General features: G+C 47.4%; 117 protein-coding genes, 9 tRNA genes, 1 riboswitch and 1 other annotated feature (1 of these 128 running past the window's edge). Of the genes, 62 read left to right on the top strand and 64 right to left on the bottom strand.

Annotation, left to right across the window (positions count from 1 at the left end; translation table 11 throughout):
- Positions 1–180: 180 nt before the first annotated feature.
- Positions 181–1,674, top strand: a complete 1,494-nt coding sequence (locus tag L985_RS16120; protein ID WP_047390672.1) for a peptide MFS transporter — start codon at positions 181–183, stop codon at positions 1,672–1,674.
- A 43-nt stretch (positions 1,675–1,717) separates the two neighbouring features.
- On the opposite strand, the gene L985_RS16115 is transcribed toward L985_RS16120, so the two are convergent.
- Positions 1,718–2,974, bottom strand: a complete 1,257-nt coding sequence (locus L985_RS16115; RefSeq protein WP_231681714.1) for a purine/pyrimidine permease — start codon at positions 2,972–2,974, stop codon at positions 1,718–1,720.
- A 173-nt stretch (positions 2,975–3,147) separates the two neighbouring features.
- On the opposite strand from L985_RS16115, the gene L985_RS16110 reads away from it, so the two are divergent.
- Positions 3,148–3,843, top strand: a complete 696-nt coding sequence (locus L985_RS16110) for an alpha/beta hydrolase (RefSeq protein WP_029342928.1) — start codon at positions 3,148–3,150, stop codon at positions 3,841–3,843.
- Between the two features lie 107 nt (positions 3,844–3,950).
- Here L985_RS16110 and L985_RS16105 read toward each other — a convergent pair whose 3' ends face one another.
- The 5 genes from L985_RS16105 to L985_RS16085 form a co-directional block, all read right to left on the bottom strand.
- Positions 3,951–4,886, bottom strand: coding sequence for a carbohydrate kinase family protein (locus L985_RS16105; RefSeq protein WP_047390675.1), 936 nt, complete (start codon positions 4,884–4,886; stop codon positions 3,951–3,953).
- Positions 4,873–5,808 carry a PRD domain-containing protein gene (locus L985_RS16100; RefSeq protein ID WP_231925669.1) on the bottom strand — a complete coding sequence of 312 codons (936 nt, stop codon included), beginning with the start codon at positions 5,806–5,808 and terminating at the stop codon, positions 4,873–4,875. Before L985_RS16100 ends, L985_RS16105 begins: the two co-directional genes overlap by 14 nt.
- 34 nt (positions 5,809–5,842) lie before the next feature.
- The gene (locus L985_RS16095) at positions 5,843–7,255 is read right to left on the bottom strand and encodes a sucrose-specific PTS transporter subunit IIBC (protein WP_023469730.1); all 1,413 of its coding nucleotides are present in this window, start codon (positions 7,253–7,255) and stop codon (positions 5,843–5,845) included.
- A gap of 169 nt (positions 7,256–7,424) precedes the next feature.
- A complete protein-coding gene (locus L985_RS16090; protein ID WP_047390677.1) occupies positions 7,425–8,228 on the bottom strand; it encodes an endonuclease/exonuclease/phosphatase family protein in 804 nt (267 codons plus the stop codon).
- A gap of 86 nt (positions 8,229–8,314) precedes the next feature.
- Positions 8,315–9,982 (bottom strand): PTS transporter subunit IIBC, encoded by a 1,668-nt coding sequence (locus L985_RS16085; RefSeq protein ID WP_023469728.1) that lies wholly within the window; start codon positions 9,980–9,982, stop codon positions 8,315–8,317.
- Between the two features lie 257 nt (positions 9,983–10,239).
- On the opposite strand from L985_RS16085, the gene L985_RS16080 reads away from it, so the two are divergent.
- Positions 10,240–10,521 carry a helix-turn-helix domain-containing protein gene (locus L985_RS16080; RefSeq protein ID WP_029342924.1) on the top strand — a complete coding sequence of 94 codons (282 nt, stop codon included), beginning with the start codon at positions 10,240–10,242 and terminating at the stop codon, positions 10,519–10,521.
- A gap of 55 nt (positions 10,522–10,576) precedes the next feature.
- On the opposite strand, the gene queF is transcribed toward L985_RS16080, so the two are convergent.
- From queF to L985_RS16035, 9 genes are all read right to left on the bottom strand, one after another.
- Positions 10,577–11,065 carry a preQ(1) synthase gene (gene queF / locus L985_RS16075; RefSeq protein WP_023469726.1) on the bottom strand — a complete coding sequence of 163 codons (489 nt, stop codon included), beginning with the start codon at positions 11,063–11,065 and terminating at the stop codon, positions 10,577–10,579.
- Between the two features lie 13 nt (positions 11,066–11,078).
- The gene (gene queE / locus L985_RS16070; protein WP_047390679.1) at positions 11,079–11,795 is read right to left on the bottom strand and encodes a 7-carboxy-7-deazaguanine synthase QueE; all 717 of its coding nucleotides are present in this window, start codon (positions 11,793–11,795) and stop codon (positions 11,079–11,081) included.
- The gene (gene queD, locus L985_RS16065; protein ID WP_023469724.1) at positions 11,792–12,247 is read right to left on the bottom strand and encodes a 6-carboxytetrahydropterin synthase QueD; all 456 of its coding nucleotides are present in this window, start codon (positions 12,245–12,247) and stop codon (positions 11,792–11,794) included. Before queD ends, queE begins: the two co-directional genes overlap by 4 nt.
- A complete protein-coding gene (gene queC, locus L985_RS16060; RefSeq protein ID WP_023469723.1) occupies positions 12,244–12,900 on the bottom strand; it encodes a 7-cyano-7-deazaguanine synthase QueC in 657 nt (218 codons plus the stop codon). Before queC ends, queD begins: the two co-directional genes overlap by 4 nt.
- Before the next feature lie 171 nt (positions 12,901–13,071).
- On the bottom strand, positions 13,072–13,722 hold the full coding sequence (gene bshB2, locus L985_RS16055) for a bacillithiol biosynthesis deacetylase BshB2 (protein ID WP_023469722.1): 651 nt from the start codon (positions 13,720–13,722) through the stop codon (positions 13,072–13,074).
- On the bottom strand, positions 13,719–14,087 hold the full coding sequence (locus L985_RS16050) for a YojF family protein (protein WP_029342921.1): 369 nt from the start codon (positions 14,085–14,087) through the stop codon (positions 13,719–13,721). The genes bshB2 and L985_RS16050 overlap by 4 nt, the downstream gene beginning before the upstream one ends.
- A 61-nt stretch (positions 14,088–14,148) precedes the next feature.
- On the bottom strand, positions 14,149–14,964 hold the full coding sequence (gene pdxK / locus L985_RS16045; RefSeq protein WP_023469720.1) for a pyridoxine/pyridoxal/pyridoxamine kinase: 816 nt from the start codon (positions 14,962–14,964) through the stop codon (positions 14,149–14,151).
- Positions 14,965–15,095: 131 nt separating this feature from the next.
- Complete coding sequence (locus tag L985_RS16040; protein WP_023469719.1) at positions 15,096–16,100, bottom strand: inorganic phosphate transporter; 1,005 nt, start codon at positions 16,098–16,100, stop codon at positions 15,096–15,098.
- A gap of 16 nt (positions 16,101–16,116) precedes the next feature.
- Positions 16,117–16,734, bottom strand: a complete 618-nt coding sequence (locus tag L985_RS16035; RefSeq protein ID WP_029342919.1) for a DUF47 domain-containing protein — start codon at positions 16,732–16,734, stop codon at positions 16,117–16,119.
- Between the two features lie 340 nt (positions 16,735–17,074).
- On the opposite strand from L985_RS16035, the gene cbpA reads away from it, so the two are divergent.
- From cbpA to L985_RS16010, 5 genes are all read left to right on the top strand, one after another.
- On the top strand, positions 17,075–17,713 hold the full coding sequence (gene cbpA, locus L985_RS16030) for a cyclic di-AMP binding protein CbpA (protein ID WP_023469717.1): 639 nt from the start codon (positions 17,075–17,077) through the stop codon (positions 17,711–17,713).
- Between the two features lie 60 nt (positions 17,714–17,773).
- Entirely contained in the window at positions 17,774–18,544 is a 771-nt protein-coding gene (locus tag L985_RS16025) for a pyrroline-5-carboxylate reductase family protein (protein ID WP_047390685.1), read from the top strand.
- A 167-nt stretch (positions 18,545–18,711) separates the two neighbouring features.
- Positions 18,712–19,269 (top strand): TetR/AcrR family transcriptional regulator, encoded by a 558-nt coding sequence (locus tag L985_RS16020; RefSeq protein ID WP_029342917.1) that lies wholly within the window; start codon positions 18,712–18,714, stop codon positions 19,267–19,269.
- A gap of 14 nt (positions 19,270–19,283) precedes the next feature.
- Entirely contained in the window at positions 19,284–22,490 is a 3,207-nt protein-coding gene (locus tag L985_RS16015) for an efflux RND transporter permease subunit (protein WP_047390688.1), read from the top strand.
- Positions 22,491–22,709: 219 nt separating this feature from the next.
- Positions 22,710–23,363 carry a C40 family peptidase gene (locus L985_RS16010; protein ID WP_050678422.1) on the top strand — a complete coding sequence of 218 codons (654 nt, stop codon included), beginning with the start codon at positions 22,710–22,712 and terminating at the stop codon, positions 23,361–23,363.
- Between the two features lie 55 nt (positions 23,364–23,418).
- Here L985_RS16010 and L985_RS16005 read toward each other — a convergent pair whose 3' ends face one another.
- Both L985_RS16005 and L985_RS16000 read right to left on the bottom strand, forming a co-directional pair.
- Positions 23,419–24,372: a LacI family DNA-binding transcriptional regulator gene (locus tag L985_RS16005; protein WP_029342915.1), complete on the bottom strand. Its 954-nt coding sequence runs from the start codon at positions 24,370–24,372 to the stop codon at positions 23,419–23,421.
- Positions 24,373–24,389: 17 nt separating this feature from the next.
- Entirely contained in the window at positions 24,390–24,650 is a 261-nt protein-coding gene (locus tag L985_RS16000) for a hypothetical protein (RefSeq protein WP_029342914.1), read from the bottom strand.
- Between the two features lie 170 nt (positions 24,651–24,820).
- Between L985_RS16000 and L985_RS15995 the strand changes: the two genes are divergently transcribed.
- Positions 24,821–25,279, top strand: a complete 459-nt coding sequence (locus L985_RS15995) for a MarR family winged helix-turn-helix transcriptional regulator (protein WP_029342913.1) — start codon at positions 24,821–24,823, stop codon at positions 25,277–25,279.
- 146 nt (positions 25,280–25,425) lie between these two features.
- A complete protein-coding gene (locus L985_RS15990) occupies positions 25,426–26,058 on the top strand; it encodes an NAD(P)H-dependent oxidoreductase (RefSeq protein WP_023469709.1) in 633 nt (210 codons plus the stop codon).
- Between the two features lie 50 nt (positions 26,059–26,108).
- Here L985_RS15990 and L985_RS15985 read toward each other — a convergent pair whose 3' ends face one another.
- Positions 26,109–26,834, bottom strand: coding sequence for a WecB/TagA/CpsF family glycosyltransferase (locus tag L985_RS15985; RefSeq protein WP_047390691.1), 726 nt, complete (start codon positions 26,832–26,834; stop codon positions 26,109–26,111).
- Between the two features lie 80 nt (positions 26,835–26,914).
- Between L985_RS15985 and L985_RS15980 the strand changes: the two genes are divergently transcribed.
- On the top strand, positions 26,915–27,574 hold the full coding sequence (locus L985_RS15980) for a uracil-DNA glycosylase (protein ID WP_029342911.1): 660 nt from the start codon (positions 26,915–26,917) through the stop codon (positions 27,572–27,574).
- 50 nt (positions 27,575–27,624) lie between these two features.
- On the opposite strand, the gene L985_RS15975 is transcribed toward L985_RS15980, so the two are convergent.
- Positions 27,625–28,455: a Cof-type HAD-IIB family hydrolase gene (locus L985_RS15975; protein WP_029342910.1), complete on the bottom strand. Its 831-nt coding sequence runs from the start codon at positions 28,453–28,455 to the stop codon at positions 27,625–27,627.
- A 178-nt stretch (positions 28,456–28,633) separates the two neighbouring features.
- Here L985_RS15975 and L985_RS15970 point away from each other — a divergent pair, with 178 nt between their 5' ends.
- From L985_RS15970 to L985_RS15945, 6 genes are all read left to right on the top strand, one after another.
- Positions 28,634–29,839: a hypothetical protein gene (locus L985_RS15970; RefSeq protein WP_235609846.1), complete on the top strand. Its 1,206-nt coding sequence runs from the start codon at positions 28,634–28,636 to the stop codon at positions 29,837–29,839.
- A gap of 20 nt (positions 29,840–29,859) precedes the next feature.
- A complete protein-coding gene (locus tag L985_RS15965) occupies positions 29,860–30,552 on the top strand; it encodes a response regulator transcription factor (RefSeq protein ID WP_023469704.1) in 693 nt (230 codons plus the stop codon).
- 23 nt (positions 30,553–30,575) lie between these two features.
- Positions 30,576–31,934, top strand: a complete 1,359-nt coding sequence (locus L985_RS15960; protein ID WP_231925667.1) for a sensor histidine kinase — start codon at positions 30,576–30,578, stop codon at positions 31,932–31,934.
- Between the two features lie 93 nt (positions 31,935–32,027).
- A complete protein-coding gene (locus tag L985_RS15955; RefSeq protein ID WP_029342907.1) occupies positions 32,028–32,405 on the top strand; it encodes a DUF1499 domain-containing protein in 378 nt (125 codons plus the stop codon).
- Complete coding sequence (locus L985_RS15950; protein WP_029342906.1) at positions 32,402–33,829, top strand: dihydrolipoyl dehydrogenase family protein; 1,428 nt, start codon at positions 32,402–32,404, stop codon at positions 33,827–33,829. Before L985_RS15955 ends, L985_RS15950 begins: the two co-directional genes overlap by 4 nt.
- A 3-nt stretch (positions 33,830–33,832) precedes the next feature.
- Entirely contained in the window at positions 33,833–34,366 is a 534-nt protein-coding gene (locus L985_RS15945; RefSeq protein ID WP_029342905.1) for a DUF420 domain-containing protein, read from the top strand.
- Positions 34,367–34,408: 42 nt separating this feature from the next.
- Here the strand turns inward: L985_RS15945 and motB are convergent, their stop codons facing one another.
- The 3 genes from motB to L985_RS15930 all read right to left on the bottom strand — a co-directional run bounded on the left by motB (position 34,409) and on the right by L985_RS15930 (position 36,274).
- Positions 34,409–35,176, bottom strand: a complete 768-nt coding sequence (gene motB / locus L985_RS15940) for a flagellar motor protein MotB (protein ID WP_029342904.1) — start codon at positions 35,174–35,176, stop codon at positions 34,409–34,411.
- A complete protein-coding gene (motA, locus tag L985_RS15935; protein ID WP_029342903.1) occupies positions 35,151–35,936 on the bottom strand; it encodes a flagellar motor stator protein MotA in 786 nt (261 codons plus the stop codon). The genes motB and motA overlap by 26 nt, the downstream gene beginning before the upstream one ends.
- Positions 35,937–36,034: 98 nt before the next feature.
- Positions 36,035–36,274, bottom strand: a complete 240-nt coding sequence (locus L985_RS15930) for a hypothetical protein (protein ID WP_023469697.1) — start codon at positions 36,272–36,274, stop codon at positions 36,035–36,037.
- Positions 36,275–36,434: 160 nt separating this feature from the next.
- Here L985_RS15930 and L985_RS15925 point away from each other — a divergent pair, with 160 nt between their 5' ends.
- Positions 36,435–37,826: a TrkH family potassium uptake protein gene (locus L985_RS15925; protein WP_047390699.1), complete on the top strand. Its 1,392-nt coding sequence runs from the start codon at positions 36,435–36,437 to the stop codon at positions 37,824–37,826.
- Between the two features lie 52 nt (positions 37,827–37,878).
- On the opposite strand, the gene L985_RS15920 is transcribed toward L985_RS15925, so the two are convergent.
- Together L985_RS15920 and L985_RS15915 are read right to left on the bottom strand one after the other, a co-directional pair.
- Positions 37,879–38,943 (bottom strand): SDR family oxidoreductase, encoded by a 1,065-nt coding sequence (locus tag L985_RS15920; RefSeq protein ID WP_047390702.1) that lies wholly within the window; start codon positions 38,941–38,943, stop codon positions 37,879–37,881.
- Entirely contained in the window at positions 38,943–41,078 is a 2,136-nt protein-coding gene (locus L985_RS15915) for a PAS domain-containing sensor histidine kinase (RefSeq protein WP_029342900.1), read from the bottom strand. The genes L985_RS15920 and L985_RS15915 overlap by 1 nt, the downstream gene beginning before the upstream one ends.
- A gap of 313 nt (positions 41,079–41,391) precedes the next feature.
- Between L985_RS15915 and L985_RS15910 the strand changes: the two genes are divergently transcribed.
- Together L985_RS15910 and L985_RS15905 are read left to right on the top strand one after the other, a co-directional pair.
- On the top strand, positions 41,392–41,778 hold the full coding sequence (locus L985_RS15910; protein WP_230088865.1) for a restriction endonuclease: 387 nt from the start codon (positions 41,392–41,394) through the stop codon (positions 41,776–41,778).
- Positions 41,779–41,949: 171 nt separating this feature from the next.
- Positions 41,950–42,426, top strand: a complete 477-nt coding sequence (locus L985_RS15905) for an LURP-one-related family protein (protein WP_023469691.1) — start codon at positions 41,950–41,952, stop codon at positions 42,424–42,426.
- 45 nt (positions 42,427–42,471) lie between these two features.
- On the opposite strand, the gene L985_RS15900 is transcribed toward L985_RS15905, so the two are convergent.
- Positions 42,472–43,095, bottom strand: coding sequence for a DUF1836 domain-containing protein (locus tag L985_RS15900; protein WP_023469690.1), 624 nt, complete (start codon positions 43,093–43,095; stop codon positions 42,472–42,474).
- Between the two features lie 119 nt (positions 43,096–43,214).
- Here L985_RS15900 and L985_RS15895 point away from each other — a divergent pair, with 119 nt between their 5' ends.
- Positions 43,215–43,862: a diacylglycerol/polyprenol kinase family protein gene (locus L985_RS15895; RefSeq protein WP_047390706.1), complete on the top strand. Its 648-nt coding sequence runs from the start codon at positions 43,215–43,217 to the stop codon at positions 43,860–43,862.
- A gap of 3 nt (positions 43,863–43,865) precedes the next feature.
- Here L985_RS15895 and L985_RS15890 read toward each other — a convergent pair whose 3' ends face one another.
- From L985_RS15890 to L985_RS15880, 3 genes are all read right to left on the bottom strand, one after another.
- On the bottom strand, positions 43,866–44,726 hold the full coding sequence (locus tag L985_RS15890; protein WP_047390708.1) for a tetratricopeptide repeat protein: 861 nt from the start codon (positions 44,724–44,726) through the stop codon (positions 43,866–43,868).
- 141 nt (positions 44,727–44,867) lie between these two features.
- Positions 44,868–45,992 (bottom strand): alanine dehydrogenase, encoded by a 1,125-nt coding sequence (ald, locus tag L985_RS15885; protein WP_029342897.1) that lies wholly within the window; start codon positions 45,990–45,992, stop codon positions 44,868–44,870.
- A 121-nt stretch (positions 45,993–46,113) separates the two neighbouring features.
- The gene (locus tag L985_RS15880; RefSeq protein WP_029342896.1) at positions 46,114–47,331 is read right to left on the bottom strand and encodes a PucR family transcriptional regulator; all 1,218 of its coding nucleotides are present in this window, start codon (positions 47,329–47,331) and stop codon (positions 46,114–46,116) included.
- Positions 47,332–47,475: 144 nt separating this feature from the next.
- Between L985_RS15880 and L985_RS15875 the strand changes: the two genes are divergently transcribed.
- Complete coding sequence (locus tag L985_RS15875; RefSeq protein WP_052169375.1) at positions 47,476–48,897, top strand: alanine/glycine:cation symporter family protein; 1,422 nt, start codon at positions 47,476–47,478, stop codon at positions 48,895–48,897.
- A gap of 40 nt (positions 48,898–48,937) precedes the next feature.
- Here L985_RS15875 and L985_RS15870 read toward each other — a convergent pair whose 3' ends face one another.
- The 4 genes from L985_RS15870 to L985_RS15855 form a co-directional block, all read right to left on the bottom strand.
- A complete protein-coding gene (locus L985_RS15870; protein WP_029342894.1) occupies positions 48,938–49,795 on the bottom strand; it encodes a sulfite exporter TauE/SafE family protein in 858 nt (285 codons plus the stop codon).
- Between the two features lie 115 nt (positions 49,796–49,910).
- Positions 49,911–51,467 (bottom strand): solute symporter family protein, encoded by a 1,557-nt coding sequence (locus L985_RS15865; protein WP_029342893.1) that lies wholly within the window; start codon positions 51,465–51,467, stop codon positions 49,911–49,913.
- A complete protein-coding gene (locus L985_RS15860) occupies positions 51,464–51,790 on the bottom strand; it encodes a DUF485 domain-containing protein (protein WP_023469682.1) in 327 nt (108 codons plus the stop codon). Before L985_RS15860 ends, L985_RS15865 begins: the two co-directional genes overlap by 4 nt.
- 265 nt (positions 51,791–52,055) lie before the next feature.
- Positions 52,056–52,703, bottom strand: a complete 648-nt coding sequence (locus L985_RS15855; protein WP_029342892.1) for a TVP38/TMEM64 family protein — start codon at positions 52,701–52,703, stop codon at positions 52,056–52,058.
- A gap of 238 nt (positions 52,704–52,941) precedes the next feature.
- Between L985_RS15855 and trhO the strand changes: the two genes are divergently transcribed.
- The gene (gene trhO, locus L985_RS15850) at positions 52,942–53,856 is read left to right on the top strand and encodes an oxygen-dependent tRNA uridine(34) hydroxylase TrhO (RefSeq protein WP_023469680.1); all 915 of its coding nucleotides are present in this window, start codon (positions 52,942–52,944) and stop codon (positions 53,854–53,856) included.
- 60 nt (positions 53,857–53,916) lie between these two features.
- Here the strand turns inward: trhO and L985_RS15845 are convergent, their stop codons facing one another.
- Positions 53,917–54,699: an alpha/beta hydrolase gene (locus L985_RS15845; protein WP_029342890.1), complete on the bottom strand. Its 783-nt coding sequence runs from the start codon at positions 54,697–54,699 to the stop codon at positions 53,917–53,919.
- Between the two features lie 15 nt (positions 54,700–54,714).
- Positions 54,715–56,391, bottom strand: coding sequence for a GGDEF domain-containing protein (locus L985_RS15840; RefSeq protein WP_047390710.1), 1,677 nt, complete (start codon positions 56,389–56,391; stop codon positions 54,715–54,717).
- A 129-nt stretch (positions 56,392–56,520) separates the two neighbouring features.
- Positions 56,521–56,739: a binding site (T-box leader), on the top strand.
- A gap of 60 nt (positions 56,740–56,799) precedes the next feature.
- Here L985_RS15840 and argS point away from each other — a divergent pair.
- Together argS and L985_RS15830 are read left to right on the top strand one after the other, a co-directional pair.
- The gene (argS, locus tag L985_RS15835) at positions 56,800–58,482 is read left to right on the top strand and encodes an arginine--tRNA ligase (protein WP_029342888.1); all 1,683 of its coding nucleotides are present in this window, start codon (positions 56,800–56,802) and stop codon (positions 58,480–58,482) included.
- Positions 58,483–58,512: 30 nt separating this feature from the next.
- Positions 58,513–59,118 carry a hypothetical protein gene (locus tag L985_RS15830; RefSeq protein WP_029342887.1) on the top strand — a complete coding sequence of 202 codons (606 nt, stop codon included), beginning with the start codon at positions 58,513–58,515 and terminating at the stop codon, positions 59,116–59,118.
- Between the two features lie 62 nt (positions 59,119–59,180).
- On the opposite strand, the gene L985_RS15825 is transcribed toward L985_RS15830, so the two are convergent.
- The 3 genes from L985_RS15825 to L985_RS15815 all read right to left on the bottom strand — a co-directional run bounded on the left by L985_RS15825 (position 59,181) and on the right by L985_RS15815 (position 61,234).
- Positions 59,181–59,774 carry a metallophosphoesterase family protein gene (locus L985_RS15825; RefSeq protein WP_029342886.1) on the bottom strand — a complete coding sequence of 198 codons (594 nt, stop codon included), beginning with the start codon at positions 59,772–59,774 and terminating at the stop codon, positions 59,181–59,183.
- A gap of 76 nt (positions 59,775–59,850) precedes the next feature.
- Positions 59,851–60,264, bottom strand: coding sequence for a carboxymuconolactone decarboxylase family protein (locus tag L985_RS15820; protein ID WP_023469674.1), 414 nt, complete (start codon positions 60,262–60,264; stop codon positions 59,851–59,853).
- 91 nt (positions 60,265–60,355) lie between these two features.
- Complete coding sequence (locus L985_RS15815) at positions 60,356–61,234, bottom strand: LysR family transcriptional regulator (RefSeq protein WP_029342885.1); 879 nt, start codon at positions 61,232–61,234, stop codon at positions 60,356–60,358.
- A 121-nt stretch (positions 61,235–61,355) separates the two neighbouring features.
- Here L985_RS15815 and L985_RS15810 point away from each other — a divergent pair, with 121 nt between their 5' ends.
- Positions 61,356–62,141 carry a 3-hydroxybutyrate dehydrogenase gene (locus tag L985_RS15810; RefSeq protein WP_029342884.1) on the top strand — a complete coding sequence of 262 codons (786 nt, stop codon included), beginning with the start codon at positions 61,356–61,358 and terminating at the stop codon, positions 62,139–62,141.
- 113 nt (positions 62,142–62,254) lie between these two features.
- Here L985_RS15810 and L985_RS15805 read toward each other — a convergent pair whose 3' ends face one another.
- Positions 62,255–62,749 (bottom strand): YajQ family cyclic di-GMP-binding protein, encoded by a 495-nt coding sequence (locus L985_RS15805; RefSeq protein ID WP_023469671.1) that lies wholly within the window; start codon positions 62,747–62,749, stop codon positions 62,255–62,257.
- Between the two features lie 111 nt (positions 62,750–62,860).
- On the opposite strand from L985_RS15805, the gene pulA reads away from it, so the two are divergent.
- Entirely contained in the window at positions 62,861–64,867 is a 2,007-nt protein-coding gene (pulA, locus tag L985_RS15800) for a type I pullulanase (RefSeq protein WP_235609845.1), read from the top strand.
- A 182-nt stretch (positions 64,868–65,049) separates the two neighbouring features.
- Positions 65,050–65,532, top strand: coding sequence for a site-2 protease family protein (locus tag L985_RS15795; protein ID WP_029342882.1), 483 nt, complete (start codon positions 65,050–65,052; stop codon positions 65,530–65,532).
- A gap of 47 nt (positions 65,533–65,579) precedes the next feature.
- Here the strand turns inward: L985_RS15795 and L985_RS15790 are convergent, their stop codons facing one another.
- Positions 65,580–65,753: a YycC family protein gene (locus tag L985_RS15790; RefSeq protein ID WP_069940077.1), complete on the bottom strand. Its 174-nt coding sequence runs from the start codon at positions 65,751–65,753 to the stop codon at positions 65,580–65,582.
- Positions 65,754–65,868: 115 nt separating this feature from the next.
- Between L985_RS15790 and L985_RS15785 the strand changes: the two genes are divergently transcribed.
- From L985_RS15785 to L985_RS15775, 3 genes are all read left to right on the top strand, one after another.
- Complete coding sequence (locus L985_RS15785; protein WP_081834749.1) at positions 65,869–66,663, top strand: hypothetical protein; 795 nt, start codon at positions 65,869–65,871, stop codon at positions 66,661–66,663.
- 70 nt (positions 66,664–66,733) lie between these two features.
- Positions 66,734–68,824: an MMPL family transporter gene (locus L985_RS15780; RefSeq protein ID WP_047390715.1), complete on the top strand. Its 2,091-nt coding sequence runs from the start codon at positions 66,734–66,736 to the stop codon at positions 68,822–68,824.
- A gap of 92 nt (positions 68,825–68,916) precedes the next feature.
- Positions 68,917–70,032, top strand: a complete 1,116-nt coding sequence (locus tag L985_RS15775; protein ID WP_047390719.1) for an NADH-dependent flavin oxidoreductase — start codon at positions 68,917–68,919, stop codon at positions 70,030–70,032.
- A 434-nt stretch (positions 70,033–70,466) separates the two neighbouring features.
- On the opposite strand, the gene L985_RS15770 is transcribed toward L985_RS15775, so the two are convergent.
- The 8 genes from L985_RS15770 to L985_RS15735 form a co-directional block, all read right to left on the bottom strand.
- Complete coding sequence (locus tag L985_RS15770) at positions 70,467–71,033, bottom strand: 3'-5' exonuclease (protein ID WP_034786131.1); 567 nt, start codon at positions 71,031–71,033, stop codon at positions 70,467–70,469.
- Between the two features lie 108 nt (positions 71,034–71,141).
- Positions 71,142–72,530, bottom strand: coding sequence for an MATE family efflux transporter (locus tag L985_RS15765; protein WP_029342877.1), 1,389 nt, complete (start codon positions 72,528–72,530; stop codon positions 71,142–71,144).
- A gap of 150 nt (positions 72,531–72,680) precedes the next feature.
- Positions 72,681–73,754 carry a site-2 protease family protein gene (locus L985_RS15760; RefSeq protein WP_029342876.1) on the bottom strand — a complete coding sequence of 358 codons (1,074 nt, stop codon included), beginning with the start codon at positions 73,752–73,754 and terminating at the stop codon, positions 72,681–72,683.
- Positions 73,755–73,821: 67 nt separating this feature from the next.
- Positions 73,822–75,093, bottom strand: a complete 1,272-nt coding sequence (locus L985_RS15755) for a sensor histidine kinase (protein WP_029342875.1) — start codon at positions 75,091–75,093, stop codon at positions 73,822–73,824.
- Positions 75,090–75,773 (bottom strand): response regulator transcription factor, encoded by a 684-nt coding sequence (locus L985_RS15750; RefSeq protein ID WP_029342874.1) that lies wholly within the window; start codon positions 75,771–75,773, stop codon positions 75,090–75,092. Before L985_RS15750 ends, L985_RS15755 begins: the two co-directional genes overlap by 4 nt.
- Positions 75,774–75,792: 19 nt before the next feature.
- Complete coding sequence (locus L985_RS15745) at positions 75,793–76,677, bottom strand: hypothetical protein (protein WP_029342873.1); 885 nt, start codon at positions 76,675–76,677, stop codon at positions 75,793–75,795.
- Positions 76,678–76,774: 97 nt separating this feature from the next.
- Positions 76,775–77,326, bottom strand: a complete 552-nt coding sequence (locus L985_RS15740; protein WP_047390725.1) for a maltose acetyltransferase domain-containing protein — start codon at positions 77,324–77,326, stop codon at positions 76,775–76,777.
- 122 nt (positions 77,327–77,448) lie between these two features.
- Positions 77,449–78,333 carry an SDR family oxidoreductase gene (locus L985_RS15735; RefSeq protein WP_047390731.1) on the bottom strand — a complete coding sequence of 295 codons (885 nt, stop codon included), beginning with the start codon at positions 78,331–78,333 and terminating at the stop codon, positions 77,449–77,451.
- Between the two features lie 131 nt (positions 78,334–78,464).
- Here L985_RS15735 and L985_RS15730 point away from each other — a divergent pair, with 131 nt between their 5' ends.
- A complete protein-coding gene (locus tag L985_RS15730) occupies positions 78,465–78,926 on the top strand; it encodes a VOC family protein (RefSeq protein WP_047390734.1) in 462 nt (153 codons plus the stop codon).
- 63 nt (positions 78,927–78,989) lie between these two features.
- Here L985_RS15730 and L985_RS15725 read toward each other — a convergent pair whose 3' ends face one another.
- Positions 78,990–80,339: an FAD-dependent oxidoreductase gene (locus L985_RS15725; RefSeq protein ID WP_029342869.1), complete on the bottom strand. Its 1,350-nt coding sequence runs from the start codon at positions 80,337–80,339 to the stop codon at positions 78,990–78,992.
- 410 nt (positions 80,340–80,749) lie between these two features.
- Here L985_RS15725 and L985_RS15720 point away from each other — a divergent pair, with 410 nt between their 5' ends.
- Both L985_RS15720 and L985_RS15715 read left to right on the top strand, forming a co-directional pair.
- Positions 80,750–81,367 carry a YitT family protein gene (locus L985_RS15720; protein WP_029342868.1) on the top strand — a complete coding sequence of 206 codons (618 nt, stop codon included), beginning with the start codon at positions 80,750–80,752 and terminating at the stop codon, positions 81,365–81,367.
- Between the two features lie 99 nt (positions 81,368–81,466).
- Positions 81,467–82,033 carry a GNAT family N-acetyltransferase gene (locus L985_RS15715; protein WP_029342867.1) on the top strand — a complete coding sequence of 189 codons (567 nt, stop codon included), beginning with the start codon at positions 81,467–81,469 and terminating at the stop codon, positions 82,031–82,033.
- A 72-nt stretch (positions 82,034–82,105) separates the two neighbouring features.
- Here the strand turns inward: L985_RS15715 and L985_RS15710 are convergent, their stop codons facing one another.
- From L985_RS15710 to L985_RS15670, 9 genes are all read right to left on the bottom strand, one after another.
- Positions 82,106–83,482: a glycosyltransferase family protein gene (locus tag L985_RS15710; RefSeq protein ID WP_029342866.1), complete on the bottom strand. Its 1,377-nt coding sequence runs from the start codon at positions 83,480–83,482 to the stop codon at positions 82,106–82,108.
- A complete protein-coding gene (locus L985_RS15705) occupies positions 83,479–84,396 on the bottom strand; it encodes an FTR1 family iron permease (protein ID WP_029342865.1) in 918 nt (305 codons plus the stop codon). Before L985_RS15705 ends, L985_RS15710 begins: the two co-directional genes overlap by 4 nt.
- Before the next feature lie 12 nt (positions 84,397–84,408).
- Positions 84,409–85,143, bottom strand: a complete 735-nt coding sequence (locus L985_RS15700; protein WP_231925665.1) for a hypothetical protein — start codon at positions 85,141–85,143, stop codon at positions 84,409–84,411.
- Complete coding sequence (locus tag L985_RS15695; protein ID WP_029342863.1) at positions 85,140–85,868, bottom strand: glycosyltransferase family 2 protein; 729 nt, start codon at positions 85,866–85,868, stop codon at positions 85,140–85,142. The genes L985_RS15700 and L985_RS15695 overlap by 4 nt, the downstream gene beginning before the upstream one ends.
- Complete coding sequence (locus L985_RS15690; RefSeq protein WP_029342862.1) at positions 85,865–87,301, bottom strand: alkaline phosphatase family protein; 1,437 nt, start codon at positions 87,299–87,301, stop codon at positions 85,865–85,867. The genes L985_RS15695 and L985_RS15690 overlap by 4 nt, the downstream gene beginning before the upstream one ends.
- Entirely contained in the window at positions 87,298–88,152 is an 855-nt protein-coding gene (locus L985_RS15685) for a lysylphosphatidylglycerol synthase domain-containing protein (protein WP_047390738.1), read from the bottom strand. Before L985_RS15685 ends, L985_RS15690 begins: the two co-directional genes overlap by 4 nt.
- Positions 88,134–89,045, bottom strand: coding sequence for an NAD-dependent epimerase/dehydratase family protein (locus L985_RS15680; RefSeq protein ID WP_047390740.1), 912 nt, complete (start codon positions 89,043–89,045; stop codon positions 88,134–88,136). The genes L985_RS15685 and L985_RS15680 overlap by 19 nt, the downstream gene beginning before the upstream one ends.
- Before the next feature lie 26 nt (positions 89,046–89,071).
- On the bottom strand, positions 89,072–90,256 hold the full coding sequence (locus L985_RS15675) for a hypothetical protein (protein WP_047390741.1): 1,185 nt from the start codon (positions 90,254–90,256) through the stop codon (positions 89,072–89,074).
- A gap of 155 nt (positions 90,257–90,411) precedes the next feature.
- Positions 90,412–90,939: a type III secretion system chaperone family protein gene (locus L985_RS15670; RefSeq protein WP_023469644.1), complete on the bottom strand. Its 528-nt coding sequence runs from the start codon at positions 90,937–90,939 to the stop codon at positions 90,412–90,414.
- 200 nt (positions 90,940–91,139) lie between these two features.
- On the opposite strand from L985_RS15670, the gene L985_RS15665 reads away from it, so the two are divergent.
- The 3 genes from L985_RS15665 (at position 91,140) to L985_RS15655 (ending at position 95,767) form a co-directional block, all read left to right on the top strand.
- The gene (locus L985_RS15665) at positions 91,140–93,593 is read left to right on the top strand and encodes a CoA-disulfide reductase (RefSeq protein ID WP_029342858.1); all 2,454 of its coding nucleotides are present in this window, start codon (positions 91,140–91,142) and stop codon (positions 93,591–93,593) included.
- Between the two features lie 181 nt (positions 93,594–93,774).
- A complete protein-coding gene (locus tag L985_RS15660) occupies positions 93,775–95,220 on the top strand; it encodes an alanine/glycine:cation symporter family protein (RefSeq protein ID WP_029342857.1) in 1,446 nt (481 codons plus the stop codon).
- A gap of 85 nt (positions 95,221–95,305) precedes the next feature.
- Entirely contained in the window at positions 95,306–95,767 is a 462-nt protein-coding gene (locus L985_RS15655) for a hypothetical protein (RefSeq protein WP_029342856.1), read from the top strand.
- A gap of 338 nt (positions 95,768–96,105) precedes the next feature.
- Here the strand turns inward: L985_RS15655 and L985_RS15650 are convergent, their stop codons facing one another.
- The gene (locus L985_RS15650) at positions 96,106–96,918 is read right to left on the bottom strand and encodes an aldo/keto reductase (protein WP_047390745.1); all 813 of its coding nucleotides are present in this window, start codon (positions 96,916–96,918) and stop codon (positions 96,106–96,108) included.
- A gap of 157 nt (positions 96,919–97,075) precedes the next feature.
- Here L985_RS15650 and L985_RS15645 point away from each other — a divergent pair, with 157 nt between their 5' ends.
- On the top strand, positions 97,076–97,279 hold the full coding sequence (locus L985_RS15645) for a hypothetical protein (RefSeq protein ID WP_029342854.1): 204 nt from the start codon (positions 97,076–97,078) through the stop codon (positions 97,277–97,279).
- Between the two features lie 43 nt (positions 97,280–97,322).
- Here L985_RS15645 and L985_RS15640 read toward each other — a convergent pair whose 3' ends face one another.
- Both L985_RS15640 and L985_RS15635 read right to left on the bottom strand, forming a co-directional pair.
- A complete protein-coding gene (locus L985_RS15640; protein ID WP_047390747.1) occupies positions 97,323–98,633 on the bottom strand; it encodes a Na+/H+ antiporter NhaC family protein in 1,311 nt (436 codons plus the stop codon).
- 81 nt (positions 98,634–98,714) lie between these two features.
- A riboswitch (SAM riboswitch) is annotated at positions 98,715–98,819 on the bottom strand.
- A gap of 69 nt (positions 98,820–98,888) precedes the next feature.
- Positions 98,889–99,902 carry a metal ABC transporter solute-binding protein, Zn/Mn family gene (locus tag L985_RS15635; protein ID WP_047390750.1) on the bottom strand — a complete coding sequence of 338 codons (1,014 nt, stop codon included), beginning with the start codon at positions 99,900–99,902 and terminating at the stop codon, positions 98,889–98,891.
- A gap of 170 nt (positions 99,903–100,072) precedes the next feature.
- Between L985_RS15635 and L985_RS15630 the strand changes: the two genes are divergently transcribed.
- Positions 100,073–101,062, top strand: coding sequence for an alpha/beta hydrolase (locus L985_RS15630; RefSeq protein ID WP_052169376.1), 990 nt, complete (start codon positions 100,073–100,075; stop codon positions 101,060–101,062).
- 17 nt (positions 101,063–101,079) lie between these two features.
- On the top strand, positions 101,080–101,670 hold the full coding sequence (locus tag L985_RS15625; protein ID WP_047390754.1) for a histidine phosphatase family protein: 591 nt from the start codon (positions 101,080–101,082) through the stop codon (positions 101,668–101,670).
- Here L985_RS15625 and L985_RS15620 read toward each other — a convergent pair.
- The gene (locus L985_RS15620; protein ID WP_029342849.1) at positions 101,667–102,158 is read right to left on the bottom strand and encodes a YwpF family protein; all 492 of its coding nucleotides are present in this window, start codon (positions 102,156–102,158) and stop codon (positions 101,667–101,669) included. The two genes, L985_RS15625 and L985_RS15620, sit on opposite strands and share 4 nt — an antisense overlap.
- 142 nt (positions 102,159–102,300) lie before the next feature.
- Between L985_RS15620 and L985_RS15615 the strand changes: the two genes are divergently transcribed.
- Entirely contained in the window at positions 102,301–102,627 is a 327-nt protein-coding gene (locus L985_RS15615; RefSeq protein ID WP_029342848.1) for a hypothetical protein, read from the top strand.
- Positions 102,628–102,673: 46 nt separating this feature from the next.
- Here L985_RS15615 and L985_RS15610 read toward each other — a convergent pair whose 3' ends face one another.
- Complete coding sequence (locus tag L985_RS15610; RefSeq protein ID WP_047390757.1) at positions 102,674–104,125, bottom strand: nicotinate phosphoribosyltransferase; 1,452 nt, start codon at positions 104,123–104,125, stop codon at positions 102,674–102,676.
- A gap of 17 nt (positions 104,126–104,142) precedes the next feature.
- Entirely contained in the window at positions 104,143–104,676 is a 534-nt protein-coding gene (locus L985_RS15605) for a cysteine hydrolase family protein (protein ID WP_047390759.1), read from the bottom strand.
- Positions 104,677–104,839: 163 nt separating this feature from the next.
- Between L985_RS15605 and L985_RS15600 the strand changes: the two genes are divergently transcribed.
- The 3 genes from L985_RS15600 to L985_RS15590 are packed head-to-tail and all read left to right on the top strand — an operon-like array spanning position 104,840 to position 105,888.
- A complete protein-coding gene (locus L985_RS15600) occupies positions 104,840–105,115 on the top strand; it encodes a 4a-hydroxytetrahydrobiopterin dehydratase (protein WP_023469630.1) in 276 nt (91 codons plus the stop codon).
- Positions 105,105–105,605 carry a hypothetical protein gene (locus L985_RS15595; RefSeq protein WP_047390763.1) on the top strand — a complete coding sequence of 167 codons (501 nt, stop codon included), beginning with the start codon at positions 105,105–105,107 and terminating at the stop codon, positions 105,603–105,605. The genes L985_RS15600 and L985_RS15595 overlap by 11 nt, the downstream gene beginning before the upstream one ends.
- A gap of 19 nt (positions 105,606–105,624) precedes the next feature.
- Complete coding sequence (locus L985_RS15590) at positions 105,625–105,888, top strand: hypothetical protein (RefSeq protein ID WP_023469628.1); 264 nt, start codon at positions 105,625–105,627, stop codon at positions 105,886–105,888.
- 50 nt (positions 105,889–105,938) lie between these two features.
- Here L985_RS15590 and L985_RS15585 read toward each other — a convergent pair whose 3' ends face one another.
- The gene (locus L985_RS15585) at positions 105,939–106,679 is read right to left on the bottom strand and encodes a rhomboid family intramembrane serine protease (protein WP_029342844.1); all 741 of its coding nucleotides are present in this window, start codon (positions 106,677–106,679) and stop codon (positions 105,939–105,941) included.
- A gap of 68 nt (positions 106,680–106,747) precedes the next feature.
- Between L985_RS15585 and acpS the strand changes: the two genes are divergently transcribed.
- The 18 genes from acpS to L985_RS15495 form a co-directional block, all read left to right on the top strand.
- Positions 106,748–107,128, top strand: coding sequence for a holo-ACP synthase (acpS, locus tag L985_RS15580; protein WP_029342843.1), 381 nt, complete (start codon positions 106,748–106,750; stop codon positions 107,126–107,128).
- Positions 107,106–108,179, top strand: coding sequence for an alanine racemase (gene alr / locus L985_RS15575; RefSeq protein ID WP_029342842.1), 1,074 nt, complete (start codon positions 107,106–107,108; stop codon positions 108,177–108,179). Before acpS ends, alr begins: the two co-directional genes overlap by 23 nt.
- A 139-nt stretch (positions 108,180–108,318) precedes the next feature.
- Positions 108,319–108,543, top strand: coding sequence for a hypothetical protein (locus tag L985_RS15570; protein WP_023469624.1), 225 nt, complete (start codon positions 108,319–108,321; stop codon positions 108,541–108,543).
- 3 nt (positions 108,544–108,546) lie between these two features.
- Positions 108,547–108,897, top strand: coding sequence for a type II toxin-antitoxin system PemK/MazF family toxin (locus L985_RS15565; protein ID WP_023469623.1), 351 nt, complete (start codon positions 108,547–108,549; stop codon positions 108,895–108,897).
- A 194-nt stretch (positions 108,898–109,091) separates the two neighbouring features.
- Positions 109,092–109,418: an STAS domain-containing protein gene (locus L985_RS15560; RefSeq protein WP_029342841.1), complete on the top strand. Its 327-nt coding sequence runs from the start codon at positions 109,092–109,094 to the stop codon at positions 109,416–109,418.
- Positions 109,415–109,897 (top strand): anti-sigma B factor RsbW, encoded by a 483-nt coding sequence (gene rsbW, locus L985_RS15555; RefSeq protein ID WP_029342840.1) that lies wholly within the window; start codon positions 109,415–109,417, stop codon positions 109,895–109,897. Before L985_RS15560 ends, rsbW begins: the two co-directional genes overlap by 4 nt.
- The gene (gene sigB, locus L985_RS15550; RefSeq protein WP_023469620.1) at positions 109,863–110,660 is read left to right on the top strand and encodes an RNA polymerase sigma factor SigB; all 798 of its coding nucleotides are present in this window, start codon (positions 109,863–109,865) and stop codon (positions 110,658–110,660) included. The genes rsbW and sigB overlap by 35 nt, the downstream gene beginning before the upstream one ends.
- A gap of 63 nt (positions 110,661–110,723) precedes the next feature.
- Entirely contained in the window at positions 110,724–112,844 is a 2,121-nt protein-coding gene (locus L985_RS15545; protein ID WP_047390768.1) for a Tex family protein, read from the top strand.
- Positions 112,841–113,281, top strand: coding sequence for a SprT family protein (locus tag L985_RS15540; RefSeq protein ID WP_029342838.1), 441 nt, complete (start codon positions 112,841–112,843; stop codon positions 113,279–113,281). The genes L985_RS15545 and L985_RS15540 overlap by 4 nt, the downstream gene beginning before the upstream one ends.
- A 149-nt stretch (positions 113,282–113,430) precedes the next feature.
- A tRNA-Asn gene (locus tag L985_RS15535) sits at positions 113,431–113,505 on the top strand.
- Positions 113,506–113,512: 7 nt separating this feature from the next.
- Positions 113,513–113,604: transfer RNA gene (locus tag L985_RS15530), tRNA-Ser, on the top strand.
- Between the two features lie 49 nt (positions 113,605–113,653).
- Positions 113,654–113,728, top strand: a tRNA-Glu gene (locus L985_RS15525).
- 3 nt (positions 113,729–113,731) lie between these two features.
- Positions 113,732–113,807 (top strand) — tRNA-Val (locus L985_RS15520).
- Between the two features lie 36 nt (positions 113,808–113,843).
- Positions 113,844–113,919 (top strand) — tRNA-Asp (locus L985_RS15515).
- Between the two features lie 4 nt (positions 113,920–113,923).
- Positions 113,924–113,995 (top strand) — tRNA-Gln (locus L985_RS15510).
- A 7-nt stretch (positions 113,996–114,002) separates the two neighbouring features.
- Positions 114,003–114,078, top strand: a tRNA-Lys gene (locus L985_RS15505).
- Positions 114,079–114,095: 17 nt separating this feature from the next.
- Positions 114,096–114,182: transfer RNA gene (locus L985_RS15500), tRNA-Leu, on the top strand.
- Positions 114,183–114,186: 4 nt separating this feature from the next.
- Positions 114,187–114,204: transfer RNA gene (locus L985_RS15495), tRNA-Arg, on the top strand; it runs 59 nt beyond the window's last position.

Genomic DNA, 114,204 nt, shown 5'->3' with positions numbered 1-114,204 from the left:
ATCAAATGATTTGCGGTTGAATGGTAAAGTGCTGTCTCATATATAAAAAAAGAAGTGAGACAATTCAGGCAAAACAGTGTATTCGTATCCTATCTGTTTCGTCACGCTTATCGTTTGGGGAAAGCGGGAAAAGATGATGGATTATGCACTTATTTAGGATTGATGAAAGGAGCCGATCATATGGCAGAGTTTGATCGCGATCAGGTCTATAAGACCGTTCCGCAAAAAGGATTCTTCGGGAATCCGAAAGGGTTGTTCACCCTCTTCTTCACTGAGTTTTGGGAGCGTTTCTCCTACTATGGCATGCGTGCCATCCTTATCTTCTACATGTACGATTCAGTTGCCAATGGTGGGCTAGGTATTGATAAGACGACAGCTGCGTCAATCATGGCCGTTTATGGTTCGCTCGTCTACATGTCAGGGATCATTGGGGGATGGGTAGCTGACCGTTTACTCGGTACGTCACGGACCGTCTTCTATGGTGGTATCTTGATCATGCTAGGGCATATCGTCCTTGCTTTACCAGCAGGCATTACAGCCCTCTTCATCTCGATGGGACTCATCGTCATCGGTACTGGTTTCTTGAAACCGAACGTATCGAATATCGTTGGTGATTTGTACAGCAAGACGGATAACCGTCGCGATGCTGGTTTTAGTATCTTCTACATGGGGATCAACGCTGGGGCATTCCTCTCACCACTCGTCGTCGGTGAAGTGGCTGACCGCGGCGGATACCATGCTGGTTTCGCACTCGCTGCCATCGGAATGTTCGCAGGGCTCGTCGTCTTCGTCTTGACGAAAAAGAAAAACCTCGGTCAAGCGGGTACGTACGTCTTGAACCCATTAAAAGGGGACGAAAAGAAACGTTTCATCACGATTGCATCAATCGTTGTCGTCGTGATTGCTGTACTCGGTGTCGTTGCATCGATGACAGGACTGTTGACGATTTCTCGTTTTACTTTAATGGTTACGATTCTCGGGATCTTGATTCCGATTGCTTACTTCACAGTCATGCTTCGTAGTCCAAAGATCACGGATGATGAGCGCTCACGTTTGATTGCGTATATTCCGCTCTTCATCGCAGCAGCGATTTTCTGGGCAATCCAAGAACAAGGTTCATACGTCCTCTCCATCTTCGCAAGTGAACGGACGAACCTTTCATTCTTAGGATTCGAGATTCAACCAGCGTTCTTCCAATCGTTGAATCCGCTCTTCATCATCGTATTAGCACCTGTGTTTGCGAGCTTCTGGGTCAAACTCGGTGACCGTCAACCAACGACGATGCAAAAGTTCTCGTTTGGTCTTCTGTTCGCCGGACTTTCATTCATCGTCATGACACTACCAGGTATCCTGTTCGGTGTTGAGACATCAGTTAGTCCACTCTGGCTTGCACTGAGCTTCTTCCTCGTCGTAATCGGTGAGCTCTTCTTGTCACCAGTCGGTCTATCGGCAACAACAAAACTGGCGCCGGCTGCCTTCTCAGCGCAAACGATGAGTCTGTGGTTCTTGACGAACGCAACGGGTCAAGCGGTCAACGCACAAATTGTTAAATACTACACGAATGACACGGAGATTTTGTACTTCGGTATCACGGGTATCGTTGCCGTCATCTTCGGATTACTCTTGTTCGCTTTCGCACCAAAACTTCAAAAATACATGCGCGGCATTCGCTGATGCATGAAAAAGACGCTTTCTCAATCGAGAAAGCGTCTTTTTATTAATCGTTCGTCCGAATATGGCGTAACCCTTCTGCAAGCAAGGCGACCAATGTTCCGAGGACGAGACCGTTCGACATCAGGGTCGTCACAAGTGGTGGTAAATCGGCCGTTGCTCCTTTCGGTAGTAACAACGCACCGATGCCGACGAGAACCGGAAGTCCGACTGTGATCATCGCTGTTTGACGATTCAAGTCACGGGCTGCTTCCGTGACGCCGATGATCGCCATCCCGGCGACGATCGGTGCGACCATCGCATAACCGACGGCGACGGGGATTTTAGCAATCAATCCGACGAATGGTGTCACGATACTGAGGAAGAGGCACGTGATGTTCGCATAGACGAACGCTTTGCGGTCCGTGTTATCTGTTGAGGCAATGAACCCAGCCGTTCCGGAAATCGCGACAGGACCGACTGTACCGAACAGACCAGCGAAGAGTTGTCCGATACCAGCCGTGATACCAGCTGTTCCGACTTGTCCTTTGACGGTTTCTCCGCGCTTGGCACTGATGATCCGTTCGATGACTTTAATGTTTGCTAAGACGTTCGTCATTAACAACAATGAGATGATGAGAGCTGTCGGTAATAAGCTCCAGTCGACATGAATACCACCAAACGGCAACAAGCTCGGTAAAGTGAACAGTGGACCATCAAAGCTTGGCATCTCGGCACGACCGATTAATGCAAACATGCTCCAACCGACGAGTAGCGTGATTAATAAAGCATACTGGCGTAAGCGATCACTGCGTTCTAAATAAAGCGAGATCAAGACCGTCAGAATCGAGATGACGGCAGGTAATACTTGAATTCGTCCATCCTCGATATTGAGCAATCCTTTCATGACGGATCCGGACAGTTGTGCCGACAGCAACAGCATATAGACACCGATGACTTGCGGTGTAAAAAGAGGGACTAAGCGCCGTAAGACACCCGTCATCGTCAAGACGATACAGATGATACCGCTGAGTAGGAGTAAGAATCCAAGCGACTGTAACGTGTTTGAGTAACTGCCGTACAATGTGACACCAATCGACGAATAGAGAGCAAATACACCCCACCAAATTCCAGCAGGACCTTCCATGATCGGTAGACGATGTCCGAGCAGGACTTGAAAGAGACTTAAGATGGCAAATACGAATAGACAACGAGATAAGAAGGAAAGCGTCTCGGCACCCGAGAGTTCAAACGATGCTGCGATGGCAAGGGGCGGGGCAATGTTGGTACAAATGATGAATAAAAACCATTGAATCGTAGACACAAGGGTACGCGGCAAAACGTGAATCTCCTTTCGAAAAAACAATATTGGTTTCATCTTAAACCAATTCATGAAAAAGAGATAGGCATGCTTACAATGACTGAAAATTCTAATATTTGTTTTCATATGTGATTTAACACATAATATTGGGTATAACGGTAACGGGAGGGAATGACATGAAAAAGTGGATTATACGAATCATCGGAACGATTGCTGCGATCTTGGCACTGCTTGTATGTGCCTTCATGATCTGGGCACAGTTCGATTATGATGCTTCCTCGCAAGCGATATCTTACGTGGAAACAGAGACACCCCGTGAAGTGACGTTCGGGAAAGAGGCGAGTGACGTCGGATTCATTTTTTATCAAGGAGCAAAAGTTGATGCAGCGGCTTACAGTTATTACGGCAAACAACTAGCGAAAGAAGGGCACTTTGTCGTCATCCCGAAGCTACCGTTTCGAATTGCGTTGCTTGACTCAAACGAAGGACTCGCTATCATCGAGGAATATCCGCAGGTCAAAAAGTGGTATCTGATCGGGCATTCGCTCGGCGGAAGCGCGGCTTCGACGATCGTCGAACAACATCCGAAAATTAAGGGGATCGTTTTTCTCGCGTCCTATCCGATTGATTCGATTGATATACCCTCATTGACGATTTATGGTGGACGAGATGGTGTCTTACCCGTCGCTGATATCGAAAAAAGTAAACAGGACGTTCGAAAAGATGCGGTATTCCATGAAATCAAGCAAGGGAACCATGCAAACTTTGGTATGTACGGTCGACAAAAGGGAGACAATAGTAGCCCATTAACGCCAAAAGAACAACAGGACGAGTCATTAGATGAAATCAAACGATTTATCGATACACCTTAATCGATGCTCTTAGTGAATAAACGATTCATCAATCAAACGAAAAGGATGGAGAGATTTCGGCACTGAGTCCGGAATCTCTCCATCCTTATTTCTAATGAGTCATCGATTTAACTCAAGCGATGAGCGACTTCGTCAAGCGTTGGCAAAGCAGCCATCGCTCCTTTGACAGAAGCAGCAAGTCCGCCTGAAATTGCTGCGAATCGACCGATGTCGCGAAGTTCATCTTCAGACCAATCAAATGAAAAATCGCGTAACGCACACTGGTAGAGTAAACCGGACATGAAGGCATCTCCAGCACCTGTCGTATCGATTGCGTCGACCGTAATCGCATCGATGACAGCCATCGCACGATCCGTATAGAGAATCGATCCTTCACTTCCTCGCGTGATGGCAAGAAGACGAATCGGATATTCAGCTAACAATTCAGCAGCCCCGTCATCAAGATTCGTTTGTCCAGTTAGAAACGTCAATTCTTCCTCAGCAAGTTTGACAATTTGTGCATCCGGTAGGACAGACCGAATCGTCGTCCGCGCTTCGTCAAGATTCGGCCATAACGACTCTCGTAAGTTCGGATCGTAAGAGACGGGTACTTCGTGTGCTTTTGCACGTGCGATGGCTTTTCGTGTCGCGTTGACGGATTCTCCAGTAATCAAAGAGATCGAACCGATGTGTAATAAATCGACGGACGTGAAATCCTCTGGGACATGCGTTTCGTGGAATTGCATATCAGCGCGCTCCGCGTTGATGAACTCGAACGATCGCTCTCCATCCTGACCGTTCGTAACGAGCACAAGTCCTGTTTTTTGCGTCGAATCGTGGACGAGATGATCGGTACGAACACCATAATGATGTAACGTATCTTTCAAGAAGTGCCCCATCGAATCATCACCGACAGCTCCAAGAAAATAACTATCAGCACCTAATCGAGCGAGTCCGACAGAGACATTGGCAGGAGCACCTCCAGGATTTTTTTGAAACGTCATGTTATCAGCATCGAGAGGAATCAAATCAATCAATGCTTCCCCTAAACTAAAGATTTTCATACGTAGAACTCCTTTCAAGATCCGGACGAATCCGTTCGATGTGTAAAGCCATATAGCCGATTTCTGATTCAGGTACACGTGTATCGAGTTCGACAGTCAACCAATTGCCCATTTGACTCGCACAGGCATAAGCCTCGGCATAACGTGTTTTGACGGCAGATAAAATCACATCATCCATGTCGTGTAAGGTTTCTCCTTGTTCAATCCGGGCGAGGACCAGTTTCATATGCGTAAAGAAACGATAATACGTCATCGATGAGGTCTCGATCGTTTGTCCAAAAAAGACTTCGATCTGTTCACGTAGTTCATTGAGTAACGTGACCGTTTGTAATGCAGTAGCCATGTTCGGATGCGTTTGACGTGCATTATATAAGTGGAGCGCGATGTTCGCCGCTTCTTCTTTCGGTAGTGTGACCTGTAAAGCACGCTCGATTTCAAGAACTGCCCATTCTCCGATTGCATACTCCGGTCCATACAAAAGGCGAATCTCTTCTGCCAATCGATTATGCACGACGAGTTGTTCACGTGCTAATCGTACGGCGTGAGCAAGGTGGTCCGTCAGACTGACATGAATATAGTCATGAAACGGTGTCTGAAGCTCACCTTCTGCATGCGAGATGATCCGTTCCGATAAATCAATGATCTCGAGTGGTGTCGTTGTCAGAATCTCTTTAAACTGTTCTGCATTTTCAAATGAAGGGATGAACATTTTTTCGATTTTCGTCGCTTGAATCGGATCTTTTTTCTTTTTTCCAAAAGCAATGCCTGGTCCCATGACGATGCGTTCCTGTCCATTTTCTTTGACGACAACAGCGTTGTTATTGAGGATCTTATGAATAATCAGCCTGACGTCCTCCTTTCCGGTCTTTTCTTCTATTATAAAGCGAACTCCGGCGCTTTGCGAACCGACAAATGCGACCACCGAGCCCGAGGACTCGGTTTGGTCGCATGAAGGATTAAGCAGCAACGTCCGTTTCTTTTTGTTTTCGTGCATCGAGACGCATCAAGACGACAGTCGAGATGAAAGCAGTGACGACTGCAATGGCGAACCCAACGAGATAGTTAATCAAGTTTGATGCACCGAGTGGCGCGACGATCGCAATCATTGGAATACCAGTTAATCCATAAGCGTTCGCAGCGACTTGTGTCAAGACGACATAACCGCCACCGATCGCACCACCAATGGCACCACCGATGAATGGTTTTCCAAGACGTAAGTTGACGCCATAGATGACAGGTTCCGTGATTCCGAGAAAGGCCGAGAACGCAGACGGTAGAGCGAGTGCTTTGAGTTTGACGTTCTTCGTTAAGAAGTAAACGGCAAGTCCAGCACCACCTTGAGCGACATTCGCCATTGACCAAATCGGTAAGAGGAAGTTCTTTCCGATACTCTTGTCGGCAAGTAATCCTGCTTCAATGGCATGGAAACTGTGGTGCATCCCCGTGATGACGATTGTCGAATAAAGTCCACCGAAGAGAAGACCGGCGACGACTGAGAACTGCTCATAGAAGAAGACGAGTACGAATGAAATGCCTTTTCCGAGTAACGTTCCAATCGGACCAATGACGATCAATGCCAAGAATCCAGTGACGAGGACAGTGACGAATGGTGTGACAAGTAGATCGAGTGTTTCTGGCGTCCGCTTACGAACTTGTTGTTCAATCTTTGCCATGACCCAAACCGTTAAGAGAACCGGGAAGACCGTTCCTTGATAACCGATCAACTCGATGTTCATTCCGAGGAACTTCATGACTTCCGGATCACTATTACCGAGCGTCCAAGGGTTTAAGAGGGACGGGTGTGTCATGATTCCCCCGATGACGGCACCGAGGTACGGGTTCGCACCGAATTCACGAGCTGCCGAGAAACCGATCAGAATCGGTAAGATGATGAAGGCAGAAGACGAGAACATATCCAGTAGTTGGACGATCGGTGAATCACCGTCAACCCAACCGAAAGCCTTGATCATACCGAGTAATCCCATCAAAAGACCGGCTGCGACGATTGCCGGAATGAGTGGAACGAAGACGTTCGAGAGCGAGCGGGCAAGACGGGCGAACGGATTTAATTTTTGCGATGCAGCCTTTTTAACGTCGAGTGGTTCTTCTCCATCGACCTTTACACCTGCAAGTGGTGCAAACGCAGCAAATACCTTGTTGACGGTACCGGTTCCAAAGATGATCTGGTATTGACCAGAACTTGAGAAGGCGCCGCTGACACCATCTAAGTCTTCAAGTGCTGCTTGATCGACCTTTGATTCATCATGCAAGACAAGACGTAAACGCGTCGCACAATGAGCAGCCGTGATGATGTTCTCGCGTCCACCGACGAGTTCGAGCACACGTTTAGCAGTTTGTTGATAATCCATCGGAAAAATCCTCCTTTTTCATGAAACGTGCTGAATGAGACAAAAAAAGGCAAGACCGAACGACACCTCTCCTAAGGAGGCGTCATTTCGGTCTTGCCAGCCGTACTGTCACAATCCGCACTATTGATTTGATTTCATCATAAAGGAGAAAAGAAAGCGTTGTCAACAATCAATTTTCATTTTTTTGAATTTGAATATCGACCTCAACCCCGTAGTGATCGGAAACGACCGGTCCGTGAACCCCATCAAACACGACACCGACGCGTTCGACGTCAATTTTCCGATTCGATAAGACGAGATCGATCCGCAATCCTTGTTGATTGTCTTCCCATCCATCGATGTTGCCATTGATCGTCTCAATTCCAACCGTTTCCTTAGCTAGCAGGAAGACGTCGTGCAATCCCCGTTGCATCATATAGTCATAACCTGTATTTCGTTCTAAGGCATCGTTGTTGAAATCACCGAGGAAGAATGTCCATTCGAGTGGATCCATCCGAGCCATCAAATGATTGAATTGTTCCTGGAACGGTTCGACTTCATCTGCCCACCAGCCAAGATGGCATGTATTGAACGTAATCGGTGTACCGTCGACTTGGATCGTCGCACGAACGATTTTTCGCGATTTCCAATCGAATGTATCTTGACTGCGGCTGACATAATAACTGTCCGATTTTAAGATTGGATGTTTCGTCAAAAGAGCGAGTCCTTCTTCGTACTTATCATAGCCGATATGAGCAAAATCCCAGACGAGGGAGTAGGTTTGACTTTGGTCTTTTAACGCTTGCTGGATCAAATAGGCAAAGTTATCGTTGCGCACATCGTCATAGACGATGGGTGTATCCATCAATTGACTCACTTCTTGTAGTGCGATGACATCATAATCTTGAGCGAGAATTTGTTGGACGATCTGGTTTAATTTTTCAAGTGGTTGTTCTTCCTGCCACGAATGACAGTTTAGTGTGAGTAGACGCATGAGTGGTCCTCCTGATTTTTCAAATAAGAAAGGTGAAACTCTTATAAAAGAGCTTCACCTTTAGGTAGTTCCCCAATCTCGCAGGTTTATGCGCCGATCCGGTCTTGGATATCTGATTTTAAGATATCGGCTTTTGGACCGTAGATGGCTTGCACGCCATTGTTCTTAAGGATCAGACCAAGTGCACCGTTTGCTTTCCAGTCTGCTTCTTTTGCAACAAGCGCTGGATCTTTGACAGTGACACGAAGACGCGTCATGCAGGCATCGACGTCCTCGATGTTTTGCTGTCCACCAAGCAAATCGATGATTTGTGAAGCTTGCGAACCGTCGGCAGGAGCTGATGTCGCAGCAGCCTCACCTGAAGCTTCAGTTGTAGATACGTTGATATCGTCCAGATAGTTCCCGTTACGACCTGGTGTCGCATAGTTGAACTTCTTGATGACGAAACGGAACGTGAAGAAGTTCAAGAAGAAGAAGAACACACAGACACCGATGAAACGAATTAAATCACCAATTAAACCAGCTTTTGCGATCAATGGAATCCGCGTCAAGAGTTCGATCGCACCGAATGCGTGAATCCGAAGATGCATGACATCTGCTAGTGCGAAGGCAACACCCGTCAATACAGCGTAGATGACGTAAAGAACAGGAGCGATGAACATGAACATGAATTCGATTGGCTCCGTGACACCTGTCAAGAAGACTGCAAGTCCAGCAGATAAGAAGACAGGTTTGTATGCTTTCTTCTTATCTTCATCAACTGACATGTACATTGCAACAGCAATACCGATCAATGAAGCAAGTGATGTGACGACTTGTCCTTCTTTAAAACGAGCAGGAACGACACTGTTGATTAAGTCATTGTATCCTTGTGTGTTACCGGCTTGTTTTAAGTTAACAAGGTCAGTGATCCAAGCTAACCAAAGCGGATCTTGACCCGCAACCGTCGATCCTTGAGCAGCACCTGTCAGGATTTTGTACGTTCCACCGAGTTCCGTGTAGTTCATCGGTACAGTCAACATGTGATGAAGACCGAACGGAAGTAATAGACGCTCGAGTGTACCGTATACGAACGGTGCAATGATCGGTGCAGAATCACGTGAAGAGGCAATCCAGCGACCGAAGTCATTTAATAAGCCTTGAACGAACGGCCAAACGAGTGATAAGGCGAATGCTGCCACGACTGATCCACCGATAACGACGAATGGAACAAAACGTTTTCCGTTGAAGAATGCAAGCGCATCTGGCAATTTACTGAAGTTATAAAATTTATTAAAGAGAACAGCACCAAGGAAACCAGAGATGATTCCAACGAATACCCCCATGTTGAGAGCAGGTGCCCCTAAAACTGAAGTGAAATAATCTTTTACGATGAGCTCAGAACCAAGCAATGAATCGACCGTTGCTTTTGGATCCGCGATCATGTCAGCGTTGACGCCGAAGATAGCTCCTGTGACGCGGTTGATCAAAATGAAGGCGAGTAACGCTGCGAACGCACCACCAGCACGTTCTTTTGCCCATGATCCACCAATCGCTACGGCAAACAAGACGTGAAGGTTCGTAATGATGGCCCAACCTAAATCTTCAACGATTCGAGCAATCGTTTGCATTAACGCGATATCGCCTCCGTACATGCCGATCAGTTTCCCGACCGAGATCATGATTCCTGCAGCAGGCATAACAGCGATGACGACCATCAACGCTTTACCGAGTTTTTGCCAAAAATCGAACGAAATAGCATTTTTCAAGATCATTCACTCCTTTTGTATCTCTTTTTCTCTAATATGTGTGTAAGAACAGTGCAATAATGTAAGCGATTAATGCAACCGTTTGCATATAGAATTGTAAGCGATAACTTTTTAAAAAGCTAGTGTTTTACAAGAAAAATATTTGAAATTTTATTTAGATTAAAAATTGGTAGTTCGGAAAGGTATTCAGATTTAAAAAAAGTGGGAATAAGACTACAGTGAACGTTGTCTAGTTTTAAAAGAAGAAAGGATGTTTGAAGCGGATGAAAGAAGGGATTCAACCGATCGGACAGTACGGACAGCGAATTCGTACATTACGAGAACGTCATCAGTTAGATCAGCATACATTAGCAGAGTTAACTGAGACGACACCTGAGATGATCCAGCGTATTGAAAGTAGCATTGCCCATCCCTCATTTTCAATGATTGAGCGACTGGCCCGTGTCTTACATGTCCCTTCGGATCACTTAATTCGGCATATCTGGCCACCTGAGGTCATCCGTCAGCATGATAGCACGTCCTTGATCGACCTTCCATCTAGTTGATGAGTATTAAAAAAGAGGAACAAAGGGATTTCCCCTTGTTCCTCTTTTAGTCGTCTTAACGATTATCGATCGTTTCAGGATAGAGATCGTGATTGAATAGACGGTGCTCTGCCATTTGTTCGTATTTTGTACCAGGCTTCCCATAATTGTAGTACGGATCAATTGAGATTCCACCGCGTGGCGTGAATTTGCCCCATACTTCAAGGTAGCGAGGTTCCATCAATTTCACGAGATCCTTTCCGATGACGTTGATGCAGTTCTCATGAAAATCACCATGGTTACGGAAACTGAATAAGTACAACTTCAGTGATTTTGATTCGACAAGTTTTTCGTCTGGGATGTACGAGATGTAGATTGTCGCGAAGTCCGGTTGATTCGTGATCGGACAAAGACTCGTAAACTCTGGTGCATTGAATTTCACGAAGTAATCATTCTCAGGGTGACGATTCGGAAACGCTTCGAGAACTTCTGGTTGGTATTCAAAAATGTATGGGACGGCTTTTTGGCCGAGTAACGATAAGTCGTTTAAATCTTCAGGTCGCATGAATCATTTCTCCTTAGACGCCACGATCGTTCGCGAAAACGAGGGCATGTAGTTGTGGTAGGACGCGCGCATGATTAAAGCGTTCATCACGAGCAACGCGTTCCCATAGTGTTTTTAAATCATGTAGCATGCGCGGAGCGATCGTTCCTTCTTCGTGCGGATCAGGATTACCGAGCGATAGATAAAGCGTCTTTAGCGCATATCGTTCTGAAATCATCGCCGCGAAGTCAAGGTCTTCCTCATTAAAGATGACGATTTTAACAGCACGTTGTTGTTCCGGTAAACGTTTGAAAAAGACATCCAACCGATCGAAATCAATCTTCATCCCGCTTGAAGGTGGTTTAGGGCTAAGGGTGACATCATCGATATCAAGCAACCAATTTTGCCAGTAAGAACCTTGGGTCTCAACGGACATCGTGATGTTTCGTTCTTTTAATGCCGTAACCAGTGTGCCGATTGATGCATGAAGTAACGGATTCCCACCAGAAATCGTGACATGTCCGTAAGAGCCGAGTGCATCAAGGCGTTCCACGATCGTCTCTGCCGTCAAGAGTTCTGTTTTTTCAGAGCCATCCCATGTGAAGGCGGAGTCACACCACGAACAGGAGTAGTCGCATCCGCCGGTCCGGACGAACATCGTCTTTTGACCAATCGATCGTCCTTCTCCTTGAAATGTTGGTCCGAAAATCTCGAGAACCGGAATTTTTGGTGTTTTCGTTAAAGCACTCATGCTTCGTTCATCCACTCACGACGAACTTCAGCAAAAGCAGTCGGTGTCTCATAGAGTTTAACGAATTCGACACGGAGTCCACGTTCGTCTGGGAGGTGTTGTCCGAGCGTCTCGAAAATCCAAGCCGCCATGTTTTCAGCTGTCGTATTCATGTATGGTAATGATTCATTTAAATAACGGTGATCGAGAAGTGGTTCGAGATGTGTTTTAAAGATTTTCTTAAGATCACCAAAATCGAGTGTCATACCGCGGTGATCCAGAAAACCACTGATCCCCATATCGACATGGTACGTGTGACCATGAAGGGCACGGCATTTTCCATCGTAATCATATAAATGGTGCGCTGCATCGAACGTTAATTTTTTAACGATCATGACGCGGGATTTTGTATAGATAAGCGAGTCGCCAGTCGGGCGCTCGACCGTTTCAGGTGCTTCGTAATTGAATGTCATGTGTGTTGAACCTCCTTGATGTATGCATCTAAGCCATTTTTACGTAATTCACAGGCTGGGCATTCGCCGCAACCATCTCCAATGACGCCGTTGTAACACGTCAACGTGCGATTTCGAACGAAATCAAATGCACCGAGCGAATCGGCAAGCGCCCACGTCTCTTTTTTGTCGAGCCACATGAGTGGCGTGTGAAGTACGAATGGATAGTCCATCGCAAGGTTCAATGTCACGTTGAGTGACTTGATGAAGGCATCACGGCAGTCAGGGTAACCGGAAAAGTCCGTTTCACATACGCCAGTGACGATATGACGGATTCCGCGTCCTTTCGCAAGGACGGCTGCGAACGAAAGAAACAGGTGGTTCCGTCCATCTACGAAAGTAGAAGGAAGACCATCTTCGTTCGTCGTGATGGTTTGGCTGTGGTCAGTCAAGGCGTTACTCGTCAGTTGACTGAGAAGAGAGAGATCAAGCTCATGGTGTTTGACACCGAGCTCAGAGGCGATGTCGCGTGCGACTTCAAGTTCTTGTGCGTGACGCTGTCCGTAATTAAACGTCACGACTTCGACTTCTTCGTATTGTTTCAGTGCCTGAAACAAACAAGTCGTTGAGTCTTGGCCGCCACTAAAGACGACAAGAGCACGTTCGTTTTTCATAATGTACACTTCCATTCCTAGTTTTTGTAACGGAGGAGGTTACGAACTCCGGAGACTTAGTCTCAACTATTCACACTAGCAGAAGCTATTGAAAAAGTCGACGTTTTCTGATGAAGACAAAAAAAGAGATGCATATCGTCGTTCGGACGGTATGCATCTCTTGCAAGAAGATTAAAGTGGATAGTGGTAGTAGCGTTCTTTGACGAGCAAGTCACGGATGTTCGAGTCTTCCGAGATGACTTTCATCAGACCACCTGTTTGTGAAGCGTGAGCTTCGAGTGCCTTGATCTTTTGATCCGTATAGGCACTGACATCATGAATGAACGTTCCTTCCCCGAGCTCTTCTTTCGTATTGTTCGCGAAAGCGACCGCAAGAAACTCTGGACGATCAGCAGGATCCATCATCCGAAGGGCACGAACGACGGCGCGAGCTGTCGCTTCATGATCGGGATGGACCGCGTAACCCGGATAGAACGAAATCAAACGAGTTGGTCGTGTTTGTTGAATCAAGGCAAGAATACGGTCAGCAAGTGCTGCTTCATCCTCAAATTCAACAGTTTTATCACGAAGTCCCCACATTTGAAGATCCGAAATCTTCATTTTCGCAGCAGCATCGATCAACTCACGTTTACGAATCGTTGCGAGCTGTTCCCGGTTCGTAAAGACAGGGCGTCCCATGTTACGTCCCATCTCACCAAGCGTCAGACAAGCATACGTGACAGGACCACGGTTTTCAGCGTGCTCGATGATCGTACCAGCAGAACTGAAGGCTTCGTCATCCGGGTGAGGGAAGACGACGAGTAAATGATCTTCGTGTGTCATGCGTCTACCTCCTCTGCACCTTGAGCGAACGGTGTCGGGCTAAGTTCAAAAGCAATTGCAAGACGTCCCTCGATATCGTGACCGGCAATCAATAATTGATCCCCAGCAAATTCGAAGTCAGTCAATCCTTCACCGTATAACCAGCCGTGGGCGAGTTTCAAACCGATCCGGTAAGGTCCGTTTCCTGTGATCAGACCACGTTCATAAGTGATTTCCGCATTACGGAAAAACATCCCTGCGCTATGGAAAGTTGGATCTTGGTGCGTCGCGTAGGCACCGTTCGTCGTCTCGACGTGAACATACAGCGGTGTATTCGCATGTTCGTCGATATAACGCTGTATTTCTTGTAAATCAATGGCTTGCATAAACTTTTCTCCTCTCCTATACAGAAAGAAGTCCGCGGATATCGCGGACTTCTTAAGCGGATCAAGACTGGACTGTACGATGTGCAGCGTGATCAGTTGGTCCGACGTATTCATTCAAACGGAATGAATGACGAATCGCAGAAGTGATGAAAGATTTTGCTGTACGGACAGCAGCTTCTACCGATGCACCTTTTGCGAGTTCGGCCGTGATTGCTGCAGAGTACGTGCAGCCGGCACCGTGCGTGTACGGTGTCTCGATTCGTTCGTCCTCAATCAGGATAAACTCTTTTCCGTCATAAAGCACGTCAACTGCTTGTGGATGGTCAATCTTGCTGCCGCCTTTGACAAGAACGTATTGCGCACCTTTTTCGTGAATCCGTGCTGCTGCAAGTTTCATCTCGTCGATCGTTGCGGGTGTCTTGCCAAGACCTGACAGTTGTCCGGCTTCGAAGACGTTCGGTGTGACGACCGTTGCAAGTGGCGTCAAGACATCACGGAGTGCGTTTGCCGTATCAGGATTCAGCACTTCGTCTTCGCCTTTACAGACCATGACAGGATCGATCACGACGTTTTGAACGCCGGATGATTTGATTTTCTCAGCAACGGCTTCAATGATTTCGACAGTCGGGAGCATACCCGTCTTCATCGCATCAACACCAATACCTCCAAGGACCGTGTGGATTTGTGTCCGGACGAGTTCTGTGTCGATTGGGTAAACCGCATGGTGCCAAGAGTGATCAGGGTCTTGTGCGACGATGACCGTCAAAGCATTCATTCCATAGACACCAAGTTCTTGGAATGTTTTCAAATCAGCTTGAATACCAGCTCCACCACTCGTGTCGGAACCAGCAATCGTTAAGGCTTTACGTTTTGTCATGGGGCATTCCTCCTAAAGAAATAGACAATCCTTCTTGTTCTTCATCATAGCGAATTATGGGAAAAACAACAACTGTCGACGCTTCTAACGTACACAAAACCCCACCTCTTTTGAGTAGGCGGGGCAAGTACTTATTTAATGAATAAGAAGTCGAGAATATAGTAGATCAAGGCAGCGAAAGCCATCGAAATCGGCAATGTGATGACCCATGTAATGAGCATACGTTGTGCAGTTCCCCATTTTACACCTTTCTTACGGTGCGATGTACCTACACCCAAGATGGCAGAAGAGATGACGTGTGTCGTCGAAACCGGAAGATGAATCGCCGTTGCACCAAAGATGATCGCTGCTGATGTTAAGTCAGCTGCAACCCCGTTGACCGGACGGATTTTCATGATTTGACCACCAACGGTTTTGATGATCCGCCATCCACCGACAGATGTTCCGAGACCCATTGCGATCGCACATGAGAGTTTAACCCAAGTCGCAACTTCGTGATCTGTTTGATAACCAGATGAAATCAAAGCAAGCGTGATGATACCCATCGCTTTTTGTGCGTCGTTCGTACCGTGTGTATACGACTGCAAAGCAGCGGTTGCAATTTGAACATGACGGAAGCGACGATTCGTCTTCGCCAAGTTTCCTTTTTTGAAGATGACTTTAAAGATTGCATAAACGATGAAACCGAGTGTGAATGCAAGCACTGGTGAAATCAGCAAGGCTTGAACGATTTTCAAGAAGCCTTTTGCTTCGATTCCTCCGAATCCGACAGAGGCAACAGCAGCACCAGCAATCGAACCGATCAGTGTATGCGAAGAACTTGACGGAATACCGAAGTACCAAGTCAAAAGGTTCCAAGCAATGGCTGAAATCAAGGCAGCGATAACGACGTAGCTACCATGTTCAAGTGTTGACGGGTCAACGATGTCACCAGAGATCGTTTTTGCGACTCCAGTGAACGTGATTGCACCTAGGAAGTTCATCGATGCAGCCAAGATGATGGCATGACGTGGTTTCAAAGCACGAGTCGACACCGAAGTCGCGATCGAGTTCGCTGTATCGTGGAAACCGTTGATGAAGTCGAAGCTAAGTGCGAGAATCACGATTATGGCGGTGATGATAAACAGGCTATCCATCTCGTTAGCTCCTCACTTAAGCGTTTTTCATGATGATCGTTTCAATGACGTTAGCTGCATCTTGGCAGTAGTCCGCGATTGATTCGAGCGATTCATAGATTTCTTTGTATTGAATGATTTTAATTGGATCTGTTTCTGTTGCGAACAATGCTTTGATCGATTTACGGCGTAGGTTGTCACAAATCGTCTCTTGCTCTTTGATTTTAATGACGTGTTCACGCATCGGTTGTAATTTACGGGCAACAAGAAGATCCATTGCCATCGCGAGTTCTGTGACAGCGATGTTGATTTCATCGACGAACTTGATCATGTGCTCGTCTGCTTGAACGATATTGTAGATTTCGAAGATCGCTGAACATTCTTCAAAGCCATCTAAGACGTCATCAAGTGCGTTAGCAAGTGCGAGTAAGTCTTCACGATCGATTGGTGTGATGAACGCGTTGTTCAAGTCGATGATCAACTGGTGCATCAAATCGTCCCCAGCTGTTTCGAAGTCTTTTACTTTATGGGCAAATTCTTTTACATCCGCGATGCCGTTGATTTTAAAGTCAACGAAGAATTGCGAAGTCGTTTTTAAGTGTCCTGCGATTTCTGATAATTTCACTGCAAATGGATCTTGTTTTTTACTAAACATTTCTTCTGCCTCCATATTAAGAACAAGAATAGAATAGTGAAGTAACTTCACGAGTTCGATTGTAGCAGACGGTATTGTAAAAGAATACATTTATGAAGCGTCTTTACGAAATCTTAATAAATCTTAATATGAAGCTGATTGTGGATTTAATAAATTGTCTGACAATAGGGAGATAAAGTGTACTTGATTGAAATGAGTTGGATTACGTTGTGATTTCAAGAGATTGTTTTGTGATTGTAAGAATAAAAGCGCATCAGAAGTGGGAAAAGAGGATATGGCGCATGAAAATCGAATGATATGATTAAGTCTGCGTAATCAGGTAAAAGAGGAGGATTTTATTATGCTCGTACAAAGTTTATGTATTCCGAAGCATCAATGTGTCACGATTTCCGAGACAGCGACGATTCGTGAAGCACTCGACACACTTGAAAAAACCGGATACCGCTGTGTTCCAGTCCTTGACCAATCAGGACAGGACTTCAAAGGTAACATCTATAAGATGCACATCTATCGGCATGGGATGAATGGTGGCAGCTTAGACGACAACGTCATGTCGCTGATTAAGAATACATCCAAATACATCTATACAGGAAGTAATTTCTTTGAAGTTTTCTTCTCGATCAAGGAATTGCCGTATATCGCTGTACTAAATGACGACGGTCATTTCTTCGGCATCCTGCCGCACGGAAAAATGCTCGGAATGCTTGAAGAAGCGTGGAACCGTGATTCTGGAAGTTACGTCCTGACAGTTGCTTTAAGTGAACAAAAAGGGGCACTTGAGAAAATTTCGAAGATCGTCAACAAATATTCGACGGTCGCGAGTCTGATGACGCTCGATGCGAAGAGTAGCGTCATGCGTCGTGTATTGATTACATTACCGACGGATTGTGACGAGAAGACGAAGAAAAAAATCGTCAAGAAACTTGACGACAAGGGACTTCGTGTCGTTGCTGTCGAAGATTTAGCCGTTCGTGTATAATGGACCCGCACAAGACCAGTTCATGACTGGTCTTTTTTTGAGGGAAAGGAAGGATAGACGATGAAATTGTTAGTAGTAGGAGCCGGTGCGATGAGTGAGGCACTCGTTCAAGGGTGGGTCGCTTCTGGATTTGCACGAGAAGATATCACGATGACGAATCGGAGTGGCGGGGCACGTTTAACGGAAGTCGCAGCGCGACATGGTGTTCAGACGGTCGAGCAGGAGGACGTCTCACTATACGATATCGTCATGTTGGGTATGCAACCCGATGGTGTACTCGACTATGTAGCGAATCAAGAATGGACGAATCAGACGATCGTTTCGATTGCCGCACACATTACACCACATGAAATCGAACAGTTGGCAAAATGTCCGACAGTCGCTGCCATGCCGAATACCCCAGTCGCACACCGTTTAGGAATGACTGGACTATGGTTCGGCTCACGTGTGAACGAAGAGATCCGAAGTGTAGTCGAGGCATTATTTGGACGTGTCGGAGAAATTGCGGAAGCAAATGAATCGACGATGCCTGCATTCATGGCGGCAGCTGGATGTAGTCCTGCTTTCTTCTATGAAATCGTAGCTGGCATGGTGCCGGTTTTGACGGATGCTGGTTTTGAAGAAGAAAATGCACGTCGAATCGTGGCTCAAGCGATGAAAGGTTCAGCCGAAATTCTCATGCGCTCCGACGCAAGTACGGATCGTCTTATTGCCGATGTTGCAGCACCTGGTGGACCAACGGATCGTGGCGTCCAAGTGCTACGCGAGCGTCAGCTGTTCGATACGATGCAAGAGGCACTGCGAGAGAGTGCACGCGAAACAGAAGAATAATGTATTTAAAAATCTTTTGCGTATATCATCGTACGCAAGCAATTTTTCGTTCACGAAAGTTTCACGTGAAACATAAGCAAAGCGATTGCATCTTGAAATCAAAATTCGTACACTGTAAAAAGAAACCGTCCAGACGGTACAGTAAATATGAGGGAAGGGGGAGACTATTGGCCAGTGCAAAAGCGCAAGAGACACGGCGTCGGATTCTTGAAGCAACGACGACGATCATTTTGCAACAAGGATTCACCCAATTGACGCTTGAAGAAGTAGCGAAACAAGCGAATGTCTCAAAAGGTGGATTGCTGTATCATTTCGCTTCGAAGGAAGCCTTATTAATGGGTGTCATCGAGGCGCAGGAAGCACGTCAATTTGAACTATATGAACAGCATCAGTTGACGATGGGACCGATGGAAGCGTTCGTAACGTTGCAAATCCAGCAGCAAGAGGAATTCCATCTCGATATGGATGCGCTTCTTTATTTATTGTCCTTGTTAAAGAATCACGCGACGTTCGTCGAGGAACGAAAGCGACAAGCGGAGCAATTCTTCCGCCAACTGACAGAACAGATGGATTCGGTTGAAGTATTATCGATTCGTTTTACATTGGACGGTTTGAAATTGTCGGAGCATTTTCAGTTCGGTGCGCCGTCTCCAGATGTGCGACAACGATTGATTCAGCAATTAATAGAACGTGCACGACGACTAGATAAACAAATTGAAGAGTGAGGGAGAACCATACGATGAAAAAGATCATCCAGTTTTCGGTGAACAATAAGTTTGCCCTCTGGCTTATGACGATCATCATTACGGTTGCCGGTATTTATGCGGGAACATCGATGAAGCTCGAGACATTGCCAGACATCACGACACCGACCGTGTCGGTGACGACGATTTATCCAGGTGCTACACCAGAACAAGTTCTAGATGAAGTCAGTCGAGAACTTGAAAGTAAGGTCGAAAATTTATCAGGAGTCGATACAGTACGTTCGACGTCCTTCCAAAATGCATCGAACCTGCAAATCGACTATAACTTCAGTACGGATATGGAAGAAGCCGAGCAAAAAGTAAAAGAAGCTCTTTCAAACGTCGAACTGCCAGAAGGTGTTCAGGAACCACAAGTATCCCGGATTTCCTTTGATGCCTTCCCGGTCATCGGTTTTGCCGTTTCGGATAAGGAACGTTCCCTGTCTGAGTTGACGAAACTCGTTGAAAACGAACTTCAACCGAAGCTTGAAGGAATCGAAGGGGCACAGACGGTTCAAGTCGCGGGTCAAGAGATTCGTCGGATCGAAATTCGCTTCGATGAGAAAAAACTCGAACGTTACGGTCTAACCGAAGAGAATGCGAAACAATTGATTCAAGCTAATGATTCCCGTTTAGCGCTTGGCTTGTACGAGTTAGGAGATAAAGAACAAGCAGTCGTATTAGATGGAAAAGCAACGACGGTCAAGGAATTAAAAGATCTTCGTCTTCCCTATACACCACCAGCATCGAATACTCCTGAAGCAGGACAAGCAGGACAAGCAGGACAAGCAGGACAAGCAGGACAAGCAGGACAAGCAGGACAAGCACCATCGTCAGCTCCTGCGTCATCTCAAACGACACCATCGACAGGTGCAGCATCAGGTCAAGCAACACAGACGGCGCCTACGCAAGTACCAACTATCACCTTGTCGCAAGTCGCGACGATCGAAGATAAAGGGATCGAAGAATCGATCTCGCGTTCGAATGGTGAACGATCGATTGGTGTTCAAGTGACGAAGTCGCAAGATGCGAATACCGTCGATGTCGTCAATGCAGTGAAGCAGACGATCAAAGACTTTGAAAAAGAAAACGGTTCGGTCAAGGCATCTGTGACACTTGATCAAGGAAAACCAATTGAGGAATCTGTTTCGACGATGATCAGCAAAGCATTGATTGGTGCATTATTTGCGATCGTCATCATTTTGCTGTTCTTACGAAACATCAAATCAACGATCATCGCTGTTATTTCGATTCCGTTATCTCTTTTGATGGCAATCCTTGTGCTGAAGCAGATGGATATTTCCTTGAATATCATGACACTCGGAGCCATGACGGTCGCGATTGGTCGAGTCGTTGATGATTCCATCGTCGTTATCGAAAATATTTATCGTCGTTTGACGGATCCGACGGAAAAGTTAAAAGGAAAAGAACTAATTATCAGTGCAACACGAGAGGTATTCATTCCAATCGCATCGTCTACGGTTGTCACGATCGCGGTCTTCTTGCCGCTCGGATTCGTTACGGGATTCGTTGGTGAGCTCTTCTTACCATTCGCGTTGACAGTCGTCTTTGCACTGTTCGCGTCCTTGATCGTTGCGGTTACAGTCGTTCCGATGTTCGCTGATTCGCTCTTTAAGCGTGGTAAAGCACCAAAACCGGAAAAAGAAGAGGGCGGAAAGCTAGCGAATGGATATCGCCGTATGCTGAATTGGTCTCTCAACCATAAACTTATCGTCTTTGGTCTCTCAGTCTTACTATTGATCGGTAGTTTTGCTCTCGTACCAACGATTGGCGTCAACTTCTTGAATCAAGAAGGAGAAAAGACACTCTATGTCACGTACAATCCAAAACCAGGTCAAACGCTAGATGATTCGTTAAAAGCAGCTGATCAAGCAGAAGATTATTTCAACAAACAAAAAAATATCGATAATCTTCAGTTTACTGTCGGTGGAGAAAATCCATTAAATCCAGGGAACACGAAACAAGGTGTCTTCATCGTTCAATACAATCCAGATACGGAAGATTTCGCAGATGTTAAACAGACAGCCATCAAACAGCTGAATGCTGACATTCCGACAGGAGAATGGAAAGAGCAAGACTTTAGTGGTGGCGCAGCTTCGTCAGGCGTCTCGTATTCAATCTTTGCGAATAATATTGAAGACTTAGAAGCAGTAACGCCGAAATTCGTCGACGCCATCGAAGGTGAATCGAAGTATGTTCGAAAAGTAACGACAGATTTAAAAGAAGCTTATACGCAATATACGTTCGAAGTCGATCAGCAAAAAGCGGCTGAATTCGGCGTTTCAACAGCACAACTTGCGCAAGGCATTGCCAATGTCCAAGGAGAAGAAAAACCACTTTCTACTATTAAGGTAGATGGAAAGGAACTCGATGTCATCGTTCCAAACGAACAAACGACATATGATTCCGTTCAAGACTTGGAAGAGACGGATGTCGTGACACCGCTTGGCGTGCGCAAACTGTCAGATTTCGTTGAAGTGAAAAAAGGAACGACTCCTGATTCGCTCAATGAACGTGATGGAAAGCTCGTTGCTACCGTTACAGCAGAGCTAAAAACGGATAAAGCAACAGAGGCTTCTCAAGCGATTGAAAAATCTGTTAAAAACATTGATCGTCCGACAGGTGTCTCGTATGAGCAAGGTGGAGTCACAGAACAAATCCAAGAGTCGTTCACACAGCTTGGTCTAGCAATGGCAGCAGCTGTAGCGATCGTCTATCTCGTCCTCGTCATTACGTTTGGAGGAGCATTGACACCCCTCGTCATCTTGTTCTCACTTCCATTCGCAATCATCGGTGGACTGGTTGCCCTGTTGATTACAGGAGAGACGATTTCTGTGTCATCCTTGATTGGTGCTTTGATGTTGATCGGAATCGTCGTGACGAATGCGATCGTCTTGATCGACCGTGTCATTCATAAAGAAGCGGAAGGTTTATCGACGCGTGAAGCACTACTCGATGCAGCAGGTACACGTTTACGTCCAATCTTGATGACAGCACTTGCGACGATTGGTGCACTTGCACCACTTGCGCTTGGACTCGAAGGTGGCGCATTGATTTCAAAAGGGTTAGGTGTGACGGTCATCGGTGGACTGACAAGTTCGACGTTGTTGACACTCCTTATCGTGCCGATCGTCTATGAATTCTTAGCACGTTTCCGTAAAAAGAAGTCAATTGATTCTTGAAAAAACGATTAAGTGACTCAAACTGACAGGTATGTAGAAATGGCTATCCTAAGCCGTTCTACAACCTGTTTTTTTATTTTGTTACAAAAGTATTACGAAAAAGAATGCGCGTTAAAGAACTGTAATATGCTGAAAATCTGGAACATGATAGGATAAATACATAAATTATCTGACAATTCAGACGTACAATACATTCATACATAAGAGGAGAATGAATCGATGAAAGCTGTCACTCGTGTTTTGTTAACCTTAACGTTACTCATCAGTAGTTGGACACTCGTCCCAGCATCAACGCAAGCTGCAACAAGTAAAAAAGTAGTGGTGTCAGTGGATGTGCTGAATATTCGTGCAAAAGCTGCTGTATCAAGTAAACGAGTCGGGCAATTGAAACTTGGACAAGCTGTAACCGTCGTAGGTCAGGTCAAAGAATGGTATCAAATTCGTCATCAAGGGAAATCAGCATACATCGCCTCTACATACACGAAAGCATATAACGCTAAAGCGACGAAAGGTCTTAGTAAAACAGGATCAACGATCGTTTCGGTAGCAGAAGGTCTCAAAGGACGTCCTTATGTTTTTGGTGCGACAGGTCCTGTTAGCTTTGATTGCTCTGGATTTACACGTTACGTCTATCAAGCACTAGGAAAATCACTCCCACGTACGGCAGCGGCTCAATACTCAGCAACAAAACGTACGGCACCTGGCGCTGGGGATCTCGTCTTCTTTACACATGGAAGTGGGATTCAACACGTTGGAATCGCTGTTGATGGCGGTACGATGATCAACGCGAACTCGTATTATGGAAGAGTCGTCAAAGAATCGTTCCGTGGCGGCTACTGGGGATCACGGTATGTAGCGGCAGGAACTCTTTAAACGAAAATGAAGCGACGAATTCAAATCGATGAACTCGTCGCTTTTTTATATGGATTCAGGTATGAGGAAGAACGGTCGTTCCATCAATGAACGCCGAAGGAACTTCGATTTGTGGACGAGCAACAAGATCTTCACGGATGGTTAATTGAAAAGCATGTCGTCCGATCGTGGCATACGGAATCGCGATGGTCGTCATCGCTAAGACTTCAGCGAGTTCACTTCCATCAAAACCAATGACAGACAGGTCTCCGGGAACCTGATAGCCTTGTTTTCGGAGTTCCAAGATCAGACCCGCTGCGACGTGATCACTTGCGGTCAAGATGGCGGTCGGTCGTTGTTTTTGTTGCATCCAACGCCTTGCGATAGTCGCGCCATCTTCAATCGTCAAGGTCTGTTCATAGACGAATTCGTCACGCACGACCTCTTGATACGCATGTTTACGTGCCAAGCTATTCGTGCTGTCCGGTCGCCCAAGACAGATGCCGATGCTCGTATGTCCTTGTTGTCGCAGATGTGAAAGTCCTTGTTGAAAGGCCGTATAGTGATCGATATAGACGGCAGCGACATCTTCATGGTGTTCACAAAAGACGATGGGTCCATAACGTTCATATGGTAAAATCGCTGATAACGGAAGACTGTGCGACACGACGATGAGTGCGTCGATTTCCTGTTGTGCCAGCGCATCCAGTGCCAGTTGCTCATGCGTTTCCACATAATTCGTTTGCCACGTCAAGAACCGATAACTCGCGTCAAAGGCAGCTTGTGCGATGCCTTGAAGAATAGCAGCGTGATACGGATGATCAACGAACGGGAGCATGACTCCGACCGTTTTTGTCATACCTGTCGATAGATGAACGGCAGTCTGATTACGGATATATCCGAGTTTTTCGATGGCTTCTCGAACAGCTTGTCGTTTCTCGTTCGCCACATAAGGGTGATCATTTAGTACACGTGAGACTGTCGTAACGGACACGTTGGCTTCACGTGCCAAGTCTCGGATGTTCGTCATCGCGCATCCCTCCTGGATTACATCTTACGAGATAATCGTCGTTCAAGTCGGCGCCAATCCTGTCGAGAGACGGGAGCCGAAAATGGAGCTGTCTGCTCAGCCAGTTCATTGATTTTTGAGAGCAGTCGCGTTTTTTCTTGAGGAGACAAATCAGGGTATTGATCGACCAACGTGTGCTGACACAAATAATAGCCTGCTGGTGTATGCAATTGTTCGATGGCCCACTCAAAAGCAACATTTCGTTTAAACAGCTGGATTAATCGTGTATGAATCGACATGATATTACCTCCTTTTTAGTGTATATCAAGACGATAGGCTATGAAACGCGTTTCACGGCAAGAACTATTTTTACGCAGCGAATCGATTGGAAAAATTCAGCAAGAATTGACCAGGTAGACAAAGAAGTCTATGATTGTGACGATACAACACAAAGAGGGGCGAACGTAAAATGGAATCGACAGACTCGAAGCTGGCATTGAAAATGCTCGTTGTTCTATCTCGGACGATGCATGCGGTGACGGAGCAAGTGAAGGCAGACATCAAAACACATCAGTTGAATTTATCGGAATTCGGCGTTCTGGAATTGCTGTACCACAAAGGGGACACGCCTCTACAACAAATTGGCGATAAAATTCTATTAACGAGCGGAAGTGTGACGTATGTCGTGGATAAACTTGAAAAGCGTGGGTTGATTGCGCGAAAATCATGTGCGACGGATCGTCGTGTCACGTTTGGGACATTAACCGAAGCTGGGCGCGAACTAATGGAAGAGACATTCCCAAAACACGAAGCCTTTTTAGCAGACCTATTCAAGGATTTGTCGGTTTCTGAAAAGGAACAATTGATTGATCAGTTAAAACGAATCGGTTTACGAGCCGAACATTATACGCCGCTCGAAAATGTGTAAGAATTAGCACTTATAAGATCAAGCAAGCTCAAGTCACGGACTTGGGCTTTTTTTTATTCGTTAAGAAGTCAAACTAATTGACAAACGAAAAGGTGGTTGGTATGTTTAGTTACAGAATTTACTTTAAATAAAAGGGAGAAATAATAATGACTAAATTACTTTATGTAACTGTTAACCCGAAAGCTACAGAACACTCTTTCAGCCTTCAAGTCGGCGAAGCATTCCTCGAAAGCTACAAAGCAGCGAATCCTTCAGCTGAAGTAGAAGTTCTTGATCTATATAACGAAACAGTCCAAGAAATCGACACAGACGTGTTAAGCGCATGGGGCAAATTCGCAACTGGCGAAGAATTAACAGAAGTGGAGATCGCAAAAGTTGGTACGATGACAAAACATCTCGAGCAATACATGGAAGCAGATGAGTATGTCTTCGTCACACCAATGTGGAACTTCTCTTTCCCAGCACGTCTCAAAATGTACATCGACAGCGTTCTTCTTGCAGGTAAAACATTCGCTTACACTGCAGAAGGTCCAAAAGGTTTGATGGAAGGCAAAAAAGCACTCCACATCCAAGCAACAGGCGGCGTCTACACAGGATCTGGTCTCAACTTCGGTGATGACTACCTCCGTCAAGCACTTGCTTTCACTGGTGTAACAGACTACGATGCACTCTTCATCGAAGGTATGGCAATGAACCCAGAAAAAGCAGAAGAAATCAAAGAAGCAGCAATCGCTAAAGCGAAAGAACTCGGTCGTTCATTCTCGACTGTCAACGCATAAGATAAGCGTAGAAAAGGCTCCCGCCGTGTCGGGAGCCTTTTTGTGTGCTCTCAAGAGAGCGTTGATTTTTTACGAAGCACGAGCGTCAGGAAAAGTAACAAATCCTTGAGTTTCTCGAATCCACGAGGGTGCGTCGAGATACGATAGAGCCACTCTAGCTTGAAGCGACGGAATAATTTAGGCGCACGTTTACTATGTCCTGACCAGACGTCGAACGCACCACCAACACCGATGAAGATGCCGTGATCGACTTGATCATAGATGGAAGCAATCCATTCTTCCTGTTTTGGCGCACCTAGCGCGACGAGAACAAGATCAGCGTCTGCTTCTGTAATGGCTTTCGTTGCTTCTTCTGTCTTTCCAAAACCATGAAACGTTCCAACGAAGTGGATGTTCGGAAAACGAATCGATAACTGACGGATCAGCGATTTCATAACTTCCGGGCGTCCACCGAGTAAAAAGACACGCTTCTCGAGTGCGTCTGCCGTCCGCAATAGTTCACGTGCGGTCTCGATTCCTGGCAATGTCGCAGTGAGCGGTGCTCCCATCCGTTTACTGGCAGCGGTCACACCGATTCCGTCTGGTGTGATGAACGTCGCCCGTCGTAAAATGGCTTCGTAGGAAGGTTCACGCAATGCACGCAATACGAGCTCTGGATTTGCGGTGACAAGAAAGGCTTTTCCGCGGTCGTGTAAGATTGTTTTAATATGGGTATACCATTGCGAAGGTGCCGCATCGACGAATGGTAGTCCGAATAATTGTTTTGTCTGAATCATAGTTTTCCACCTCATCATCCATCATAGCAGAATCAAGACGGACGAACAGCGACTTGAGGCTGAAAAAGGAGCGGATTCACATGCATCCATCTTGGCAAACCGTGTTAAAAGAAGAAAAGGAAAAACCCTACTTTCAAGAACTGTGGGCTTTTTTGAAGGAAGCCTATCAAACGACGACTGTCTATCCTCCGAAGGACCGGATCTTTCATGCGTTTGATGCGGTCGCGCCAGAAGATGTCCGGTGCGTCATTTTAGGGCAAGATCCTTATCATGGTCCGCGACAGGCGAATGGACTCAGCTTTTCCGTCCATGACGGAGTTCCGATTCCTCCGTCCCTTCGAAACATGTATAAAGAACTCGTCGCGGATATCGGTTGTCCGGTACCGACATCCGGAAATCTCGAAGCATGGTCTCAGCAAGGAGTATTCTTACTCAATACGTCGCTTACGGTTGAGGAGGGGAAAGCAGGATCCCATGCTAAAAAAGGTTGGGCACAGTTCACGGATCGGGTCATCGAAGTATTAGGAACACAGACACAACCGATCGTGTTCATCCTCTGGGGGAATCACGCGAAGAGTAAAAAAGCGCTGATCGATACGGATCGTCATCTTGTTCTTGAAGCCGTTCATCCGAGCCCTTTATCAGCGAGTCGTGGATTTTTCGGTAGTAAACCGTATTCACAGACGAATGCCTGGCTCAAAGAGCAGGGGAGAGAACCGATCGACTGGTGTTTGTCGTAAATCAAAAGCGTGTGTTCCGTTGAATGCGGAACACACGCTTTTTGAGTTAATTAACGGCTTGAAACGGTTGGTTCTTCATCCATCATGAACTTTTCGACGACGAGAGCAACACCATCTTCATCGTTCGAAGCAGTCATATACTGTGCTTTTTCTTTGACGGTATCGGCTGCATTCGCCATCGCGACGCCAAGACCTGCCCATTCGATCATCGATAGATCGTTGTTGCCGTCTCCACAAGCAATGACTTCTTCTTGAGCGATTCCCAGTTTTTCAGACAGTAAGGCAAGGCTTGTGCCTTTTGTCACACCATCTTCTGTGAATTCAAGGAAAAATGGCTTCGAGCGAGCTACCGCGAGTTCACCCGCAAGTTCCTGTTGAAGCGTCTGTTCGACGCGCGCAAGGTGCGTCTCTTCTGCCATCATTAAACACTTGACGACAGGTGTTTGAATCGCTGCTTTAAAATCAGCGACAGGAATGACCTCCATGCCTGTCAATTGTCCTTCGAGCGTCGTATATTCATTCGGTTCCTCTGTCAGGATCTCATGTCCGACATACGTGTGGATATAGACACCCTCCCGTTTACTTAAATCGTCGAGACGGTGGACCGTCTCCGGGGAAAGTGTGCTGAGGAAGAGCGACTCGTTCGTTTTACAATCGATGATGGACGCGCCATTGAAGCTTAGGATGTAACTTCCATAGCGTGCGAGTTCTAGTTCTTTTGCGAGATCGAGCATGGCAAAAGTCGGACGACCGCTAGCGAGCACAACCTTCTTCCCGCGACGTTGCGCAGCGAGTAAAGCTTCTTTCGTACGTGGTGAAATCGTATGGTCACTTGTCAACAAGGTATCATCTAAATCGAGAACAATCATTTTATATGTCATACATTCAAACCCCTTTCAATTATCTGTATATCGTAACAACTTGTACCCCGTTCGACAATATACTCTCCTCGAAGAGAGTATGATAAAGTGGAAACAGAGCCCGTACGGAAAGGATTCCAACTTTATGAAATATCTCTTCATAGTCATATCAAGTCTATTATTAGCAGGTTGTAGTACGATGTTTCCGCATCCTGCCTCTCTACTCGAACATCCGTCCCTTCCGGCATGGGAGCAGTCGTTGAAAGAACGGATTGACCGCGATTTGCCGAAACAGGCAGAAATCGTGGCACCACGAAATCAAGCGGTATCACGCCTATACGAACTCGTCGACTTAGATCGAAACGGTAAAGATGAAGCGATCACCTTCTACCGTAGCGAGCAGGACGGGCGCTTCACGATTCATCTGCTCGTCCATGAGCGACAAGGCGAAAAATGGCGACTCGTGACGCGACAGACGGTAGCTGACGGTCGAGCCATCGATCGACTCGAAGTCATAACTGACGCACGACATAAACAAAACCACCTGGTCATCGGTATTACCAGTTATGGTGAAAATACGTTATACATCATTGAACAGTTACTATCGAAGCAACGAGACGTCACGAAAGTCGATCGATACGATCGTCTGTCGGTAGCTGATTTGAATCAAGATCGAGAGCGGGATATGGTGCTTCTGCAAAAGGGCAGTCCGTCTCGTTTGATCTATTATAAAGACATCCTGTCGAAAGAGCACCAAGAGACGACGCTTTCGACGCAGGATGGCGATTTATTCGCAGAACATGATTTATTTGAAGTCGATACGATCAATGCTGCTCGGAATAAAGGCTTGATCGTCTCGTATACACGCGATGCAAAAATGCACATTGCATTATTCCGCTTAGCGAACGATACGTTGGAACAGATCCGTTTCGGTCAGGTCGACGAGATCGTCGAACCGATGTACACCTTCCCGAAAGATGTCGATCAAGACGGAATCGTCGAGTTTGGTCATCAATATACGCCAGAAGGTAGTAAAGGGCGTGAAGGAGAACCGAAACCACGCATCACGGCATACTACACATGGAATGGGTCAGATAATCCGCCATTTCTCGAGAGCGGGTTCGAACTGCGAGAAGAGCAATACATCGATCAAGAATACAATTTCGTCATGCGGTTCCCTGCCAACTGGGCGACGCGTGAAACGATCGAAAAACGCGAAAATCGTGTTCGGTTCATCAATCGGGAAACGAAGCAGATTGATTTCGAATTAGAGGTCATTCCGAAGAATCAATACATTGCCAATGATCAAAAACGAAAAATCAAAGAAGGTATCGATTATGTCTATGTGATTGATGCGACGAAGGATTATGAAGTGTTCGTCAATCGTGTCACACTCGTGGAATAAAGAATCAGGGGGAGAAGAGAATGACCAAAATACTAGTAGCCGAGGATGAACATGCGATTCGCAGTTTCATTGTCATTAATTTGAAACGGGCAGGCTATGATGTCATCGAGGCGGAGAATGGGAAAGAAGCGCTTGCGCAGTTTGATCAACAAACCTTCGATATTCTGTTACTCGATATCATGATGCCGGAAGTCGACGGTTTTGCCGTCTGTGAACAGGCGCGGGCAAAGGATGAGGTCGTCGGGATCATCATGCTGACGGCACGAACACGAGAAGAGGATAAAGTCATGGGACTGAGCGTAGGCGCGGACGACTACATCGCGAAGCCATTCAGTCCAGCAGAGCTACTCGCGCGCATCCAGTCGCTCCTGCGACGGGTAGAGACGTTACGTCGTCGGAAACAGCCGCGTGAACTCGTCTCTGGACCGTTCCGGATTGATTTAGGGGCGAAGCGCGTCCAAAAAGAAGGTGTCGACGTCGAAGTGACGCCAACTGAATACGATTTACTTTGCCACTTCATCAAAAACGAAGATCAAGTCATGTCGCGAGATGAGTTACTCGATGCGGTATGGGGTGAGAATTACTTTGGTGATCGGAAGACGGTTGATGTCAACATTCGCCGTCTTCGTCAAAAAATCGAAGAGAATCCAGCGGAACCGAAGTTCATCGAAACATTGTGGGGACATGGATACAAGTGGCGTAACGAAGAATGAAGCGCCAGATATTGATGCGGTTCATGACGATTATCACGGTGACAGTCTTACTCGTCATCGGGATCCTCTCGTTCGTGACCTATAACTATTACTACGTGACGGCGACGGATGTCTTGAAACGTCATGCGAATGCGAGTGCTGTCTTATTTGCGAATAGCGGTCTTGCTTATGATTACGCCGATTCAGAAGCGACGATCCATGATGTACTCGACTCTTACGCTTATCCAGACGCTGAGATCGAAGTGTTGGATGCGACAGGGATTCCGCGTTACTCTTCGACTGGATTCATCTCAGAACGGAAGTTGACGCGAGAGGCGGTCAATCAAGTAAGGGCGGGACAGACCGTCACGAAACGATATGACGATGAGACAACGGGAGAACATTTACTGGAAGTAACAGAACCTGTCGTGTCGTTCGGTCAGACGACGGGAGCGCTTCGTTATACGACGTCGCTTGAGCGAATCGACCGACGTGTGATCGAAATTTGTTTAGCGATCGTCCTCCTGGGTACAGTAATTTGGGGACTTGCCTTCATCTATTCCTCACGTCTCGTCTCGTCGATCGTCCGACCGATTCAAGAAGTCATCGGTGCATCGGACCAAATCGCGAAACAGCATTACGACGTCAAGGTGAACGAGGAATACTCGTTCGAGCTTGGAGAATTAGCGCGGACGATCAATTATATGGGGCAACAGATCAAACAGCAGGAAACGTTGAAAGATGAATTCATTTCTGGTATTTCTCATGAATTGCGGACACCGCTGACATCAATCAAAGGCTGGAGTGAAACGTTACTCGTCGAACAGGATCAGTTGCCGGAAGAGGCGTCGCTTGGGATGGGCATCATTCATTCGGAGACGGAGCGTTTGATTTCGCTCGTTGAGCAGTTACTCGATTTCTCAAAACTCGAGACGAGTCGCCTCGTCTTATATCGTCAGGAAGTCAATTTGACAGAAATCATCGAGACCGTGACGGCGCAACTTCGTCAAAAGCTAGAAGAAAAAAATGTCCAGATCGTACAGAAGTTACCGGCGCAAGTCGTTGGTTTATACGACGAAAACCGATTAAAACAAGTCTTCTTGAACCTGCTTGATAATGCGATCCGCTTTTCTCCAGTCGGTGGCACGATCACCATTCGACTCGTTCGTTCAGAGCGTGTGTTGTTCCTCTCCTTCAGTGATGAAGGTCCCGGCATTCCGAAAGAGCACTTACGTCACGTCACAGAAAAGTTCTATCAAGTGCAAAAAGGAAAGGGCGGAACAGGGCTCGGACTATCGATTTGTCGAGAACTCGTCGAAGCACATGAAGGCAAGCTATTCATTGATAATCAGCCGGAAGGTGGCGTCATTGCGACGATTCTGTTACCTGTCACGAAAGCGTAAACACTGAGACGGGCAGAGTGAAACAGAAACTGGTAAAGTTAAGTGGATTATAGTACAAAATGGATCAGATGATAGGAAACGGAGGAATCAGTCATGGCACTTGGTGTTTCAAATGGTACGCTTCAACCGCTCTCCGGAAAACCGAACGCGGTATCTACTCAAACCGATCTACAGGAAATGAAAATGCGACCGCTCCCGTTCAAAGGAACGCTTGCAGATTCGAAGTTTCAACTCTTACGCATCCTTCAAAGCCTCGACCGCGTCAAAGTCGTCAAGGAAGAAGGAACATACATTCACGCTATCTTCACGAGTAAAGTCTTTCGCTTCAAGGATGACGTCGAATTTTACTTCGATGAAGCCGCACAGGTGATTCACTTCCGTTCGGCATCACGTGTCGGGTACTCCGACTGGGGCGTCAACCGTAAACGAATGGAAGACATCACACGTCGTTATGAGGAGGGCTCACGATGAAGACCTATCAATTAGTTGTTATCGGTGGTGGTGCGGCCGGAATGACGATTGCTGCCGGTGCAGCAAGTCTCGGCGCGCACGTCGCCCTGATCGAACGCCATACGCATCTAGGTGGAGATTGTCTTCACTACGGTTGTGTTCCTTCAAAGGCTTTGATCGAAGCGGCGCACGATGTTCATGTCATGAAGCGGACGGCTGAAAAGTACAATGTGACGCTGAACGGAGACGCGGTCTATTCTAAAACGAAAGCAAGCGTCGATCGGGCACGTAACATCATTCAATCACACGATGGAACGAAACGGTTCGAAGACCTTGGTGTCGATGTCTATATCGGAGAAGCGACATTCCTCAGTGCTCATGAAGTGGAAGTGGCGGGACAGCTTGTCGTAGGTGAGAAGTTTGCGATCTCGACGGGATCGCAACCAATCATTCCACCGATTGACGGACTCGATACGATTGATTATTTAACGAACGAGACGATTTTCGAATTGACGGAGCGTCCGGAGCGACTGCTCGTCATCGGTGGTGGTGCGATTGGTCTTGAGTTATCGCAAGCGTATGCGCATCTTGGAACAGAAGTCACGGTCATCGAGGGTATGAAGACGTTACTCGGAAAAGAAGATCGCGACATGGTCGAAGTCATTCAACGTCAGCTCGAACAAGAATTGACATTACATCTCGATACGAAGGTCACGCACGTCCGCAAGTCGGCGGGGGGCATCGAAGTGACGGTCGAAGCGAACGGCGAATCACGTGTCATCGAAACGGATGCCGTGCTTGTCGCGGTCGGTCGTAAGCCACGCATCGAAGCACTACGTCTCGATCGAGCCGGTGTACACGTCGAAAAAGGATTCGTCCAGGTCGATGGTTCACTTCGCACAAGTCAACGACACATCTTTGCGGTCGGAGATACGATCAACTCGCTCCCATTTACGCATGTCGCAGGGCTTGAAGGAAAAACGGTCGTCACGAATGCTTTATTCGGTCTACGGACGAAGCCGGATTATCGGGCGGTTCCATGGGTCACATTCACGACGCCTGAATTATTCCATCTCGGATTGACGGAAGACGAGGCACGCAAGAAACATGGGGAGATCAAGGTCTATCAGACCGGTCTCGATGAAGTCGATCGTTTCGTCATCAATGGTCAGACAGAAGGGCGCGTCAAGCTCATCGCCGATAAGCGTGGAAAACTGATTGGAGCACATGCAATCGGAGAACAAGCGGGTGAGTGGATGCAAGAAGTCGTCTATGCGATGGCACGTAAAGATAAGGTCGGTCAATTGTCGCGTGTCGTCCACCCATATCCGATCCGTGGTGCTGCTGTTCAGCGTGCTGCTGATGTCTACTGGCGTGAACGTCTATTCGCTGGTCCGATCCCAAAATGGTTGAAACGTTATTTCGACTGGAAACAAGGAGAATGATTCATGCAACAACCTGCTACTAAACGGAATTTCGTTCCGCTCGTCATCCTGCTGACGCTTGTCATCAATTTGCTCGTGGCCCTTTTATTCTTTGCGCCACCAGTACAAGTTGATTCAGGATTCGATTGGACGTTGCTTCCTTTTTTGAATGCCATCTTCAATAGTTTTACCTTCATGCTGTTGCTCGGCGCTTGGATTTCCATTCGTCGTGGCAATCGGGTGAATCATCGTCGCTTCATTGGTGGTGCGATGATGACGACGACTTTATTCTTAATTTCGTACGTCACGTATCACGCCGTCAGTGAATCGACGAAATTCGGGGGCGAAGGTTTCGTTCGCCCTGTCTATTTCTTTATCCTGATTACGCACATCATCCTAGCTGCAGTCATCGTTCCACTTGTCTTGATGTCACTCGCGCACGCTGTGAATCAAAACTTCGAGAAGCATAAAAAGTGGACACGCTTTACGATGCCGCTTTGGTTATACGTCAGTTTGACCGGTGTCATCGTCTATATCATGATTCGTCCGTATTATTAAAAAAAGCTCCTTCGAGGCAACCACGAAGGAGCTTTTTTACGTTCAGGATTCGACTTTTGTTTCGTCGAGTACATTCGCTTTTAAGTCGATCAATGGTCGAATCAACACTTCGACGCGTCGATTCTGACTGCGACCTGCTTCCGTTTGATTGGACGCGATTGGTTGGAATTCACCGTAACCGCTGACGGTGAAGCGTTTTGGTTCAAGCTTTGGATTCCGTTGTAAGGCACGCATGAAACTGATCGCCCGGTCCGCACTCAGTTCCCAGTTCGACGGATACTGTGCTGTGTTGATTGGAATATTATCTGTATGTCCAGACACTTGAATCTGACGTTGCCCGGCTTTGACGAGTAGTGCACTCATCCCCTCTGCGATTTGAAGCGAGCGTCCTCTTACTTCTGCTTGAGCTGGTGAGAACAGTGCGCGGTCGCGAATCGTAAAGACGAGTCCTTCATTCGTGATTTCGACCTTGATGTCTTTTTCAAGTTTTTCATTCTTAATGTATTGATTGGCTTCTTCTTTGATTTTTTCGAGTTCTGCGATTTCATAGCTTTGTGCCTTCGTCCGCGCATCGAGTTTTTTCGAATCCTCTTCTTCTTGAGTAGAAAGTGAGCTGTTCGTGATCATTCCTGAGCCACCGTTGAAGACAGAGCTAAACGATTGGGACATCGCTTTTAGCTTCACGGCATCGACATTACTCGAAGCAAAAAGTACGATGAAGAGTGCCAGAAGTAAGGTCAATAAGTCGGCGTACGGAATTAACCAGCCTTCGGAGATATGTTCGTCATGCGGCTTCTTTTTCCGCTTCATAGTTCGCACGCTCCTTCGGTGTCAAGTACACAAGTAGCTTATCCTCTAAGTTTTTCGGTGATTCACCGTTTTGAATCGAGAGAATCCCTTCAATCATCATCTCGTATAATTGAATCTCGTTCGCTGATTTTTGCTTCAGCTTCGTTGCGAACGGGAACCACAGGACGTATCCGGTGAAAATCCCGAATAGTGTTGCGATGAAGGCACCTGAAATGGCGTGACCTAATTTTTCGATATCCGATAAATCGGATAAGGCGGCAACGAGACCGACAACGGCACCGAGAACCCCGAGCGTTGGTGCGTAAGTACCGGCTTGCGTGAAAATGTTCGCATTTGCATGATGGCGTTCCGTCATGTTTTCGAGATCACGTGTCATGACGTCCTCGACATATTCGGATGGTTGTCCATCGATGACCATCATGACGCCACGCTTCATGAAGGCATTATCGACTTCTTCAAGTGCTGACTCGAGAGATAACAGACCTTCTTTACGTGCTTGTGTCGAGAGTGTCAAAAATTGTCCGAGCAACACTTGTTTTGTCATCAGCTTTTGTTCGAATAAGATGACTTTAAACAAGGCAGGTAAGACTTTCAATCGTTCCTTCGGGAAGGAAATCATGATGGCAGCTGCTGTCCCGACGAAGATGATGACGAGGGCTGCTGGGTTAAGTAAAGCGACGGGAGGCGCACCTTTTAAGATCATACCTCCGACTAGTGTGATGAGACCAAGAATGATCCCGATGATCGACACGATATCCATGATTGATGTGTGCCACCTTTCTGTATGTAATCCGTATAGGAACGAAAAATAAAAGAGCAGAAGACACTTCTTCTGCTCGGAAATCCAAAAACCGAGAATCAAGCGCCGTTTTCGTCGATTAGCATTTGAATGCTTTCGTTTCGTTCGTCACGCTCTATATCGGTCAGTACGTCGTATTTTTTTAACACTTGATACAATTCATTTAGAATCGGTTGCTCCAAATGTAATGATAAGAGTTCCTCGAATTGATAATACAATTGCGCAGGCATCCATTGTGATTGTCGTTCCAGCCTTCGCCAGACATCCTCAATCGAATGATCAGCCGTCTTAGGGTCCACTGTTTCCCTCAACCTCCTTTAATGATTACACGTCCACTTTTATCTAGTTTACCAAAAAAATACGAAAACGTTTAGTCGATTGCATATTTCAATAGAACTTCTTAATTCGAGGGAGTATGATAAAGACAATTCTGTCTGAAAACAATCTAGGGGGAGTAAGATGTTCTCGCATAAAAGACGTTCACGACTCGCACGCTTCGGGCGTTTAGGTGAATTGATGTATCATCAGCTGTTCGATAAACCGGCACGTTTTATCGCAACTGGCTTTACATTGACGATTTTACTGGGTGGTTTTTTATTGTGGCTTCCGATCTCGCAGCAAGAGGGGCAAGATGTATCATTCATCGATTGCCTATTCGTTGCGACATCGGCAGGAACCGTCACAGGACTGTCACCGATTAATATTGCCGAATCCTATAATTTACTCGGTCAAATCATCATGATGCTCTTAATTCAGGTCGGTGGACTTGGATTCATGACGATCGCGCTCGTCTTGCTCAGCGTCACGGGACGAAAAATCGGGATTCGTCAGCGGATCATTATCCAAGAGATGTTTAATCTCGATAGTCCGGGCGGAACGATTCGTCTCGTTCGTAATATCATCGTCACGACGGTCCTCGTTGAGATCGTCGGCATGTTTTTGATTGCGCTTGATTTGTTCATTCAATACAAATACAGCTTCGGAAAAGCACTCTATTACGGTTTGTTCCACGCCGTATCTGCCTTCAACAATGCAGGATTCGCACTTTGGGGTGATAATCTAATCGGTTTCCAACAAGATACGACATTCATTCTGACGATTGCAGCGCTCTTGATGATTGGTGGTCTTGGTTTTACGGTCATCGCGGATATCGCTGGTAAACGAAACTTCAAGAAAATTTCGCTCCATTCTAAATTGATGGTGCTATCACTACTCGTCATCAATGGACTAGGTGTTTTAGCAATGATGCTCTACGAGTGGGTTTCGAACTTGGGTTCATTAAAAGATGACTCGTTCTTCAGTGCGCTCCATATCGTGTTCTTTCAAGTCGTCACGACACGAACGGCTGGTTTCCAGACGATCGATTTAACGACGATGGTGCCGCTCTCGATCGGTTTGATGATGGTTTTGATGTACATCGGGGCAGGTTCCGCATCAACAGGTTCCGGGATCAAGGTCACGACGGCAGCGGTCATCTTGAAGAATGTCTGGACGTATATACGCGGACAGCGTGAAACGGTTCTGATGCGACGGACTGTTCAGACGCAAGCGATTCAAAAGGCATATGCGATTGCTGTCTTCAGTTTATTGTTCATCGCTTTGATCACGACGTTCCTGGCATTGACCCAGCCGAATATTTCCTTTATTGGTCTATTCTTTGAGACCGTTTCGGCATTTGGAACAGTTGGTCTTTCTTTGAACGTAACAGCTGAGCTCAATAGCTTTGGTAAGTTTTTGATCATGTTCATGATGCTACTCGGACGTGTCGGCTCCTTGACGATTCTGTTCACGTTCGCGACGCAACGAGACCGGACGATTCGTTATCCAAAAGAAAATATGTTGATCGGGTAACCGATTTAAAAAGTCCAATCGACTTCCCTTGTGGAAGAACGATTGGACTTTTTTAGTGTGTTGCGTGTGTTTGGTAATACTGGACGAGTCGAGGCATCGTTTCTGCAAGGTCTGGACAAATAATACCAGTGTCCCGTAAGTCACGTAAGGCATGTGTCGTGTCATATTGAACGGGATGAATGAAGTAGTCAAGTGTCTGCCGTTGCATCTGAAGTCGTTTCGCGACAGCTGGAGTCAATGCCGTGCTAACGAGTCGAAACGGAACGATTCCGCGCGGATAACGTCCATAATAGGCGACGTGTAACATCTCAAAAATCGCGCGTGCGCCATGTGGGAATGGATCCGTCAGATGATAGGTCTTATTTCTTCCGACCGGTGCATGACTGAGATAAGCGGTCGCTTCAATGACGTAATCATAGGGCACGAGATTGACGAGTGCGTTTGCTCGACCTGGGTACGGAAGAGGGGCGAAGGATTGCAGGAGACGCATCGCGTTCAGAACAAAATACACCCCATCCCACTTCGGTATTTCGCCCGTTTCGGAATGACCGACGACGATCCCAGGACGGATGATTGTATAGGGAATCGTTCCGATTTCTTTACGGAAACGTACCTCTGCTAAATATTTCGTTTCTTCATAAGCATTTTTAAAGGCACTTGCTTGTAACTCATCTTCTAGAACCATTCCGGAACGAAGACCCGAGACATACGCTGTACTGAAGTAAATGTAGCGCTCTAAGGTCCGACACGTATGAGCAAACTGTGTCACGTTCGCGGTACCGATCACATTGATTCGAAAGGCGGGTTCATATGCTGTTGCTAAATCATATAGCGCCGCGAGATGAAAGATGTGTGTGACGTCTTGTTGCAACATCATCCGCGCCTCTGATGATAAAGCAAGCTGTTCGACCGTGATATCGCCTTCGTGCAATACAAGTTGCTCCGATCGTAAGGATGTACGTTCTAGAAGATCCTGGCGTCGCTTAACAGCTGCGTTTCGCTCTGACGGTAAATGAAGCAAATGAAAACAAGCGATTTGGTCCGGAACACGTGCCAGTTGTTCGATCAGTTTGGTCGCTAAAAAACCGGGGAAACCCGTCATAAAGTAGGTCCGCATCAATTCCATTCCTTTCTTGGATCACGTTCGAGTACAACGGTGAAAGTCGAACCATCATTGATTTCTGATTCAACGGAAATCGCACCTCCGTGCGATTCGATGATTTCCTTACAGATGGCAAGTCCGAGTCCGGTTCCGCCGATTTTCCGGATGTCTGAGTTATCAACCCGGTAAAATTTCGTAAAGAGCTTTTCAAAAGCATTTTGTGGAATACCGAGTCCGTGATCTGTCACAGAGAACGTTGCTTGTTCCGGATTGGCTGAAAGAATGACTCGAATATGATCCGCCTGTGGAGAATACTTAATGGCGTTCGAAAGCAAGTTCAAGATCACCTGCTTGATTTTGTGCTCGTCCGCAAAAATCAGAACAGGATCCTCTGGTAGTTCTAGATCAATCCGATGCGTCTCGACGGTTTCGCCATAGGCATCGACGGTTGATGCGAGAAGATCGCGTAACGAGAACGACGTGAAGGTATACTCCTGTTTTCCACCTTCTAGACGTTGAATGTCTAAAAACTCATTTAATAGCGTCGTTAATCGTTTCGTCTCTTCGTGGACGATCTCAACATACCGTTCGATTCGATCAGCCGATTGTTTTTTATATCGTAGTAATTCCATATAGCCAAGAATGGAGGACAGCGGCGTGCGCAACTCATGCGATACTGTACTGACGAGTTCGTCCTTTACTTGATCCATCTTCGCTTCCTCTGTCCGATCACGGAAAACAAATAGGAAGCCATGACGAGAAATGCGGCTCTTCTCCTTTTTGATCGCAGTCGCATAAAATTCGAAATAAAGTGGGCTGGACTCATTTGGTCGCTGTAACGTGAAACGAAACGATAGTTCAGAATGTTTTCCGGCGAGTAATTCTTCTACTTGTCGGAGCATCTCGAATCGAGTGTTCAAATCGAGATTCGGAATCAGACTGATTCGTTCTTGAATCTTACTTGGTGCAATGCCTGGGACATCGAGTAATTTGCGTGCTTTGACGTTCATGAAGATGAAACTCCCATCCTCTTCTGTCAGTAGGAAACCTTCATTGGATGCCTGAAGAATCGATTGTGTGATATCACGCTGACGCATGATGGCATTTTTTTCGCGTTCAAGCATTTTTTCAATCTTTTTTCGTTCTGTAATATCACGAACGACGGCGACACGCATCCGGATGTTGTTGTAGATGATTTCACGCGGAAACACTTCGATTTCGACAGAAGTTCCGTCGGCACGTTGACCGAGGACTTCGTATGGTTCTTCTCGATGCTCCTCGATGCGTTGTAAGACACGCGCGTGATGATCCGGATGAATCAATTCAAGCGTCGTCTTGCCTTTCATTTTCTCGAGTTTCGTCCGGAAAATGACTTCTGCTGCGCGATTGGCATCGATGATGATGCCGTGGTCATGAAAGATGACGGCTTCAACGACGGATTCCGAGAAGAGTCGGAAGCGGCGTTCGCTTTTCGTCAGATGCCATTCGATTTGTTTTTGCGGTGTGATGTCCTGAATGAGCAGGAAGTACGTATCGTTTGGCAACCGTGTCATATAAAGGCGTCCATGGAACGTTGAGCCATCCAAACGATGATAGGTCCATTCATTTTCGGCTTCCCGTCCATGCAGTAAAAACAGTTGCGCGTCCGATAAGTCTTTTAAGTTCAATTGTTCGAGATGTTGACGGCGGGTAGCGATTTCCTTCGCATCATGTAGAATCGTCGTTTGGAGACCAATGATGTCTTCGGCATGCTCGAAACGGAATAAGGTGCTTGCCACTTCGTTACAAGTTTGAATCCGAAACTCCGAGTCGGTGATGAATAGAGCAGTATCTAGTGTTGAATTGAATAAGTCTTCGATTTTCAGGGGAGCGACATGGACAAGAAAATAGTCCGTCGCTTCAATCGCTGTGACTGTTAATTGATGTGTCGTTGCAATGACGGCTTCCTTCTGTAATGGAAAGAAATCATCCGTGATGGGAAACAGTTCCTGAACGGTTTCGATATTCGGGGCGTTCATGAACTGGTGTTGAAAAGCATCATTATGAAATTGAATCTTTCCGTTTGCATCGACTAGAAGAACGGGGTCTTTCATAGCACGTATCGTCGCGTGAATGATTCGTAGCGATGAAGGGGATGAATGTTCTGCCATGAGCTACCTCCTGACTGGTCTTCGACCATGGATTTTAAGACGGTCTTTCCTCGTTAGTTTACTTCAGTTTACTTCTGCAAGACGAGTCGTATTTCCTGTTGAAGGAAGCAACCGACGAAGAATTTTAGTATAGTGAAAAAAAGGTCACGATACAGTAGAGGGGAAAAGCACGATGAAACGATTGAAACGAAAACGATTGTTACTAGCAGCTATGTTTGCAATGATAGGAATTTTCGGAACTTATTTTTTTTCGAGTTCTTGGGAACCTTTAATCTTAATCATCAGTATAGTAGGGTGTATCCTTTTTCTTCTTTTGTCCATTTTAACGCCGTCGCTTGAAAAACGACTCGATCGAATGGAAGGACGAGAATTTGAAGAATGGCTTGCCGATTTATTTGAAACAGCTGGATATCGGGTCGAGTTGACACCTGCTTCACGCGACTTCGGAGCAGATTTGTTGATAGAGGATGAACGAGGGTATAAGATTGCCATCCAGGCAAAGCGATATAGTGCGGCTGTAGGGCTCGAAGCGGTTCAACAGGTCGCTGCCTCGGTTCCATTTTACGGGATGGATGAGGGATGGGTCGTTACGAATTCGACCTTTACGGAAGCCGCGTATCAGCTAGCGGAACCAAATCAGGTTCGCCTCATTGATCGGGAAGAATTGCTCGCATTTGCAAAGGAGATGAACCTGCATTGAACATGTCGAATGATTGTCGACAAAAGGGGGTTGTCAATTTGGAGAAACGGTGCAATAATCATTTTCGTTAACGAAATATCATACAGATAAAGAAAGTTAAACTATACAGGATGTCTAAATAAACTGGGGACGAAAAACCAGCACGTTTTAGCAGTGAGAGGAGAATTTCTGTTGCGCAAAGTTGTCTATGTGCAGGGTTGCGTTTTTTCGCAAGGTCATGCCGCGATTTATGATGAAGCGCACCAAATGATCGGTGCGGTTCAACACGACGAGAATGGTCGTGTTCAAGTAATGAATGGTGAAGGTAGAGGGGTAGCGTTTGGTAAGTTCATTCCGACGTGTAAGAAATGGGTCGTGATGAACCATGATGGACAAGAGGTAGGTCAAATGCGTGAGAAGTTTTCGCTCTTCTCGAAGAAATGTGAGTACAACGTGTATGAGCGTGGTACGTTCACGATTTCCTTCGACCTGACAAAAGGAAAATTCTCCGTACGGAGTGCAGCTGGAGAAGTCGTTGCGGAATTGTTGCAAGACGGTGATGAGTACCGTCTCGTCAAGGATGCAGACAAACTCTCGATGTACGAACTACTCTCTGTCTTGAAAAGTCTGACGAACAACGTCCACTATAAATCACTGACAGCCGTCTAAATAAAAAAAGATGCCTTCCATGACATGGATGGCATCTTTTTTTCATCATGTCGTTTGCAGAACATGATGGAGACGTTGTTTCGCTTCGTGCGTCAAATGCGATACACGACGGGCATAGAGACACAGTTGCAGGACGTGGACAGTTTCAGGGCGGTAAGCGTTAATACGCTCGAGCGAGCGTCTGAGACGCTTCTCCGTCAATTCGATTGGACCACTTGTCTCCGCGTGTTGCGTGTAGACGAGATAAAAATTAAGCGGACTGATTAAATCATCCTCATCGATATTCGGATTCTTGAAGACGATTGTCAGCAGTTCCCGTGTTTCTTCTAACGAGAAAAGGTGTTTTAAATCATCTAGCAGATAGATGATCGAAGCCTGATTGATCGAGTACTTCTTTCCGCGATGCGGTACGCCGATGATGTCCCGGACTTCACGTTTCGTCCAGTTCTGAATCGTCGTCGCTGACATATGTTCGCCGATCAGGGCATTTGCCAAATGAACGATTTCATTGATGGATAGACCATTTTTTAATGGATCGAATTGCTTCAAGCGATTGATGACCTTCGGCAATTCTGTGCCTTCCGTTGCGACGAGGGGTTCGATTCCTTTTCCTTCGTTCAAGCGTTGCAGACAACTTGATAATGTTTGGACTGCTTGAGCATCATACATTTCCAAAACTTCCTCTCTAGGACGTCATTTGACCTTATGTTATCAAATGAAGGTTCAATAGGGCAAATGGCAACTGAAACAACGTACAATAAATAATAGGAAAGAAAGGGGGAATGACGATGGAATGGATAGCTGCTCTTGGCACGATTGGAATCGTCGGGCTAGTTCTCGTCATCCTGGAAGTCATTGGACGCCGTTTCGGCTTTTCTCCCGAGACGGTTCGGAAATGGATTCATATTGCAGTTGGACACTGGGTGTTTCTTGCGCTACTATGGCTGGATCACTGGTACGTTGCGATTGTACCGTTATTATTCTTTGCAGTCGTTAATCTACTGACACTACGAAAAGGAATCGGTCAGATGCACGACGTCGATCGTCCTTCTTACGGAACGGTCTATTACCCACTCGCTCTAGCGGGACTCGTCCTGTTCTTCTTCGAACGACAGCCGATGGCGCTCGTTGCGGGAAGCATGGTGCTTGCTTGGGGCGACGGTCTCGCTGCTCTCGTCGGAAAACGCTATGGGAAGACGTTTTACGTCCGTGGTGAGACGAAACGATCCTTTGAAGGAAGTATCGCCCTGTTTTTGGCGTCATTCCTCGTTTTGACCGTGACGTTCTTATTTTATGGACAACCGGTTTGGCTCGCTGTCAGTTATGGCTTCTTGCTTGCGAACATCGCAGCCTTGATCGAAGCCATCTCATATCGCGATCTCGACAATTTGATCTTGCCTTGGACGATCGCGGCACTCGTTGCGTTTGCTTTTTAACGTTCAGTCGCGTAGTAACAATTGTTTGAAATAGAGAAAACGTAGTCGAATATAGTCTGGGTACGCGCGCCAACCTGCATGACGAATGGTCATATCCCGACACATGTCCCGAAAAACATGGCGATAGATCTTTTCTTCGGAATCGTCGTAAACAGCTGCGTACAAGCCGTGCTCGAGCATGTTAGAAAGGCATTCGTCGAGCTTGGCGTAGAGGGTCTCGTCGCTGTCTTCGCGCAATGTAGCATGCAGCATCTCATATTGAATGCTTTGATTGACAGAAGCTGTCGCATGAAAGACGGCGGTTTTGTCGAGATGAGGTACGCCGATGATTAACGCATAGAGTGCTTCCAACATGTCGATCGAATGACCGTCCAGTTGTTGGATGGAATCAATGGCCATCAGTGTATCGATTCCAGATGCGCCAACCTTCTTTAAATATGTAAACGCATGAACGGCTGATTCCCCATAAAATTGACGATGATTGTAATGGACGGCAAGGAAACGATGTCCTGCCGGCTCTTCAGGGAACCGTGCGATGGCCGAAAGGAAAAACTGTTCTGCTTCGTGCATATACCCTTCCTCTTCACTGATGATACCGAGGAGTATGTATCCTTGCACATGTTCGCCGAGTTGCTGATGTGTCTCTTCGATCAGCCGGCGCGCTTGAGTGTGTTCGTTCTTGAAATAAAGGGAATGGGCTGTAGCAATGTTGAGCAATGGATGAGATGGGACAAGAACACGTAAGCGCTCGGTTGCGGCAATACGTACGCTCTCTTCTGTATCGGATGATAGTGCTTCGAGTAACGCTACTTCAGCGACGTGGCTCTGGAGTTCATGAGAATGGGCGGTTATGGTTTGTGTCATATAATGAGATCCCCTCTACTAGTTCAAAATCATAAGTCTTCGTTTCTCATCATATGACAAGCCGAGTGGTGCCTCAAGAAGTAATAAAAAATAGTCGATGGTTCCTCGAAAAGGAATCATCGACTATTTGTACTTTCAAGATCATGCGTGTAGGTGAAGCACATCTTCAACGGATTTGTACGTGTATCCGAGATCGCGTGCGACCGCTTCGTACGTGACGAATCCTTGTGCGACATTCAATCCTTTTTCAAGAGCATCGTTTTCAGCAAGCGCACGGTGTGTGCCTTTGTTCGCGAGTTCAAGGACATACGGGAGCGTTGCGTTCGTCAATGCAAGTGTAGACGTACGTGGAACGGCACCCGGCATGTTCGCGACTGCGTAATGAACGACACCGAATTTTTCATATGTTGGGTCATCATGCGTCGAGATACGGTCGACCGTTTCGAAGATACCACCTTGGTCGATGGCAACGTCAACGATGACAGCGCCCGGCTTCATGCGTTTGACCATGTCGGCAGTAACGAGTTTCGGTGCTTTTGCACCTGGAATCAAGACAGCACCGATGACGAGATCACTCTCAGCGACAGCTTCAGCAATCGTGTACGGATTTGAGATCAACGTGTTGATCGAGTTACCGAAGATATCATCCAACTGGCGAAGGCGTTCTGGACTAACATCGATGATCGTGACATCTGCACCGAGACCGACAGCGAGTTTCGCGGCATTCGTTCCGACGACACCGCCGCCGATGACTGTTACTTTTCCACGGCGAACCCCAGGAACACCAGCAAGCAAGATGCCCATACCACCGTGTGGTTTTTCCAAGAACTGTGCACCGATTTGGGATGCCATACGTCCTGCGACTTCACTCATTGGTGTTAACAATGGAAGTGTGCGGTTCTTTTCAACCGTTTCATAAGCGATTGCTGTGATGTTCGAATCCACAAGTGCACGTGTCAATTCTGGCTCAGCCGCTAAGTGAAGATACGTGAACAATGTCAGATCCGGACGGAAGTATTGGTACTCTGAAGCGATCGGCTCTTTAACTTTTAAAGCGAGTTCGGCTGTTGCCCAGACTTCAGCAGCAGTCGCGATGATTTCAGCACCGGCTTTGACGTACTCTTCGTTCGTGAAGCCACTCCCCATACCTGCCATTGATTCAATGATGACACGATGTCCTTGTGCATGTAACGCTGCTACCCCGGCAGGTGTTAATGCAACACGGTTTTCGTTGTTTTTGATTTCCTTTAATACTCCAATGATCATGTGAACGCGATCCCCTTTCGCAAATAAACAAATCAATTTCTCTTCTTCTTCAGTATACGAGAAATGAAAGCGTTCTACTTTATCGGCGTTTTCAAAAATAACCGATATCCTTTGTGTAAAATCACAAAGGATATCGGTCTGCTTTTAGGTACAAATAAAGTAAGGAGCGTTCGGGTAAAGATTCCATTCGAATGCCCGCTTCCTCCTCGATCCGTCGCATCCGATAGAGGATTGTATTCGGATGGACATGGAGATGGGAGGCGACTTGCTTGACGTTCCCATCATAATGAAGGAACCATTCTAGCGTCTCACATAAAGAGGAAGCATGCTTCACATCGTAAGCACGCAGCCGTTCGATTTCTTCCAAGCGAACCGTTCGTCGTCGCAGACGTTCCGAGAAAATCGGTAAGAGCTGGAATAAGCCGAGGCGTTCGTAACGGGTCACGTTCTTCAGCTCAAATGGAAAGGCATCTTTTAAACGCAAGACGATGCCCGCTTCTTCATAGCGTTCGGGAATCGCTTGGACGCCGGTGAAGACTTCACTACTTGCCGCGACGAAATCCGTATAATCGAATCGCTCCGCGAGCAATTGACGGAACGACTGGATGAAGGCGTCGAACTGTAGGCGTTCTTGTTCCGCATCGCGATCGTTTGTGCTGATCCACAAGATGAAATCCGTCTCGTCATATGCGTAAAGTAATGGACGAACCGTCTGCTGAATCGTCAATAAATAGCGCAGACGATCGGCGAGACGTGGTGTGATCGCCTCCGAAAAACGGATGACCGTCAAGCGACTGATGCCAGGTGGTGCGACATGTAGTTTAGAGAACATCTTCAGGATTTCCGACTCGGATAGTTCTTCATGTAATAACTCGAAGAAGAACTGTTCCGTCTGCTCTTCCTTCCGTTTTTTCTGCATGTCGATTGCCAGCAACTGACGTTGAGCAAGTAGAGCCCCTTTCTTTAAATCGGCTAGTTCCGAAGGAGTAAACGGAGTGCTTCGCGCAATCGACCAGATATAGCCGAGAATTTCTGAATCTTGTTTGATCGCAATGGCGACACGGTCATTCAGTCCGACACCGGTGCGTGCAGAAATGATGAGTGGATCATCCTGTGTAGCAAGGCTCTGGATGACTTCATCTTTCCAGAGTTGGTCGATGACCGATTCCGGTACCCGACGACCGATGATCGTCGCGACACGGGCAGGGTCTGTATCAGCCGTATGCGTACTGTACGCAAGAAGGCGGTGATTGCGATCTTCAATCGTAATCGGAGCATTCAAGGCAATACCGATCGCTTCCGCTAAGTCGTCTAAGGAATGATATGAAGCTTCTAACATGGAATTTCCCTTCTTTCTCTTTCAATCGATAGTTTTAGTATATCTTCTATTGTGTAAAATCACAAAAAGTATTCTTTTGTATTGTAAGAAAACACAACTACATGCTACGGTAAGCCTCGGAAAAGAGAGAGAGGATGAAATGGCATGGAAGTATTACGTCTGATATCGGCTTGGGTCTGGGGGATTCCGAGTATGATGTTGTTGGTAGGAACAGGAGTGTACTTTACGATCCGCTTACGCGGTCTTCAGTTTCGGCGTCTAAAACAAGCGTTTCAATTGTCTGTTCAAAAGTCAGGACAGGGTGAAGGAGAAATCAGCAGCTTTCAAATGTTGATGACGTCCCTTGCGGCGACGATCGGAAACGGTAACATCGCAGGGATTGCAGTCGCCTTGACGATGGGCGGACCGGGCGCAGTCTTTTGGATGTGGGTCATCGGTTTAATCGGAATGGCGACGAAATATGCAGAAAGCCTTCTTGCCATTCTCTTCAGAAGTCGAAACGAACGCGGCGAAGCTGTCAGTGGACCAATGTATTATATCGAGAAGGGATTAGGACCTAAATTTAAACTACTCGCCATCTTGTTTGCGGTATTTGGTTTGATCGCATCGTTTGGTGTTGGGAACACGGTGCAAGCGAATGCGATGGCAACGGTACTCGAGCAATCGTTCCACGTGCCGCTGCTAGTGTTCGGCATTCTGCTTGCAATTGCGGTCTATGTATCGATTCGTGGTGGACTTGAACGCGTCAGTGCGATTTCGACGATCTTCGTTCCGATCATGAGCTTACTTTATATCGGTGCCGCTTGTGTCCTTTTAGTATTGAAGGCAGATCAGATTCTACCAGCCTTTGGTTTAATCTTTGAGTATGCCTTCCAGCCGCTTGCGCCAGCGGGAGCCTTCACCGGTGTATCGATCATGATGGCGATGCAAGTCGGTGTAGCACGAGGCATTTTCACGAACGAAGCAGGACTTGGGACGGCAGCCTTGATTGCTGGATCTGCAAAAAGTGAGCGTCCAGTCGAACAGGGATTGATTTCGATGACGAGTACTTTCATCGTAACCTTGATCGTCTGTACGATGACGGCACTCGTCCTTCTGACGACAGGTTTTTGGGATCCGTCAGGCGGACTACATTCAGGCATGACACACGATGCGAATCTTTCCGGAGCCGCGCTTACGGCAACCGCCTTTGCGAGTGTCCTTGGATCATTTGGAGAATGGACGGTCGCTTTCTCCGTCTTCTTCTTCGGTTATTCAACGATCATTGGTTGGTATGTCTATGGAGAGAAGTGCTTGGAGTACTTGAGCGGTACGACACGCTTCAACGAAGGATACCGCGTGTTCTTTGCGCTCGCAGCCTGTTATGGTGCAGTCGCGCAATTAGAACCTCTGTGGCTCGTCGCAGATATTGCGAATGGACTGATGATGATTCCGAACTTGATCGGAATGTTGTTCTTGTCACACTTAGTCATTGAACAAACGAGAGACTATGAACGAGCCGGTCACAAACGAGAGACTATGAACGAGCCGGTCACAAACGAGTGGCTTAACGGAAAAAAGCGGTGATGCCTGATAGGGGGCATCACCGCTTTTCTGATGAGACGATTCACCCATTCGTTCGACGACGACTGTAGATGAGGAGTGTCAGTAAGAAAATCAAACTAAGCGCAACGAGAACGGAGAGTGAAGCGACGTTCCAGCCGATGACTTCGAGGAGGACACTGACCGCAACCGTCAAATAGAAAATCCCGAGGTACTTTTTGACGAACGGACTTTCGAAATGCGTCAACTGCTTCGCGCCAATCGGTGCTCCGAGCAAGGCGCCGACAATCAGCATGATCCCAACGAGAATATCGATATTCGTACTCGCGACCGTATAGTTGACGAGTCCCGATAGGACAATCAGTAACGCGGAAGCAATACTCGTTCCGACCGCACGTTTCAACTCATAGCCAACGATCCCGACGAGTAACGGTGTGATGATGAATCCACCGCTGACACCGAGGAGCGAAGAGATGAATCCAGCGAACAGACCAGTGAAAGCAAGGGCGAGATATCGATTTTTCCAACCCGTCTGTTCACCGGTCGTCGATTTTGGACGTAAGAACTTATTCGCGAAGTAGAGTAAGAGTCCGATATAAACGATCGAGATCACGAGATGGGCACCGTTAACTTCCTCTAAACGAAGGACGAGTGGTGTCGCGATCGTCGAACCGATGATTCCGACGCCACCGACGACGAGACTATCGCGCCAGACGACATTTTTAAGGCGTAAGTGAGAGATTGTACCTGAAACGGTTGAACCAAGTGTTAGCATGAGGCTGGTCGCGATCGCAACACTTGGGGCATATCCTAAAATGAGCAGTAGCGGCGTTAAAATGATACCGCCACCGATTCCGAAAAAGCCGGAGATGATTCCAATGAAAAATCCGAGGATTAAGAAATAATAAAAAGCGAGATCCATGTACAGTCTTCCTTTCCCTTTTCTTCTCTATTATCCACTTAGTATGGCAATGAATGAGAAGAATGTAAAAGGGGACGGCTCCTTCAAGGGGGTTGAAGGAGCCGTTAAGGGGAACTTATTCTTTTGACGCGGCGACTTCCGTGGCTGCATCGATACCGGTATTGGCCTTAACTATGATTCGTTCGAAGTTACCGGCAACTTCGTTCGATTTCGTCAACAATGTCCCGACGATGGCTCCGAGGAAACCAAGTGGGATGGAGACGATTCCTGGATTCGTCAACGGGAAGAGGGCTTCCCCGACGAACAAGGCTGAACCGTCGACTGCCCAAAGATTTGGACTGAGTGCGACGAGAATCAGTGATGAGAATAACCCGACGACCATACCTGTGACTGCCCCGCCAGTATTGAAACGGCGCCAGAAGATCGTCAAGAGAATAACTGGCAAGTTGGCACTTGCTGCGACAGCAAAGGCAAGCGAAACAAGGAACGCGACGTTCATCGTTTGTGCGAATAATGCGAGTACCATCGAAATCATGGCGACGGCGATAGAAGCGAGTCGTGCTGCTGTCATCTGTTCTTTTTCCGTCGCTTGTCCTTTACGTAAAATATGACTATAGAAATCATGGGCAAAGGCAGATGCTGCGGATAAGACGAGTCCCGCAACAACAGCGAGGATCGTCGCAAAGGCGACCGCGGCAACGAACGCAAAGAGTAAATCGCCACCAAGTGCTTGGGCGAGAAGTGGTGCCGCCATGTTACCAGCAGCATTGGCAGCAATGATATCTTCAGAACCAACGAAAGCAGCGGCACCAAAGCCGAGGAAGATCGTCAAGATGTAAAAGGCACCGATGATCCATGTCGCATAAACGACAGATTTACGAGCTGTCGGGGCATCCTTAACAGTAAAGAAACGAATCAAGATATGTGGTAATCCAGCCGTTCCGAGAACGAGTGCGAGATTTAATGAGATCGTATCGAGTGGTAACTTGAACTTGTTTCCGGGATTCAAGAATGAATCACCGAGCGGTGTCGCTTGTTTGACTTCTGAGAACATCTTGAAGATCGAGAAATCAAACTTTGCGAAGACCATGAATGAGATGACAGCTGTTCCTGCCATCAAGAGGATCGCTTTGATGATTTGAACCCATGAGGTCGCTGTCATACCACCGAAGACAACATAGACTGTCATCAAGATACCGACGATGATGACACTCGTCGTGTAAGGAATTCCTAACAACAGTTCAATCAAGGCACCCGCACCGACGAGTTGTGCAATCATATAGAAAATCGAGATCGCGATTGAGTTCATGGCGGCGACTCCGCGAACTTTTGAAGCATTGAACCGAGCGGCAATCATATCCGCCATCGTGTATTTCCCGAGGTTCCGAAGTGGTTCGGCAACGAGGTACAAGACAACCAGATAGGCAACGAGGAAGCCGATCGAGTAGAAGAATCCGTCGAATCCGGCTAAAGCAATCATCCCAGCAATTCCGAGGAACGAGGCAGCAGACATATAGTCGCCGGCAATCGCCATCCCATTTTGTGCACCAGTGAGTCCACCGTCCGCTGTATAAAAGTCGTTAGCAGTTTTTGTTTTACGAGCAGCAAAGTATGTAATGACGAGCGTCAAACCGACGATCGCAGCAAATAAAGCAACGGCAGTATAATTCATTTCGACTCCTCCTTGATTTGTTCGACGAGTCGATCAAAGGCACGTGCTTTTTTGCTATACATCATACAGAACGTCCACGTCATGATGAACTGAGCAAAAGCGAAGATCCAAGCACCCGTAATATCACCGAACACCGGCTGATTTAAAATCGTGAAGTAGCTTGTTAAAATCGGAAGCGTAAAATAAAAAATAAGACAGAAACTGATGGCTGGAAGAATGAAGCCATTCTTTTGACGCATCAATTGTTGAAAGGTAGCGCTCTCGACGATTGCTGGAGCGGATTGAGTCGCTTCATTTTTTTGAACTTCGGACACTTGATGCATGAGGACGCCTCCTTTAAAGAATGAATGTAAATTCATTATAAGGATGTCGTTTCTGGAAAAGCTATCCTAATTTTTAAGAAGAAATGCGCATTATTATATTAATATTGGTCATACCAATTTAATGTAAGCGTTTGCAATATTGAACATTGTTTGAACGTTATTTTTATATATTAATTGCGCTGGAAAATGATTCAAAAGACCTAGTACGACAAAAAACGAAATTAACTCAAAAAAGCCTGTCTATGAAATCATAGACAGGCTTGAGTCATTTTTCAGTTGGACGTTCGATTTTGTCTTCGATTTCCCGTAAATGATCCGCGCGTTTTGAAAGGGCGCGACGCTTTAACCACTCTTCCGTTCCGCGACTGACTCCCCAAATGGCGAGTAAAATCAAAAATAGAAGAACGAGACGCATCGGACGTTCAAGGAACGTCGACCATTCCTTTCCGATCAGTGAGAAGATGATGACGACAATCAAACGACCGGCACCAGCAGCAATCAAATACGTCCGCAGCGATAGCTGAATCATGGCGGAAATGGACGTGATGATGAACGCAGGCATGAACGGAAGCGAGAAAAAGAATCCGAGTGAGATGGGACTCATGTGACGAACACGTTCGATCCACTGTTGCGCGGCATGGTGTTTTTCAAGCCAACGTGTGACCGGGCGACGAAATAGATATCGAATACAAGCGAAGACGACGAGTGATCCAAGCATGCTCCCGACCCATGATACGAGAACACCCATACCAAAACCATAGGTTGCCGCATTCGCGGAAATGATCAGGACGAGTGGCAGGAAAGGAAATAGAGACTCAAGAAACGGGGCAATCAAACCGGTGGCAGCTCCTCCAGGTAAGTCTTGGAGAAAGAAAATCATCTGCTCGATCCAGTCACGAAGTGTATGGAGCATTCGGAATCCTCCTTGCAAGATGTACTACTGTGTTTTATTTTACCTCTTTCTGATTCAGAAAGGGAATGAAATTCCTTGAAAGGGATTCAGGAATTGTGGATTGTACATTCGAAAGGGAGTTGGTATTATACTTAAATGGGTACGTTTTGCAGGCGTTCCCAGCTAGTCAATAGCTAGACGCTTCGTTTGCCAACGTTCGTTTTACTGCAAAAAACTGACATGGGGGCTAATGAGGAATATGAAACCTTATCGCGTACTATTATTTTATAAGTATGTTCCGATCGAAAATGCGGAACAGCTAACGAAAGAGCATCTTGCTTACTGTAAAGAGCTCGGTATTAAAGGACGAATCTTGATCGCACCAGAAGGTATCAACGGCACACTCTCTGGAACGGTCGAACAAACGGAACAATACATGAAGGACTTGACGGCGGATCCACGATTCGCTGACATCGAATTCAAAATCGATGAAGTCGAAGAGCACGCCTTCAAAAAAACGTTCGTCCGTTACAAAAAAGAACTCGTCACATGGCGTTTTGAGGACGAATTCAATGTACCAGAAGAACATGCTGCGTATCTTGAACCAGCAGAGTGGAAAGAAATGATGAAACAAGATGACGTCGTCATTCTCGATGTACGAAACAACTACGAATATGACCTCGGACACTTCAAGAATGCCGTAAAAGTCGATGTCGATGCTTCACGGGAATTCCCGGAATGGCTCGACGAGAACGAGCATTTGTTTGAAGGGAAAAAGGTTCTCACATATTGTACGGGTGGCGTTCGTTGTGAGAAATTCACGGCGTACTTCCGTAAACGGCAACAGAGTGACGATATCTTCCACCTGAAAGGCGGAGTCGTCATGTACGGAAAAGATGAACAGACACAAGGAGAAGACTGGGAAGGCGAACTATACGTCTTTGATGAGCGTGTACAAGTTCCTGTCAATGCCGTCAATCCGTCTGTCGTCTCAGAATGTTACTACTGCGGAAAACCGGAGACGCGCTATGTTAATTGTGCAAACCCGGAATGTAATCGACAGCACTTCTGCTGTGAAGAATGCGAACCGAAAGTCATGCGTTCGTGTTCCGATGAATGCCGGGAGCATCCGCGCAACCGTTATGAAAAAGAGCAACAAGAAGAACTAGTATAAGACAAGACTAAAAGTCGGATGATTTCTACTTAAAGAAATCACCCGACTCTTTTTGTGTACTCAAGAGGAAGGAAATAAGTAACGCAAAATATCCGGTAAACGTTTCGCCCAGGCGGTTTCATGATGAATCGCTTCCGGGATGATCGTATAGCGACTTTGAGTAAGTTTCTGTTCGACCGCTCGTGCTAAGACATCATTCGTGTGTAAATAATCTGTCTCGGTCATCGGACCGCTCACTTCATTAGTACCAACATCCATATAACAGCGATGAGCGGCAGATAGAGACGGACTACGCTCGATGAATTCAAGGAGTGAGGAAAAGTTTGCCCATCCGGCAGTCGACAAAGCAGCGACACGCGTGATGACTTCCGGATATGCGAATAAACCATAGAGCGAGATGACACCACCCATCGAACTACCGATCATCGTCGTATCATCAGGACGTGTCGCGTAGTTGGCGTCAATATATGGTTTTAACTCGCGGATAATCCAGTCCATGTAGACCTTACCGTTTCCCCCGATTGACGTCCGGTGCGAGGGATAGGCAGTCCGCATCAGTAAAGCTTCGTCACTCCAGGGGGCGTAGTCATCGTAACGATCCATGCCGTCTTCTGGACTGTCAATCGCAACGACCATTGCCGGAATTTGTGTCTGTTGTAGTGCAAGATGAATCTCCCAGCCTTTTCCGAACGAGGCGGTTTCTCCACTAAAAACATTTTGTCCATCGTGCATATAAATCACCGGTAAGGCTTCGTTCGGATCTAAATGGGGCGGACGATGAATCCGAATCGTCCGGTGGGCTTGTGATGTCGGTAGCGTCATTTCAATTTCTGTAATCGACAATAGAGTCACGACCTTTCAAAGGTTTGCATAATGCGCGGTACAGTTGCGTCCGTTGTGTTTTCCGCCGACATAGAGTGCATGGTCGGCTTGACGTAACGACTCTTCGAACGTCCGTTGATACCCTTCTTCCACTGTATCAATTCCGAGGCTGACGGTTAAGGACAGTCGGTGACCATCGACGAGGAAGGGACGATCCATGACCGCATGGCGGACCGTCTCGGCAATCTGGATGGCAGCCTCTTGACTACCATTTCGTAAGAGAAGTACGAACTCCTCCCCGCCATAACGAGCAGCAAAGACCTCATCATGTTGCAATTGGATCGCTTGGATACGTCGACCGAGTTCACGAAGGACAAGATCGCCTACTTTATGACCGTACGTATCGTTGACGCGTTTAAAATGATCAATATCAAACAGGATCACGGAGAGCGGATAGCAGTCAGCAGCAAACTCCTGCCGACCATGTTCATAAAAGGCACGGCTATTTGGTAATTCGGTCAAAGCATCGGTCCGACTTTCCGTGTAGAGTTGAACCGTTTCACGAGAGCGCTCTAAGACACGACAAAAGATACGGAGCAGACGAGATAACTCATCGGCATTCGTCGCATCATAGGCATCTGCGACTTGATGGAACAGGATGATCGAGACATCGACCTCTCCGCTCGTAATCGAAGGAATCGCCAGCATCGAGTGACGATCGACAGGCAATCCGATTTGAATATCGTTGCCCCAGTCGCACCGAAGACCATAGATGATCGGGGTATGCAAATCGTCGGCTGTCAAGGAATGAAACAATGGTAATACATCAATCGGTTGTTTCGTCCGGATGTTATAGATGACTTGTTTTCGCTGTTGTTGGATTGAGATCCAACCTTCAGAAAACGGTAGCAGATGCGGTAAATCAAGGAGTAACGAATCAATCGTCTCGCGTTCAAAGCGGGAAATCAACAAGTGTTCCTTCGCATCATCAAATCGTTTGGCATTATCATTTGCTTCAAGCGAATCACCACGCTCTTGCAACAGACGTTTGAACAAAAAGAGAATCAAGGCGGAAACCGTAGCCGCGACGAGTGGACTCTCATCGTAAAACCAGATCCCAAGTAAAGCGCTCAACATGCTGATTCCGTAGACGAGGGATTGCAACTTCACGAGACGGCGCCAATCGTATTTCAAGAAGAGGAAATGATTGACGAACAGACATTGGAAATAAGAGACAAGGAAAACGGTGATTAAAAAGCCGGTGAAAGGAATCAAGGCTTTCGTATACGTAAAGTTTGAGCCGATCGGACCACCGAGCGCATAATACGCAAAGGCGGGAAGCGAGATATAGACTAAATCGAATAGGGCGTTGATCGGGTAGAGGTAGACGAAACGTTTCCAGCGAATCGCTTTTCGGTGAGACATGAATTGAAAGACGAGAATACCGATTTGGCTTAAAATCAAGGCGTACGTTAAACCGTAATTGAGGAACAAAAATAAGATGATTCCTTCTTGGAATGTATAGTAAATGCCACCACGACGGACATTATCGAACTGAAACAGGAGAACGAGTCCGAATAAATAAAGCGTGTTGATGATGGAGACAGAAGGATGGAAGGTTGGTGGATGAACGATGCCGATCACTAATAACGTCAAGGCGACGAGACCGAAGACGATCCAGCTTGTCCGGGCTACATGTTGGTAGTAGCGCATGAAACATCCCTCCCCCTGAGAAGTATCTTTTATTCCTATACCCGAATTGTGGAAATTTTGATAAGCCATTTACCAAAAAAATAAGGTTGAGAGAAAAGAAAGAATTGCGTATAATGTGAAAGATATCGAATACAGTCGATGATGAAGAGAGTAACGGTTGATTTTCGTCAACTAGCGAATCAGGGAATGGTGGAAGCCTGAGGACGAACCGATCGTGAAACGCACTTCTGAGACGCTGCCCGATTCCTGATGGAAGAGGCGTAGCCGGGGGAACCCCGTTATCCCCGAACAAGGTGGGTGTCAAAATGACACCAAGAAGAGTGGTACCGCGGTCATTCCGTCTCTTTGCGCGTGGCGCAAGGGGCGTTTTTTATTGCCAAAAAATCAGTGAAGCAGGAGGAAATAAAGATGAGTTATAAAGCGCAGTATGCAGAAGTATTACATCAAGTCATGGAAGGTGCCTTATCGGTTGAACAAATCGAACAACTGATCGAGCAACCGAAACATGAAGATCACGGAGATTTGGCATTCCCATGTTTCATGCTCGCAAAAGCATTCCGTAAAGCACCGAACATGATCGCTTCAGACCTCGCAGAAAAAATCGATGCGCCGCTGTTCTCGAACGTTCAAGCTGTAGGTCCTTACATCAACGTTTTCTTGAACCGAGAAGTCGTCTCGCAAGAAATCGTCAATCAAGTCCTGACAGAACAAGAATCGTTTGGTTCGAGTGAAGCAAATGGGAAGACGATTGTCACAGATTTCTCATCGCCGAACATTGCGAAACCATTCTCAATGGGTCACTTGCGTTCGACAGTCATCGGGAACGCGCTCAACCAAATCTCACGTAAAAAAGGGTATGACGTCGTTGGTGTCAACCACTTAGGGGACTGGGGAACACAGTTCGGGAAATTGATGGTTGCTTACACGATGTGGGGTGAGGAAGAAGCGGTCCGTGCAGAACCAATCAAGGAATTGTTGAAATTATACGTCCGGTTCCACGAAGAAGCGGAAACAAATCCATCACTCGAGGACGAAGGACGTCTCTGGTTCAAAAAACTCGAACAAGGTGATGAGCAGGCGACGACGCTTTGGACATGGTTCCGTGAAGTCTCACTCGTCGAATTCAACCGTGTATATGAGATGCTCGGCGTCAAGTTTGATAGCTTAAACGGAGAAGCCTTCTACAACGATAAGATGCAACACGTCATCGATTTGCTCGAAGAAAAAGATCTCCTCGTTGAATCTGAAGGGGCAATGGTCGTCGATCTCGAAGCAGAAGGTATGCCACCTGCTTTGATTAAGAAGAAAGATGGCGCAACGCTTTATGCGACACGTGATTTAGCAGCTGCTGTCTATCGTCTTGAAACATACCGTTTTGAGCAAGCGTTCTACGTCGTCGGTGGGGAACAAGCGCTTCACTTCAAGCAATTGTTCGCAGTCCTGAAGAAACTTGGATTTGAGAACGTCGACGGGATGCACCATGTTCCATTCGGTCTGATCATGAAAGACGGAAAGAAAATGTCGACACGTAAAGGTCGGATCGTCTTGCTTGAAGAAGTACTACAAGAAGCGATCGACGTCGCGAAGAACAACATCGCGGAAAAAAATCCGAATTTAGCGAATGCCGAAGCAACGGCTCGTCAAGTTGGTGTTGGCGCCGTCATCTTCCACGACTTGAAAAACGAACGGATGAATAACATCGAGTTCGATCTTGAGCAGATGTTGAAATTCGAAGGCGAAACAGGACCGTATGTCCAGTACACGAATGCCCGAGCGCACTCGTTGCTCCGTAAAGGTGGCTATGATGGCACACCATTCGCTGGTAGCGCCGATGATCATGCATGGGGTGTCGTCTCGATGCTGAACCAATTCTCGACGGTCATCGATCGCGCGTTCACACGTCGCGAGCCGTCAATCATCAGCCGTTATGTCTTAGATCTTGCACAAAGCTTCAATAAATACTACGGACATGTCCGTGTTCTCGAAGATGACGCAGCAAAACAATCGCGTCTTGCACTCGTCAAGTCTGTCACGATCGTCTTGACAGAAGGTCTTCGTTTACTTGGTGTCGGCGCTCCAGAAGAAATGTAAGACCAATCCACGAATAAGAAGAGGTAGATTATGAAGACTGAGACGAAAGAACGATTACAGCAAGCTGCTTCACAGATGAAGCAGGAACCTTTGGCAGAAACGGTCGCCTTCATGGCTGATTTTCACGGGAAAGTCGCGGCTTGGTTACCGGGAGAGTCTGTCGATTTCGTTCACGATTTCGTGACGGCGCCGGAAGCCGAGTTGATTGCTCCGATCGAAGGAGACGCATTACGGACGAAAGACAATTTTGAATTCTTCATGCGCAAGAAACAGACGCGGAAAAAACTTGGGGAACTGTTGACGCTTTGGAAGTCGGCACGCACGACAGAGACGTTGAGTCAGATTGATGCGATCGGATTGAAGAAGTGGCTCGCTCGTAATGAATTCCGTTCGGAAGACAAGCCGTGGGATTATTTGAACCGTCTGCACGTTCTGCTGTTCCTTGATTTGATGACGACGATCATCGACGATCATCAATTGACGAGTCTGCATGAGCAACTGGTTGGTACGACACCGGTTCCGACGAGCTTCGTACGTCGTCAAGGGGATGTACGTCAAGTCATCGAAGCATTCGCGGAAGAAACGAACTTCACACAAGTAGATGTCGTCAAGGCATCACTTGTCCGGTATCTCTGATCAATAGGATGCACGAACAAAAGCCGTCGAGCCCTGTGCCCGACGGCTTTTGTCGTATCTTCTTACTTCGCCTGATGGAACACGATCGATTGTTGCTCTGAATCGTAAAGACACCATTCTCGTTCGAACACGACGGGCCCTAGATTGACGGCATACCGTTTTCCTTTGATGGATAAAGTTTGACCTAGTGGGCTCGGTTTGGCGATGCCATTTCGAAACAAGCCTCTGATGTGACTATGCCCAAAAAAGAGTAATGGTTCACGTTGTTGTGACAGATCGGGTAGAAAATTCCGCGACCAATTCAATTGATCTCCATGAATCAATAATGCCCCCTCGATGCGTTGTTTTCGCGGGCAATCGCGTAACGCATCGATGACAGGAGAGAGATGTGGTGGAACGAGCGACAGAATGCGTTCTTCTTGATTACCAAGTAAAGTCTTAAAATCAATCAGGTCTAAAAAAGCATCATCGAGCGTCACGACGAGGGAGAGCGATTCGAAAGAATAGCGCTTCGCTCGCTTTTTACCGACATGGCATTCATGAATATCACCGAGACAAAACAAATGCGCATCGGGAGCGAGCCGCCGTATGTCAGCTAGGACAGCCGCTGTGTCGGCTACCGAGCTGTGAAGATCCGCAAAAAGGGCATAACGCATGATCGACCACTCCTTTGTTAAGAAGATACCCGAAAATACGTCATGCCCATCTTTTTTCAATCAAGTCGTGCGTATCTTATTCTGTTTCGACTGTGACGCCACGTTCTGCGAAGACGACTTTCGCGACTTCGAGTGCGTTCAAGACACGTGGGAATCCAGTGTAAGGAACAAGGTGCATGATAGCTTCGACGATTTCGTTTCCTGTCAAACCAGCTGTCAATCCAGTATTGATGTGGAGAGCGAGCTGTGGTTCTGTACCTTGTGTGACGAGAGAAGCAATCGTAACGATTGCGCGGTCACGGTTGACGAGACCATCGCGGCTGTAAACTTCACCGTATGCGAAATCCGTGATCCACTCACCGACTGCTGGAGCGATATCTTTCAGGGATTCAGAGATTTTATCATGCGTAGATTGTGCGGCGTTTGCGTCTGTGAATTCGCTGAGTTTTTTTACGCCTGTTTCGTGACGTGATTCAAAATGAGTTGCCATGGTAAAGGACTTCCTTTCTTTTTTAACGATGTTCTTATCGTAAAGGAGGAAATACCATTCTACAAATACATGGTTTTTATGAAAGGTATGCTTATTTGGAATACATATCACTGACGAATTGAATCCATTTCCGCGTCACGTACGATTGATAGCGACCGGTCGGAACGGCGATTCCTAAGTGCCACGGCACTCGTGTTTTAAGCGGGATCGTTTTGACACCACGAATCGAAAAACGATTAGCGATTGAACGTGGAAGGACGGTCACGGCATTTCCTTCTGCGACCACTAAACATAAGAAGTCCCACTGTGAGCTCACCCGAGACACGTTAGGTGTAAATCCGGCATCCTGACAGGCGTTCAAGACGACATCGTGAAGCGAGAACGTTTCATTAAACAAGACGAACGGCATGTCGGCGACTTCTTCTAACGCAATCATCGACCGATCGGCGAGTGGATGATCATTTGGTAAAAACAAATGCAATTCCTCTTCGATGAAGGGATGTGTCGTTAAATGCTCATCCGAAGGCAGCACCGTTGCGATCAAATCGACTTCACCGGCGACGACCGCTTTTTCTAACGCATGTCCACCGGCTTCGATCAATTCGATTTGGATCATCGGATACATTTCCTCAAAACGGCGCAATAGACCTGGGAAAAACAGCGAACCGATCAGTGGGGGAATACCGAGACGGATCGTTCCTTTCGTCAAATGCATGACATCATAGAGGTGAGAAGGCAAATCAGATAACTGACGTAGAATCTTTTCACCTTCGATCAATAAGGTCTCACCGGCATCCGTCAAGACGATTTGTCGTTTACTCCGATCGAACAATTCCATCTCAAGTTCTTCTTCTAAATGACGGACCATTTTACTGAGTGTTGGTTGCGTGACATGGAGATGTTCAGCGGCACGAGTGAAGCTTTTGAAGCGTGCTACTTCCGTAAAGTATTCCAATTGGCGGAAATCCATCAGTATTCTCCTATTCTTTTGAGTTATAGATGTCATAACAAGTATTCATTTTTATTATTCTTTCAATCAGCGTACAGTAAAGAGACCGAACACGTAAAGATAAAGAAAGAAGGAATCAATCATGATGAAACAACTTGAAGGAAAAGTCGCGTTAATTACAGGAGCAGCAAGTGGAATCGGGCTTGAGATCGCTGAAGAATTCGCTCAAGAAGGCGCTAAGGTCGTCATCGTCGATCTTCAAGAAGAAGCCGCAAAACGCTCTGCTGAAACACTTCGTGAAAAAGGCTTCGATGCATTTGCCGTCGCAGGTGACGTGACGAATGAAGAGGCGATCAAATCAAGTATCGAACAGACTGTCGCGCATTACGGAACGATCGATATCGTCATCAACAATGCAGGAATGCAACACGTCTCACCAATCGAAGAGTTCTCGACTGAGAAATTCGACTTGCTTCAAAGCATCATGCTTCGTGCACCATTCCTCTATACGAAATATGTCTTCCCGATCATGAAAAAACAAGGCTCTGGACGAATCTTGAACATGTCATCGATCAACGGATTGATTGGTTTTGCAGGGAAAGCTGCTTATAACAGTGCGAAACACGGCGTCATCGGTTTAACGAAAGTCGCAGCATTAGAAGGGGCAACTTCAGGTATCACGGTCAACGCGATTTGCCCAGGCTATGTCGATACACCACTCGTCCAAAACCAATTGTCTTCGCTCGCTGAAACACGGAATGTACCACTCGAACGTGTATTAGAAGAAGTCATCTATCCACTTGTCCCGCAACAACGTTTACTCCAAGTCAAAGAAATCGCGGATTACGCTATTTTCCTTGCAAGTGACAAAGCAGCAGGTGTCACGGGGCAAGCTGTCGTTCTCGATGGTGGTTACACAGCGCAATAAGCAACACTTTAAATTAAATGAAGGGAGGTACTTTTTGGATACGATCCAGAAAGCACCTCCCTTTTTTGTTTGATCGACTGAACATGAACGTTCAGCCGATTGATGAGAATCGATTAACGGAAGTTAATGAACTGCACGTCGACTGATAACGGAAGCTCACGAACGATTTGCATGACTTGTTGTAGGTCGTCACGTGATTTACCTGTGACACGGATTTGGTCATCTTGAATCTGTGTCTTCACTTTTAATTTCGATTCCTTGACGGCATTGTTGATCTTTTTCGCGTCGTCACGGTCGATTCCACTTTTCAGAATGACGCGTTGACGAACTGTATTCCCAGCAGCCTGCTCGACTTTTTCGTACTGCAGGTTTTTGGTCGGAACTTCGCGCTTAATCAATTTTGCTGTTAAGACATCTTTGACTTGATCGAGTTTGAAATCGTCATCTGAGATTAGAATCAAATCCTCTTTTTCGAGCTTCATGTCGCTCTTTGAACCTTTGAAGTCGAAGCGATTCGTGATTTCTTTCAGTGCAATCTGGACGGCGTTCTTGACTTCCTCGATGTTGATTTGTGACACGATATCAAATGAATTATCTTTTGCTGCCATTTTAATCTCCCCTTTCATTCCACTCTCTATTTTAGAGAGGAATACCGGAAGCGTCCACTGCTTTGAAATTTTGTTATAATAAAAACCATGAAATGAAAGGGGTGCTTAGCTTTGAAACAAACAGCAGACATGTTGACGCTCACACCGCAAGAACTGGATGAGCGATTTGCCTATAGTGGAAATGATTTAGGAGCGACTTTCTCAGAGACAGCGATTCGCGTGCGCTTGTGGGCGCCGACGGCAGAACGTGTCGTGATTCGTCTCTATAAGACATTACGCGCACGAAAAGTCGAAGAGGTCGAGATGATGGCAGGCGAACGGGGAACATACGTCGTTGAACTCGATCGAGCGGCATATGAAGGTTATTTCTATACGTTTCAAGCGAGCATCAACGGACAAAAGGTCGAGGCAGTCGATCCGTATGCGAAAGCCGTCGGAACGAACGGAAAACGCGGTGCGCTGATTGACCCGACAAGTGTGACACCAGAACGATGGATTGAAGAACGCCCACTGTTCCATTCTTCGCAAGACGCAGTTGTTTATGAACTACACGTACGCGATGCAACGAGTCATCCGGCTAGTGGTGTCGTCGCACGTGGTACATTCGCTGGACTGACGGAAGCAGGAACACGGACACCAAATGGTGGATTAACAGGACTTGATTATTTAGCGGATCTCGGTGTGACGCATGTCCAGTTATTGCCGATCTACGATTTTGGCTCAGTCAATGAGACAGCGCCGAACGACCCGGATAACTATAACTGGGGATATGACCCGGTGAACTACTTTGCGCCGGAAGGTTCGTACTCGTCAAATCCGGATGATCCAAGAACGCGGATCCTTGAATTAAAACAATTGGTTCAGGCGTTACATGACCGTGGGATCCGTGTCATCATGGACGTCGTCTTCAATCATACGTATGATGCGGCAACGGTTCCGCTCGGTCAGTTCGTTCCTGGCTACTTTTATCGTCAAGAGGCGGATGGTAGTCTCTCGAACGGTAGTTTCTGTGGAAATGATACGGCGTCTGAACGTCTGATGATGCGGAAGTTCATTCTTGATTGTGTGACGTACTGGGCGAAAGAGTACCATCTGGACGGTTTCCGATTTGATTTGATGGGACTGCATGATGTCGAAACGATGAATCAGGTGCGTCATGCACTTGATCGGATTGATCCGTCGATTCTGATTATCGGTGAAGGCTGGGATCTCGATACGCCGCTTGATCCGGAAGAAAAAGCGAATTACTTCAATGCACCGAAGATGCCAGGAATCGCGCATTTCAATAACGGCTTACGGGACGGGGTCAAAGGCGACGTCCAAACGCCGGAAGACCGTGGCTTCATCAGTGGTGCATTTGACCGGACGAGTGAAGTCAAACGGGGAATCGCTGGTAACGTCTCTTCGCAAGGGTTTGCCGATGAACCGAATCAGGTCGTCTCGTACGTCGAGGCTCATGATGATTTGACGATTTGGGATAAATTAACGGTATCTCGTCCAGAGGACACGGAGGAGATTCGTCGGAAACGACAAATGCTCGCGAATGCCATCATCTTGACGGGACAAGGCATTCCTTTCCTCCATGCCGGACAAGAGTTCTTCCGGACGAAGGACGGAATTCGTGACAGCTTCAATGCCGGTGAAGTCGTCAATCGTCTTGACTATGAACGGGCGGAAACAGAGCGTCCGGCAGTCGAATACGTCAAAGGATTGATTACCCTCCGTCGTCAGTATCCGATGTTCCGTCTCGCAAACGCAGCGCTGATCAAAAAACATCTGCGCTTCCTTGAAGAAGGGGAGGGTGTCATCGCCTTTGAACTGAAGCGCACCTATGAAGGATACGTCGAACGACAGCGTGTCTATCACAATGCGACGGAAGAGGATATCACGATTGAATTGCCAAACGGTGAATTCGAGGTATTGGTGGAGTCAGGTGCTGTTAAGTTGCACGCACCACGACTGCATGAAGAGAAACAGTTGGTCGTCCAAGCATTGACGACGACGGTCATCGCCGAACGAAAAGCGGACTACAAGAAATATGCGGTAGCAGGTGGTGCAGCACTGACGATCATTGGATTGTTGTATGCAGCGAACAAACGTCGAAAGAAAACCGATTAACTAGAAAAGGACGAAGCGCAGGATGGCTTCGTCCTTTTTTTCGTGGATGACAAACCGATGTCACCCTGTCATGCAATTGACTTGCGAAAAATCATCAAAAGATTGTTTGAAGAGGCATCTTTAGGGAAAAATCTATATGTAGTATCTAAGATGTTGTTTTAAAGTGAGAGGGTGTACGTAGTATGTTCGGTTTCGGTGATTTATGGAAATTCTTTTTATCGTTCTTTTTACTTTTGCCTATCGTGACATTGATTCATGAGATGGGGCATTACTTTTTTGCCCGATTATTCGGTGGAAACATGGAAATCAATATTGGGTCAGGAAAATCGTTGCTTCGTGTCGGTCCAATCCGCTTGAATCGTATCTATTTCTGGGATGGCTGGTGTCAATATGAGGCATTACGCAATGAGTCGAAATTCGCTAACATACTCGTTTATGCTGGCGGATCGATCGCAAACTTGGTGAGTATCTTAGTCGTGAACGGTCTCATTTATGCCGGTGTATTCGAGGCATCGATCTTTACCTACCAATTTGCATATTTCTCATTTTATTTCGTCTTTTTCTCACTCTTCCCGATCGATCACCCTAATGGTTATCCGAGCGATGGGAAAGCGATCATCAATGTCTTCCGCTACGGGAAATCAGATTATCATCCACAATCCTAAACGAAGATTAAAGCCTCCTTCCATCATATAGAAGAGAGGCTTTTTACTTAAGAATCTGATTCGCTAGACGAATCAGATTCCGTTTTCGCTTGTTCCTGCTCGAGTTCAACGAGCTTTTGAATCAGGATATGGCGTGGCATATGCATTAACTGCTCAAGTGGTACGTTCAGACGTTTTGCGAGTTCGACAGCCGTCTCTGCTGATAATTGTAAAGGTTTCATCGTGTTCGTCCTCCTTTTTCCATGAAGTTAGTATAACAGGAGGTGCAAGCCGAGCGCATCAATAGTAGCGAGAAACCGAGAAGGTTGATACCGTATGAAGTAGGAAGTGATGCATATGTATAAACCTGCTGCAGAGCTGTTACTCCATGAATCCGTCTCACTGTTCGATCGAATCGGGGAGGATTTGCTTCTTTTTCGAGATCGCCACGGATTTATGAAATGTGATGCGGATTTAAGACCACTATGGGAAACAGCATGTGCGTATGTTCCATTCTCCTGGTACATTGAGCCAGGCGGTGGACGATTGTTCATCGTATTTGAAGAGTCAGCTTATTTTGGTTTATTGGATTTAGAGCAAGGGCATTTAGATTATATCGCGCGACCCGCTGCTTTTTCCGAAGCATGGTTCAGTAATTTATTCTTGTGGCAAGACGATGAGATTTTCCTGTACACGGCAGAAACAGACGTCATCTGTGTGAACGTTCAAACAGGGGACTGGCGGTACTCAAACTATGGAGAAGCACCGCTGTTCGGACGCTTAGTTGAGCGAGGATATGATACACGATTGACGTTCGAACGATTCATCGCACCTACGACGATCATCTCCTATGATGATCTACAAGAACGGTATGTGATTTGGGATGCCGCGACGAACCAGGAATCGATCATTCCTTTTTCGGATTATGCGGAGTACTCGCTCGTTGACCACCGTCACCAATTGTTTTCGATCACCGATTCATCTCGCTTTTACTTGTATGAGAAGAGTCAGCTGAAATATAAGTTCGAGGGATGTCATTCCTCTGTTTTACTCAAAAGTGTGTTGCTCGATGAAGAGGCGCGACGTCTTGCGATCGTATCGACATCGGCGACATTCGGCAACACATGGGTTCAAATTTTCCAAAAGACGTAATGAAACATCCTTTTCGCTTTTCAGCAAGAAGGATGTTTTTTGTACGTTTTATACAGAAAGGGGACGCATCATGGAACGGCTTGGTCATCTGATGAGTACGTATTTTCGAGGAGTGTTGATCGTTTGGGCGATCCTGCTCGTCGTGCTTGGGTATTTCGCCTATCAATTACCCGATCGGCTTGAAGGAAACGGATTTACACGTGACGGGGACTTTCAACGCGTCGAGACCGTACTCGATCAAGACTTCGGTCAGGATCCGCATACGATCATCGTCCTATTTGAAAATCAAGAGAATCTACAACAAACGATGGTGCAACATGTCGAGCGCTTCCGTGATATTAATGGCGTCGGAAACGTCATTGGTCCCGTCGAAAATCCGCGAGCAATTCGTGACGATAAAGGATACGTGACGGTCGGTGTACCGACACTTGATGCGAAATGGGCAGCTGCGGTCACGCGTCAACTGGATGACACTGGAACAATTCGACTGACCGGTGAACCGGTCGTCGTCGATGATTTGAATACAGCGTCCAAAAATGACCTCATCCGGGCTGAGTTGATTGGAATTCCGGCAGCATTGATCGTCTTGCTACTCGTTTTTGGTACACCGGTTGCGGCGATTTTGCCGTTGATCATGGGTCTCGTTACTTTTATCTTTGGTGCCGGTGTTCTGTATTTCGTTGCCGGACAACAAGAGTTATCAATCTTCGTCTTGAATGCGGTCGCGATGATTTCGCTTGCGCTCGGAATTGATTTTTCGTTGTTATACGTCAATCGATTTCGCGAAGAACGGCAGGACGGACAAGATATTCGGAAAGCAGCAATCCGTTCGGTCGAGACGGCAGGACGTTCGATTTTATTTTCCGGAATCTGTGTCTTCGTCGGACTCGCTGGATTGTTATTGATTGATGTGGATGTCTTCCGTGCTGTTGCGATCGGGACGCTCGTCTCGGTCCTCGGGGCAGTCATCAGTGCGTTGACACTGCTGCCGGCACTATTGATCGTCTTCGGGACGGTGCTAGAGAAAGGGCGACTCTTCCGGCAACGAGCCGGTCGTAGTGAAGATCGTTGGCGGCGCCTCGCTCGTTTCGTCATGAATCGGCCGGTCGCAGTCACGATTCTATCTTTATTACTTCTTTTGCCTTGTTTATTGCCGTTACGTGACTTGACGTTGAACATTCCGCAAGCGACTGCTTTACCAGAGTCGTATCCATCGCGTCTCGCTTTTGAGTCGTGGGAAAAAACATTTGGAAACGATGGAACAGATGCCGTCCTCATCTTGTCTGCCGATCCTGCGTCAGAGGTGGGACGAGAAAAAATCGAAGACGTGACGATTCGACTCGAGTCAGATCCGAAGGTGCGTTCCGTCGTATCCGCCGCAACGATTGCCGAACAGCAACAGATTCCGCTCGAACAGTTACTCGCGGTTCCCGCCGGACGCGATGCACTGAAGCCGTTTCTGTCAGAGAACGATCAAGCACGGATCGGCGTCAATTTAAAAGGGGATCCGGGGGATGCTGCTTCGCAAGACTGGGTGCGAAACATGCAAGCGGACGGTTATCTTGTCGGGGGACCGGCAGCCTTCAATCAAGAAATTTATGACGCCATCGAATCAAAACTCCCACTGGCAGTCGGTGTCGTCGTTTTGGCAACGTTCATCATCCTGCTGATTGCGTTCCGATCCATCTTGATTCCCATCAAGGCAATTCTGATGAATTTGCTTAGCCTAGGGGCAACATTCGGATTACTAGTCATCTTGTTCGAGTCCGGCGCAGTTCTTCCGCAGGAGACGATTGGTATTCTGACACCGGTCTTCATCTTCTCACTCGTCTTTGGTTTATCGATGGATTATGAAGTGTTCCTCGTCTCGCGAATGGAAGAATATTATGACGAGACAGGCGATAACGATTACGCGACCGAGATGGGTCTTGCGAAAACGAGTAAGATCATTACGTCTGCAGCCTTGATCATGATCGTCGTCACTGGGGCGTTTGCCTTCACGGGCGTCAGTCCAATCAAACAACTGGGCGTCGGTATCGCACTTGCGATTTTTATTGATGCCACGATTGTCCGGATGCTGCTCGTTCCCGCATTGATGAAGCTATTTGGTCACTGGAACTGGTGGTGGCCGGGTGGACGTCGTAAAGCAATTCGCAAGTGACACATCGCGTAAGCACATCAGTAGCTATTCGAAGGAAGACGAGCGTATACTGTCGATATTCAGTTCAAGAAATTAGAGGAGGCACTTCACTCATGGCAACTCAAGCAATGTTTGAACCATTTACATTACCAAACGGTGTGACGCTGAAAAACCGCGTCTTGATGGCACCAATGACAAACTATGCAGCACAAGAGAACGGCGAAGTATCGGATGCGGAACTCGCGTACTACGCAGAACGTTCAGGTGGCGTCAGTGCGGTCATTACAGCGTGTGCGAATGTCACAGCAGACGGTCAAGGATTCCCGAATGAATTCGGTGCGCATCGTGACGATCTCGTTCCAAGTCTGAAGCGACTCGCAAAAACGATTCAAGATAAAGGCGCAAAAGCGATCTTACAAATCTTCCACGCTGGTCGTATGGCACCACCAGAACTCGTCGGTGGACAAACAGTTAGTGCAAGTGCTGTCGCACCTGTACGTGAAGGGGCAATGACACCTCGTGCACTAGAGGCGGAAGAAGTTGAAGCAATCATTGAAGCATTCGGTCAAGCGACACGTCGTGCGATGGAAGCTGGATTTGATGGTGTTGAGATTCACGGTGCGAACACGTACTTGATCCAACAATTCTTCTCACCACACTCAAACCGCCGCGATGATAAATGGGGCGGTAGCTTAGAAAAACGTCTCGCCTTCCCATTAGCAGTCGTAGATGCAGTCGAAGCTGTCGCGAAACAGGATCCTTCGTTCATCGTCGGATACCGTTTCTCTCCAGAAGAGATCGAAAATCCAGGAATCACACTCGATGACACGATGCGTCTCGTCGATGAGCTGGCGAAAAAAGATCTCGATTACTTGCACGTTTCAGTGATGGACTTCTTCGCAGGTTCGATTCGTGACGAAAATGAAACGACATCACCAATCACACTCGTTCAAGAACGGGTTGGCGAACAAGTACCTGTCATCGGTGTCGGATCGCTTCACACAGCGGACGAAGTCGAACAAGGTTTGGCTGTCGTTCCAATGATCGCCCTCGGTCGTGAACTGATCATGGAACCGAAATGGGTTGAGAAAGTTGAAACAGGTGACCTTGCGTCAATCCGGACAGAACTTGATCCAGAGGCACAAGCAGAACTCGTCGTTCCAGATGCATTATGGGCAGGCATCACAAGTCGTCCAGGCTGGTTCCCGATCAAACAAACAAGCAAATAATTGAACACCATCAAAAAGCACTCTAGATCTCATGTCTAGAGTGCTTTGAGACTGAAGACAAAGTGCAATTGTTCTCTAACGAGAAGGATTGCACTTTTTTTGTTCGTCTCGAATCGTTTTCCTGGGACAAGCATCGCACCGCTTCGCTACAGGGTCGCTCTTGCTTGTTTTTCACTAGGAAGCGATGTCGAGTGAACAAAACGCTTCTCTGATCTTTCTTCCAGGTATCAAAAGAATGACGCGTTACACGCCACTCCTACAGGAAAAAGCGCAATTTTGCGCTGTCAGAGACAAACGAGACCCGTTTTCCTGCTCGAATGGAGCGGGAAAACTGGCTTGTGTCTCGCCTGAGGAAAGGGCGTGAAAAGACGCGTCATTTTTTGAAGCTACAATCTGAAAACACTTTAGATCCCGTGTCTAGAGTGCTTTTTTGTTTAATAGGCAACCTGTCCCATCCGAACGCCACAGAACGTATGCAAGGTGACCGGATCCTGTAGATTCGTTCGTTCCAACATATCGTTTAAGAGTAGGGCGCAGACGTAGGCATCTTCTTTCGCGTCATGATGTTGAAAAGAGACGTTGAGGAATTCTGCCATCGTATTCAATCGATGGTTCGGCAACCATGGATACAGTTTGCGGGATAATTTGACCGTGCAGCCGTACGTGAAAGCGGGCATCTGGTACATATCGTATTTTTGAATCGCTTTCTGAAGCGCCCCCATATCAAATGATGCATTATGGGCAACGACCAGTTGAGCACCTGCGATTAAATCGTATAAGCCATGTGCTTCCATCGCTTCAGGTAACGTCGGTGCATTGAAGACATCACTCGGACGAATTCCATGAACCCGGATGTTTCCGGCATCGAAGTTCTCTTCTGGATTGATTAAGACCTGTTTACTCTCCGTGACGCGACCGTTGGAGAGAACGGACCAACCAAACGCACAAATGCTTCGGCTATTCCGATTTGCCGTTTCAAAGTCAATCGCTAATGTATACATGCAACAGGCTCCTTTCTGTCATTCACTAGTAACAGAATACATGTTCGTATTATAGAAGTCCATCAAAAAAGACCATCTGCAAGGCAGACGATCTTAAATCCATTCCAGTCACTTCGCGGTGGCGACTTTTTGTTCCTCTGCGACGTATTCCTCCGGTTTAAATAACAGAACGCGATCTTTATAAGCGAAGACAAGGGCTGTCAAGACAGCCATCGCATCAGCGATCGGGAAAGCGAACCAGACACCCTTGACACCGAAGAACAGGGGCAAGATCAGAACGAGTGGAATCGTATATAACGTTTGGCGTGACAAGGACAAGAATAAAGCGACTTTTGCTTTAGCGAGCGATTGATACATCCCGTTGATAATCATTTGAATTCCGTAGACGAACGATAGAGCGAATAAGATACGCATCGCACTCGAGCCTTCCTGTAGAAGTGTCGCTTCTTCCGTGAACAAGCCGACCCAAAAACGAGGGAACAATTGAATCAGTAACCACAAGCTAATCGATAACGATAAGCCATAACGGATTGCCAACTTGATGGCAAGAGACATCCGGCTAAATTGCCGAGAACCGAAATTATACCCGACGATTGGTTGCATCCCTTGCACGATCCCCATGATCGGCATACCGACGAGCGCCATGAACTTATTGATGACCGCAAACGTCGCTAGTTCTGTCGTACCCCCGTACCGGACGAGCATATGGTTGACGGTGATGAACAGAATCGATTGGGAGACCTGCATGATGAACGACGATGATCCGATTTGCATCATCCGAAACGTTAAACGGAAATCGGGTTTGAAAGCATTTCGATCGAGTGTTAACCCCGTTTGCCGACGTTTCGTAAAGAAGAATCGGAAAACAAGTGCAGCACCGACGATTTGCGCAACAACTGTTCCGAGTGCAGCACCTTGAATGCCCCAATCAAGACCAAAGATGAACAGGGGGGTCAAGACGATGTTGATCGCAACCGTCGTCAGCATGACGCGCATCTGATAGTTCGCACGTCCTTCTGCGCGGAGCATCGCACTTGACGCCATCGTCAACATGAAGAAAGGTGATCCGATCAAGAGGACGCGTAAGAAATCGATACTATACGGCATGATCTCATCTGTCGCTCCAAAGAGACGAAGTAACGGTTCGACGAAGATGAAAGCACTGATGATAGCGAGCATACTGATGAAGAAAACCGCGATCAAGACGTTTGCATAAGCACGACTAGCACCATCCGTTTGTTTTTGACCGAGCCGTTGTGATGCAATTGCAGCACCCCCGATCCCGATCGAGTTGGCGATTGCCATCAATACGAGCTGGACGGGGAAAGCGATTCCGACGGCGGCGACGGCAGCCGTACCGATGCCTTGGGCGACAAAAATCGTATCGACGATATTGTAGAGTGCCGTGACGAGCATCCCGACCATTGCCGGTAAGGAGAGACTAAGTAAGAGCTGATTGACAGGTGCTTCACCCAGGCGGGCAGTGTTTTTATTCATGGAAGGAGAGCCTCCTTTTTTAGACAAGTGGTAAGTAGGGTTTTACTCAGAGTAGTCGCTTCTTTGACGAGATGCAAGAAATCACTCTAGTCAATGTGTTTGTTCCATGAAAAAAGGATGCGCCATGAAGCGCATCCGATAGAACTAAATTTAAGATGGTGTAGGCAAGTACCCTTTCGAGTACTCAAAAGCAATGAATAAAATGGCACCGAGCGCCAAGTAAGCGAGAAGCGTGATCGTTTGTTGTTTTTTCGGCATCTGGTGATACTGGACTGACTCTTCAGCGAGTCGGAGCGGTTCGATCCGCTGATCGATTCGACGCAACAACGCATCGTAGTCGTTCGCAGCATCATATTGATACCGTAACAAATCGTCGGCTTCCTGACGTGCCTCTTCCGGACTCGCTTGTCGCAAATCCTGTAAATCGAGACGAAGCGACCAAGCAATCGGATCGTACGTACTTTCGACCGTTTGTTCTTCCTCCACTTCCGGTGCAAGAGCGACTTCAGCGTTTGCACGTTCTTGCTCCGCTTTTGCGCGCAAGACGCGTTCGCGTGCAGCACGGTAAAGCATCAAGGTCGACCGGTTCTCTTCGTATTGTTTTGCGAACTTATACCGTTTCCAGACAGCACTGCCGCCGAAGAAAGCGATCAAGAGCAGAATCAAGCTGAAGTTCGTGATACCGTAAGCAATTAAGGCAGCAAGTCCCGCAACCCAAACGATGATCGGAAGTCCCGCAAGAATCCGTCCACCGTCAAGCGGACTGACAGGAAGTAGGTTGAAGAGATTCAACAGAGCCCCGAGGTGGAAGATGACGAGCCAGAAGTCATTTCCGGTCACGGCATATCCAATCGCAAGCGGAATCAGGGACAAGAGACCCGCGAGTGGTCCACCGTACGCAAGAATCGCTTCTTGTTTTGGTGTCCGGAACGTATCTTTGATCCCGATGACAGCTCCCATGAAGGGTACGAAAATCGCAGGACCCGTTTTAAAACCGAGTCGTTTAGCGGCGAGTAGATGTCCCATCTCATGAATGAATAGGAGATAAAGCAATCCGACCCCGAACCAGACGCCAAATACTTGAGCGTAAAAGAGAAGCGAAACTCCAAACGAAATCAGAGTGCCTCCAAACTTCGAAAATTTCAATAAGGCAAGGATGACCTTTCCTTTTGTTAAGAGAAAGGCGCCGGCAACAGCAAGCCCACCCCAACGTTTTTTAGCCATCGTGAAATTCCTTCTTTCATCATGTGACGTTCATCCTTAAGTGTACGACACAAATGTAGAAAAAGTTTCATTTAGACTGCTCGGGAATTAGATAGAAACAACTACCATCTGGCTGACGCGCTTCACTACCGACCTGAAAATGATGTGTCGTTGCAAGCGCAGCAGCAATCGACAATCCGAGTCCACTTCCTGAACGGTCGCGTGCTGTATCGAGTCGGTAAAACCGATCGAATAACCGGGCACGTTCTTCGTCCGTTAGAGATGTTCCACGGTCAAGAACAGTCAGACGTTCTTGACGAAGATGCAATTCGGGTGAAGTGGCATACTTCAGGGCATTATCGATATAAATCGTCAAGATGCGTAACACCGCTTCGCGATTCGCCCGGATCGTCCCAGAGGCATCAACAGGGATGATCGTTCCTGTCGCATGATACATCCGATCAGCGAGTTCGCTACCAAGTTCCGCTAAGTCGATCGCTTCGACAGACGTTTCCTCATAACCGAGACGCGACAATTCGAGCATGGGTTCAATCAATGTCGTCCGCATCGCGTGCGTCTCCTGCAAGATGTGTTCAATCGATTCATCGAGGACGTCCGGCTTCGTTTTGCCCCATCGTTTTAACAATTGGGTATAGCCCTCGATGACCGTCAATGGTGTCTTCATCTCATGTGAGACATCGGCGACGAACTGCCGTTGTTGTTCCATCGTCTGATCGACACGACCAATCATCTGGTTGAAGACGCGACCGAGGCGACCGATCTCATCATCGCGTTCGGTCTGCACGGTCTCAAGCGTACCGGAAGACGAAATCCGTTGCATCGTATCATTCAGTTGCCTGAGCGGGCGGAGCGTCTGATACGCAATCCAGAAGCTACTGATGAACGCGATGACGATGCCAACGACCAACACGATGGTGAAGGTCAAGACGAGTGTCGAGACCGTATCATCGACGCTCTCATCTTCGAACAAATAAGCTTGATCCTGATGGACGATACCGAACCAATCGCCAGACTTGAATGGATCATTCGAACGCGGAATACCGGGGAGGTCACTCGCTTGTACGTCTCCGTTAACGGTAGAAGAGTCATCACCATCTTCATCGTTTGAAATGACCCATCGTCCATCTTCGTTCGATAAGACGACGGAATCTTCATGAAGCGTCAGCAATGCCCGGACCGATGAATCATCCTCCATCAATTCCTCTGCCTGTTCAAGCTGAGTATAGCGGGATTCAATCAGGTGACTTCGAACGACAAGGGTGACGACGATGAACGAAAGGAGTAACAAGAGTGTCGTAAAGGCGGTGACGGATAAAGCAAGTTTCGTTCGAAGCTTCATGGAGTCGCCTCCCGTAGCACATACCCAACTCCACGAACGGTCTGGATCAAAGCAGGAGGATGGGCATCGACTTTTTTTCGAAGATAACGGATGTAGACGTCGACGATATTCGTCTCACCGAAGTAATCGTATCCCCAGACGCGATTTAAGATTTGTTCGCGTGTCAGGACATGTTCCTTGTTTTCCAGTAAATACGTCAAAAGTTCGAACTCACGTGGTGTCAAATCGAGTCGTAATTCATCGCGAAATGCTTCGTGTCGATCAAGGTCGAGTATAAGATCGGCGAACTGTAATGTGCGCGATGCGTTATTCGTTGAAGTCGGAGTACGTAGTAACGCCCGGATCCGGGCAAGGAGTTCCTCCATCTCAAACGGTTTCGTCACATAATCATTCGCACCAAGATCGAGTCCTGCGACCTTATCGTAGACTTCCCCACGTGCTGTGAGCATAATGACGGGGACGTGAATGCCTTTCCCACGGAGCCTGCGCAACACCTCGAAGCCGCTCAGCTCCGGCATCATCACGTCGAGTAAGACGAGATCAACCGAATGCTCAGCGGCAGCGAGACCATCTTTTCCGTTGGGGGCGACACGTGTCGCGTACCCGGCATATTGGAGTTCGAGTTCAAGGAGACGTGCAATTTTCGCATCGTCCTCAACGATTAAGATGGTGGTTGGCATAAACATCCTCCTTTAATGATCATTCATCGATTTCTGTCACTTCGTCTGACGCGTTTAACTCAAGTTTAACGGAACCACCGACTCGGACGTCATCATCTTGCTCCATGTTCGATGCACGAGAGTACGATTTTTGCGCACCATTCTGTTCGATGACGATCTCTTGATTCGTTATTTTAGCGAGCGTGCCGCGGACTTCTTGTTCCCGTGCATCGTCACGGTCTTCGTCGCGTGTAGCATTACGATCTTCGTTGTCATCTTCCCGATCAAGCTCACGAACTTGACCGTCTGCATTCAATTCGATTTTCACGATATCCCCCGATTTCGCAGCGTCGCGTTCCGCACGATCCGCAATCGCGTAGACTGTCTCTTGTCCATCTTGTTCGAGTGTCAATTCACTTTGTGATAGGGCACGAAGGATGCCGTACCGTTCATTCGCATCATCCGATGAATCATCTGAGCGATTGCCATCGTCCTCTCGGTCATTCCGATCATCTTGATCTTCTCGCTCAAGTTCCGTGATTTGCTGATTTGCATTCAAATCGATTTTGACCCAATCGCCTTCTTGTACGGCTTCGCGTTCGACTGACGAAGCAAAATCATACGTCTGAGTGTCACCGTTGACATCGATCGTCATCGAACGATCCGATAGTTTCTGTAATGTACCTTCGATTTCCTGATCGTCACGCATGGAAGCAGGAAGCTTTTGTTCGACTTGGCGCGAAGCAGCTTCGACTTTTTGCTCTGCCTGCTGTGAAGTGGTGACCGTCGAGTTGACGAGAGAGTGTCCCGGACCTGTGAAGAGTAGGAACGCGCCGGCTCCTGTTAATACTGTACCCGTTACGGCAAGTGTAGCGATTCCTTTTTTGAAGCGTTTATTCCCTTTATCTGTTCGTTTTTCAGTCATGATGATGTCCTCCTTTAGTAGTGGCTGTTGTTCTTATACATAGAATAACCAGACCACGTGAAAGGAAGCTGAGGAACAGATTAGAATTTGATGAGAATTAGATTGTTTTAATGATTCGGGCGGGATTTCCACCGACGACGCTGTTTGCCGGTACATCCTTGACAACGACACTTCCTGAGGCGATGACAGCATTATCTCCGATCGTCACACCGGGATTGATGACCGCGCGTCCACCGATCCAGACGTTATTTCCGATGACGACCGGTTTTCCGAATTCATAACCGCTGTTGCGCTCGACAGGATCGAGTGGATGGGTCGCAGTATAGATATGTACTCCTGGAGCAAACATGCAGTTGTCACCAATCGTAATCGGGCAAATATCGAGCAAGACACAGTCATAATTGGCATAAAAGCGAGCCCCTAACGTAATGTTGTAGCCATAATCACATTTAAACGTCGGTTCAATGTAAAAGTCGGCTTGCTCTGTCCGGAATAATTGCTGGAGAAGTGCCTTCCGTTTAGCCCTATCATGGACACTCAATTGATTGAACTCATAGCAGAGTGATTGTGCCCGGATGCGGTCAGCCACGAGTTCCGGATCTTGTGCTAAGTAGAGTTCCCCTTGAATCATTTTTTCTTTTTCAGTCATCTGATTCACTCCTTCATCGTTATTACTCTCATTAGACTAAATGGTACCTCGTGATGCAACTGATATCCCGTTAAGACACGCAAAAACAGGATAGCCGAAGCTACCCTGTCGAGATTCAATCCTTATGCCAATTCGATTCCGCCTGTGACACCATAGATTTGCGCCGTGACATAGCTCGCAGCGTCTGAAGCGAGGAAGACATACACATCCGACAGTTCGACCGGTTGACCACTGCGTTTCAGTGGTGTTTCCTGTCCGAACTCTGGAATATTCTCGCTCGGTTGACCACCCGAGATTTGAAGCGGTGTCCAAATCGGACCAGGTGCGACGGAGTTGACACGGATTCCTTTTGGCGCGACTTGTTTAGCGAGTCCACGCGTGAACCCGTTGATGGCAAACTTCGTCGATGCATAATCCAAGAGGTTCGCGCTTGGGTTGTATCCTTGAACGGATGTCGTCGTGATGATCGAAGCCCCTTCCTTCAAGAGTGGCAAGGCTGCTTTGACGACCCAGAAGAGGGAGAAGACATTGATTTCGTATGTTTTTCGTAATTGCTCCGTCGACAGGTCGAGAATGTCTTCGACAGCTTGTTGTTTACCTGCGACAAGTGCCAAAATATCGAGTCCACCGAGCGATTCGTGTGCTTCTTTGACGAGTTGTCCACAGAACGCTTCATCACTTAAATCACCAGGTAAGAGATATGCTTTTTGTCCCGCTGCTTCAACGAGTGCTCTGACCTCTTCCGCATCCTGTTGTTCTTCCGGTAAGTAGTTGAGCACGATATCGGCTCCTTCACGAGCGTAGGCGATTGCTGCTGCTCGGCCGATGCCGGAGTCGCCACCCGTAATCAGTGCTTTTTTGCCGATCAATTTGCCGGAGCCTTTGTAACTCTCTTCTCCACAATCGGGAACAGGTTCCATTTTTGCTTGAACCGCTGGTGCGTCCTGATATTGTTTTGGAAAATCGTCATTGAAGTATTGTGTTAACGGATTTTTCGATGCAGCCATGTAAACATTCCTCCTGAAAGTTGGTTTTGGTATAGGTTGTATGTTCCCTCAACAGGTCGGATTAAACGTTTCTGATGGTAGTAAATTTGGAAATTGATGGTTTACACTAGAAAAAGAGGAGTGTGAAGAAGATGATTGCTGGACTGTATGAAGCCCATTTACCGGTCAAAGAACTCGAACGATCGATTGTCTTTTACGAAAAATTGGGTCTTGCATGTGCGTTCCGAAATGAACACGTCGCTTTCTTTTGGATCGAGCACGGCAAGAGTTGGTTAGGACTATGGAAAGCCGGTCAAGTCGAGTTACCGTATCATCCATCGATTCGACATGTAGCGTTTCGAATGGAGCAAGAAAATATCGATAAAGCACAGGACTGGTTAAAGGAGAGGGGCATTACCGTTCGATCCGCCTTTGGTGTAACGGCAGCTGATCAACCGCTTGTTCTTGATAACCATCCACATGCGCACGCAGCAATCTACTTCGAGGATCCAGATGGCAATTCGCTCGAATTGATCGCACCGTTACGCTTTGACATGGAAACAGTGAATGGCACGATGCCGTATCATGACTGGCAAGAAGTATACGAAAAATGAATGAGAATAAACGAAAACAAGCAACGGATGATCCGTTGCTTGTTTTATTTATCTGTGATTCGTTTAAACACGAGCAGATTGGCGCTCGTTCATCGCTTGTAGAGCTGCTTGGTTCAGCAAGTTCCACGGTTTGTTGTAGTGCGGTTGGAAGAAGAAGTCGACGAAAGCGAGCTCTTCAAGTGTCATATCATTTTGAATCGCGACAGAAAGTGTATTCATCGCTTGTGTCAAATCCACTTTCGAGATAATTTGTGCACCGACGACACGATGAGTTTCCGTCTCGAAGACGAGTTTCAATTGGACGTCTTCTGCTGTTGGCATGAACTCTGGGCGATACGCATCTGTGACCGTCGTGCTGCTCACTTCAAGTCCGAACAAGGGTGCCGCTTCTTCTGTCAAACCAGTCGACGCAATGTTCAGATCATATAGGCGAAGACCTGATGTGCCTTGTGTTCCTTGGTAACGAATCTTTGGTGCGCGTAAGTTTTTACCGATCAATGTTCCCATCCGGACAGCATTTGTTGCAAGCGGGATATAGGCATGTGTCCGAGCTGGATTGTAATAGACAGCACAGCTGTCACCAGCAGCAAAGATGTTCGGGTTGCTCGTCCGCATGTAATCGTCAACGATGATGGCACCGTTCGGTAGCATGTCGACTTGACCTTTTAAGAGTTCCGTACTTGGGCGGAAACCGACACAGAGAATGACGAGATCCGTTTCGAACGTTCCTTTGTCTGTCACGACGTGTGTCACAGCACCGTTTTCTCCTTTGAAGCTTTGGACGGTTTGTCCGAGTTCGAGGCGAATACCGCGGTCTGTCAATTCACGTTCGATGACGTCAGTGAATGAGCGGTCGAGGTATTTGTTGAGAATGCGATCCGCACTGTCGATGAACGTGACGTCTTTTCCGTATGCTTCAAACGCTTCGACGAGTTCAGCACCGATATATCCTGCACCAACGACGGTGATCCGTTGTGCATCTGTCGCTTTTTCAATGATTGTTTGAGCGTGGTGATAGTTTTTACAAAGCTCGATTTGATTCAACTCGATGCCAGGAAGCATCGGAATGATTGGCCATGATCCTGTCGTCATGATGAGTTTATCGTACGTATCGTGAACGACTTCACCAGTCATGAGGTTTTTCGCAACGATCGTTTGGCGTTCACTATCGATTTCAAGCACATCATGTTTCAGACGCATCTTAGCGCCGAGTTCAGCGAGTTCACTTGGTGATGAGTAGAAAAGTGATTCCGCATGTTTGACGACACCACCGACGTGAAGCGCGATTCCACAAGAGAGAAACGATACATTGTCATTCCGCTCATAAACGGTGATCTCGACGTCTTGTTGTGAAGCGAGTTCTTTGACTGCTGCTGTTCCTGCGTGTGTACATCCGATGACTGCTACTTTCATGGGTAAAGTCTCCTTTGTGTTTTGTTTGTGATAAATATCACATTCATTTGATATACTTAGTGTAATCCTTCACAAGATCGTTTTCAAGTAGTTTGTTCAATATTGAGCATAATCTTGTCTAAATTGTGAATGAGTGAGCAAAACTGTTTGGATTATGTGAAGAATGCGTAAAACTGTTTTAGTTACTGAAATTCGGGTTATAATGAAAGTAGATTTTTAATGAAGGGGTGGAAACCGATGGATACCGAGAGGACCAATCATCTATTCAGCTTACCTGATTTTTAGCAGTACCGGTCATAACGAACAGACGGTAATGGCTTATAAAAATCAGGGAGAGCGAAAATAGATGAATACCCAAACGGGACGTATAAAACCTCTCCCACGATGTAAACGGGAGAGGACAATAAAACATGAAACGAATCGCAACCATCTTAACCGGAACGCTCATCATGGCGTTTGGTTACTACACATTGAATGAACAGTTCGGATTAGCAGAAGGCGGCTTCATCGGATTATCGTTGCTAGGTCGATACTTTTTTGATATCAATCCTTCAATTTCGATGATCGTGCTCGATATTCCATTTTTCATTGGTGCTTTGTATTTCAAAGGAAAACGCTTTGTCAGTGAAGCGTTACTTTCAGCAGGTGCGTTATCAGTCTTTTATGAAATGTGGCACCGACTTGATTTGTTCCACTTTCCAGAACAAGCTTGGCCAGCGACGCTCATCGCAGCGATTGCTAGCGGAATCGTGACCGGATATGGTCTCGGACTTGTTTTGAAAAGTGGAGCGGCAACAGGTGGAGACGATTTGCTATCGATGGGACTCAGCAAACTGACAGGTCTATCGATCGGAACAATCTTGTTCGGACTCGATGCCATCGTGTTAATCATCTCACTCGTCTATCTGCCGCTCAGTTTAACGTTATATACGTTACTGGCTGTAGCAATCGCTGGACGTGTCGTTGCTGTCATGACACGGGAGCCTGTCATCGTACCGGTACCTGTCGTTCAAAAAGTCACGCAGTGAAACGGATGAATGTCTAAAAAAATCATGTATCGGATTCGACATCGTCGAGTCCGATTTTTCAGGTTTATTGATTAGAAAAATTCAAAGGAGAACGACTAGATGATTCGACAAGCATATGCTTCTGAAGCACAACAGATTGCCCCGTTGATTGAGCAAGCGATTCATGAGATTGCTGAGACATTGACGGGAACGACAAAGCGGGAGGAAGTTTTAGAGAGACTCGCGTACTTTGTCGCTGAAACAGGAAACCGACTGAGCCATGAGAACATCCTCGTGAAAATCATCGAGGGTGAAGTAGCGGGAATCGTCATTGCGTATGCCGGGACGGATGCGGAACAACTCGACGAACCGATCAAAGCACAACTGAAGCGCTGGACGGGTCGCGATGTCCAGATTGATGTCGAGACGGAAGGTCCAGTCTATTACCTGGATACTTTATCGGTTGACGCGCGTCATGGTGGAAAAGGAATTGGAACAGAACTATTGCAGGCAGCAGCGGAAGAAGGGGAAAAACGAGGACTACAAGCGTTCACCTTAAACGCTGATCAAACGAATGCCGGGGCACAGCGACTGTATCGTCGTCTCGGCTTCGAACCGATTCGGACGATTGAAATTAGCGGCGGTACCTTTGATTATATGGAACGTCGTTACGATACGCAGCAATGAAAAAAACCATGTCGATCCCCACGGTGTCATTCGGGAATCGACATGGTTTTTCGTATGCATGCAGTTGTGTCATCAAGGCGTTAGTTGATACAGCATCGCTTGCGCGTCTTCCGGTTCGTAGCGGGCATCACTCGTGAAGCGAACGATTTGTTTGACGTTTGGTCGCACGCCTTGAGCGTGGAAGCGCTCGAGCAATCGACCGGTCACGTAACTCTGATCGGATTTTGGTTCTGCGTTCCATTTACTGATTGATCCGATCGGAACGATCGCGGCATCCGGTCGTTCGGACTGGAATTGGCGAGCTTCCTCGTCGGTAAAGACTGTCGCGCCGATTGGAAGAGTCGCTACGTAACGCGCCAGTTCAATCGTCGCCGGGGGACGCGTGGCTTGATCGTTCAACGCGAGGCTACCGATCGTCAACTGAACGACTAAAAATGGTAGATACATCTGTAACGGAAGCTGACGGATCAACCAGATGAGTAGCAATAGGACAAGCGGTAAGACATGACGGGGTTTATCGATGTTTTGTCCGAGCCAGACCCAGACGAAATAGAGTCCAGCCGTCGCTCCCCAAGCGACATCGACTGTCCAACGTTTCCGTAAAAACAGCAGCAGTCCAGACACTAGTCCAATCCACGTGCCATAACCGATCCCATGCCAGAAGAGTTGCTGAAGTGTTTGAACGAATCGTTGGAGGATGGATGCATCATCGGTCTGAGCAGAACCACCCCAATCGGAAAAATGACCGCTGACGAAACGGAGTGACAGTTGAAGAAACGAATAGGGTCCACCGACGGAAAAGGCGACCGGGAGCAACCAAGCCAGTTGCGCCAGAACAAGGAGCGCACATTCGGATAAGAGTTGCCAGTAATCCTTTCGTACTTGCCACAGCAAGACAAGCAACATAAAACCAAACGGCGCATAGGACAGTCGAGTCGCCATCAGTAAACCGAACAGAAGATACGGAAGCCAGCGACGAATCTGATGTCGGGCGCGTTCGATGCTCCAGCCGTACCAGACGAGTAGTCCGAGGGCGAGTCCATCTGACATCCCGGTTGCAGCGAACGTCACGAGTGAGGCAGTGGAGAGAACGGTAAAGGTAGCGATCAGCCGCGTCGTATCATACGCATGACGGCGGAACAGCCAATAGAGTGGCAAGAGGGCACTTGCCAGTCCTAATGTGGAGACGAGTCCAAGTGCTTTGACAGGTATCATCAGTGGCAGAAACAGATTGGCAAATAAGATGAAAAAAGGATAACCCGGAAAATGCGGGCGTAAATCAGCCAAATCATAATCAGTCACAGCGAGCGTGAAGTTCGCGATATCGTAGCTCGCGATGAATGGACTGACGTAGGCAATCCGCAAACTGATCCAGCCACCGATGAATAGCAACGTGATCCAAAAAAGCGATCGTCCACGCGGACGTGAACGATCGCTTCGGACGGTCAAGAAACCTCCTGTAAGGACTTCGATGACTTCGATGGTTTGTTTTGACGGAGCAACATCCAACCAGCAAAGGCGAAATAGCCCCACCAAGCGACGACTTGTTCGAGCGATGGGTTATGGCTGTATCCGAACATCGCGCCCATGAACGTTCCGATCTGTCCGCTGATCAACGTCGAATTCCCGGTATCGCGCAAGTATTGCACCTGATCGATGTAGTGCTCCGGCATGAAGCCGACGATGTTATACACAGCAGCTGGTGTGCCGTCAGCATTCATCAAGAGACTACCGAGCAAACCAAGATCTTGGAAGCGTCCGATCGTTTGGACGAGCATGCCGGCTGCGATGAAGAGAATCAATACGCCCGTTACTTGGAAGAAGCGTTTGACGGGAATCTTCATTGAGCCGGAAACGAATAAGTATCCGAAGATCAAGGCGAGTAACAGACCGGAAACCGCACCGTAACTCGTCAGGACTTTTTCGATTTCCCCACCTGAGATGGCAGCGAAGAAGAAGACTGTCTCAATTCCTTCTCGAACGATGACGAGGAAGGAGTGGATGATCATCGTGATGGCACTACCCGTCGAGACGGCAGCGGCGACCTTCGCTTGGGAGGCTTTTTGATTCTCTTTCGCTTCCTTCCCCATCCAGAGGACCATGTGTGTCAAGAGCAGGACGGAGACCATCATGATGCCGAGACGGAGATACGTATCGCTTCCGAAGCTCGCAAAACTCGTAAAGACGACTTGGAACAGGAACGCGACACCAAGGCTAGCGAGAAGTGCCAACCCGACACCTGCGTAGACCCACTTTTTATATTGTGGAGCGTTCAATCGATCGAGATAACCTAAGATCAACCCAACGATGAGAACAGCCTCGAGACACTCCCGAAGTGTAATCAAAAACGCTTGAAAATCCATCTGTCTTCCTCCTTATGAGCGGCGTTTCTTCTTCCATTGACCAATGACGACGATTACGATGAGTACAACGACGAGTCCGAGCGCAATCAATTTCCAAATCGCGTCCGTTCCGAACGTTTGACCGAGGAAGGAGTCTTCTTCCGTGAAGACGCCTGTTTTTTCTTCACCCGGCAGGACGAAAAGAGGCGTCAACGTATCTTCGATCATCGTAATGTTTTTCTTGAAGGATTCTTCATCACTCGCTTTTTTCCCGACCCCAAACAGACCAGGATTTCCGAGTGCCTTTAATGATTCATCAAATGCAGTATACACGTCATCGGATGTTTGTGCATCCTTGCTTTCCTTTACGTAAGGTGCGAGCACATCATACGTGCCACGGGCTTTCGCGAGTAAGAGTTTCGCTTGACCGAAGTCCTCGAACTGCTCTTCAGCAAAGTGCAGGCGACGTTCGATATTTTGACGGAGAGCGACACGATACGCTTGCTTTGCAGCCTCGGCATCTTCTTGTTCGAGAGCCGTGTCGATCTTCGCTTTCGCTTCAGGGAAATACAGTTTGAATTCTTTATCATAGGCGGCAAGCGTCTCTTTCGCAAGCGCATAATCCTTGGCATCGAGTTGTTCTTCAAATTGTTTATACGCTTCCGCAAAAGCTTCCTTTCCTGGGTCTCCGTAACTATAAGCAGAAACCGTGGAAGTGCTCACGAACAGTGAGAGTAGGAGGAGCGGTAGCAAGAGAAGGCGTTTCATCCGAGGTGCTCCTTTCGTTCCATGCGTTCTTCAACGCTAAGCTGTGTGATCGGTCGTCGCCACTCCCGGTAAATCGCTGGGAGGACACGTTGGACATAATTCAGACGGATAAAAGACTTTCCTGCTTCCCGGACCCGATAACGGATCGGGACTTCGTGAAGGCGGAAGCCTTTTCGGACGAGATTGAGAGTTAAGACTTGGGCATAGTTATAATCGTGAATGATCTCAGCATGGTGACACGCTGCGCGTGAAAAAGCACGCATTCCACTTTGACCATCATGGATTTTACGTTTCAATAAAAGGCATTGCAACCACGTGAAGACATGATTACCGATATAGCGATAGAGCCGCATCCCGTCTACGGTACCGAGGAAGCGGGAACCGAATACGTAGTCGGCTTGATCGTGTAAGATCGGTCGGACGATATCCGGAATTTGATCGGCCGGATATTCGTTATCGGCATCAATCATGACAGCAACATCAGCGCCGAGTTCGTAGGACTGGCGGAGTCCTTCCCGGACTGCAGCGCCGAGTCCTTGATTCTGCTCGAACCGATAGACATGTGCGCCGTGTTGACGCGCGATCGTACTCGTCGTATCCACTGAGCCATCGTCGATGACGAGGATCTCGACGGGAATGCCGTCAATCATATCCGGGATTCGTTTTAAGACGAGCGGGAGTGACACTTCCTCATTGTGGGCCGGTAAAAAGACGATGATCTTCATTTAGACTTCGCCTCCTTGAACGCTTCTGTCAACAGCACACCACGGCTATCGTACGGGATGTCTGCCCCTAGGACTTTTGTGATCGTTGGTCCGAGTGACAAGATATGGCGGTGCGTATCCACTTTCAGACCAGCATGAACGTTCTTACCATACATCCAGAACGGAACGAACCGTTCGCCTTCATCCAAGTGACCGTGTCCACCGATCCCGTCCGCTTGACCGTGATCCGCCATGACGATGAGTGTCGCATCCTCGAGTTTACCAAGGCGATCGAGTTCCTCACAAAACTCGGCAAGGAGCGCATCCGCTTCCTCGATTTTTTCGACATACTCGGAATAGAGGGTGCCTCGACTATGTCCCGTTTGATCCGTTCCGATCAGCTGGATCGCCAGTAAATCCGGATCCTCTTCATGAACGATTTGTTTAGCACGTTCTACGATATTTCGATCCGCGACATCGTTATGCATGACCGCCGTGACGGTCCGTACGTCGGTTGAACCGAACGCATCGACAAGGTGTGCGATGCCAAGGATTTTTCCTGATTTATCGACGGCACGGAGACGGTCGAAGACGGTATCTGTTTTAACGCCGGTCGTGTTCCAGACCATGTTCGAATGAATGCCGTGATCTTCCGGGCGAGCACCCGTGAACATCGAACTGAAGCAGACGACAGTCCGGGCAGGGTAGACAGTCTCCATATTCGTATATTCCGTTCCTTCCTGACGCAATCGTTCGAGAAACGGCGTGTTTGCTGCCATGTAGCGATCTTTACGCATCCCGTCGACAATCAGGACGTAAACTTTTTCTGAAGTCGGAAGATTGGCATCTGCCGTCATTGCCTCGGGCAATTTCGGTTTCCAGTCGAACAGATAGTGATGTAGGATCCATGCAAAGACGAACAGTCCGAGTGGGAACCAGACGAATGTCATGTCGAGCGACGATGCGTCACTTGCCGTCCACCAGTACATGAGCAACAGGGCAACCTTAGGCAATTGCTCTTGTGCGTTACCACTCGTTGAATCGCTATTCTTCAAGACGAGTTTCCAAAAACGCGTGAAATTCGTCCAACGTGTTCCGATTCGGAGATGATAATAGATCGTTCCCCAGAAAAAGACGGTGAAGAAGAAATAGAGACCCGCACCATAGGCGAATAAAGGCAAATAATCCACATTCGTACCCCGAAGGAACAGCCAAACGATGACTGGAATCCAGAGGTAGTTTCGTAAAAATAACGGAAAGTCATAACGCCAAAGCAAGATGAATAAAGGAAGCGTCACGATGAAACCAAGACCAGCTTCTGCGAGTGGCATCTGCGTCCATAAGGCGTACGTCAAGAAGACGCCGATCGTAAAAATGGGTGTGAAGGGTTTTCCTTCATTGAGTAAGTTCCAGGCGCGTGCTGCGACTTTTTCAAAGCGAGAAGCACTTTTCATCGTCTTCCTCCTTTCCAATCAGTGTATTTGAGCTGACGAACCAACAACCGAAGCGTAGCCGGATGCCGCGTTAAAACGTACAGCGGAATAAGAAAAGCAAAGGCATATTTAAAGAAGTGCGTCATCAAGGCAACGTCGTACGCATGGGCAACACCGGCTTGCCGTAACACTGTACCCATCGCGAGTTCGTACGTACCGAGTCCACCCGGCGTGAACTGGATCACACCGGACAGGACACCGGCACTCATGGCGATCAATGTCGTTGGAAAGGACACATCGACACCTGCTCCTTGCAAGAGGAGGAAGACGGCGAGTGCCTCGACGGCCCAAGCGAACGTTCCGAACAGGACGAGCGATGGGAGATGCGGGACATGTCGACGTAACACGAGCAATAACGCGGTGGCAAGGAGCACAACGAGCAAAACGATCGGATGAAACAACCAACCGATCAAAATGAAGGTACACAGAACGATCAAGTCAATACTTCGTTGTAAGACGAAGATCGCGCTCGTCTGCTTCCAGGGACTTCCGACAGCTCTCGCCGTCACGAGTCGGATCATCTCTCCCAGTTTGACTGGTGAGAGGTGATTGATCGTCAGTCCGAGATACAGGCTCGACAGGTATACAGCGGTCGGTGCACGTTTTGAGTCAGCGCGGCGCCAGGCGACCGCCCGTAAATAAAAGGCAATCGCATACGTCAAGGTCGCAAGGATCGTCCAGGGACTCTTGAATAAAGCTTCGATATACCGATAAGAGACCGGTAACTCCAAGAAAAAACGGAGCAGTAAAAAGATGACAAGCCCGGTAAGCGTCAGGTACAGAAACGTTCGGATTAGCGGTTTTGATGCCACGCGATCACCTGCTCCAGTCCAACATCAATCTCGATTGACGGTTGGTAACCGAAGGCTTCCTGTGCCGCCGTCGTATCACTCCATGTCATCGTCACGTCCCCGCGCCGTGCAGCCTGAGTATGCACGGGAACATCGAACCGTTGACCGATCCGTTCAGCTAGCGTGCGGACGGAGACCGGCTGATTCGCGCCGAGGTTATACGTCCCGACTGCACGAGCTAGCAACGCCTGTTCCATTCCGCGGGTGATGTCATCGATATACGTGAAGTCACGGATCGGATCACCGAAGACGGTGAGTGCCTCTCCGCGCAATGCCTGTTCGATGAATCGAAACAGCGCCATATCGGGACGCCCCGATGGACCATAGACCGTAAAGAAGCGAAATAATGTCACGTTTACATCATATAAATGAGCATAAGCATGGCAAAAGCTTTCGGCACTATACTTGGCTGCCGCGTAAGGACTGGCGACGTGTCCCGTTGCCTGTTCCTCTTTCAGCGGCCCGGTCTGTTCCCCATAAACGGAAGAAGAAGACGCGAAAAAGACATGCGGCATGCCATGTCTTTTTGCGGCTTCTAACAAGGTCACCGTCATATCGATGTCCTCACGAATATAGTGATGCGGTTCTTCGAGCGAACGCGGAACACCTGGAAGAGCTGCGAGATGGAAGACAGCGTCGAACGATGTCTCCATCCAGGTGTCGAGATCGTGATGAACGTCACCTATCGTCACGGTAACGCCGGCACGTCTTAATGCAACTGCCCGTTCTTCTTTCAATTGGACATCATAGTAGTCCGTAAAGGCATCAAGGACATGGACGGTATGATGCTGCTGGAGCCGGAGGGCGAGGGCGGCGCCAATGAAGCCGGCACCTCCTGTGATTCCGATATTCATCTTATCCCTCCGTTTCCATTTCTTTCTTAGTTAAGTGGTTCGAGTGCGTCTGTGATCCGTTCGCCTGTCGTTTCAGCCTTGACATCACCTTTTTCGACGAGTGCGAACCATTCGTTTGCGTCTTTTGCGACTTGTGCTGCTTTGTTTTTACCGAGACGGTTCTCAAGCGTCGGTTTCATCGCCACGACGAACATGTTCGCTTCCATTGCTTCTACACGTGCTGTATCGACGTCTTTCTTCTCGATCGCTTCTTGTGCTTCTTCATGATAACCGTCGACTTTTTCCGTCAACGCTTTTGCGAACAATCCTTCGATTTCTTTGTAAGAGACGTCAGCTGGCTTTGTTTTTGAGAAATCATAGCGCTCTTTCAGCGTTTTGACAGCTTCTTCGTCTCCGCCTGCTAATGATTCTTCGATCGCAAGGAGGAAACCATATCCTTCTGCTTGCTCCATTTGTAATTCTTTTTCATCCGTACCTGCTTTTGCTCCATCCTCGATTTTTTGTGCGTAACCGAGTGCAGCTAAATAGAAGGAACGATAAATTGATTTATCTGTCACTTGTTTTGCAACGTTGAAGTCACCAAGTTCTTTTGCGTCGATGGCTTCTTGCTGCGCTGCAAGACCTGATGTGATCGCTTGAGCGATGGCGTCTTCGTTTTTGAAGCCGTAACTCGCGTCGCGTTTTTCTGCAGTCGGGATGAAGACAGTCTTCGCCATTGCTTCGATATCCTTAAGTGCTTCTGTTGCAGCTTCTGGTTTACCGGCGACGAGTGCTTCTTCGGCTTTTGCTTGTGTTGCTTTTTGTAATTTATAGAAATACGATTGTAGACCTTTATCAACGAGTTGACGAGCGATGTTCTCATCGAGATCCTTTGCTTCCACACCTGCTAAAGCAGACTGGATGACTTGTTCGATTTCTGGTGCTGTCGTCTCGACACCACCTTTTAGTTTCGATTCATAACTTGTCGTGACCATCTTCCAATCGATTGTTTGTCCTTCTTTTGCTTTGTCGAGTTCTGTTTTGATTGAGCTGAAGATCGTCAATTCATCTGTCAGTGTCGTTGCAGCAATCCCCGCATCTGCTGATTTTGTTTCGGTCGACTGTTCCGTTTTCTCTTTTTTCGGTGCAGTCGTATCCGTTTCATTCGAACCGCAGGCAGCCAAGATACCAGCTACCATGAAGATAGAAGCTACTTTTAAACGTTTTTTCATAATCGTGATTCCCCCAGAAGAATTAATAAGACGTTTTCCGTCATGTAGTCGTTTTCACAAATCTAACTATAGCGAGAATAATTCTCATTGTCAATTGAACTTTAAAGAAAAAAACGGCTTCGGAGCAGGGCTCCAAAGCCGTTTTAAATGAGAAATTAGAACTGTTCGTACAGTTTTGTCAAATACGTGTAGACTTCGTCTGATGCTTGGAACATCATGACAGAATGTCCGAAGATCGCAGCTGGGTTGAAGCCATGATCGAGATCGATCGTTGATGCGATCGTGACATCACGGTCGCTGTCGAGAACGACGCGGAAGTATTTGAACTCTTGGTTGAAGTCGTTGATGGCGTTAAGGATCGGGAGATCCTCGACACCGTCTGGTACGTGTGTCACCGTACGAGCGAACAATTCGACATCTGTCGTCGTTTTACTGAAGACGATCATCATCATCGGTTCTGCTCCAGCAGGTGTTTTTTCTTGTGTCATGAAGAAGACGTGTGTCTCATTTTCACGCGCTTCCATTGGAATCCCTTTTTCAACGAGGAAAGCTTGGAAAGCTTCCAAGTGTTGTTGCTGTTGTGGCGCGATTCCTTGCTCGTTTGTTTCGGGTTGACGATCTTGGTGAATCGGTGTCACTTTATTGTTCTCGTTTGATTCGTTCGAGTTACGTTCCTGGTCCATTGCAAAATCCCCCTTTATATACTATAAATTCAGTTTCAAGCATTTCAGAAGGAATTGCAACTAATGTCCGTTAAGATAGGAAGAAAATACAAAAGAGCAGAGATATGTCTTGTTTGTGAATTTGCGAGCAATTGACTTGAAATGACATACCTAACAGGGTATATTAGGTGACAGATAGAAACTCAAGGAGGAATCATCAGATGAAAACGATCATCGTAGGTGGCGTCGCAGGTGGCGCTACGGCAGCAGCACGACTGCGGCGGATTGACGAAACGGCAGAAATCATTTTGCTTGAACGGGGAAAAGAGATTTCGTTCGCGAACTGTGGACTGCCTTACTACATCGGAGATGTTATCAAGGATCGCAATAAATTACTCGTCCAAACGCCGGAAGGCATGCACGCACGGTTTAATTTAGATGTCCGTAATTTGTCGGAAGCGATTCGGATTAACCGTGAAGCGAAGACGGTCACGATCCGCAACGTCGAAACGGGTGAAGAATACGATGAATCGTACGACCATCTGATTCTTTCTCCAGGCGCAAAACCGATTCGTCCAAACATTCCAGGACTTGAAGAAGCAACGAACGTCTTTACATTACGGAACATTCCAGATACGGACCGGATGCGGGAATACGTTGATACGACGCGTCCAGAGCGAGCAGTCGTCATCGGTGGAGGATTCATCGGTCTTGAAATGGCAGAAAACCTCGTCGAACGTGGGGCGCACGTCACCCTCGTCGAGATGGCAGATCAAGTCATGGCTCCGGTCGACCCAGAAATGGCAGCAATCGTTCATGAACATCTTCGTGCGAAAGGCGTCGAGTTGATTCTAGAAGATGGCGTCGCTCGTTTTGAAGAGGCAGGTCGCCGCATCGTCCTGACAAGTGGACGCGTGATCGAAACCGAGATGAACATCCTATCGATTGGTGTTGCACCGGAGAGCACGCTCGCAGCAGATGCTGGTTTAACGCTTGGCATCAAACAGACGATTCAAGTCGACGATCAACTGCGGACATCCGATCCATCAATCTTTGCGATTGGCGACGCGATTGAAGTCAAAGATTATATCACGAAGGAAGCGACACACGTCCCGCTCGCATGGCCAGCAAACCGTCAAGGACGCCTCGTTGCTGACATCATCGCTGGACGCGACGTCCGTTACAGCGGCACGCTCGGAACAGCGGTCGCAAAAGTCTTCGACTTGACGGTCGCTTCGACTGGTAACAACGAAAAACGGTTACGCCAGCTCGGTCTACGTTATGAAGCGGTTCATCTCCATCCGGGATCGCATGCGGGGTATTACCCAGGAGCGAGTCCGATTTCGATGAAGCTGTTGTTTGATCCGATCGAAGGAACGATTTACGGCGCACAGGCAATCGGTATGACAGGTGTTGAGAAACGGATCGATGTCCTCGCGACAGCGATCAAAGGTGGATTGACAGTGCTTGATTTACCAGATCTTGAACTATCATATGCACCGCCATATAGTTCAGCAAAAGATCCAGTCAACATGGCAGGTTATATTGCGTCGAACATCGTGCTTGGTGACAGTAAGAACGTTCATTGGCACGAAATCGATGAAATTGTCGCAAATGGCGGTTTGTTACTCGATGTCCGTGAACCATCGGAAAACGAGTTAGGTTCGATTCCCGGATCGGTCAATATCTCGTTACCAACGTTACGTGAGAAGTTGGATGATCTGCCGAAAAATCAAACGATCTATGTGACGTGCCAAGTCGGATTACGTGGATATGTCGCGAGTCAACTATTGCAACAACACGGTTATGATGTGAAAAACTTAAGCGGCGGCTACAAAACATGGTCGGTCGTGCATCGCGATCAAGAAGCGCGAAGCCAGGCGAAGGAGGAGACAGCTGTGACGGTAACGAAACGTGAGCCAACAACGAAGACTGCACCGGAACAAGTGACGCTGCTCGATACGTGCGGCTTACAGTGCCCAGGTCCAATCTTAGAGCTGAAAACAAAAATCGATCAGATGACGGACGGCGAGCAAATTTTCGTCAAGGCGTCAGACCCAGGATTCTTGCCAGACGTTCAAGCATGGGCGAAAAAACTAGGTCACACGGTCCATTCAGCGGAGATGAATCAGGGAGTCGTTGAGGTCATGCTTGAAAAAGGGCAAGGAGAGACATCGGCTACAACTCCGATTCAAGTCAATCCAGCGGATGATGCGACGATGGTCGTTTTCAGTGGTGATCTCGATAAAGCACTTGCGTCTTTCGTCATCGCGCAAGGTGCACAAGCGATGGGGAAACAAGTGACGATGTTCTTTACGTTCTGGGGCTTGAACATCATTCGAAAACCAGGCGCACCGGCAGTCGAAAAAGCAGGCATTGAACGGATGATGGGCATGATGATGCCAAAGCATGCTGGGGAGTTACCGCTCTCGAACATGAACATGGCAGGAGCCGGTCAAAAAATGATGAAAAAAGTCATGAAGGACAAACAAGTCGATGCGCTAGAGACGATGATGGCAAAAGCACAAGCAGCGGGTGTCCGCATGATCGCTTGTACGATGTCGATGGACATCATGGGCATCAAGAAAGAGGAATTACTGGATGATATCGATTACGGTGGTGTCGCGAGTTACCTTGGTGCAACGGATGGTGCTAACCTGAACTTGTTCATCTAATTCAAAAATGCTTGATAAAAACGTGTTAAACCTGACATCTGATGTGAGGTTTAACACGTTTTTTGTAGTCTGCGGTATAGATGAGTTTGATTTTTCAAAAAAAATTGCGTATGATAATTCACATGTGAAAAAAGTTTACATCTAAAAAGAGAAACTATGTGGTGGAAGTGGAGGGAATCGGATGGAGAAGCAGGTAATGGATGTAGTCAGTAGAATCAGTGACATGTTATGGACAAACGTACTGATCATCTTACTCGTCGGATTAGGCATTTATTTTACATTCCGGATGCGGTTCGTTCAATTCCGGATGATACCGGAAATGTTACGCTTACTGTTCCAAGGAACGGATAAAGGGAAAGATGGCGTGTCGCCATTCCAAGCATTTGCGATCAGTACGGCAGCACGTGTCGGTACTGGTAATATCGCAGGTGTCGCGACAGCGATCGCACTCGGTGGACCAGGAGCGGTCTTCTGGATGTGGTTGATTGCTTTGATCGGATCGGCATCGGCATTCGTCGAGAGTACACTCGCTCAAATTTATAAGGTACGTGATGATAAGGCGTGGCGTGGGGGCCCTGCCTATTATATGGAGAAAGCACTCGGTCAACGTTGGTTAGGGATCTTATTCAGTATCTTGATTACGATCTCATTCGGATTTGTTTTCAATTCCGTTCAATCGAATACGATCTCGCTTTCACTTCAAAATCAATATGGTTTTGATAAGACCTGGATTACGGTCGGACTGGTCGTGCTGACGGCACTCGTCATCTTTGGTGGCGTCCGTAGCATCGCAACTGTCGCGTCGTTCCTCGTACCAATCATGGCAGGTGGTTACATCCTGATCGCGCTCTACATCATGGCGACGAATCTTGAAGTACTGCCAAGTATTTTTAAATTGATCTTCCAAGAAGGTCTATTCGAATTCAAGACGCTCGCAGGTGGTGCAGTAGGGGCAGCGCTCTTGAACGGGATTCGCCGTGGATTGTTCTCGAACGAAGCCGGTATGGGTTCAGCGCCGAACGCAGCGGCAACAGCGGAAGTCTCTCACCCAGTCAAACAAGGATTGATTCAATCGTTTGCGGTCTTCGTTGATACATTGATGGTCTGTTCAGCGACAGCGATGATCGTTCTCGTCAGTGGAGTGGCAACAAAAGATGCTAGTGGTCAACCGGTAGCTGGGATCGACTTAGCACAAGGTGCCCTCGCATCACAAGTTGGATCACTCGCGACAGGATTCATGGTCGTCGCGATTTTCCTCTTTGCCTTTAGTTCCGTCGTCGGAAACTACTACTACGGTGAATCGAACATTAACTTCATCCGTGAAAATAAACAAGTCTTGATGGCATATCGTGTGCTCGTTCTCGTCATGATCGTCTTCGGTTCACTCGTTGAATCGGCGAACCTCGTGTGGGCTTTAGCAGATATCTTCATGGGGCTGATGGCGATCGTTAACTTGTACGCGATCTTCCGTCTTTCAAAAATCGCGAAACTGGCGCTCGAAGATTATGTCGGGCAACGAAAAGCTGGAAAAGAGCCACGATTCTATGCGGACTCGATTCCGAACTTGCCAGGGAAAGATACGCTTGAAGCATGGCAAGAATCAGAAAAAGACGAAAAAGCGATCTAAGGAAAGGGAGTCAGAGAAATCTGGCTCTTTTTTTGTATAGAACGAATTTAAAAAGGGAATACAGAGTACAGAAGGGAGGGGGAGAATGGAAAACGTACATTTCGTCCGCGTCACGGATGCGGTCTGGGAGTCGTTCGGAAACGATCCCCACATCATCATGGACTGGATTTTATTCATTCATGAGACACAACCCGATCATGAACAATTATTTGCTCTCGAACAGACGAATGCCATCTATCATTTGATGAATCAAATCGATATCTATATTGATCAAGACACACATTACAACCTGGGACGAGCGATCGTTGGCGAAGAGTTGATTGTCAATGAGGAGAAAGCGGCGATCGTCGGCATTCTTCCCTTGCCACTCCTCATCATCTCGGCTGAGGTGATGCGGAATTTTGATCAACGGGCACTCGCTTCGATTCATGATGAAGCCGGAACACCGGGCGAATTCGAGGATATCTGGGAACAGTTCGCCGATTTGCGTGCCTATTTTCAAAAGGCAGAAGAAGCGGAAGATACGATTTTAATTTATTATGTCTGATCAGCTCAAATCATAAAAAAAGAGACCCGCTTCCAAGTCATAGACTGGAAACGGGTCTCTCGTCGTTCAGATGAATCAAGAGGCTGACTCAAAAAGAATGACGCGTCTTTCACGCCCTTTCCTCAGGCGAGACACAAGCCAATTTTCCTGCTGATTCAAGCAGGAAAACGGGTCTTGCTTGTCTCTGACAGCGCAAAGATGCGTTTTTTCCTGTAGGAGTTGCGTGAAACGCGTCATTCTTTTGTTACGAGATAGGGTGGCAGATCATCGTTCTGCCACCCTTCTCTTTGTGGAAACGGACTTTTGAGTCAGCCTCATCTTTTACGTGAATCGTCAGATTAAAAATCGATTTCGTCTGGATCTGGTCCGAGGCGGACATCCGTTGCGATACGATCAATTTTCTCCAGATCATCGGCATCGAGTTGGAAATCAAAGACGTCGAAGTTTTCCGCAATGCGTTCTGGTGTAACGGATTTTGGAAGAGCGACGATGCCGTTGTCGAGATGCCAACGTAAGACGACTTGTGAAGGTGTCTTGCCGTGCTTCTCTGCGATTTCCTTGAAGTCGTTGATTTCGAGGAATTTCCCTTGCATGAGTGGGCTCCATGCTTCGACTTGGATGTTGTGATCTTGCAAGTATTCATGCAGTTCATGTTGTGGTAATTGTGGATGCAACTCGACTTGGTTGATCATTGGTGCCATCAAGCCCTCTTCTGCCAATGTATCGAGGTGATGTTCTTTGAAGTTCGAGACACCGATCGCTTTGATCTTGCCTGCTTCATACAGTTCAACCATTGCTTTCCACGCTTCGATATAGCCTTCGACCGGCCAGTGGATGAGATAAAGGTCAAGATAATCTGTTTCGAGACGTTCGAGCGATTCTGCGAATGCTTCCTTCGTCCGACCGGCACGAATATCATCGTTCCAGACTTTTGACGTTAAGAAGAGATCCTCACGTTTCACGCCGCTTTCCTTGATTCCTTTTGCGACACCGCGCTCGTTTTTATAGACAGCAGCCGTATCGATATGACGATAGCCGACACGTAGTGCTTCAGCGACAGCAGCTGGTGCTTCTGTTTCTTCGTCTACTTGCCAGACACCGAATCCGATTTGGGGAATCGTAATACCGTTTGAAAGTTTTGCGTATTGCATGTGTTACTCCTCCTCATAAAACGTAGTTTAGATTTGCTCGTTTAGTTTAGCATGAACGAACGAAGACGTCCGTTTCCATGCTCATGGAGGAATAAAATACGGTAAAATAGAAAAGAACCATGAGATTTAATCGTGTGGTAAAAGAGGGGGAGAAAAGATGGCTCAAAAGAATAAAAAGTTATCCAAATGTACTTGGCTTAGTATTGGCGCCTTGTTAGTAACGCAGGCAGTGGGTCTATTTCTTAGTGCGCGAAAATCAGGACGTAATCCATGGGTTTGGGGAGGCGCTGGACTTGTTCAATTCCCGCTTCCGGCAATTGCTTACTTCATCTTAGAACGACAAGCGAAGCAGAAAAAATAATAAAACAGGTCCAATCGTCGACGCGATTGGACCTGTTTTATGGTTACGAAGAAATTTTTTCTTGCTTCGTCGCTGTCTTCTTCATGCGTGGCAAGCCGAAGAAAATGGCGATTGATCCACAGACGAAGAGGAGGAATGGATAGAACAGATACGGAATCAGTTCAGGAGAAGCCGTTTTCGTCAATTCTGCTGCAATCAATAGTTGTGCTCCATACGGAATGATGCCTTGAATCCCACAAGAGAAGATATCAAGAATACTCGCTGATTTCTTGCGATCGACTTCATACGTATCGGCGATTTCAGCTGCCAGTGGTCCAGCGACGAGAATCGAGATCGTATTGTTTGCTGTCGCAAGATTCGTTGCACTGACGAGTGCCGCCATACTGAATTCGGCACCGCGACGCTGTGAAATCTTGCGTGTCAGCGTCTCTTTCAAGTAAGCAATTCCACCGTTGAACGTGATCAAGCTGACGAGACCACCCATGAGGAGCGTCAAAATGGAGATTTCCGCCATGCCCATCATTCCTTCAGACATCGAGAGAACGAAGCCACTCAAGCCGAAGCTACCATCAATCATACCGATGATGCCGGTGAGTAACGTACCACCGATGAGGACAAGGATGACATTGACGCCAAATAGTGCAAGGACGATGACAGCGAGATATGGAATCAACTTATAGAATTCAAAGGCTTTTGCTTCGACGACGTCACCAGAACCAGACACGAATGCGAGCAGGATGACCGTCAAAATAGCAGCCGGTAGAACGATCATGAAGTTCGTTCGGAATTTATCACGCATGTTCGTTTTTTGTGTCCGGACGGCAGCAATCGTCGTATCCGAGATGAACGACAAGTTATCGCCGAACATCGATCCACCAACGACAGCAGCCGCTGCGATCGCAACGTTGATGCCTGTCGCTTCATGAATACCGAAGGCGATCGGCGCGAGTGCAGCAATTGTTCCAGTCGATGTTCCCATTGCCATCGAGATGAAGGCAGCGATGATGAACAGACCACTCATCAGGAGTGACGGAGGAAGGAACGTCAAAGCAGCATTGACGGTTGCATCGATGGCACCGATTGCTTCTGCCGTTCCAGAGAACGTACCGGCTAATAAGAAGATGAAGACCATGATCATGATATCGGGATTTCCGGCACCCGTTGCGATTCGTTCAACCGTTTGATTAATGGATCCTTTCGTAGTGATTGCAGCAAAGATCAAAGCGATCAATGCGGCGATAAGGATCGGGAATTTGTAAAAGTCGTCATAGAAGATCCCGGCTCCGATGAAGAGGACCAGGAATACGACGAGGGGAAGCAGTGCCCATTTGTTAAGCGTGATCGTTTCATTCATTGTTGACACCTCGTTTCTCAAAGATACAAAAAAAGACCCCTTCGCAAGAAAGAAGGAGGTCTTTATGAAATAAAGACGCTCTTCTTATCTCTCAAGCTTTCGCTTGCTGGATTTGGCACAGTACGAATCAAATCGTCCGCTGCCGAAACATCATTGGGCCAGTCCCTCCGTTTCTCGCGATAAAAAGAAGTCATTCAATTGTTGTAAAACACGTTTCTTACCGTACCGCATTGAGTAACGCGTGTCAACTGTACTTTACTGAAGTGCTTGTTTCAATGTTTGGACGTTTTCTTCCATCAACTTGAAGTATGAGCTATTTTGTTGCGCTTTCGTGACCGACTCTAGATTATGGATCGTCACGGATTCAGCTCCGATTTCTTTTTGGATGACACGTGCAACCTTCGGTGAGACCGTCTCTTCGAACGCGACGTATTTCAAATCATGCATCCGTGCTTCTTTTACTAAAGCGGCCAGTTGCTTTTGTGACGGTTCATCTGACGGCGAGATACCCGCAATCGGTAGTTGCGTGAAACCATATCGTTCTGCGAGGTAACCGTATGCGGCATGTGTGACGAGAAGTTCTTTTTTCGATCCGTCAGCGACCGCTTGTTTGAATTGTTCGTCCAATGCATCAGCTTGCTGATCGAACGCTTTTAAGTTTTTCTCGAATGTTGCTTTGTATTTTGGTACTTCTTTTGATAAGGCAGTTGTAATCGAGCGTGCCATTGCTTTTGCGTTGACAGGATCGAGCCAGACGTGTGGATCGTATTTTCCGTGGTCATGACCTTCTTCTTCATGCGCATGTTCATCCGTTGCATGATCATCATGCTTTTCTTCTTCGTGAGCGTGTTCGTCTTCACTATGCCCTTCTTCTTCATGTGCATGGAGTGTAGCATCCGATTCCAGTAAGTTGACGTCCTTACTCGTCTCGACGAAGCGGACATCCGTGCCTTTTAGGCTCTCCTGGATTTTTTTCGAATACGGCTCGAGTGTCGTACCTGTCAAAAGGAACAAGTCTCCCTTAGCAATCTCAGTGAGTTGTTTTGACGTTGGTTCGTAAGAGTGAGGATCGGCTCCAGGTGGGACGATCATCTTGACGTCGACTTGATCACCACCGATTTCGCGGGCAATAGCAGCCGTCGCGAACGTCGATGTATAGACTTCTGTCTGGGTTTTATCTGAAGTCGATGAATCGGTATTCGAACCGCAAGCGGCGAGGATACTTGCACTTGCGAAGGCGACCGTTAAAGCAGGAATGATTTTTTTCATTATATGATACCTCCATTATTAAAACGTAACTATTCCGATTTGGACTTTCTCACTATAGCGGAACGCTGGTGAAGCGTCAAGTAGGAATACCGAGACGTTCGACATCTTTTAAAACGGGGTAGAAGGATAATAAAGTGAAGAAACTGGCACGTCTTTTTGGAGGTGATCAAGTGAAACGTGAAACTGCATGGCTAATGGGGGGAGCTGCATTATTGACGACGGCAGCAGCGGGAGCGAGTATCTGGAATAATTATGGTGCACTGCTTCGATGGACCGAACCCGCCTTGCCACTCACAGAAAAACAACTTGCACCGCGGACGCTCACCTACAAACAGGTGGGAGACCGCATCTTACAGCTCGATCTCTATTATCCACCGGGAGAAGGACCGTTTCCAGTTGCCATCTATGCACATGGCGGTGCATTCGTTCGTGGAGAGCGCGATGATATGTTCTGCTTTAGTCCAATCGTTGATCGACTACTTGAACTCGGAGTTGCCGTCTGTAGTATTGAGTATCGTTTGTTCGAAGAGGGCAGTTATTTTCCGGATAACCTCGAAGATGTACGGGATGCGTTATGTTTTTTGAATAAGGAAGCAGAGGATCTTCGCATTCTAAGAGGACGGATGATGGTATGGGGAGACTCAGCCGGAGCCGCACTCATGCTGACGACGGCACTTGCCCCATCTGCTTTCGTTGGTGAGCGTGATGAACGCCACATGCCATTGATCAGTGGTGTGATCGCTTTATATCCACCGACGAACTTTTTGTTGTTTAATTTCATTCAGACTTGGATTGCCCACATTAAGTTCTACAAGGGTGGACGAGAAGAATGGCGCAAGCTAATGACGCATGTCTCACCCGTCACACATTTATCGTCGGATGCCCCGCCAATCATGCTTTTGCACGGTAAAAAAGATCCAATCGTCCCGTTTTCTCAAGCCTTGCATTTCGTTGAAAAGGGAGCAGATGTCGGAGCCGATGTTCGTTTGTTTTCCTTTCCGAATGGTACCCACTCACTTGCCAGTTTTGCTCAGACGGAAAATCCGTTAAAGATCGAGCGATTGCTTGAACGCATTGAACGTTTCACCTGTCAGGTGCTATTGTTGCCACCGCGACAACTTGCGAATGGAAAACATGATACAATCAGTCATATTTCTTAAATGAGGGAGACAGAGACATGACTGAAATTTGTTTAGTGCGGCATGGTCAGACGGATTGGAACTTAAACGAGCGGATTCAAGGGAGAGAAGATATTCCGTTGAATGCAACAGGAAGAAGACAAGCGGAACTCAGCGCCGCTTATCTAGCGAATGAAAAATGGGATATCTTATTAGCAAGTCCGTTGTCCCGTGCTGTTGAGACAGCGGAAATCATCGGGCGTGCTGTTGGTTTGACGATTACGGCGACAGACGAGCGACTTGTCGAACGCGAATTCGGTGCCGCCTCTGGTGAACCGGTCGCAGCGATTTACGAGGCCGTTCAAGCGAACGATACGACACTTGTGCCAGGTCTCGAAACGGAACAAGACATCCAGGATCGCGTGTTCGAGGCGCTACAGGAAGTGACACGCATGCATGCGGGCAAACGGATCTTGATCGTCTGTCACTCGCATACGATTAAGGCAGCTTTATCATCGATTGATGCGACGTTCAGTTACCGGACACCTTTGAAAAATGCGTGTGCGAATTATGTCCAATATACGGATCACTATACGATTGATCGAATCAACGTAGCGGATCACATCACGGACGAGGTCGAAAAACCTTAAGAGACTGGCGCTTTCGGGTGTTCTGCTAGATACTGCTTGAACGTTTCCTTTGCAATGCTCGTAATATGCGCGCCGCGCTTCGAACGACGATCCTTATATTCTTGGACGAGTTCTTCGCCAGCGAATCCATCTTCGACGACTTCGCGTAGGATTGATTCAGATAAATCATTCTTCATCATGACCATCTTACCCGTGAAGACATACGAGACGTGTTCGCTTAAGGCAGTCCGTTCAAGGGGCGTGACGATCATCGCGGCAGGATCATTATCAGGTCGTGAGATCGTGATTTCAATCAAAGCACGTAAATGTTTTGTGAACAATTCATCGACGATCGGCTGATCCATCGGAGGAACGACGATTTCTGCAACCCACTGTGCCGTCTGTTCGGTACTGACCGTCAATCCGTCCTGAATGGCGACGGGAATCGTCGTATCACGTCCTGATTCGTCCATTAAAATGCGTAACGTGCATAACTTAAAGGTTTTCATGAAAAAATGCCCTCCCTTGATCGATTACGATTTTCCTACAGTATACCGTGAGGAATGGGGGACGGGAAACTTTTCCTGACGAAATTCGTATGAACTATGTTTAAATAAGACTAGATACTACTAAACAGGAGGATCGTTCATTATGCCGCAAGTACTCATTGGAATATTAGGAATCCTGGGTATCGTTCTACTTGCCCACCATATCATCATGTATTGGCATGCTGAACCGACAGACCGCCCGACGCTTGCATATCGCATTGCGCTCCTGATTGCCTGTTTGCTACTCATTAGTGGAAGTGATCATTTAATCAGTATTTTCTACGCGGATTCCTTAGCTGAATTCGGTCAACGCATCACGTATATCGTCTTCATCGGAGGTGCACTCGGCTTCGCGTGGTACTTTCGTAAGAAGATGGAACAAGCGCCAACAGAAATGACACCTGTCGGAAACGAAGCAGGATTAACATGAGAAAAAGCGCCGTTCTTCCTGAGGAGGAACGGCGCTTTTTGGTGTCTTATTTTAAACCACTCGCCAGTCGGGTATCCCGAATCATGTCGAGTTTGAGCTTCCAGAGACAATCGCTGAATGTGACAGCATAAATCTCTGGCAAACGCAGCCGTTTGTACTCTTCCCAGAGACGACCGATCTGTGTTTCGTGGAAGTGGCGACTTTCTTCAATCGTTGGGACCGTATAGACCAGTTCTCCATCTTTGAAAATTGGTTCAAGTAACCGCTCGACCTTGAACTGTTCGATGCGATTTCGGAACGATGGGTCCCGGACGTCGATGAGGTCGACAGCTTCAAGTGTCGACGGATCTTCGTCCATCAACGTCACGTAGTCCCCTTTGAACTTATCCGTCACCGGATCGATGATGCGATAGACTTCCTTGATGTGAGGCGTCGTCGTCTTGGCTTTTGACGAGGATACTTTAATGACGGGTGCGAGCTCGCCATCTACTTCACGCGCGACTAGTTTATAGACCATCCCAAGAGCCGGTTGTTCGTAGGCCGTGATGCCACGTGTTCCGACGAGGAACGTATTGGCTTGGGCACCTTGGATGCGCAAGTCTTGGATAACGTATTCATCGAGGTCACCCGATAAAACGATATCGACTTCCGGGAATCCGGCTTCGTCAAGCATGTTGCGGGCACGTTTTGACAAGTAGGATAAGTCACCGGAATCGATTCGGATGCCGCGTAGTTTATGTCCTTTAGCTTGGAGTTCTTTCGCAACCGTGATCGCATTCGGAAGACCACTCTTGAGCGTATCGTACGTATCGACGAGTAATGTCGCCTGATCCGGATAATGAGAAGCGAATGTCCGAAATGCCGTCAATTCGTCATCGTGGAATTGAATGTCGGCGTGCTCCATCGTTCCACCACACGGGATACCGAAGTCGCGTCCTGCTGAAGCAAGGCTTGTGACGTCAAAACCAGCCAGGTATGAAGCACGCGTTCCGAAGTAAGCGGCATCGATTCCTTGCGCGCGACGAGCACCAGCTTCGAGGAACTTCGCACGGGGAGCCGATTGACGAATACGTGCGTATTTCGTCGCGATGAGCGATTCGTGGTTCGCAATGTTCAGAATCGCAGTCTGTAAGAGTTTTGCTTCAAAGATTCGTGCTTCGATCCGAATCAGTGGTTCGTTCGGGAAGACGATTTCGCCTTCTTTGACACTTGAGATTGAGCCATTGAACTTGAACTGACGCAGTTCATCCTTGAACTCATCCGGGAAGCCGATCATCTCTTGCAAGTACGTGATATCTTCTTCCGTGAAACGGAGTGTTTGAATATACTCGATGATATTTTCGAGACCCGCAAAGACGACATAGCCTCCTGCGAACGGATTCGAACGGTAGTAAACATCAAAAACGGCGCGTTCATTATGACGTCCTTCTTTCCAATAGATATACATCCACCGTGGTAAGTACAGATCGGTATGGAGTGCAAGATTACGTTGTAACATGACGGACAGATCCCTTCTTATTCGCCGACGACTTCTGCGCCGATCGATTGTTTAAAGTGTGTAAGCGCCCAGTCGTGACCCGTCGCGTTAAAGCTTGCGACCGCATCAGCATGGACGACGATACGATACCCGAGATTGTAGGCATCGACAGCTGTATGAAGGACACAAATGTCCGTACAGACACCGACGAGGTGGACTTCGCGGATACCGCGTTCACGCAAGCGTAAATCGAGGTCCGTCCCGGCAAACGCACTATAACGCGTCTTGTCGATGACGTGATCGGCGACCCGGGCCATGTCTGCGACTTTTCCAAACAAATCGCGTCCGTGTGTTCCGCGGATATTGTGTGGCGGGAAGAGGACGGTTTCCGGGTGGAACGTATCGCCTTCTTCGTGAATATCGTTGGCGATGACGACGTAATCTTCCGTTGAAAACTCCTCCATCAACGTAGCAATTCGATCTTCAATCGCTTGTCCTGGTTTTCCACAAGTCAGCTTTCCTTCGTCAGCAACGAAATCGATCGTGTAATCAATGACAATCAGAGCGCGCATATGCGTAAGCCCCTTTCCGATTTTGAATTAGTGTTCTCTTTCACATTGTACTCTATCTCACACAGAAGGCAAAAGGAAGAAATCGGATACAAACAGGTATAGAGAAGTAAAAGAATGGGGTATAAGGTATAGGACGAAAATGATAGTAGAGGAGGAGAAAGGGATGGCTAGGTTGAATGAGTATGAAGTGGAAGAGCGTCTTGAGCGGTTGCAGGATTGGAGTGTCGTGGATGATGAAATCGTCCGGACCTATACACTTGCATCGTTTCCTGCAGCACTGGATTTCGTACAGGAAGTCGGGAGTATCGCTGAAAACTTGAATCATCATCCACGGATCGTGATCGACTATAAAAACGTTACACTTGCGGCGACGACTCATGATGAAAACGGATTGACGGAAAAAGACTTTCAACTTGCGGAGGCCTGTGATGCCATCTAAACTTTCGATTACATTCGGTAGCGGTTCGTTTGTTGAACAAATTCGTTCCCGTGATGCGCATATTCGTGTCGCTAGCGGAAGCGGTGATGCCATCCTCTGGATGGAGACGGACTCGAAATCACCTTTTCAAAGTGGCAATACCTACACGTTGCTCGAATCACGTGGCAATTTTTCGGATAAAGGCAGTCTCTTCTACTGGTCGATTCCGGCAGATCAAAATAGCGGGGATCTATTCGTACATCAAGTGATGTCGAATCCGAAAGTTGTCGGAGCAGAATATGGCGGCTTCCAGGCCTTTCGGATTGGACGTGTCGAGAAGGGAACGGATCTTGCCTTATTGATCCAGTTCCATGAGACAGGGGACGGGGCTCGTTATGCAAAATCAGTTGAACGTCTCACGGTAGACCAGTATGCTGAAGAGGCAGGGAAGTCGTTCGCGCCTTCTCCCGTCATGAAACGGTATCAAATCGTACCACCAACAAATGAGTGAGATGCAGGGGGACTAACAGATGAAGAAGAACTATTTTGTCGTAGCAACACTTGGTGGCGCACTCGTCGGCGCTACTTTATCACTACTGCATAAAGATACGCGTCAAGCGCAGTTCGCAGCAGTGAAACGGACATTCAGCGGTGCAGGAACACAATTGTCTGCTGTCAAACAAGATCCAAAAGGACGTTTTGAAGAATTAAAAGCACTCTATACGGACAATCAGGAAACGATCCATAACCTGATTGATGATGTGAAGGACTTGGCAGAAGTTCTTCGCAAATAAGCTAAAAAAGGGACTCGCGCTAAAAGCGTGAGTCCCTTTTTTATGCCGGTTTACAAGTAGCGGAAGAATAATCCGAGTACAGCAAACGCGATGATGATGTAGAAGAATACACGGCCGAGTTGACCAGAACCGCTGACGAAGACAGGACCACCGCTCGTACGACGACCGGTTTGGAACGGACGTGTGAATGGAACGGCACGATTACCGAAGACGAATCCGAAGAGGAATCCGAGGACGAAACCGTACAAGTGACCAAAAACAGCGACGTTCGATCCAAGCAACGTAAAGACTGCCGTGACCGCAGTGAAAATATACACAAGACGTGTATCGTCTGCCATGATGACCGTCCGCTTGAAGCGACTCAAGTAGACATAAAAACCAAGCAAACCAAGAATGGCACCAGATGCTCCAGCTTGCCCATAAAACGGTTCATTGATTTTCGTGAAGTACGTCAAGATGTTCGCAAGCGTACCAACGAGCAAATAAAAGGCAGCAAATCGACCATGACCGATCATCCGCTCAAGCGGTGGAGCGAAGATGACGAGAGCAAACGTATTGAACGCAATGTGCCAAAAATCGTAATGCAAGAACGTTGCTGTGACGACACGCCACCATTCACCTTGTTCGATTAAGAGATTGATGGATGCCCCTGCATTTAGAGGAGAGAATGTCAGATTAAGGAGTGGGCCCAACTGTTCGATGACAAACAGGGCGACTTGGATTAAAATGAACAACGAAACGACCGGATAAGAACGTGTGAACGTTTGTAGGTTTTCCGTTCGACTAAACATGACAACACCTCGCTTCATCTTCATTCTATATGAAGATGGCGAAGAATAGTACTGTGGAGGCGCCTTGGATGATTTATGGAATTGGAATCGATTTAGTGGAACTGGATCGAATCGAGCAAACGCTTGAGCGCCAGCCACGTTTTGTAGGAAGAATCTTGACGCAGGCAGAGCAGGAACGATTTCAATCGCTCTCGGGACACCGTCGTATCGAGTATCTCGCTGGACGTTTCGCCGCAAAGGAAGCGTTCGTCAAAGCATTCGGAACCGGCGTCGGAAAAGAAGTCTCTTGGCAAGACGTTGAAATCTTAAACGATGAGACGGGGCGACCGATCATGAGTGGACCATTCGATGGCGTCATCCACGTCTCGATCACACATTCAGAACATTATGCATCTGCGCAAGTCTTATTAGAGAAGAGGGAATGGGATGTACCGACCAACTTGGATTGAAATCGATCGGGAAGCGATCGCACATAATATACGCGAAATCAAAACACGGATGGGCGAACAACAGGTGATGGCGGTCGTCAAGGCGGACGGCTATGGTCACGGGGCAGTGACAGTCGCTGAGATCGCTCTTGAGAACGGAGCCGACTTACTCGCTGTCGCACTCCTCGAGGAGGCGATCGAGTTACGAGAAGCGGGGATCCAAGCACCAATCCTGATGCTTGAAGCCTTACTACCAGAACATGCACCAGTCGCTTCGAATTATGATGTCGCCGTGCCTGTCTTTTCAGCCGATTGGCTTCAGGAAGCGAAACGTCATTTGACGGAAATCGATCATCTCCGCTTGCATATCAAGATCGATACGGGAATGGGACGACTCGGACTGCAACACGTCGATGAGTTGAAGCGAATTCTTGCTGAATGTGATGATGATCTCGTCGAGCTAGAAGGCATCTATACGCATTTTGCGACTGCTGACGAGCTGAGTAGTCAGTTATTCGAACGCCAGCTCGAAACGTTTTTATCGTATGTCGCACTAGTACCGGATATCCGTTACGTCCACTGTGCCAATTCGGCGGCTGCGATTCGCTTAGCAGGTCAAGCGCCGTTTAACGTCGTTCGAGTCGGTATCGCGTTATACGGTGCAATGCCGTCCGACGAGATGGCAGGACATTACGAATTCTTAAAACCAGCGTTTTCACTGAAAAGTCGTCTGATGCAAGTCAAACAAGTCGAACCGGGTCAAACGATCAGTTACGGAGCGACCTATACCGCGCCGACGGATGAATGGATCGGTACCGTTCCGATCGGTTACGCGGATGGTTGGTCACGCAAGTTCCAAGGTTATTCGTTGATCGTAGACGGTCTGCCGTGCGAAATCGTCGGTCGTGTCTGCATGGATCGGCTCATGATTCGTTTACCGCGGGAATATCCGATCGGAACGGAAGTCATCTTGATTGGAGAAGGGGCACCAATCGAGGAAGCGGCACATTGGCTCGGGACGATCAACTATGAAGTTCTCTGTCAATTCTCGAAGCGTGTTCCGCGTCAATGATTCGTACAAGACATCAATAAGATGGCAAAAATATGTTATTTGTTTGAATTTTGATTGTATTTTCTGAATTCGACTGATATATTGAAGTAGAAAGTGAGTCGTTCGTTAAGGTTTCAGTGAATCTGGAGGTGCCATTATCTTGGTCCAACAACGGGAAATGCAGTTTGTTGAGCGAAATGTAGCGAAGGAGACGATTGGGATGAAGTCGAACCATACGACCGAAGAACGCAAGCGTCAGCTACGTGAGGAATTGAAGCGTGGTTACGAAGAAATGGCAGCAATCAATTTATCGATCGTTGGCGAAATGTTCCAGATTGAAACGGAGGCGGAGTTCTCACTCCTACGTCAAGTAAGCGGGGTGTAAGCTTTGATAGTCAAACGTGGCGACGTGTTTTATGCAAATTTGTCACCTGTGGTCGGATCGGAACAAGGGGGAGTTCGTCCCGTGCTTGTTCTACAAAATGATATTGGTAACCGATTCAGCCCGACAGTCATCGTGGCTGCGATCACGGCACAGATCGACAAAGCCAAACTACCGACCCATGTGGAAGTATATCGAGAGCGACACGGATTAGAACGTGATTCGGTCATCTTACTTGAGCAAATCCGGACAATTGATAAACGCCGTCTAACGGATAAAGTCACACATCTAGATCCAGACACGATGATGAAAGTAAATAGTGCCGTCGCAATCAGCTTAGGCTTGGTTGATTTTTAGGCACTTACATAGAGGCGCAACACAAGAAGAGTCGATACTAGCGTATGCGACTTTTTTTGACCTCTTTTTTTATAAAATAGGTTTCAAAGTTTTCTATATGGGGAAACATACCCAAGTGACCTTTTTATAAAAGGATGAGGTAGGATAAATAGAAAGACCACATAGACAGATTTTCCTTGAGGAGGAACTTGAAGATGGATTTAACAATTAAAACAGAGCAGCTAGACGGTCAGACGCATCTTTATATCGCAGGTGAGATTGATACGTATACAGCACCAAAACTCCGCCAAGAATTAGTCCCGGCAGTTGAAACGAACGACGTCATCGTCCATTTGGATGAAGTACACTACATGGATTCAACAGGTCTCGGCGTGTTCGTCGGTGCACTCAAAGCAGCGAAAAAGAACGGTACATCGTTCACGCTCGTTGGCGTTTCTGAACGCATCCGTCGTCTATTTGAGATCACAGGTCTTTCAAGCATCATTACTATTGATAGTGGTGTACGAGGTGGAACGCAATGAACAACGAACAACTAAACATGACATTACCGGCAAAACCGGAATATGTAGCCATCGCCCGTTTGACGGTTTCAGGCGTCGCAAATCGGATGGGATATACGTATGATGACATCGAAGATATCAAGATTGCTGTCTCAGAAGCATGTGCGAACGCCGTTCAACATGCGTATGAAGGAAAAGAAGATGGTAACATCGCCTTGACATGCAACGTCTACCCTGACGATCGTCTTGAGATTGTCGTCAAAGATAACGGCATTACGTTCGATAAAGATGAGGTCAAACGCCAGAGTGAACCGATTACAGATTCACACGATCTCGACTCCTTGCATGAAGGAGGACTCGGTATCTTGATGATCGAAGCATTGATGGATCAAGTAACGATCGAGAAAGCGAACGGCGTCACTGTCCATATGACAAAATATATGAATAGAGATGAGGTGGGTCAAAGTGCCAGCAAAGTCTCAACAACGCCATCACAGTGATGATGAAGTACTTCGACTGATTGATTTGTATCAGCAGGACGACCAAGATGAGGAAGTGCATGCGGCATTACTCGAGCGTTATTCAGACTTGGTAGAAGCTTTGGCCCGGAAGTTCTCGCGTGGTCGACCGATTCATGACGATCTCGTTCAGGTCGGCATGATTGGGTTGCTCGCAGCGCTTCGCCGCTTCGATAAAGAATTCGGTCGCAGTTTTGAGTCATTTGCTGTTCCGACGATCATCGGTGAAATCAAACGTTTCATCCGCGATAAGACATGGAGCGTCCATGTTCCACGTCGCATCAAGGAACTCGGACCGAAAATCAAGAAAGCAGTGGAAGAATTGACGACGGAGTTACAACGCTCTCCGCGTATCGATGAGATTGCTGCGCGTCTTGAAGTATCGGAAGAGGAAGTCCTCGAAACACTTGAAATGGGTAAAAGCTATCAAGCATTATCCGTCGATAGTTCGATTGAGGCAGATCAGGAAGGTAGTACCGTTACGTTACTCGACCTCGTCGGGAATCAAGAAAACGGCTACGACTCCGTCGATCAACGTCTGATTCTTGAAAAGGCATTTGCTGTCTTAACGGACCGCGAGCGTTCGATTCTCGAATGTGCCTACTACCGCAATATGAGTCAAAAAGAAACGGGCGAACTACTCGGCATTTCACAAATGCACGTTTCCCGTCTTCAACGACGCGCTTTGCAGAAGTTGCGTGAAGCGATCAAAGTTGAACCAAATGAAGTATTCTCAAAAGACTGACCTCGTGTCAGTCTTTTTTCTTTTCCATGCGTTCTTCGGTATAATGAATGAGAGGTGAAGCAGATGGAAAAGAGAATCGCAAGTGAATTGAATGTACGTCCTGCGCAAGTGAAGGCAGTCTTACAATTGACGGAAGAAGGCGGTACAATTCCGTTCATCGCCCGCTACCGAAAAGAACAGACAGGTGAACTCGATGAGGTCGCGATCAAAGCGATTCTCGATCGACATAAACAATTAACGCAACTTGAAAGCAGACGGAGCGACGTCCTTGAAAAGATTAAGGAACAAGGTGCACTGACTCCGGAACTTCGTCGAACACTTGAAGAAGCGACGACGTTACAGCAAGTCGAAGATATCTACTTACCATTTCGACCAAAACGTCGGACGAAGGCAGAAATCGCACGGCAATCAGGACTTGCACCGCTTGCTGACTGGTTCCGCAACAAGTCCGCCTATGATGAAGCGACATTCCAACGCTTAAGCAATGGGCTGGATCCGGAAGAAGCACTTGCTGGAGCACAATCGATCATTGCCGAGGAATGGGGCGAACAAGCGACGGTGCGTGAGTTCATTCGTAAGCAAATGCGCCGTTCAGCAGAAATCGTCACGAAACAGAAAAAGGATGCAGTTGATGAAAAAGGTGTCTTTGCACAGTATTATGCCTACAGTGAGCGGATTCAACAGATCGTTCCGCACCGGATTCTGGCGATCAACCGTGCGGAAGCATTGAAAATCGTCTCTGTGAAAGTGGTGTTAGAGGAACAACAGGTTTTACCCACATTGCTTCGTTCATACGCACAACTGGCGCCAAAGAAACGTGATATCATCGAAGCGGCGATCACGACGGGCTATAAAAAATCCGTCTTTCCTGCGATCGAACGCGAAATTCGAAATGAACTGACGGAAAAGGCAGAGCTCCAAGCGATTGACGTCTTTGGTAAGAATCTCCGCCAACTCTACATGCAGCCACCGATGAAAGGGAAAGTCATGTTAGGTCTTGATCCGGCTTACCGGACAGGGTGTAAGTGGGCGGTCATCGATCTGACAGGTGAGATGAAGGAAGTCGGCGTCATCTACGTGACGATGTCAGAGCAAAAAGCGAAAGAAGCACGTCAAACCCTTTCACAGCTCGTCGATACATACGGGATCGAATTGATTGCGATCGGGAACGGAACAGCTTCACGGGAAACAGAAGCATTCGTTGCGGACTGGATGAAGGGACAAAAAGATATCGCCTTTACGATCGTCGACGAGGCAGGAGCAAGTATTTATTCCGCTTCAGAGATTGCCCGGACCGAGTTCCCAGAGCTTCAGGTCGAACAACGATCCGCGATTTCGATTGCGCGTCGCCTGCAAGATCCGTTGGCTGAACTCGTTAAAGTCGATCCACAGTCTGTCGGAGTCGGTCAGTATCAACATGATGTCTCGCAAACGAAACTGAAGGAGACACTTGATTTTGTCGTTGAAACGGTCGTCAACCAAGTCGGAGTTGATGTTAATACAGCGTCAGAACCGCTTTTGAGTTACGTCGCAGGAATCACGAAGGCGACAGCGAAAAAAATCGTTGAACGCCGCTCGGAACTTGGAACGTTCAAGACGCGTCAGGAATTATTGAAAGTCCCTCGTCTTGGTGCAAAGGCCTATGAACAGGCAGCAGGATTCCTCCGTATCTTAGAAGGGACGCATCCGCTCGATCGGACGCCGATCCATCCGGAACAGTACAAAACTGTTGAGAAGTTATTTAAGACATTAGGATTAACGCTGGAACAAGTCGGAACGGATGCGGTGCGGGAACAATTGTCTACATTGTCATTACCGGAGATGGCACAGACGCTCGAGATCGGAGAACCGACACTACGTGACATCATCGAAGCGTTACAACGTCCAGGGCGTGACCCACGGGAAGCGCTCGATAAACCGTTACTTCGTCAAGATGTTCTATCGATGGATATGATCCAAGTCGGGATGGAGTTCCAAGGAACGGTCCGCAATGTTCTTGATTTTGGTGCGTTCGTTGATATCGGAGTGAAAGAGAATGGCTTGATTCATATCTCGAAGCTCAGTCGTAAGCGTGTCAAACATCCACTTGATGTCGTCGCTGTTGGGGATATTGTGACGGTCTGGGTGACGAATGTTGAACCAGAGCGGGGACGGATTGGTTTGACACTGGTTCCGCCGAAATGACGAATGAACAATTACAACGATACGTCGAGCAACTTTCGCTCGACGTATTTTCCTTACCGTTTCGACATCAAGCTTATTTTAATCCACGGCTGAAGACGACAGGTGGTCGTTACTTCTTAGGCGATCATCATTTAGACTTCAATAAACGATATATCGATGACATGAAAGTCTTCCGCGGAATCGTGATTCATGAACTGTGTCACTACCATTTACATCTAGCAGGAATGGGGCACCGTCATCAAGATCAAGACTTTAAAGAATGGTTAGAGCGCTACGGTGGGCTTCGATACAGTCCGAGGAGACAAGAAGATGAAAAAAAATCCTATCTTTACGAATGTGAGAAATGCAGCACATTATATAGAAGGAAAAGACGCATGAATACGGAAAGATATCGATGTGGTCGATGTCGCGGAAAGATTTTTTACAAAAGTAGTTGACGTTCATTTCGGAGCATGATAAATTATAGAAGTCGTCAAAACGACAGCAACTAAACAACTTATCGTCGCTAAAAACTTTTTTAAAAAAGCATTGACGGAAAGGAAAAAAGTTGCTACTATATAAAAGTGTTCCGAACAGAACGTAACGTTCCGCAATAGCTCAGTGGTAGAGCAACCGGCTGTTAACCGGTAGGTCGTAGGTTCAAATCCTACTTGCGGAGCCATTCTTTTGGAGATGTACCCAAGTGGCTATAAGGGGCGCCCCTGCTAAGGGTGTAGGCCGGGAAACTGGTGCGAGGGTTCGAATCCCTCCATCTCCGCCAGACCTCTTATGTGAAAATGTTTCTTGAGAATAATTATTAATTACGATATGGCCCGTTGGTCAAGCGGTTAAGACACCGCCCTTTCACGGCGGTAACACGGGTTCGAATCCCGTACGGGTCACCATATGGAGGATTAGCTCAGCTGGGAGAGCACCTGCCTTACAAGCAGGGGGTCGGCGGTTCGATCCCGTCATCCTCCACCATTTCTTTTTAAAGAGTTGTTTGCAACTTCAAATTGCGGTCCTGTGGTGTAGCGGTTAACATGCCTGCCTGTCACGCAGGAGATCGCGGGTTCGAATCCCGTCAGGACCGCCATTTTTGGGCTGTAGCCAAGTGGTAAGGCACTGGATTTTGATTCCAGCACGCGAAGGTTCGATCCCTTCCAGCCCAGTTTTTATGTGTCATTAGCTCAGTTGGTAGAGCATCTGACTTTTAATCAGAGGGTCGCAGGTTCGAATCCTGCATGACACACCATTTTTAATTTCATATTTGCGGTCGTGGCGGAATCGGTAGACGCGCTAGGTTGAGGGCCTAGTGGTGGCAACATCGTGGAGGTTCAAGTCCTCTCGACCGCACCATATCGCACCCTTAGCTCAGCTG

It is taken from the genome of Exiguobacterium sp. ZWU0009 (assembly GCF_000798935.2).
Classification (GTDB): domain Bacteria; phylum Bacillota; class Bacilli; order Exiguobacteriales; family Exiguobacteriaceae; genus Exiguobacterium_A; species Exiguobacterium_A acetylicum.
The sequence above is the reverse complement of the archived record's forward strand: the minus strand, read 5'-3'. Positions and strand labels throughout refer to the sequence as shown.

Excerpts from the sequence above, each read along its gene's own strand:
- L985_RS15700 (WP_231925665.1), bottom strand. The coding sequence starts at position 85,143 with ATGAAACGCCTTCTCTTGCTACCGCTCCTCCTACTCTCACTGTTCGTG.
- queD (WP_023469724.1), bottom strand. The coding sequence starts at position 12,247 with ATGACATTCAATTACGAAGCACCTGAAACGGTCGAGCGCCCGACTGGC.
- L985_RS15600 (WP_023469630.1), top strand. The coding sequence starts at position 104,840 with ATGGCTAGGTTGAATGAGTATGAAGTGGAAGAGCGTCTTGAGCGGTTG.
- L985_RS15675 (WP_047390741.1), bottom strand. The coding sequence starts at position 90,256 with ATGAAAAAACGTTTAAAAGTAGCTTCTATCTTCATGGTAGCTGGTATC.
- L985_RS15660 (WP_029342857.1), top strand. The coding sequence starts at position 93,775 with ATGGAGAAGCAGGTAATGGATGTAGTCAGTAGAATCAGTGACATGTTA.
- L985_RS15960 (WP_231925667.1), top strand. The coding sequence starts at position 30,576 with ATGACGATTATCACGGTGACAGTCTTACTCGTCATCGGGATCCTCTCG.
- L985_RS15820 (WP_023469674.1), bottom strand. The coding sequence starts at position 60,264 with ATGGCAACTCATTTTGAATCACGTCACGAAACAGGCGTAAAAAAACTC.
- L985_RS15615 (WP_029342848.1), top strand. The coding sequence starts at position 102,301 with ATGCCGCAAGTACTCATTGGAATATTAGGAATCCTGGGTATCGTTCTA.
- bshB2 (WP_023469722.1), bottom strand. The coding sequence starts at position 13,722 with ATGACACACGAAGATCATTTACTCGTCGTCTTCCCTCACCCGGATGAC.
- L985_RS15590 (WP_023469628.1), top strand. The coding sequence starts at position 105,625 with ATGAAGAAGAACTATTTTGTCGTAGCAACACTTGGTGGCGCACTCGTC.
- L985_RS15695 (WP_029342863.1), bottom strand. The coding sequence starts at position 85,868 with ATGAAGATCATCGTCTTTTTACCGGCCCACAATGAGGAAGTGTCACTC.
- L985_RS15815 (WP_029342885.1), bottom strand. The coding sequence starts at position 61,234 with ATGGATTTCCGCCAATTGGAATACTTTACGGAAGTAGCACGCTTCAAA.
- L985_RS15925 (WP_047390699.1), top strand. The coding sequence starts at position 36,435 with ATGTTCTCGCATAAAAGACGTTCACGACTCGCACGCTTCGGGCGTTTA.
- L985_RS15760 (WP_029342876.1), bottom strand. The coding sequence starts at position 73,754 with ATGGCTAAAAAACGTTGGGGTGGGCTTGCTGTTGCCGGCGCCTTTCTC.
- L985_RS15875 (WP_052169375.1), top strand. The coding sequence starts at position 47,476 with ATGGAAGTATTACGTCTGATATCGGCTTGGGTCTGGGGGATTCCGAGT.
- queF (WP_023469726.1), bottom strand. The coding sequence starts at position 11,065 with ATGCGACCTGAAGATTTAAACGACTTATCGTTACTCGGCCAAAAAGCC.
- L985_RS15720 (WP_029342868.1), top strand. The coding sequence starts at position 80,750 with ATGAAACGAATCGCAACCATCTTAACCGGAACGCTCATCATGGCGTTT.
- L985_RS16090 (WP_047390677.1), bottom strand. The coding sequence starts at position 8,228 with ATGCGTCTACTCACACTAAACTGTCATTCGTGGCAGGAAGAACAACCA.
- ald (WP_029342897.1), bottom strand. The coding sequence starts at position 45,992 with ATGATCATTGGAGTATTAAAGGAAATCAAAAACAACGAAAACCGTGTT.
- L985_RS15715 (WP_029342867.1), top strand. The coding sequence starts at position 81,467 with ATGATTCGACAAGCATATGCTTCTGAAGCACAACAGATTGCCCCGTTG.
- pdxK (WP_023469720.1), bottom strand. The coding sequence starts at position 14,964 with ATGACAAAACGTAAAGCCTTAACGATTGCTGGTTCCGACACGAGTGGT.
- L985_RS15605 (WP_047390759.1), bottom strand. The coding sequence starts at position 104,676 with ATGCGCGCTCTGATTGTCATTGATTACACGATCGATTTCGTTGCTGAC.
- L985_RS15735 (WP_047390731.1), bottom strand. The coding sequence starts at position 78,333 with ATGGCTGCATCGAAAAATCCGTTAACACAATACTTCAATGACGATTTT.
- L985_RS15900 (WP_023469690.1), bottom strand. The coding sequence starts at position 43,095 with ATGTATGATGCTCAAGCAGTCCAAACATTATCAAGTTGTCTGCAACGC.
- L985_RS15825 (WP_029342886.1), bottom strand. The coding sequence starts at position 59,774 with ATGCGTTATGCCCTTTTTGCGGATCTTCACAGCTCGGTAGCCGACACA.
- L985_RS16005 (WP_029342915.1), bottom strand. The coding sequence starts at position 24,372 with ATGACGAACATCCGAGACTTGGCACGTGAAGCCAACGTGTCCGTTACG.
- L985_RS15690 (WP_029342862.1), bottom strand. The coding sequence starts at position 87,301 with ATGAAAAGTGCTTCTCGCTTTGAAAAAGTCGCAGCACGCGCCTGGAAC.
- L985_RS15945 (WP_029342905.1), top strand. The coding sequence starts at position 33,833 with ATGCAACAACCTGCTACTAAACGGAATTTCGTTCCGCTCGTCATCCTG.
- L985_RS16015 (WP_047390688.1), top strand. The coding sequence starts at position 19,284 with ATGAAAAAGATCATCCAGTTTTCGGTGAACAATAAGTTTGCCCTCTGG.
- L985_RS15870 (WP_029342894.1), bottom strand. The coding sequence starts at position 49,795 with ATGGATCTCGCTTTTTATTATTTCTTAATCCTCGGATTTTTCATTGGA.
- L985_RS15830 (WP_029342887.1), top strand. The coding sequence starts at position 58,513 with ATGAAGACTGAGACGAAAGAACGATTACAGCAAGCTGCTTCACAGATG.
- L985_RS15665 (WP_029342858.1), top strand. The coding sequence starts at position 91,140 with ATGAAAACGATCATCGTAGGTGGCGTCGCAGGTGGCGCTACGGCAGCA.
- L985_RS15625 (WP_047390754.1), top strand. The coding sequence starts at position 101,080 with ATGACTGAAATTTGTTTAGTGCGGCATGGTCAGACGGATTGGAACTTA.
- L985_RS15785 (WP_081834749.1), top strand. The coding sequence starts at position 65,869 with ATGTATAAACCTGCTGCAGAGCTGTTACTCCATGAATCCGTCTCACTG.
- L985_RS16035 (WP_029342919.1), bottom strand. The coding sequence starts at position 16,734 with ATGTTTAGTAAAAAACAAGATCCATTTGCAGTGAAATTATCAGAAATC.
- L985_RS16095 (WP_023469730.1), bottom strand. The coding sequence starts at position 7,255 with ATGGATTATCAACAAACTGCTAAACGTGTGCTCGAACTCGTCGGTGGA.
- L985_RS15795 (WP_029342882.1), top strand. The coding sequence starts at position 65,050 with ATGTTCGGTTTCGGTGATTTATGGAAATTCTTTTTATCGTTCTTTTTA.
- L985_RS15640 (WP_047390747.1), bottom strand. The coding sequence starts at position 98,633 with ATGAATGAAACGATCACGCTTAACAAATGGGCACTGCTTCCCCTCGTC.
- rsbW (WP_029342840.1), top strand. The coding sequence starts at position 109,415 with ATGAACAACGAACAACTAAACATGACATTACCGGCAAAACCGGAATAT.
- acpS (WP_029342843.1), top strand. The coding sequence starts at position 106,748 with ATGATTTATGGAATTGGAATCGATTTAGTGGAACTGGATCGAATCGAG.
- L985_RS15620 (WP_029342849.1), bottom strand. The coding sequence starts at position 102,158 with ATGAAAACCTTTAAGTTATGCACGTTACGCATTTTAATGGACGAATCA.
- L985_RS16050 (WP_029342921.1), bottom strand. The coding sequence starts at position 14,087 with ATGCAAGCCATTGATTTACAAGAAATACAGCGTTATATCGACGAACAT.
- queC (WP_023469723.1), bottom strand. The coding sequence starts at position 12,900 with ATGAAAAACGAACGTGCTCTTGTCGTCTTTAGTGGCGGCCAAGACTCA.
- alr (WP_029342842.1), top strand. The coding sequence starts at position 107,106 with ATGTACCGACCAACTTGGATTGAAATCGATCGGGAAGCGATCGCACAT.
- L985_RS15855 (WP_029342892.1), bottom strand. The coding sequence starts at position 52,703 with ATGCTCCATACACTTCGTGACTGGATCGAGCAGATGATTTTCTTTCTC.
- L985_RS15810 (WP_029342884.1), top strand. The coding sequence starts at position 61,356 with ATGATGAAACAACTTGAAGGAAAAGTCGCGTTAATTACAGGAGCAGCA.
- L985_RS15805 (WP_023469671.1), bottom strand. The coding sequence starts at position 62,749 with ATGGCAGCAAAAGATAATTCATTTGATATCGTGTCACAAATCAACATC.
- L985_RS15985 (WP_047390691.1), bottom strand. The coding sequence starts at position 26,834 with ATGATTCAGACAAAACAATTATTCGGACTACCATTCGTCGATGCGGCA.
- L985_RS16000 (WP_029342914.1), bottom strand. The coding sequence starts at position 24,650 with ATGTCGATTCATACACGATTAATCCAGCTGTTTAAACGAAATGTTGCT.
- L985_RS15770 (WP_034786131.1), bottom strand. The coding sequence starts at position 71,033 with ATGTATACATTAGCGATTGACTTTGAAACGGCAAATCGGAATAGCCGA.
- L985_RS15750 (WP_029342874.1), bottom strand. The coding sequence starts at position 75,773 with ATGCCAACCACCATCTTAATCGTTGAGGACGATGCGAAAATTGCACGT.
- L985_RS15680 (WP_047390740.1), bottom strand. The coding sequence starts at position 89,045 with ATGAATATCGGAATCACAGGAGGTGCCGGCTTCATTGGCGCCGCCCTC.
- L985_RS15840 (WP_047390710.1), bottom strand. The coding sequence starts at position 56,391 with ATGCGCTACTACCAACATGTAGCCCGGACAAGCTGGATCGTCTTCGGT.
- L985_RS15540 (WP_029342838.1), top strand. The coding sequence starts at position 112,841 with ATGACGAATGAACAATTACAACGATACGTCGAGCAACTTTCGCTCGAC.
- L985_RS15790 (WP_069940077.1), bottom strand. The coding sequence starts at position 65,753 with ATGAAACCTTTACAATTATCAGCAGAGACGGCTGTCGAACTCGCAAAA.
- L985_RS16085 (WP_023469728.1), bottom strand. The coding sequence starts at position 9,982 with ATGATCTTGAAAAATGCTATTTCGTTCGATTTTTGGCAAAAACTCGGT.
- L985_RS16040 (WP_023469719.1), bottom strand. The coding sequence starts at position 16,100 with ATGGATAGCCTGTTTATCATCACCGCCATAATCGTGATTCTCGCACTT.
- L985_RS15610 (WP_047390757.1), bottom strand. The coding sequence starts at position 104,125 with ATGTTACAACGTAATCTTGCACTCCATACCGATCTGTACTTACCACGG.
- L985_RS15730 (WP_047390734.1), top strand. The coding sequence starts at position 78,465 with ATGATTGCTGGACTGTATGAAGCCCATTTACCGGTCAAAGAACTCGAA.
- L985_RS15780 (WP_047390715.1), top strand. The coding sequence starts at position 66,734 with ATGGAACGGCTTGGTCATCTGATGAGTACGTATTTTCGAGGAGTGTTG.
- L985_RS15920 (WP_047390702.1), bottom strand. The coding sequence starts at position 38,943 with ATGCGGACCTACTTTATGACGGGTTTCCCCGGTTTTTTAGCGACCAAA.
- L985_RS15990 (WP_023469709.1), top strand. The coding sequence starts at position 25,426 with ATGACTAAATTACTTTATGTAACTGTTAACCCGAAAGCTACAGAACAC.
- L985_RS15725 (WP_029342869.1), bottom strand. The coding sequence starts at position 80,339 with ATGAAAGTAGCAGTCATCGGATGTACACACGCAGGAACAGCAGCAGTC.
- L985_RS16080 (WP_029342924.1), top strand. The coding sequence starts at position 10,240 with ATGAAAGAAGGGATTCAACCGATCGGACAGTACGGACAGCGAATTCGT.
- motA (WP_029342903.1), bottom strand. The coding sequence starts at position 35,936 with ATGGATATCGTGTCGATCATCGGGATCATTCTTGGTCTCATCACACTA.
- L985_RS15745 (WP_029342873.1), bottom strand. The coding sequence starts at position 76,677 with ATGACTGAAAAACGAACAGATAAAGGGAATAAACGCTTCAAAAAAGGA.
- L985_RS15975 (WP_029342910.1), bottom strand. The coding sequence starts at position 28,455 with ATGACATATAAAATGATTGTTCTCGATTTAGATGATACCTTGTTGACA.
- L985_RS15995 (WP_029342913.1), top strand. The coding sequence starts at position 24,821 with ATGGAATCGACAGACTCGAAGCTGGCATTGAAAATGCTCGTTGTTCTA.
- L985_RS16025 (WP_047390685.1), top strand. The coding sequence starts at position 17,774 with ATGAAATTGTTAGTAGTAGGAGCCGGTGCGATGAGTGAGGCACTCGTT.
- L985_RS15650 (WP_047390745.1), bottom strand. The coding sequence starts at position 96,918 with ATGCAATACGCAAAACTTTCAAACGGTATTACGATTCCCCAAATCGGA.
- L985_RS15950 (WP_029342906.1), top strand. The coding sequence starts at position 32,402 with ATGAAGACCTATCAATTAGTTGTTATCGGTGGTGGTGCGGCCGGAATG.
- L985_RS15560 (WP_029342841.1), top strand. The coding sequence starts at position 109,092 with ATGGATTTAACAATTAAAACAGAGCAGCTAGACGGTCAGACGCATCTT.
- motB (WP_029342904.1), bottom strand. The coding sequence starts at position 35,176 with ATGAAGCGGAAAAAGAAGCCGCATGACGAACATATCTCCGAAGGCTGG.
- L985_RS15655 (WP_029342856.1), top strand. The coding sequence starts at position 95,306 with ATGGAAAACGTACATTTCGTCCGCGTCACGGATGCGGTCTGGGAGTCG.
- L985_RS15970 (WP_235609846.1), top strand. The coding sequence starts at position 28,634 with ATGTTTCCGCATCCTGCCTCTCTACTCGAACATCCGTCCCTTCCGGCA.
- trhO (WP_023469680.1), top strand. The coding sequence starts at position 52,942 with ATGAAACCTTATCGCGTACTATTATTTTATAAGTATGTTCCGATCGAA.
- argS (WP_029342888.1), top strand. The coding sequence starts at position 56,800 with ATGAGTTATAAAGCGCAGTATGCAGAAGTATTACATCAAGTCATGGAA.
- L985_RS15755 (WP_029342875.1), bottom strand. The coding sequence starts at position 75,093 with ATGAAGCTTCGAACGAAACTTGCTTTATCCGTCACCGCCTTTACGACA.
- L985_RS15740 (WP_047390725.1), bottom strand. The coding sequence starts at position 77,326 with ATGACTGAAAAAGAAAAAATGATTCAAGGGGAACTCTACTTAGCACAA.
- L985_RS15895 (WP_047390706.1), top strand. The coding sequence starts at position 43,215 with ATGGAATGGATAGCTGCTCTTGGCACGATTGGAATCGTCGGGCTAGTT.
- L985_RS15955 (WP_029342907.1), top strand. The coding sequence starts at position 32,028 with ATGGCACTTGGTGTTTCAAATGGTACGCTTCAACCGCTCTCCGGAAAA.
- L985_RS15635 (WP_047390750.1), bottom strand. The coding sequence starts at position 99,902 with ATGAAAAAAATCATTCCTGCTTTAACGGTCGCCTTCGCAAGTGCAAGT.
- L985_RS16105 (WP_047390675.1), bottom strand. The coding sequence starts at position 4,886 with ATGAAAATCTTTAGTTTAGGGGAAGCATTGATTGATTTGATTCCTCTC.
- L985_RS15965 (WP_023469704.1), top strand. The coding sequence starts at position 29,860 with ATGACCAAAATACTAGTAGCCGAGGATGAACATGCGATTCGCAGTTTC.
- L985_RS16010 (WP_050678422.1), top strand. The coding sequence starts at position 22,710 with ATGAAAGCTGTCACTCGTGTTTTGTTAACCTTAACGTTACTCATCAGT.
- L985_RS15980 (WP_029342911.1), top strand. The coding sequence starts at position 26,915 with ATGCATCCATCTTGGCAAACCGTGTTAAAAGAAGAAAAGGAAAAACCC.
- L985_RS15880 (WP_029342896.1), bottom strand. The coding sequence starts at position 47,331 with ATGTTAGAAGCTTCATATCATTCCTTAGACGACTTAGCGGAAGCGATC.
- queE (WP_047390679.1), bottom strand. The coding sequence starts at position 11,795 with ATGAGTGCTTTAACGAAAACACCAAAAATTCCGGTTCTCGAGATTTTC.
- L985_RS15860 (WP_023469682.1), bottom strand. The coding sequence starts at position 51,790 with ATGCATCAAGTGTCCGAAGTTCAAAAAAATGAAGCGACTCAATCCGCT.
- L985_RS16110 (WP_029342928.1), top strand. The coding sequence starts at position 3,148 with ATGAAAAAGTGGATTATACGAATCATCGGAACGATTGCTGCGATCTTG.
- L985_RS15545 (WP_047390768.1), top strand. The coding sequence starts at position 110,724 with ATGGAAAAGAGAATCGCAAGTGAATTGAATGTACGTCCTGCGCAAGTG.
- L985_RS15915 (WP_029342900.1), bottom strand. The coding sequence starts at position 41,078 with ATGGCAGAACATTCATCCCCTTCATCGCTACGAATCATTCACGCGACG.
- L985_RS15775 (WP_047390719.1), top strand. The coding sequence starts at position 68,917 with ATGGCAACTCAAGCAATGTTTGAACCATTTACATTACCAAACGGTGTG.
- L985_RS15595 (WP_047390763.1), top strand. The coding sequence starts at position 105,105 with ATGCCATCTAAACTTTCGATTACATTCGGTAGCGGTTCGTTTGTTGAA.
- L985_RS15765 (WP_029342877.1), bottom strand. The coding sequence starts at position 72,530 with ATGAATAAAAACACTGCCCGCCTGGGTGAAGCACCTGTCAATCAGCTC.
- cbpA (WP_023469717.1), top strand. The coding sequence starts at position 17,075 with ATGCTCGTACAAAGTTTATGTATTCCGAAGCATCAATGTGTCACGATT.
- L985_RS15865 (WP_029342893.1), bottom strand. The coding sequence starts at position 51,467 with ATGAATTATACTGCCGTTGCTTTATTTGCTGCGATCGTCGGTTTGACG.
- L985_RS15670 (WP_023469644.1), bottom strand. The coding sequence starts at position 90,939 with ATGGACCAGGAACGTAACTCGAACGAATCAAACGAGAACAATAAAGTG.
- L985_RS15645 (WP_029342854.1), top strand. The coding sequence starts at position 97,076 with ATGGCTCAAAAGAATAAAAAGTTATCCAAATGTACTTGGCTTAGTATT.
- L985_RS15890 (WP_047390708.1), bottom strand. The coding sequence starts at position 44,726 with ATGACACAAACCATAACCGCCCATTCTCATGAACTCCAGAGCCACGTC.
- L985_RS15705 (WP_029342865.1), bottom strand. The coding sequence starts at position 84,396 with ATGGATTTTCAAGCGTTTTTGATTACACTTCGGGAGTGTCTCGAGGCT.
- L985_RS16120 (WP_047390672.1), top strand. The coding sequence starts at position 181 with ATGGCAGAGTTTGATCGCGATCAGGTCTATAAGACCGTTCCGCAAAAA.
- L985_RS15585 (WP_029342844.1), bottom strand. The coding sequence starts at position 106,679 with ATGTTTAGTCGAACGGAAAACCTACAAACGTTCACACGTTCTTATCCG.